General features: G+C 70.1%; 74 protein-coding genes, 2 tRNA genes and 3 pseudogenes. 27 read left to right on the top strand and 52 right to left on the bottom strand.

Annotated elements, in window-relative coordinates; all coding sequences use genetic code 11:
* Both H613_RS31490 and H613_RS0117335 read left to right on the top strand, forming a co-directional pair.
* Positions 1–195: hypothetical protein (locus H613_RS31490; protein ID WP_026924797.1), on the top strand; the 195-nt coding region annotated here is incomplete at its 5' end.
* Positions 192–488, top strand: coding sequence for a hypothetical protein (locus H613_RS0117335; protein WP_026924796.1), 297 nt, complete (start codon positions 192–194; stop codon positions 486–488). The genes H613_RS31490 and H613_RS0117335, both read left to right, overlap by 4 nt.
* 55 nt (positions 489–543) lie before the next feature.
* Here the strand turns inward: H613_RS0117335 and H613_RS0117330 are convergent, their stop codons facing one another.
* From H613_RS0117330 to H613_RS0117310, 5 genes are all read right to left on the bottom strand, one after another.
* Positions 544–1,068 (bottom strand): 2'-5' RNA ligase family protein, encoded by a 525-nt coding sequence (locus H613_RS0117330; RefSeq protein ID WP_026924795.1) that lies wholly within the window; start codon positions 1,066–1,068, stop codon positions 544–546.
* A gap of 108 nt (positions 1,069–1,176) precedes the next feature.
* A complete protein-coding gene (locus tag H613_RS27345; protein ID WP_211234868.1) occupies positions 1,177–1,647 on the bottom strand; it encodes an NUDIX domain-containing protein in 471 nt (156 codons plus the stop codon).
* Between the two features lie 37 nt (positions 1,648–1,684).
* Positions 1,685–1,897, bottom strand: a complete 213-nt coding sequence (locus H613_RS0117320; protein ID WP_051393491.1) for a hypothetical protein — start codon at positions 1,895–1,897, stop codon at positions 1,685–1,687.
* Between the two features lie 105 nt (positions 1,898–2,002).
* The gene (locus tag H613_RS0117315; RefSeq protein WP_051393490.1) at positions 2,003–2,788 is read right to left on the bottom strand and encodes a Bax inhibitor-1/YccA family protein; all 786 of its coding nucleotides are present in this window, start codon (positions 2,786–2,788) and stop codon (positions 2,003–2,005) included.
* Between the two features lie 209 nt (positions 2,789–2,997).
* A complete protein-coding gene (locus H613_RS0117310; protein WP_026924792.1) occupies positions 2,998–4,734 on the bottom strand; it encodes a bifunctional metallophosphatase/5'-nucleotidase in 1,737 nt (578 codons plus the stop codon).
* Positions 4,735–5,137: 403 nt separating this feature from the next.
* On the opposite strand from H613_RS0117310, the gene H613_RS0117305 reads away from it, so the two are divergent.
* Positions 5,138–6,331 carry an acyl-CoA dehydrogenase family protein gene (locus H613_RS0117305; protein WP_026924791.1) on the top strand — a complete coding sequence of 398 codons (1,194 nt, stop codon included), beginning with the start codon at positions 5,138–5,140 and terminating at the stop codon, positions 6,329–6,331.
* A gap of 84 nt (positions 6,332–6,415) precedes the next feature.
* On the opposite strand, the gene H613_RS0117300 is transcribed toward H613_RS0117305, so the two are convergent.
* The 7 genes and pseudogenes from H613_RS0117300 to H613_RS0117270 all read right to left on the bottom strand — a co-directional run bounded on the left by H613_RS0117300 (position 6,416) and on the right by H613_RS0117270 (position 11,913).
* Positions 6,416–6,991: a GAF domain-containing protein gene (locus H613_RS0117300; protein WP_026924790.1), complete on the bottom strand. Its 576-nt coding sequence runs from the start codon at positions 6,989–6,991 to the stop codon at positions 6,416–6,418.
* Between the two features lie 13 nt (positions 6,992–7,004).
* Positions 7,005–7,607 (bottom strand): annotated as a pseudogene (locus H613_RS30250) (GTP-binding protein); the annotation flags it as partial.
* Positions 7,585–7,956, bottom strand: a complete 372-nt coding sequence (locus H613_RS0117290) for a DUF742 domain-containing protein (RefSeq protein ID WP_026924788.1) — start codon at positions 7,954–7,956, stop codon at positions 7,585–7,587. The pseudogene H613_RS30250 and the gene H613_RS0117290, both read right to left, overlap by 23 nt.
* Positions 7,956–8,390 carry a roadblock/LC7 domain-containing protein gene (locus H613_RS0117285; RefSeq protein ID WP_026924787.1) on the bottom strand — a complete coding sequence of 145 codons (435 nt, stop codon included), beginning with the start codon at positions 8,388–8,390 and terminating at the stop codon, positions 7,956–7,958. The genes H613_RS0117290 and H613_RS0117285 overlap by 1 nt, the downstream gene beginning before the upstream one ends.
* Positions 8,390–10,192 (bottom strand): sensor histidine kinase, encoded by a 1,803-nt coding sequence (locus tag H613_RS27340; RefSeq protein WP_051393489.1) that lies wholly within the window; start codon positions 10,190–10,192, stop codon positions 8,390–8,392. The genes H613_RS0117285 and H613_RS27340 overlap by 1 nt, the downstream gene beginning before the upstream one ends.
* A gap of 399 nt (positions 10,193–10,591) precedes the next feature.
* Positions 10,592–10,674 (bottom strand) — tRNA-Leu (locus H613_RS0117275).
* A 495-nt stretch (positions 10,675–11,169) separates the two neighbouring features.
* Complete coding sequence (locus tag H613_RS0117270) at positions 11,170–11,913, bottom strand: SDR family oxidoreductase (protein ID WP_026924786.1); 744 nt, start codon at positions 11,911–11,913, stop codon at positions 11,170–11,172.
* 98 nt (positions 11,914–12,011) lie between these two features.
* On the opposite strand from H613_RS0117270, the gene H613_RS0117265 reads away from it, so the two are divergent.
* Positions 12,012–12,614: a TetR/AcrR family transcriptional regulator gene (locus H613_RS0117265; RefSeq protein ID WP_026924785.1), complete on the top strand. Its 603-nt coding sequence runs from the start codon at positions 12,012–12,014 to the stop codon at positions 12,612–12,614.
* Positions 12,615–12,683: 69 nt separating this feature from the next.
* The gene (locus H613_RS0117260) at positions 12,684–13,172 is read left to right on the top strand and encodes an NUDIX domain-containing protein (protein ID WP_051393488.1); all 489 of its coding nucleotides are present in this window, start codon (positions 12,684–12,686) and stop codon (positions 13,170–13,172) included.
* A 66-nt stretch (positions 13,173–13,238) separates the two neighbouring features.
* Here H613_RS0117260 and H613_RS32910 read toward each other — a convergent pair.
* From H613_RS32910 to H613_RS0117195, 12 genes and pseudogenes are all read right to left on the bottom strand, one after another.
* A pseudogene (locus H613_RS32910) lies at positions 13,239–15,439 on the bottom strand (ABC transporter ATP-binding protein).
* A 3-nt stretch (positions 15,440–15,442) separates the two neighbouring features.
* Positions 15,443–16,360, bottom strand: coding sequence for an ABC transporter permease (locus tag H613_RS0117245; RefSeq protein ID WP_026924781.1), 918 nt, complete (start codon positions 16,358–16,360; stop codon positions 15,443–15,445).
* The gene (locus H613_RS0117240) at positions 16,353–17,378 is read right to left on the bottom strand and encodes an ABC transporter permease (RefSeq protein ID WP_026924780.1); all 1,026 of its coding nucleotides are present in this window, start codon (positions 17,376–17,378) and stop codon (positions 16,353–16,355) included. Before H613_RS0117240 ends, H613_RS0117245 begins: the two co-directional genes overlap by 8 nt.
* Positions 17,379–17,456: 78 nt before the next feature.
* Entirely contained in the window at positions 17,457–19,193 is a 1,737-nt protein-coding gene (locus H613_RS27335; RefSeq protein WP_051393486.1) for an ABC transporter family substrate-binding protein, read from the bottom strand.
* A gap of 350 nt (positions 19,194–19,543) precedes the next feature.
* Positions 19,544–21,250, bottom strand: a complete 1,707-nt coding sequence (locus H613_RS27330) for an ABC transporter family substrate-binding protein (protein ID WP_051393485.1) — start codon at positions 21,248–21,250, stop codon at positions 19,544–19,546.
* Between the two features lie 440 nt (positions 21,251–21,690).
* Positions 21,691–23,391, bottom strand: a complete 1,701-nt coding sequence (locus tag H613_RS0117225; protein WP_026924779.1) for an ABC transporter substrate-binding protein — start codon at positions 23,389–23,391, stop codon at positions 21,691–21,693.
* 278 nt (positions 23,392–23,669) lie between these two features.
* Entirely contained in the window at positions 23,670–25,700 is a 2,031-nt protein-coding gene (locus tag H613_RS0117220; RefSeq protein WP_035738420.1) for a HelD family protein, read from the bottom strand.
* Between the two features lie 144 nt (positions 25,701–25,844).
* Complete coding sequence (locus H613_RS0117215; RefSeq protein ID WP_026924777.1) at positions 25,845–26,363, bottom strand: hypothetical protein; 519 nt, start codon at positions 26,361–26,363, stop codon at positions 25,845–25,847.
* Between the two features lie 112 nt (positions 26,364–26,475).
* Positions 26,476–26,766 carry a GNAT family N-acetyltransferase gene (locus tag H613_RS0117210; protein WP_026924776.1) on the bottom strand — a complete coding sequence of 97 codons (291 nt, stop codon included), beginning with the start codon at positions 26,764–26,766 and terminating at the stop codon, positions 26,476–26,478.
* 10 nt (positions 26,767–26,776) lie between these two features.
* Positions 26,777–28,288: an MFS transporter gene (locus tag H613_RS0117205; protein ID WP_211234867.1), complete on the bottom strand. Its 1,512-nt coding sequence runs from the start codon at positions 28,286–28,288 to the stop codon at positions 26,777–26,779.
* On the bottom strand, positions 28,275–28,928 hold the full coding sequence (locus H613_RS0117200; RefSeq protein ID WP_026924774.1) for an LppX_LprAFG lipoprotein: 654 nt from the start codon (positions 28,926–28,928) through the stop codon (positions 28,275–28,277). Before H613_RS0117200 ends, H613_RS0117205 begins: the two co-directional genes overlap by 14 nt.
* Before the next feature lie 276 nt (positions 28,929–29,204).
* Positions 29,205–29,280: transfer RNA gene (locus tag H613_RS0117195), tRNA-Arg, on the bottom strand.
* 362 nt (positions 29,281–29,642) lie between these two features.
* Here H613_RS0117195 and H613_RS0117190 point away from each other — a divergent pair.
* Together H613_RS0117190 and H613_RS0117185 are read left to right on the top strand one after the other, a co-directional pair.
* Positions 29,643–31,997, top strand: coding sequence for a ribonucleoside-diphosphate reductase subunit alpha (locus H613_RS0117190; RefSeq protein WP_084546719.1), 2,355 nt, complete (start codon positions 29,643–29,645; stop codon positions 31,995–31,997).
* A 79-nt stretch (positions 31,998–32,076) separates the two neighbouring features.
* On the top strand, positions 32,077–33,072 hold the full coding sequence (locus H613_RS0117185; protein WP_026924772.1) for a ribonucleotide-diphosphate reductase subunit beta: 996 nt from the start codon (positions 32,077–32,079) through the stop codon (positions 33,070–33,072).
* 72 nt (positions 33,073–33,144) lie between these two features.
* Here H613_RS0117185 and H613_RS29420 read toward each other — a convergent pair whose 3' ends face one another.
* Both H613_RS29420 and H613_RS27320 read right to left on the bottom strand, forming a co-directional pair.
* Entirely contained in the window at positions 33,145–35,079 is a 1,935-nt protein-coding gene (locus H613_RS29420; RefSeq protein WP_051393483.1) for a serine/threonine-protein kinase, read from the bottom strand.
* A gap of 1,337 nt (positions 35,080–36,416) precedes the next feature.
* Positions 36,417–39,008, bottom strand: a pseudogene (locus H613_RS27320) (adenylate/guanylate cyclase domain-containing protein); the annotation flags it as partial.
* Between the two features lie 256 nt (positions 39,009–39,264).
* On the opposite strand from H613_RS27320, the gene H613_RS27315 reads away from it, so the two are divergent.
* The 3 genes from H613_RS27315 to H613_RS0117160 all read left to right on the top strand — a co-directional run bounded on the left by H613_RS27315 (position 39,265) and on the right by H613_RS0117160 (position 40,498).
* Positions 39,265–39,681, top strand: a complete 417-nt coding sequence (locus H613_RS27315) for a helix-turn-helix domain-containing protein (protein WP_211234866.1) — start codon at positions 39,265–39,267, stop codon at positions 39,679–39,681.
* 30 nt (positions 39,682–39,711) lie between these two features.
* Positions 39,712–39,852, top strand: coding sequence for a hypothetical protein (locus H613_RS30245; RefSeq protein ID WP_211234865.1), 141 nt, complete (start codon positions 39,712–39,714; stop codon positions 39,850–39,852).
* A 235-nt stretch (positions 39,853–40,087) separates the two neighbouring features.
* The gene (locus tag H613_RS0117160; RefSeq protein ID WP_026924771.1) at positions 40,088–40,498 is read left to right on the top strand and encodes a hypothetical protein; all 411 of its coding nucleotides are present in this window, start codon (positions 40,088–40,090) and stop codon (positions 40,496–40,498) included.
* Here the strand turns inward: H613_RS0117160 and H613_RS27305 are convergent.
* The 5 genes from H613_RS27305 to H613_RS31020 form a co-directional block, all read right to left on the bottom strand.
* The gene (locus H613_RS27305; protein WP_211234864.1) at positions 40,482–40,832 is read right to left on the bottom strand and encodes a type II toxin-antitoxin system VapC family toxin; all 351 of its coding nucleotides are present in this window, start codon (positions 40,830–40,832) and stop codon (positions 40,482–40,484) included. The two genes, H613_RS0117160 and H613_RS27305, sit on opposite strands and share 17 nt — an antisense overlap.
* A 61-nt stretch (positions 40,833–40,893) precedes the next feature.
* Entirely contained in the window at positions 40,894–41,109 is a 216-nt protein-coding gene (locus H613_RS0117150) for a hypothetical protein (RefSeq protein ID WP_026924770.1), read from the bottom strand.
* Between the two features lie 89 nt (positions 41,110–41,198).
* The gene (locus H613_RS0117145) at positions 41,199–42,320 is read right to left on the bottom strand and encodes a GuaB3 family IMP dehydrogenase-related protein (RefSeq protein WP_026924769.1); all 1,122 of its coding nucleotides are present in this window, start codon (positions 42,318–42,320) and stop codon (positions 41,199–41,201) included.
* A 26-nt stretch (positions 42,321–42,346) separates the two neighbouring features.
* Positions 42,347–43,837, bottom strand: coding sequence for an IMP dehydrogenase (guaB, locus tag H613_RS0117140; RefSeq protein ID WP_051393481.1), 1,491 nt, complete (start codon positions 43,835–43,837; stop codon positions 42,347–42,349).
* A gap of 171 nt (positions 43,838–44,008) precedes the next feature.
* On the bottom strand, positions 44,009–44,173 hold the full coding sequence (locus H613_RS31020) for a hypothetical protein (protein ID WP_156926092.1): 165 nt from the start codon (positions 44,171–44,173) through the stop codon (positions 44,009–44,011).
* Between the two features lie 292 nt (positions 44,174–44,465).
* Here H613_RS31020 and H613_RS0117130 point away from each other — a divergent pair, with 292 nt between their 5' ends.
* Together H613_RS0117130 and H613_RS27300 are read left to right on the top strand one after the other, a co-directional pair.
* Positions 44,466–44,837: a DUF5319 family protein gene (locus H613_RS0117130; protein ID WP_026924767.1), complete on the top strand. Its 372-nt coding sequence runs from the start codon at positions 44,466–44,468 to the stop codon at positions 44,835–44,837.
* 430 nt (positions 44,838–45,267) lie between these two features.
* On the top strand, positions 45,268–46,440 hold the full coding sequence (locus H613_RS27300) for an amidase (protein WP_051393480.1): 1,173 nt from the start codon (positions 45,268–45,270) through the stop codon (positions 46,438–46,440).
* 13 nt (positions 46,441–46,453) lie between these two features.
* Here the strand turns inward: H613_RS27300 and H613_RS32185 are convergent, their stop codons facing one another.
* A complete protein-coding gene (locus tag H613_RS32185) occupies positions 46,454–47,074 on the bottom strand; it encodes a response regulator transcription factor (protein ID WP_084546716.1) in 621 nt (206 codons plus the stop codon).
* A 189-nt stretch (positions 47,075–47,263) separates the two neighbouring features.
* Between H613_RS32185 and H613_RS27295 the strand changes: the two genes are divergently transcribed.
* Positions 47,264–48,994, top strand: coding sequence for an ABC-ATPase domain-containing protein (locus tag H613_RS27295; protein WP_084546715.1), 1,731 nt, complete (start codon positions 47,264–47,266; stop codon positions 48,992–48,994).
* A 214-nt stretch (positions 48,995–49,208) separates the two neighbouring features.
* On the opposite strand, the gene groL is transcribed toward H613_RS27295, so the two are convergent.
* Both groL and groES read right to left on the bottom strand, forming a co-directional pair.
* Positions 49,209–50,849 (bottom strand): chaperonin GroEL, encoded by a 1,641-nt coding sequence (gene groL, locus H613_RS0117110; RefSeq protein WP_026924765.1) that lies wholly within the window; start codon positions 50,847–50,849, stop codon positions 49,209–49,211.
* 72 nt (positions 50,850–50,921) lie between these two features.
* The gene (gene groES / locus H613_RS0117105) at positions 50,922–51,221 is read right to left on the bottom strand and encodes a co-chaperone GroES (RefSeq protein WP_026924764.1); all 300 of its coding nucleotides are present in this window, start codon (positions 51,219–51,221) and stop codon (positions 50,922–50,924) included.
* 230 nt (positions 51,222–51,451) lie between these two features.
* Here groES and H613_RS27290 point away from each other — a divergent pair, with 230 nt between their 5' ends.
* The gene (locus H613_RS27290; protein WP_245598594.1) at positions 51,452–52,663 is read left to right on the top strand and encodes a class I SAM-dependent methyltransferase; all 1,212 of its coding nucleotides are present in this window, start codon (positions 51,452–51,454) and stop codon (positions 52,661–52,663) included.
* A 151-nt stretch (positions 52,664–52,814) separates the two neighbouring features.
* On the opposite strand, the gene H613_RS31770 is transcribed toward H613_RS27290, so the two are convergent.
* Positions 52,815–53,090, bottom strand: a complete 276-nt coding sequence (locus H613_RS31770; protein WP_211234863.1) for a hypothetical protein — start codon at positions 53,088–53,090, stop codon at positions 52,815–52,817.
* Between the two features lie 92 nt (positions 53,091–53,182).
* Complete coding sequence (locus H613_RS0117090; protein ID WP_026924763.1) at positions 53,183–53,593, bottom strand: Rid family hydrolase; 411 nt, start codon at positions 53,591–53,593, stop codon at positions 53,183–53,185.
* 139 nt (positions 53,594–53,732) lie between these two features.
* Here H613_RS0117090 and H613_RS0117085 point away from each other — a divergent pair, with 139 nt between their 5' ends.
* Positions 53,733–54,173: a DoxX family protein gene (locus H613_RS0117085; RefSeq protein WP_026924762.1), complete on the top strand. Its 441-nt coding sequence runs from the start codon at positions 53,733–53,735 to the stop codon at positions 54,171–54,173.
* Here H613_RS0117085 and purE read toward each other — a convergent pair.
* Genes purE through H613_RS27280 form a run of 3 tightly spaced genes read right to left on the bottom strand, consistent with a single transcriptional unit; the run spans position 54,170 to position 56,122 of the window.
* Complete coding sequence (gene purE / locus H613_RS0117080) at positions 54,170–54,688, bottom strand: 5-(carboxyamino)imidazole ribonucleotide mutase (protein WP_026924761.1); 519 nt, start codon at positions 54,686–54,688, stop codon at positions 54,170–54,172. The two genes, H613_RS0117085 and purE, sit on opposite strands and share 4 nt — an antisense overlap.
* 9 nt (positions 54,689–54,697) lie before the next feature.
* Positions 54,698–55,831 carry a 5-(carboxyamino)imidazole ribonucleotide synthase gene (locus H613_RS0117075; protein WP_026924760.1) on the bottom strand — a complete coding sequence of 378 codons (1,134 nt, stop codon included), beginning with the start codon at positions 55,829–55,831 and terminating at the stop codon, positions 54,698–54,700.
* Positions 55,832–55,861: 30 nt separating this feature from the next.
* Positions 55,862–56,122, bottom strand: coding sequence for a helix-turn-helix domain-containing protein (locus H613_RS27280; protein WP_051393479.1), 261 nt, complete (start codon positions 56,120–56,122; stop codon positions 55,862–55,864).
* Between the two features lie 53 nt (positions 56,123–56,175).
* Here H613_RS27280 and map point away from each other — a divergent pair, with 53 nt between their 5' ends.
* Positions 56,176–56,949, top strand: a complete 774-nt coding sequence (map, locus tag H613_RS0117065) for a type I methionyl aminopeptidase (protein WP_026924759.1) — start codon at positions 56,176–56,178, stop codon at positions 56,947–56,949.
* On the opposite strand, the gene H613_RS0117060 is transcribed toward map, so the two are convergent.
* The 4 genes from H613_RS0117060 to H613_RS27275 form a co-directional block, all read right to left on the bottom strand.
* Positions 56,938–57,567 (bottom strand): GNAT family N-acetyltransferase, encoded by a 630-nt coding sequence (locus tag H613_RS0117060; RefSeq protein ID WP_026924758.1) that lies wholly within the window; start codon positions 57,565–57,567, stop codon positions 56,938–56,940. The two genes, map and H613_RS0117060, sit on opposite strands and share 12 nt — an antisense overlap.
* 37 nt (positions 57,568–57,604) lie before the next feature.
* Complete coding sequence (locus H613_RS0117055) at positions 57,605–58,843, bottom strand: molybdopterin molybdotransferase MoeA (RefSeq protein ID WP_026924757.1); 1,239 nt, start codon at positions 58,841–58,843, stop codon at positions 57,605–57,607.
* Between the two features lie 80 nt (positions 58,844–58,923).
* Complete coding sequence (locus tag H613_RS0117050) at positions 58,924–59,814, bottom strand: UTP--glucose-1-phosphate uridylyltransferase (protein WP_026924756.1); 891 nt, start codon at positions 59,812–59,814, stop codon at positions 58,924–58,926.
* Positions 59,815–59,902: 88 nt separating this feature from the next.
* Entirely contained in the window at positions 59,903–61,882 is a 1,980-nt protein-coding gene (locus H613_RS27275; protein ID WP_035738429.1) for a diguanylate cyclase, read from the bottom strand.
* A 158-nt stretch (positions 61,883–62,040) separates the two neighbouring features.
* On the opposite strand from H613_RS27275, the gene H613_RS0117040 reads away from it, so the two are divergent.
* Together H613_RS0117040 and H613_RS0117035 are read left to right on the top strand one after the other, a co-directional pair.
* The gene (locus H613_RS0117040) at positions 62,041–62,661 is read left to right on the top strand and encodes a 5-formyltetrahydrofolate cyclo-ligase (RefSeq protein WP_026924755.1); all 621 of its coding nucleotides are present in this window, start codon (positions 62,041–62,043) and stop codon (positions 62,659–62,661) included.
* A gap of 215 nt (positions 62,662–62,876) precedes the next feature.
* Positions 62,877–63,194, top strand: coding sequence for an FmdB family zinc ribbon protein (locus tag H613_RS0117035; RefSeq protein ID WP_026924754.1), 318 nt, complete (start codon positions 62,877–62,879; stop codon positions 63,192–63,194).
* A gap of 4 nt (positions 63,195–63,198) precedes the next feature.
* Here the strand turns inward: H613_RS0117035 and H613_RS0117030 are convergent, their stop codons facing one another.
* From H613_RS0117030 to H613_RS0117015, 4 genes are all read right to left on the bottom strand, one after another.
* Entirely contained in the window at positions 63,199–64,152 is a 954-nt protein-coding gene (locus H613_RS0117030; protein WP_035738417.1) for a complex I subunit 1/NuoH family protein, read from the bottom strand.
* Entirely contained in the window at positions 64,145–64,774 is a 630-nt protein-coding gene (locus H613_RS27270; protein WP_051393477.1) for an NADH-quinone oxidoreductase subunit C, read from the bottom strand. The genes H613_RS0117030 and H613_RS27270 overlap by 8 nt, the downstream gene beginning before the upstream one ends.
* 221 nt (positions 64,775–64,995) lie before the next feature.
* Positions 64,996–65,535 carry an NADH-quinone oxidoreductase subunit B gene (locus H613_RS0117020; RefSeq protein WP_026924752.1) on the bottom strand — a complete coding sequence of 180 codons (540 nt, stop codon included), beginning with the start codon at positions 65,533–65,535 and terminating at the stop codon, positions 64,996–64,998.
* 152 nt (positions 65,536–65,687) lie between these two features.
* The gene (locus tag H613_RS0117015) at positions 65,688–66,125 is read right to left on the bottom strand and encodes an NADH-quinone oxidoreductase subunit A (protein WP_026924751.1); all 438 of its coding nucleotides are present in this window, start codon (positions 66,123–66,125) and stop codon (positions 65,688–65,690) included.
* Positions 66,126–66,652: 527 nt separating this feature from the next.
* On the opposite strand from H613_RS0117015, the gene H613_RS27265 reads away from it, so the two are divergent.
* From H613_RS27265 to H613_RS27260, 5 genes are all read left to right on the top strand, one after another.
* Positions 66,653–67,249 carry an RNA polymerase sigma factor gene (locus H613_RS27265; RefSeq protein WP_211234862.1) on the top strand — a complete coding sequence of 199 codons (597 nt, stop codon included), beginning with the start codon at positions 66,653–66,655 and terminating at the stop codon, positions 67,247–67,249.
* Positions 67,246–68,127, top strand: coding sequence for a hypothetical protein (locus H613_RS0117005; RefSeq protein ID WP_026924750.1), 882 nt, complete (start codon positions 67,246–67,248; stop codon positions 68,125–68,127). The genes H613_RS27265 and H613_RS0117005 overlap by 4 nt, the downstream gene beginning before the upstream one ends.
* 206 nt (positions 68,128–68,333) lie before the next feature.
* Entirely contained in the window at positions 68,334–70,187 is a 1,854-nt protein-coding gene (locus H613_RS0117000) for a 2-oxoacid:acceptor oxidoreductase subunit alpha (RefSeq protein ID WP_026924749.1), read from the top strand.
* Positions 70,180–71,202: a 2-oxoacid:ferredoxin oxidoreductase subunit beta gene (locus tag H613_RS0116995; protein WP_026924748.1), complete on the top strand. Its 1,023-nt coding sequence runs from the start codon at positions 70,180–70,182 to the stop codon at positions 71,200–71,202. Before H613_RS0117000 ends, H613_RS0116995 begins: the two co-directional genes overlap by 8 nt.
* A gap of 153 nt (positions 71,203–71,355) precedes the next feature.
* Entirely contained in the window at positions 71,356–71,736 is a 381-nt protein-coding gene (locus H613_RS27260; protein WP_051393476.1) for a hypothetical protein, read from the top strand.
* Positions 71,737–71,778: 42 nt separating this feature from the next.
* Here the strand turns inward: H613_RS27260 and H613_RS0116985 are convergent, their stop codons facing one another.
* Positions 71,779–72,600 carry an IclR family transcriptional regulator gene (locus H613_RS0116985; protein WP_051393475.1) on the bottom strand — a complete coding sequence of 274 codons (822 nt, stop codon included), beginning with the start codon at positions 72,598–72,600 and terminating at the stop codon, positions 71,779–71,781.
* Positions 72,601–73,009: 409 nt separating this feature from the next.
* Between H613_RS0116985 and H613_RS0116980 the strand changes: the two genes are divergently transcribed.
* Both H613_RS0116980 and H613_RS0116975 read left to right on the top strand, forming a co-directional pair.
* The gene (locus H613_RS0116980) at positions 73,010–74,179 is read left to right on the top strand and encodes an MFS transporter (protein WP_026924746.1); all 1,170 of its coding nucleotides are present in this window, start codon (positions 73,010–73,012) and stop codon (positions 74,177–74,179) included.
* Positions 74,180–74,253: 74 nt separating this feature from the next.
* Complete coding sequence (locus H613_RS0116975; RefSeq protein WP_245598593.1) at positions 74,254–75,246, top strand: polyprenyl synthetase family protein; 993 nt, start codon at positions 74,254–74,256, stop codon at positions 75,244–75,246.
* A gap of 20 nt (positions 75,247–75,266) precedes the next feature.
* Here the strand turns inward: H613_RS0116975 and H613_RS0116970 are convergent, their stop codons facing one another.
* Complete coding sequence (locus H613_RS0116970) at positions 75,267–75,653, bottom strand: winged helix-turn-helix transcriptional regulator (protein ID WP_026924744.1); 387 nt, start codon at positions 75,651–75,653, stop codon at positions 75,267–75,269.
* Between the two features lie 94 nt (positions 75,654–75,747).
* Here H613_RS0116970 and H613_RS0116965 point away from each other — a divergent pair, with 94 nt between their 5' ends.
* Entirely contained in the window at positions 75,748–76,617 is an 870-nt protein-coding gene (locus tag H613_RS0116965) for an NAD(P)H-binding protein (RefSeq protein ID WP_026924743.1), read from the top strand.
* A gap of 17 nt (positions 76,618–76,634) precedes the next feature.
* Here the strand turns inward: H613_RS0116965 and H613_RS0116960 are convergent, their stop codons facing one another.
* Positions 76,635–77,222, bottom strand: coding sequence for a TetR/AcrR family transcriptional regulator (locus H613_RS0116960; RefSeq protein ID WP_026924742.1), 588 nt, complete (start codon positions 77,220–77,222; stop codon positions 76,635–76,637).
* Positions 77,200–78,693, bottom strand: coding sequence for a DHA2 family efflux MFS transporter permease subunit (locus H613_RS27255; protein ID WP_084546711.1), 1,494 nt, complete (start codon positions 78,691–78,693; stop codon positions 77,200–77,202). Before H613_RS27255 ends, H613_RS0116960 begins: the two co-directional genes overlap by 23 nt.
* A gap of 180 nt (positions 78,694–78,873) precedes the next feature.
* On the opposite strand from H613_RS27255, the gene H613_RS0116950 reads away from it, so the two are divergent.
* Entirely contained in the window at positions 78,874–79,428 is a 555-nt protein-coding gene (locus tag H613_RS0116950; RefSeq protein WP_169732018.1) for a hypothetical protein, read from the top strand.
* 29 nt (positions 79,429–79,457) lie between these two features.
* Here H613_RS0116950 and H613_RS0116945 read toward each other — a convergent pair whose 3' ends face one another.
* The gene (locus H613_RS0116945; protein WP_342673022.1) at positions 79,458–80,075 is read right to left on the bottom strand and encodes a DUF402 domain-containing protein; all 618 of its coding nucleotides are present in this window, start codon (positions 80,073–80,075) and stop codon (positions 79,458–79,460) included.
* Positions 80,076–81,058 lie beyond the last annotated feature (983 nt).

Below are 81,058 nucleotides of genomic sequence, written 5' to 3'. Positions count from 1 at the left end.
ACTTCGGTGCGGTTGCGGCGCATCGATCCTGAGCCGGTGGTGGATCTGGGGTACATCAACCGGATCGGGTCGCCGTTCTCGCGACTGCACCTGTACCGCGCCGAATGGTCACCCGCGTTGCGGCGGGTCGCCAAAGAGCACGCCGCCGGGATCTGGCTGCACGCCGCCCAGCACGAGGCGGAGGTCGACGGATGAGCCTGCACTTCGTCGACAAGCTCCCGGTGTTCGGTTACCGCGAGGTCGACGGCCTTGATCTGGCCTTCGCCTGGATCTGGCGACAGGCCTCCCTGCGCGTCACCTTCGTCGAGGCCGAACCGTCCCTCATCGGCCGCGTCACCCACCTCGACGGCATTCCGCGCCTGGTCGCCGCCCCGGACAACCTCGACTGGTTGCATCAGGACGATCCCGCCCGCACCCTCGCCGTCCTCGACTTCGCCACCGACCTCTGGCGCCGAAAGGACTCCATCATCCGCACCTGCGACGGATGAGCCGAAGCCGACTGCACCGAGCATCGCCGCACTCCACGGCGAGGTCCGGACGCGGTCAGTCGGCCAGCGGGAACTCGGCGCGGCGATGCCAGCGTTGGCCGTCGCTGACGAACAGGCTGACCGACGACACCGCCGTCGAAACGGGAAGCTGCGCCGCCATGGCGGCCTCGACCTCGTCGAAGACCTCGGGGCGCTGCTCGTCGGCCACCGTCAGATGCGGAGTCACCTCGGCGAACCGGCCGCCATAGGGCGGCGCCTCGGGCCACCTGGCCGCCACCGCTTCGGTCAACTCGCGGAACGGCCGGTCGGGCTTCGGCGCGAGGTAGCGCACTTGCGGGAAGCGACCGACCCGGTCGAATTCGACATTGAACCGGTGCTGGCGCGCGAACAGCGCACTCAGCTCGTCGAGCACCGCCTGATCGATGCGGTCGATGTCCAGGAACGGCACCAGCACCGTGACATGGGCGGGAAGGCCCGCCGCCGCAGACGAATTGCACCGCTGCCGCCAACGATCCACCAGCGGTTCGACGTCATCGACCACCACCAGCAGCGCGGTCTGGCCCGCTCGGTACTTCGACATCGCACGATTGTCCCGAAGGCCGACAGCGCTTCGCAACCCGGCATCTCGGCTCCCCCGCCAAGCGGATCCGAGCTGATCGGGTTCACAGCCGGTCGAGCCTTTGCCGCGTCACGTCAGTGCGGCGGCGTGGCGGGCGAGGGCCTTTGGGACGAGGCAGTCGTGGTCCCAGTCGATCGCGGCCGACGCCGCGGGGCGGAATTCGCAGCGCATCCGGATGCCGTGGTCGCTGTCAGCGCTGACGACCGTGTGGTTCCAGGCGTCCCGGTCGTCTTCCGTCGTCAACAGGCTGTAGGTGGTCACCTGGACGCCCTTGAACATGCCGTGTGTCCGCGCGAGCGAGTTGCCGAGCACCTCGGCGAAGACCGGGTCTCGCACTCCGGTCTCTTCGACGGTCTCGCGGAGCGCCGCCTCGGCCGGGGTCTCGTGCGGGTGCGCACCGCCCCCTGGGACCTGGACTCCCGCGTCGGGATGGTCGCGGTGCAGCAGCACCAGGACCTCGACCGGCCGTCCCGGCAGTGATCGGAGCACGTACGCGGCGGCCCGCTGCCGGAAGGGCATCGGTATCGGGGCTGTGGACATGCCGCCAGTCTTCCAAAGGCGGCGGGCACACGTGAGGTCAGAAGAGGCGGTCGCGGGCTTCGGCTATGGCTGTCTTGACCGCGGCCGTCTGGGCGGCGGTGAGGCGGTCGGCCACGTCGAGGAGGTCGAGGCCGATCACCTGGAGCTGCTCGGGCAGGTGGAGGTCGCTGGGCAGGCGCGGGACGTCCCGCTGCGGTTCGCCCTCGGCCTCGGCGCACACGTCGGCCAGCGCCTGGACGAGCGCGTGCATCGCCTCGGCGCGGCCCCCTGAAGACCAGCGGGCGGGCGACCAGTGGCGCGTGCCTTCGACGACGCGCCCGATCGCCCGCTCCAGCGTCGGTTCGGTGCTCAGGGCCTACTCCTGCAGGTAGCCCAGCAGCCGCAGCAGGTTCCAGTACAGGAAGATCAGCCCGGCGGTGAGGCCGAAGGCCCCCGCCCAGGCGTACTTCTTGGGGGCGCCGTGCGCGGCCGACTGCTCGATCATGTCGAAGTCGAGGATGAACGAGAACGCCGCCCACAGGGTCATGGCGATCGCGATGATCCACTGGAGCGCGGAGACCGACTCGCCGGGAGCGGCGAACAGGCCGAGGTTGGCGCCGAACATGCTCGCGACGAAGTTCACGACGATCAGCGCGAAGATGCCGAAGCCGGCGCCGACCATGACCTTGGTGAACATCGGGGAGTTCTTGAGGATGCGGAACTTGTACAGCGCCAGCATGCCGCCGAACACCAGGACGGTCGCGAGCAGGGCGTTGACGACGATGCCCGGGTACTGGTGCTCGAAGATGGCGCTCACGCCGCCGAGGAGGAGCCCCTGCCCGATCGCGTAGACGAAGCACACGATGGGGTTCATCACGGGCCTGAACATCGAGAACAGGATGACGCCGAGGCCGACGACGGCGCCGATCGTGCCGAGGGTGATGGCGGTGCTGATGGAGCTCTCGTCGCCGTTCTCGATGCCGCTGGCGACCATCGTCCAGGTCACCATGGCCGCGACGAAGGTGGCGCCGACGAGCGCGACCGTGCGGACGATGACGTCGTCGATCCGCATGGTCTCGACCTGCGGGGCCTGCGTCATCTGCCCGTACTGCCCATATGCCGCGCCCATGCGCTGCTGCTCGGCGTACTGGGTCTTCATCATGTTTCTGAGGGATGAGTTTCTGCTCTGAGGCATGTCTGCGGTCCTCCGTATATGTCAGGGCCCTCCCAAGACTATCTGGTCGTCGCCCGAATGCGTAGGAGCGGCGGGGATCGTCGTTCGTCCCCACCGCTCGGCGAAGCTTGCGAGCCGTAAATTGGCTCAGTTCGGCGAAGCTTGCGAGCCGTAAATCGGCTCAGCTCCGTATGTTCTTAGATGACGTTCACGCGGCCGAGCTCGGGGGCTTCGACCGGGTCGTCCGCCGAGGAGTTCTCGGCGAACCACGCTTCGAGCGCGACGAGGTCGACCTCGCCGGTCAGGCGGTTCGTCCCGTTCGCGAACTCGTAGAACGAGTCGCCGCCGTCGGCCAGGAAGTTGTTCGTCGTGACCCGGTAGGTCTGGTCGGCGACGATCGGCTCGCCGTTGAGCATCAGCGAGTCGGCCACGATCTGGTCGGTGCCTTCCAGGCTGGTGTCCCACGTGTACGTGAAGCCCCTGGAGACCTGCATGAACAGGGTCGTCTCGCGGTCGGCGCTCGGCAGCTGCTGCTGGAGGATCGTGAGGATCTGCGCCCCGGTGAGGTCCATGGTGACCAGGTAGTTGTTGAACGGCTGGACGGTGTAGAGCTCGCCGTAGGAGACCACTCCGGCCTCGCCCTCGTCGTAGAGCAGGTCGGCCCTGACGCCGCCGGGGTTCATGAGCGCGATCTGGGCGCCGCCGAGCGCGGGGTCGGCGGTGCGGTCGAGCTGGGCGTCGGCGATGAGGCTGCCGAGCGGGAACTCCTCGGCGCGGGTGGCGCCGCGGGTGATGTCCTCGCTGATGTAGCCGACGGGGCGGGCGGCCACCTCTTCGACCTCGTCCTGGTACCGGGCGACGAGCTCGGACTGGGCGGGGTCGGGGGCCACGTCGCGCTCCACGACGGTGTTGGCGCCGGTCACCGAGGAGCGCACGATGTCCTTGGTCCGCCTGTCGTAGGTGGCCTCGATCTCGGTGAAGACGCGGCCGTAGGAGGAGGCGGAGGTGACCATGCGGGGCTGCCCGGCCGGGTCGGGCACCGAGCAGACGTACTCCTGGTGGGTGTGGCCGGTGACGATGATGTCGACCTCGGAGCTCATGGTCTCGGCGATGTCGACGATGGGGCCGGACATGCCGACGCCGGAGCCGTCGAGGGACTCGCAGTCGTGGCCGGTGTCCTCTTCGACGGGGTAGCCGCCTTCGTGGAGGAGGACGACGATCGCGTCGACGCCCTGGTCGTGGAGAACTTCGGCGTACTTGTCGGCGGTCTCGACCTCGTCGAGGAAGTCGAGGCCCTCGACGCCGGACTTGGCGACGATGTCGCCGGTGCCTTCGAGGGTCATGCCGATGAAGCCGACCCTGACGCCGCCGCGGAACCGCTTGATCCAGTACGGGTCGAGGACGGGCTCGCCGGTCGCCTCGTCGACGACGTTGGCGCCGAGGTACGGGAAGTCGGCGCCGGTGTAGTCGCCTTCGCCTTCGATGTGGCGGTACAGGTCGTCGATGCCCTTGTCGAACTCGTGGTTGCCGACCGAGGAGACCTCGACGCCCATGGCGTTGAGGGATTCGATGGTGGGCTCGTCGCCGAACGCGGCCGACAGGAAGGGGCTGGCGCCGATGAGGTCGCCCGCGGCGACGGTGGTGCTGTAGCGCTCGCCTTCGCGGGCCTGGGCGAGGTGGGTGGCGAGGTATTCGGCGCCGCCCGCGGGCACTTCGGCGCCGCCTACGGGGTAGGTCAGGCCCTCCTCGGCCTCGATGTGGCCGTGGAAGTCGTTGAGGGCCAAGAGTTGCAGGTCGACCTGGCGCCCGTGGCCATGGTCGTGATCGTGGCCGTGGTGCGCGCCGGCCGGTCCGGCCGCTGCGACGAGGGCGGCGGCCGCCAGTGCCGCGGTGGTGGCCGCGGCCAGGTACCGTTTCCGTTTCGTGGTGAACATGGCACTCCCGAATCGATGTGGGGACGGCGCGGGCTCCGCGTCCCATCATGATCTGATCATGGGACGATGGCGTCCGCGTCAATACAAGATAACGGACCGCGGTATCGCGTATAACGGCTCCACAACGCTCGACAGGGCTTTCCGTTATCACGGACGGGTGAGGAGCGCACCCCCAAGTCCCGGATTCTGAGAGTAGTCGATTGTGTTCATTTCCCTTGGGACACAACGGAATGTTACTGCACCGTAACTTCATTATGTCCACAAAGCTTACCCTTGCCCCATCCGATAACGGTTGCTACAGTCACTGCGAGAAAGATTCAGCTAACAGCTCGTTGCGTCTCGTGGTGGGGACCGCTGACAGAGCGGTGAGAGGCGGAGCCTACCTGCCCACAGGGGGTATCCTATGACCGGCTACTTCACCGACGACCAACACGACGTCCTGAGGAAAGAGGTCCGGGACTTCGCCGAACGCGAAGTCCGACCCCGCATCCCCGAAATGGAAGCCACCAAGACGGTCCACCATCGATTGTCGAGGATGATCGCGCGCCAAGGCTGGCTGGGCGTCACCATCGGCCGCGAGTACGGCGGCATGGGCATGGGCCACTTGGCCAAGACCATCATCATCGAGGAGCTCTCGCGCGTCTCGGGTTCGATGGGAGCGATGGTGCAGGCTTCGCAGCTCGGCGTCGCCAAGATCATCCACTTCGGCAACGCCGTGCAGAAGAAGACCTGGCTCCCCGTCATCGCCTCCGGGCGCTGCCTGCCGACCATCGCGGTCACCGAGGCCGCCTCGGGCGGCCACGTCTTGGGCATGCAGACCAGCGCCGTCAGGGACGGCGGCGACTACATCCTGAACGGCCACAAGGTGTTCGTCGGCAACAGCCACGTCGGTGACCTGCACGGCGTGGTGGTCCGCACCGGGCCGGGCTCCAAGGGCCTCTCGGCGTTCCTGGTCGAGGCCGACCGGCCCGGGTTCACGCTGGCGCCCCAGCAGTCCACGATGGGCCTGCACGGCTTCAGCTTCGGCGAGCTGCTGTTCAACGACTGCCGCGTGCCGGCCACCAACATGCTCGGCACCGAAGGCGACGGCCTCGCCGTCGCCTACTCCTCCTCCATCCTCTACGGACGGTCCAACCTGACGGCGGTGTCGCTCGGCATCCACCAGGCGATCCTGGAGGAGACCGTCAGGCACGCCTCGACCCGCGTGCTCTACGGCAAGCCGATCAGCGAGCTGGACAACATCAAGCAGAAGATCGGCCAGATCCAGTCGCGGCTCATGACCGCCAGGCTCACCGCCTACCACGCCGTGCACCTGCTCGACCAGGGCATGCCGTGCGACGCGGAGCTGATGAACGCCAAGCTCGTCAACGTCGAGTCCGCGCTCGACTCGGCGAGGGAGGCCATGGAGATCCACGCCGCGGCGGGGCTCTCGACCGACCGCCCCATCGAGCGGTACCTCAGGGACGCCTTCCACATCTTCGCGCCCGCGGGCACCTCGGACATCCAGCGGATCCGCTTGGCCGAAGAGGCGCTCGGGCGCTCCCGAGGCCAGTGGTCCGAGCGGATCGTCGGCGGAGAGCCGATCGGGGTCGCCTAGCGCGTGGTCTGGAGGATCGGCCAGACCAAGCGCGAAACGACCGGTACGTGCACAGAGGAGGCGGCGGGCGCTGCCTCCTCTTCGCTATGCCTCGCCCTGCTCCTTGCGTTCCCTGATGCGGTCCATGACCTTGGAGGCCATGTCCTTGATGACGTCCAGGCCCGGACGCCCCCACTCGTGCGTCTCGGTGTCCACCACGCACACCGTGCCCAGCGTGTTGCCGTCGTCGTCGATCAGGGGCGCGCCCAGGTAAGAGCGGATCCCGATCTTGTCGACCACCGGGTTGCCCGCGAAGCGCGGGTAGTCGCACACGTCGCCGAGCACGAGGGCCTTGCCGCGCACCACCACGTGCGGGCAGTAGCCGTGGTCGCGGTCCATCTCGCGGCCCACCTCGGGCGCCGGCTCGGCCCCGGCCAGAGCCTGCGAGCCGTTGTCGGGCGCCGGGGCGGCCAGGCCCGCGAAGTACTGGCGGTCCTCGTCGATGAAGTTCACCATCGCATAAGGCGCGCCGGTGATCTCGGTGAGCTCCTTGGCGAGGTCGTCGAACTCGGGATCGGGCTGGTCGCCGATCCCCAGCTCGCGCAGCCGCCGCACCCGCTCGGGCGCGCGTGGGTCGTCGGGCGTGATCGTGAGTCTGAAGTCTTGTTCCGAAGTGCTCATGGGCCTCTCCTAACGGGGCGGTCGCCGCGGCGGCCGACATCAGATGCTTGGTCAGCGTGACCAGCACCAACGTAGCGGAACGGGGATCGCGCGCGTCGCAGCAGACGATCGGGATATTCGGTTTGAGGTCCAGGGCGGCCCGCACTTCCTCCGAATCGTAGTGGTACGACCCGTCGAACTCGTTGACCGCCACGATGAACGAGGTGCCGCGCCGCTCGAAGAAGTCGAGCGCCGGGAAGCAGTCCTCCAGCCTCCTGGTGTCGGCCAGGACCACCGCGCCGAACGCGCCGTCGGACAACTCGTTCCACATGAACCAGAAGCGGTCCTGGCCGGGCGTGCCGAACAGGTACAGGATATGCCGCTGATCGAGCGTGATGCGTCCGAAGTCGAGGGCGACGGTCGTCGTCTCCTTCTCCCCCAGGCCGGTCAGATCGTCGGTGCCGATGCTGGCCGTGGTGATGGTCTCCTCGGTGCTGAGCGGCTCGATCTCGCTCACGGCGCCGACGAATGTGGTCTTGCCGACCCCGAACCCTCCTGCGACGAGCAGTTTGATGGCAGTGGGCAAGGCGTGCGGTGGTTGTGCAGGCGATTGGTCAGAGTCGCCGTTGTAGGCCATTGAGGAGTGCCTCCAATACGGTTCGGTCGGTGGGATCGACGGCGGGATCGGGCGAGTGGGCGGTCACGGCTCCGCAGTCGACGAGGTCGGACAGCAATACCTTGATGACCATGGCGGGGAGCCGCAGGTGGGCCGACACCTCGGCCACCGATATCGGCTCCCGGCACAGCAGCAGCGCCTCGGCGTGCTCGGCCTCCAGCTGCGAGGGCCTCAGCTGCCCGGTCGACCGGACCAGCGAGAGCAGGTCCAGTTTCGCGGTCGGAGCAGTCCTTCCATTGCTGACCGTGTACGGCCGGACCAGTGGACCGGCGTCGTCGTCGAGCAGCGGATGGTCCTCGTAGTCGGACATCAGCCCACCATTTCACCGCTGGTGGCCGCGGGCCGGCGGACGGGCGTCTCCAGGTAGGGCCGCACGCTCTTGACCAGGATCGACATCTCGTATCCGAGCACGCCCGCGTCGGCGTCGCGCCCGGCCATGACGGCCAGGACCGCGCCGGACCCGGCGGTGGAGACGAACAGCAGCGTGTCGTCGAGCTCGGCGACGACCTGCCTGACGCCGCCCGCCGAGCCGAACTGGGCACCCGCGCTCCTGGCCAGGGAGAACATGCCCGAGGCGATGGCGGAGAGCTGATCGGCCTGATCGGTGCTGAGCCCGTGGTACGCCTTCTTGATGCCGTCGGAGGACAGTAGGAGGGCACTGCGGGTGTTCGGCACCCGCTTTATCAGACCGGCCAGCAGCCAGCCGAGATCCGTCGCTTGCGCCGCTGCCTCATCGCCTGCCATTAGGCCTCCTCGTTTCGGTAGGGAGTAAGAGAACTGTCCGAACTTGGGATCGGGGGTTCGTCCGTCGCGTCGGCCCGGTACTGGCCTTGCTGGAACGCCTTCATAAGGCCCGGGTCGTGCCCGGACTCCGACCCGCGGGCGATCTGCTGCGGCGCTTCGCGCAGCTGCGGCGCGAGGTGGGTCTGCTTGTTGCGCTTGGGCAGTGCCGGGCGGGAGTCACCCTCGGGGGACCTGACGTGGCCGGAGCCGTTGAGCGCGGGCATCTCGGCGGTCTCGTAGCCGGCCGAGGCGGGGGCGGCGTACGGGGGCGGCGGGGGCGCGTAGCCGTTGTTGACGCGCGGCTGCGCCGGCGGCCCGGCGGGGTGGCCGGTGCCGGCCATCGGCTGGGGGCGGGAGTGGCGACCGGTGTCGGCGGCGACGCCCGCCAGCTGCACCGACGGCAGCGCGGGCAGGGAGCCGGGCGGCGGGGAGGGCACGCGCACGGGCATCTGCTGCGGGACGGGCGCGGCGGGGGCCTCCTGGGATGCGGGGCGCTCGGGGGCCTCGCCGAGGAGGTCTTCGCCGAGGACGGTGATCGCCTGCGTGCCGCCGAAGATGTTGGACTGCAGCTGGACGGTGAGGTTGTGGCGCCGGGCCAGCGAGGAGACGACGTACAGGCCGATGCGGCCGTCGGCCAGGAGCTCGTCGAGGTCGACGTCGTCGGGCGAGGAGAGCATCATGTTGTAGCGGTCGCGCTCGTGCTGCTCCATGCCGAGGCCGCGGTCCTCGACCTCGATGGCCAGGCCCGCGCGGACCCGCTGGACGCGGAGGAGGACCTGCGTCTGCGGGGCGGAGAACGTCGTGGCGTTCTCGACCAGCTCGGCGACGAGGTGGATGACGTCGGCGACGGCGTGGCCCTTGAGGGTGCCGTCGATGGGGCGCACCAGCTTGACGCGGGCGTACTGCTCCACTTCGGCGACGGCCGAGCGGAGCGCCTCGTAGACGTTGACCGGCCGGGACCACTGGCGGTGCGAGGTGGCGCCGCCGAGGACGGCGAGGTTCTCGGCGTGGCGGCGGATGCGGGTGGCGAGGTGGTCCACCGAGAACAGGCCCTTGAGGAGATCGGGGTCCTCGACCTGGTTCTCGAGTTCGTCGAGCTGCTCGATCTCGCGGTGGACCAGCGACTGGAGGCGGCGGGCGAGGTTGACGAAGATGCCGACGCGGGGGTGGACGGCGACGGTGTCGATCGCGCCGGTGTGGCCGGTCGGGACGGCGGCGGCGGGCTTGGGGACGCCGCGGGTGGCGAGGGCGCCGGCGACCTGGCGCAGCTGGTGCGCCTCGGCGGCGAGCAGGTGGAGCGACTCGGCGGTGGTGGTGCCGGCCCGCGCCTCGGAGGGCATCGGGATCGACCAGCGCTGCTCGGGAGGGAGGGTGCGCTGGAGGTCTTCGAGGGCCTGCCAGATCTTGTAGTGGGTCTCCACCGTGGACCGCCTGACGGCCGTGACCTGGCGGCCGATGTCGGCGTCGATCTTGACCGCGGAGTGGACGGCCAGGTACGCGACCATGGCCAGGAAGACCGCGCCGGTGCCGACCACGACGGCGGGCATCCAGGCCGGGCCGGAGGCGGCGTCGGCGCGGGACAGGAAGACCGCGACGCCGGCGCCGAGGACCGTGGTGGCGGCCGTGGGAAGCAGGGCCAGGCGCAGCAGGCGGGACTTGAGGTCCGCCGGACCGGCCGGGGATTCGGCGGGGCCGCCGGAGCGGTCGCGCAGCGGCCCGTCCGGCTGATACGTATGGGTTGTGGACCGAGGTGTTTCGGGCATCGCCATCCTCACGACACAGGCCAATCGACTTCGCGATACCTTAAAGTGGCAAAGTCATTGCAGCAGAAGGGAAGCGGCTCCCCGCCGTTTGGTTCGACACGATGGTATCAGCGCTCATTCCCTGGATAGCACGCGTACCCATCTCAGTCAACATCGAGATGAACCAGACTCGGAGACCGGTATCGGGCGGGCCGGACACCGACGAACCCGCTGAGCAGGCACGCCGTTGCGACACGTAATCGCCGGCGGGGTCGGTGGAACCGGTTCGGGCTTCACCCGTTCGGGCGCGGCCCGGGGTCGGAGTGATCGACATTGATAAATGTCAACGCTCCTTTGAGGGCGCGGATCGCGGGCAGGGGTTTCCCCGATCCTCTTGACAGCCTTGCATACTACCCGTAGTGCCCGAGACGGGACTCGAACCCGCAAGCCGCGCGACGGCCAGTTTTAAGCTGACTGTGTCTACCAGATTCCACCACTCGGGCTCGTATGCCTGACACGCTAGCGGGAAATCGGGCGCGGTGGTTCCCACGAATCCGTCCGATGGGACCGATCCGCGCGGAGAACCGGTTTTGTCGGGAGTACGACAGATCGAGTATGCATCCATTTGGGATGGATGATCACCAGGAGTCAGTGTGGGGTGTGGAGGGGCGTTCCCTGGCGCCCGTGTTCCGTGCGCGCTTTTGGGTTGGACGCGGGGAGCGCGGTGGGGGCGTTACCTGGCGCCCGTGTTCCGTATCGGCGGGAGGTCGACGACGATGAGGCCGACGGCGGCGTTCCCGCGCCGTGGCCCATATCGAGTCCTCATCCCGACTCGGACGGCACCGCCGGTCAGGCCGCCGTCGGCGAGTTCCCTCCTTGGGCTCGCCGACAACGCCGACCGCAGCGGCGGCCGACCGCCTACGATGCCGACCGCAGCGGCGCGCGGCTCGACCGGGCGCCGTGCGTTGCCGACGCTTCCCGCCGAGGCCGCGCCCGGTTCAGGCGCGCAGGCCGATGCCGCCGCCGACGACGATGTCCTGGCCCGTGACATAACCGGCGGCGTCGGAGGCGAGGAACGCGACTACCTCGGCGACTTCACGGGCCGTGCCGAACCGGCCGAAGGGGATGGTCTCCGACATCGCCGCCGTGATCTCGGCACGCGCCTCGGGAGGCATGTCGGTCTTGGACCAGATCGGCGTGTCGATCGCTCCCGGGCTCACCGAGTTGACGCGGATCCTCCGCGGGGCCAGCTCCATCGCGAGGGAGGGCACCATCGTCAGCAGGGCCCCTCGGCTGCCCGCGGTGACGCTGCCTCCCGACATGCCGCGCGTGGCGCCGATGCCGACCGTGACGATCACCGAGGCGCCCTCGGCGAGCATCGGCAGCGTCTTCTGCAGCGTGAAGAACTGGCCCTTGGTGTTGGTGGCGAACACCTCGTCGTAGGCCGCCTCGTCGATCGAGGCGAGCGGGGCGGGCCGACTGACCCCGGCGTTGAGGAACAGGGCGGTGAGCTCGCCGAAGCGCGTCCTGACCTCCTCGGCGAGGCGGTCGGTGTCGGCCAGGGAGCGCGAGTCGGCTTGGACGACGACCACGTCCTCGGGAAGTTCCTTTCGGGCGGCGGCGATCGTGTCCGGATTCCTTCCGGTGACCATGACGCGGTACCCGCGCTCATGGAGCAGTTCGGCCGTGGCGCGGCCGATGCCGCTGGTGCCGCCGGTGATGAGGGCTGCTGGCTCAGGCATTCGTCGATCCTTGCTACTGGTGTCGAACGGGTCTCGTTTTCAAACGGAGGATCCTCCGTTTGAAGGAACGGTACTCGCCTGCATTAGACTTCGCAACCATGCCGACCGAGGAACCCGAGCGGCCGCGGGCGCGGATCGCCGAGGCCCGCCGCAACAGGCAGCGCCTGATCCAGGTGGCCACGCGCGCGTTCGCCACCGCGGAGGGGACCGTCCCGCTCGAGTCGATCGCGAAGGACGCGGGCGTCGGCATCGGCACGCTGTACCGGCACTTCCCCAAGCGGGAGGACCTGGTCGAGGCGGTCTACCTCGACCAGATGGAGCGGCTGCGCACGAGCGCCGAGGAACTGCTCGCCGAGCACCGGCCCGCCGAGGCGCTGCGGCTGTGGACGAGTTCCTTCCTCGACTGGGTCGCCACGAAGCACAGCATGATCGACACGGTGCGCGCGGTGGTGGCGTCCGGGCGCCTCGACTACGGCGGCATGCGTGAACAGCTCATCGCGGTGGTGTCCCGATTCCTGGAGGCGGGCGCGACGGCCGGTGACCTCCGCACCGACGTCGACGCCGCGGACGTGGCCGCGACGCTGGCCGGTGTCCTGACGGTCGCGGGAGCGCCCGAGCAGCGGCCCCAGGCCGAGCGCATGCTGGGCATCATCGTCGACGGGCTGCGTTCTCGGCCGGGTACCGGCACTGCCGGGCCATAGCCCCGCATCGTTGAACGTGGGCGCGGCTGGGGGCTGCCGTCTTCGGTGGCGGCCTATAGGGTTCACCGTATGGCACACACAGGACCACCGCCGCCCCAGGAGCTGATCGACGGCATCGCGGTCTCGTTCACCGTGGCATGCGCATTCTTCACCGATCCCGCAGGGAACGTCCTGCTGGTCCAGCCGAACTACCGCGATGACTGGGCGTTCGTCGGCGGCCTCGTCGACAAGGGCGAATCGCCCCATGAGGCGTGCGCGCGCGAGACCAAAGAGGAGATCGGCTTGGACATGCCGGCCGGCGACCTGCTGGTGCTCGATTGGGTACCGATGCATGAGTTCGTGGCCGCACCGTTGACGTTCTATCTGTTCGACGGCGGCGTCATCGAGGATCCCGAGCTGATTCGCCTGCAGGAAGACGAGCTCGAGGAGTTCGGCTTCTTCCCGCCGGAAAGGGCGATGGCCCTTGCGGCCGAGGTCAATCCCGGGCGCGTCGCTCTGGCGCTGGAGGCGCGGCGGAGTGGAAGAACGGTGTATCAGCCCGCATCTGGTCTGCTGTGAACGAAACGGGGGCCGCCCCACTGTTGCAGGGCGGCCCCGGTCTCTGTGCGTTAGAAGCTCAGTGCGTCAGACGAGCTGCTTGGGCTCGGCGTAGTGGCAGGCCGCGCGGGTCTGGCCGCCGTGGTCGGAGCGCAGGAGCGGCTCGACGTCGATGCACTTGGCCTGCTCGTTCTCCGATAGGGTCTGGAACAGCTGGCACCTGGTGCGGAACCGGCACCCCGAGGGCGGGTTCGACGGGCTCGGCACGTCCCCGTAGAGCACGATCCGCTCGCGGGTCCGCTCCTTGCGCGGGTCCGGCAGCGGGATCGCCGACATCAGCGCCTGCGTGTACGGGTGCGCCGGACCGGCGAACAGCTCGTCGGTGGTGCCCTCCTCCACGATCTTGCCCAGGTACATGACCGCGACCTTGTCGGCGATGTGCCGCACCACCGACAGGTCGTGCGACACGAACAGGTACGACAGGCCCAGCTCGTCCTGGAGGTCTTCGAGCAGGTTGATGACCCCCGCCTGGATCGACACGTCCAGGGCGCTGACGGGCTCGTCGAGCATGAGGACCTTCGGCTCGAGCGCCAGGGCCCGGGCGACGCCGATCCTCTGGCGCTGGCCGCCGGAGAACTCGTGCGGGTACCGGTTGCGGTGCTCGGGGTTGAGCCCGACGATCTCGATCAGGGACCGCACCTTCTCGCGGCCGCCGTTCTTGAACAGTCCGTGCACGCGCAGCGGCTCGGCGATGATGTCGAAGACGGTCATGCGCGGGTCGAGCGAGGCCATCGGGTCCTGGAACACCAGCTGGATGTCGCGCCGGATCGGCCGCAGCTGGGAGCGCGAGAGCTTGGTGAGGTCCCGGCCCTCGTAGATCACCTCGCCGGAGGTCGGCTCGATGAGGTTCATGAGCAGCCGCGCCGTGGTGGACTTCCCGCAGCCGGACTCGCCGACGAGCGCGAGGGTCTCGTTGGCGTCGATCGACAGGCTCACCCCGGAGACGGCGTGGACGGCGCCCACGCTGCGCCGGATGATGCCCTTGGAGCGGACCGGGAATTCCTTGACCAGGTTCTTGCCGGCGATGACCGGCGACGTGGCGGCCTGCGGCGTGTCGAGCATGGCGTTCACATGTCCCCCCGAGGATCGGTCTGCTGAGTGCTGGTCTCCTGCACGGCCTCGGCGATGTCGCTCTCCACCGCGGCCTCGAGTTCGGCGTCGGTGGCCGTGGGCGCGAACACGTCCTCGGGCCGCTTGCCCTCCAGCTGGTCGGCGAAGTGGCAGGCCGAGACGTGCCCCGAATCGCTGACCGGCAGCAGGTCCGGTTCGACTTCGGCGCAGATGTCCTGGTGCATGGGGCACCTGGGCCGGAACGGGCAGCCCGAGGGCAGGTGCAGCATCGACGGCGGCGTGCCGTGGACGGGGGTGAGGCGGTGGCCCCGCGTCTCGTCCATGCGCGGCATGGAGCCGATCAGCCCGAGCGTGTAGGGCATGCGCGGCTCGTAGAAGATCTCGTCGACGGTGCCCTGCTCGACGGGGCGCCCGGCGTACATGACGAGCACGTCGTCGGTGTGCCCGGCGATGACCCCCAGGTCGTGGGTGATCAGGATGAGCGCGGCGTTGACCTCGTCGCGGGCCTTCTCGAGGGCCTCCAGGACCTGCGCCTGCACCGTCACGTCGAGCGCGGTGGTGGGCTCGTCGGCGATGATGACGTCCGGGTTGTTGGCCATCGCGATGGCGATGACGACCCTCTGGCGCATGCCGCCGGACAGCTCGTGCGGGTAGGCGTCGACGCGCTGGGACGGGTTGGGGATGCCGACGGTGTCGAGCAGGTCGATGGAGCGCTGGCGCGCCTCGGCCTTCTTCACCTCGGGGTAGTGGACCCGGATGGCCTCGGCGAGCTGGAAGCCGACGGTGTAGACCGGGTTGAGGCTGGTGAGCGGGTCCTGGAAGATCATGGAGATCCGCTTGCCGCGCACCTCGGACAGGGCGGCGTCGCCCAGGCCGAGGAGTTCCTCGCCGAGGAGCTTGGCCGATCCGGTGATGTCGGCGGTCTTGGGCAGCAGGCCCATGACCGCCATGGACGTCACGGACTTGCCCGACCCGGATTCGCCGACGATGCCGAGGCTCTGGCCGCGGCGCAGCTCGTAGGAGACACCGCGGACGGCGTGCACGGGGCCGTCGTCGGTGGGGAAGGTGACGTTGAGGTCCTTGACCTCGAGGACGACCTCGCCCTTGGCGCCGGTGGCGGTGCCGTCGGCGCGGGTGCCGTTGACCGTCAAGTCCATGGGTTACCGCCTCACCATCGTCTGCCGGGGGTCCATCGCGTCGCGCAGGCCGTCACCGATGAAGTTGATGGTGAGCGCGATGAGGATGACCATGAAGCCCGGGATGTAGAACAGATACCAGTACTGGTTGAACGCGACCCCTTGGGCGGCGTCGATGAGCAGTCCCAGCGAGGTGTCGGGGCTCTGGATGCCCAGGCCGAGGAACGACAGGGTCGTCTCCGAGAGGATCGCGAAGGCGATCTGGAGGGTCACCGAGACGATGATGACGCTCATCGTGTTCGGGATGAGGTGCTTGACGATGATGTGCCAGGCCGACCCGCCCGCGGCCCTGGCCGCCTCGATGAACTCCTTCTCGCGCAGGCTCAGCACCTCGGCGCGCACGGCGCGGGAGATGGAGAGCCAGCCGAAGACCATGAGGATGAGCGCCATGTGGTACCACTTGACGCTCGAGTCGATGGCGCCGGCGATCGCGGCGGTGATCACGATGAACGGGATCACGAACAGCACGTCGACCACGCGCATGAGCAGCGCGTCGACCCAGCCGCGGTAGTACCCGGCGACCGCGCCGATGAGCGCGCCGATGACGGTGGAGCCGAGCGCCACGACGAAGGCGACCTTGAGCGACTGGGCGGTGGCCCGCATGACCGCGCCGAGCTGGTCGCGCCCGGCCTTGTCGGTGCCGAACGGGTGGTCCAGGCTGGGCGCGGCCCGGGAGGGGATCTCGGGGTGGATCTTGTAGTCCCACGTCCAGAAGTACGGCAGGACGAACGCGAACAGCAGCACCAGGACGAACAGCACGAGGCCGACGACGGCGAGCCGGTGGCGGAAGAAGCGCCGCGCCACCAGCGCCCATTGGCCGCGTTCGACGGTGGTGATGGCCTCGGCTTCGAGGCTCGGGTTGACTGCGGTGGTTTCACTCATAGCGGATCCTCGGGTCGAGCACGCCGTACAGCAGGTCGGATACCAGGATGCCGGTCAGGACGACGACCCCGGAGATGAGCAGGTAGGCCATGACGGCGAAGCTGTCGCCGTCTTGGATCGCCTTGAGGGAGTAGGCGCCCAGGCCCCTCCATCCGAAGATGCTCTCGGTGACGATGGCGCCGCCCATGGCGGTGGCGAGGCCGAGCGGGGCGAACGTGGCGACGGGGATGAGCGCGGTGCGCAGGGCGTGGCGGCGCATGACGGTGCGGTTGCGCACGCCTTTGGCGCGGGCCAGGCGCACGTAGTCGGAGTTCATGACCTCCAGCATGCTGGCCCGCTGGTAGCGGGACATGGCCGCGTAGCCGCCGAGCATGAGCGCGATGGTGGGCACGATGAGGTAGGGCAGGGCGTCGACGAAGAGCTCCCAGCCGTTGCCTTTGAAGCCGGTGGTGCCCGACCCGTAGGTCTTGAACAGGTTGGTGCCGAGCGCGTCGTTGGTCTGGACGGCGGCCTCCTTCAGGAGGCTGGCGAGCCAGAAGATGGGCATGGCGAGGGCGAGGAAGCCGATGAAGGTCAGCGTGTAGTCGAGTTTCGAGTACTGCTTGACGGCGCTGATGACGCCGGTGAGGATCGCCAGTCCGATGGAGGCGATGGTCGCGAACAGCACGAGTCTGAGGGTGACGGCGAACCGGTCGGTGATCTCCTGGCCGATGTCGGTCGCGGAGCCTTCGATGGAGGGGCCCCATTTGCCTTGGAGCAGGCCGATGTCGCCGTTGGTGTCGCCGATGCCGGTGAGCCAGAGCCAGTAGCGCTCGGGGATGGAGCGGTCGTAGTACAGGTTGGCCTCGAGCGCGTCGACGGTGCTCTGGGGCACCGGCTCGCCGGTGGACTGCTGGATCTCGAAGACCTGCTGCTGGACGGGGTCGTTCGTGAGATCGACCAGGAGGAACGACAGGATCGTGGCCCCGATGAGCACCGGGATCATCACCAAGACGCGCCGGATTATGAATACAACCATAATGCCTCGTTAACGGATTTCTCTGCGGTGGGCCGCCGCGTCCGGCGTGCGGCCCGCGGCCTGAGCGCGTGGCGCTCGTTAGGACTCACTGACTCCCCATTCTGCGACGTTGTACATGGCTCGCTGCTGCGAGGCCCAGTTGTCGCGGACGTTGACCAACCTATCGGAGACCATGATCGCCACCGGCGAGTCGACGATGGGCAGGACGTAGGCGTCGTCGACGGCCATCTCGACGGCCTGGTTCGCGAGCTCGGCGGCCCGGGCCCGGTCCAGGGTATCGCCGAGCTCGTCGAGGACGGCGTCGAGTTCGGGGTCGTCGAGGCCCCCGAAGTTGGAGGAGGACTCGGAGTCCCAGTACTGGCTGGCGCCGTCCACGAAGGTGGGGTCGGTGGACCAGCCGAAGTTGACGATGTCGAATTCGCCGCCGAACAGGACCGAGCCGAGGTCGGCGTCGGCGATCGGGTCGAGCGTGACGTCGATGCCGAGGTCGGTGAGGTTGGCCTGGGCGAGCTGGGCGGTGGTCTTGCGGATGGACTTCGACTCGGTGTAGCGGTAGTCCAGGGCGACCTCCTCGCCGTCGGGGGTGAGCAGGCGCCCGCCGTCGTCCCAGGTGTATCCGGCGTCTTCGAGGATGCCGGCGGCGAGCTCGATGTCGCCCGAGCCCTGGCCGGTGGCGCTCAGGTGGTCGGTGAAGTTGGGCGAGTCGTTGCGGAACAGGTGGTTGAGCCGCCGTTCGGCGTCGAATTGGACGAGGGAGGCGGTGCGGGAGATGATGTCCTCCACGTCGATGGCGATGAGCACGGCCGAGCGCAGGACTGGGTCGGAGAGCAGGTCGCCGCGGGTGTTGAGGTCGATGTGCTCCCAGGAGGGACCGGCGGCGACGCGGTAGTCGACGTCGTCGGTGTCTTCGAGGCGGGTGATCGTGTCGACGTCGACGGACACGGGCGAGGCGCCGTCGATGGTGCCCTGGCGCATCTCGGTGACGATGGCGTCGAGGCCCTCCATGACCTGGAAGATGAGCTTGTCGAGGGTGACCTCGGTCTCGCCGGCCCAGTCGGGGTTGGGCTCGTAGACGACGTACTGGCCGGCCTCGGCGTCGGTGACGGTGTAGGGGCCGGCCGACCAGCCGATGGGGGCGTTCTCGGAGAACCAGGTCTGTGAGTCGGCCATGTCCCGCGGGTCGTTCTTCCAGTCGAAGCCCTGGTCTTCGGCGATGTGGGCCGGGAAGGAGAGGACTTCGGCGTACTGCCATTCGGCGCTGGAGTAGGTGTCGTCGTAGGTGACGGTGACCGTCCGGCCGGAGCCGGTGATGGATTCGACGGCCGAGCCGCGGTCGGCGCTGGCGGGGGTGCATCCGGCGCACCGGTCGTCGTCCGCGGAGATGGAGTACCAGTGGTAGATGAAGTCGTCGACGCCGACCTCGTGGCCGTCGCCCCAGTTGGCGCCGTCTTTGAGGGTGTATTCGACGGTCATGGGGGATTCGGAGGTCAGGCGGGGCTCGGAGGCGAACAGGCCCTCGTTGAGGACGTATTCGCCTTCGGGGTCGAACTGCCCGGTGGCGGGCCACATGCCGGTGAGGGCGGAGCTGAGGTAGGCGTTGTTGTCGGAGGCCATGGTGGGGTTCCAGCCGGTCCAGGAGCCGTCGAGGGCCCAGGTGATCTCGCCGCCGTCGGCGCGTTCGCCGGAGTTGCAGGTGGCGGGCTCGAATTCGCAGTCCTCGAGGTCCGAGGGCCGCTGGTCGCCCGCGCCGCAGCCGGTGAGCGCCAGGGCGGTGCAGGCGGCGATGGTGACCGCCGCCTTGTGGTGTCGCTCCATGGTTCCTCTCGTGGGTGGTCGCCGGACCCGTGCTGGGGCTCGCCGGCGCGTCACGAGTGGTCACCCGGCCCGGTCGTGGGGGCCGTGTCGGTGCGTCACGGGTGGTCGCCGGGCCCGTCGTGGGGGCCGCGTCGGCGCAGAGTACAGCCTTCCACGGGATTGGCGGGACCGCCTCTGTCGAACCAGAGATGAGTTTCGTTCGTTATATTTTCGTGACAATGGAGCGCAGACCTGCGCCCGGACGGCCGCGATCGGGCCGTTCAACGAGATGCGGCCGTGACCGTCGCCGGTACTCTCACACGAAGCGGCGGGGCCGGGACCGGCCCCGCCGCTCATCTCGCATGGGTCGCTCAGGCGACGTCCCACTCGCGGACGTTGTAGATCGGTCCGGACTGGCTGTTGCCGTTCACCTGCACACCGGTGACGAGCGTGCCGTTGTACATGATGACCTGCGGCTCGTCGAACAGCGGCAGCACGTACGCGTCCGGCACGACGATCTGGTCGGCGGCGTTGGCGTACTCGGCGGCCTCGTCGAGGTCGAACGTCGAGCGCACCTTGTCGACGGCCGCGTCGACGTCGGGGTTGTTGTACTTGCCGTAGTTCGAGCCCGAGTCCGAGCGGAAGAACTGGGCGGGGGCGACGGTGAACGCCGGGTTGCCGGACCAGCCGAAGATGATCAGGCCGAAGTCGCCGCCGGTCAGGACCGGGCTCAGCTCGCCGTCCGGGATGGCCTGCAGCTCGAGGTCGATGCCGATGGGAGCCAGGTAGGACTGCATCAGCTCGGCCGCGGTCTTGCGGACCGGGGCGCTCTCGCCGTAGCGGCAGTCGAACACCACCACTTCGCCGTCGGGGCTGACGAGCTTGTCGTCGCCGTTCCAGGTGTACCCGGCGTCGGTGAGGATCTGCCGGGCGGCGTCGGCGTCGCCCGAGCCCTGGCCGGTCGGCGTGACGAAGTCGACGTAGTACGGGCCGCCCTCGCTGAAGAAGTGGTTGCCCTTCGGGTTGACGTCGGTCTCGGGGTAGTTCTTGGTGATGATGTCCGGCACGTTGATGGCGGTGTAGACCGCCTTGCGCAGCTCGACGTCGGACAGGAACTTGTCGTTGCAGTTGGCGTCGACGTGGAGCCAGACTGAACCTTCATAGGTCTCGACGGACAGCGCCTGGTCCTCGGCGGCCTTGGCGTTCTCCTCTTCGCTGAACTCGCTGGGCCACGAGCCGGCGATCGAGCCCTGCCGCAGCTCGGTGACGATCGAGGCGGTGCCCTCGACGACCTTCATGGTGAGCTTGGAGAGCTTCGGCTTGACCGAGCCCTGGTAGTTCTCGTTGGGCTCGTAGACGACGTACTCGCCGGCCTTGGCCTCGGTGGGGACGTACGGGCCGGAGCCGACGGTCGGGGCGGTCTTGTCGAACCACTCGATCGCGTCGCCCATGACGTCGGGGTCGCTCTGCCAGTTCTCGAAGCCGTTCTCCTCGGCCAGGTGGCTGGGGAGGTAGACGCCGCCGCTGAAGCTCCACTCGGGGTCGATGTAGCCGTCGACGTAGGTCACCAGGATGGTGCCGTCCTCGGCCTGCTCGATCGAGGCCACGTTCGAGCCCCAGTCGGTGGAGGCCGGCAGCGCCTTCTCCTGGTTGGCGTGCTCGGGGTTGCCCGACATCGAGTACCACTGGAAGATGAAGTCCTCGACGCGGATCGGCTTGCCGTCCGACCACTGGGCGTTCTCGTTCAGCGTGTACTTGATGGTCATCGGCTCTTCGGCCGCCAGCTCGGGCGCGCCGGCGAAGATCGCGTCGTCGTAGAAGACCTTGCCGTCGGGGCCGAAGTCGTAGCCGACCTGGCCGACGGGGTTCATCGGCGTGAGGGCCTGGTTCCCGTAGGAGGTGTTGCCGCCGGTGGTGTTCAGGTTCCACGACGACCAGCTCGAGGAGACCGCCCAGACGACCTCCTTCGAACCGGAGTCGCTGCCGCCTTCGTCCTCGTTGCCGCCGCAGGCGCTCAGCGCGACCGCAGCCGAACCGCCGACGGTCAGTCCACCGAGAGCTCTCCGTGTAAGAGCCATGAGTGTTCTCCTCCAGATGTCCGTTGCCAAGGGGCCGCCCCGACCGGCCGCGCCCGCGATACTACTGCGCGGCCGGGGTGTGGGTTTGGGGGAAGCATCTATGTGCCCTCAGCGGTGTTGTGACAAACACTGTCACAGTCGGTGGGGAAATTACACGGTCACGCCCTCAACTGGAGTTTATTCGTGATGTTTTCGTGACTTTGCGGTGTGCGGAGTGGACGCGGCCGGGTCGACCACCAGGTCGACCCGGCCGTTCGGACGATCCGTGAATCGTCCTCAGGGTCGGTCTCGGAGTCGGCGAAGCAGGACTGAGCGGCCCCGGGCGGCGGGTCGAGCGCCGGTTGGGGACGGGTCCGTCCGCAAGTCCAGCCGCCGCGAAACGTCCCACTCCCGCGCGGCGCACATGTCACCCAGCAGCCGCCCCGCAGTCCAGTCCCCGATCAAGGGCGAGACCACTCCCGCACGTTGTACATGGGGCCCGCCTGGCTGTAGGCGTTGACGCTCGGCCCCGACAGCATCTCGGTGTTCCACATGATCGAGAGCGGGCTGTCGTACAGCGGCAGGTTGAACGCCTCCGCGGTGGCCAGGCGGCCGACCTGGTTGGCGTACTCGGCGGCCTGGTCGAGGTCGAGGGTCGAGCGGACCAGGTCGACCGCGGCGTCGATGTCGGCGTTGTCGAGCCCGCCGTAGTTCGAGCCGGAGTCGGAGCGGAAGAACTGCTGCGGCCCGGTGGTGAACGCGGCGTTGCCGACCCAGGAGAAGACGATCATGTCGAACTCGTGGCTGTCGAGGACGGCCGCGAACTCGTCGTCGGCGAAGCCCTTGAGCTCGAGGTCGATGCCGATCCCCACGACGTGCGACTGGATGAGCTCGCCGGTGAGCTTGCGGATCGCGTTCGAAGAGGCGAAGCGGAAGTTGAACACCACCTGCTCGCCCTCGGGGCTCATGAGCTTGTCGTCGCCGTTCCAGGTGTACCCGGCGTCGGTGAGGATCTGCCGGGCCGCGTCGGCGTCGCCCGAGCCCTGGGTGGTCTCGCCGAGGTAGTCGACGTAGTACGGGCTTCCCTCGCTGAAGAAGTGGTTGCCCTTCCAGGGGACCTCGGTGCCGGGGAAGGCCTTCTCCTTGATGTCGGCGATGTCGATGGCCGTGAAGACGGCCTCGCGCAGCGCCGTGTCGGCGGTGAACTTGCCGCGGACGTTGAAGTCGAGGTGCGACCAGGTCGAGCCGGCGTACGTCTCGTAGGTCAGCGCCGGGTCCTCCTCGGTCTTCGCGAGCTCGTCGAGGCTGAAGTCGTTCGGCCAGCAGCCGGCGATCGTGCCCTGGCGCAGCTCGGTGACCTCGGCCTCGATGCCGGTGACGACCTTGCAGGTCAGCTTCTTGACGGTCGGCTTGACCGAGCCCTGGTAGTTCTCGTTGACCTCGTACTTGACGTACTCGCCGAGTTTCGAGTCGACCGGCACGTAGGGGCCGGTGACGACATTGTGCAGGTTCTCGTTGAACCACTTGACGGCGTCGCCCATGACCTCGGGGTCGGAGGCCCAGTTCTCGAAGCCGTTCTCCTCGGCGAAGTGGCTGGGGAGGTAGACGCCGCCGTTGAAGGCCCACTCGGGGTCGACGTAGCCGTCGGCGAAGGTCACTAGGACGGTGCCGTCCTCGGCCTGCTCGATCGCGGTGATGTTCGAGCCCCAGTCGGTCGAGGCGGGCAGGGCCTTCTCCTGGTTGGCGTGCTCGGGGTTGCCCGACATCGAGTGCCACTGGAAGATGAAGTCCTCCAGGCGGACCGGCTTGCCGTCCGACCACTGGGCGCCCTCTTTGAGGTGCAGTTTGATCTGCATGGGCGCTTCGGCGACGAGTTCGGGCGCGGCGTCGAAGAGCGCGTCGTCGTAGAAGACGTCGGCGTCGGGCCCGAAGTCGTAGCCGACCTGGCCGATGGGGGTCATCGGGGTCAGCGCCATCTTGCCGGAGGAATTGTTGCCGGTCGTGGTGTTCAGGTTCCACGCTTCCCACGGGTAGGCGATGGCCCAGGACAGCTCCTCATCGCCGCCGCCGGAGTCGCCTTCGTTGCCGCCGCAGGCGCTCAGCGCGAGCGCCGCCGAACCGCTGATGGTCAGACCGCCGAAAGCCCTGCGTGAGAGGGTCATGAGTGTCTCCTCGTCGTGTTCCGGCCGAGGGGGCCGCCGTTGTACGGCCGCGGCGGGGGCGTCGCGAAGCCGCCCTCGGCAGTGCAGCCTGAAGCCTGCCACGGGCGCAATGTGAAGGGAACTCGTTATTGCCGGATCGATGATCATTGTTATGACAACGCAATCTTCGGGGCAGAACCGCGCGTGTGGGGCAAGAGTGATGAAGTGGAGTGGCGTGGGGAGCCGGTCATCATATGGTTCGCCCCGAAATGGCCCCGCCGCAAGGGAGAGCGGGCCGGTCACTCGCCCATCTGCGGCGGCAGCGGTCGCGCGTGGACGACGGTGAGGCGGGAGACGGCGCGCGTGAGGGCCACGTACAGGTGGCGCAGGCCGACGCCCGCGGCGTCGCCGGGGCTCTCGGTGATCTCGGCCGGTTCGGCGACGACGACGTGGTCGAACTCGAGCCCCTTCGACAGGCTCGCGGCCACCAGTTCGACGCGGCCGTCCTCCGGCAGGGCCTCGCGCAGTTCACCGATGCGGTGGTCGGCGGCGATGACGCCGACCAGGCCCGGCTCGGCCAGCGCCTTCGCGACGCCTTCGGCGACGGCGGCGGCCAGGTCGGCGGCCTCGATGTAGTCGAGCGAGCCGTCGCTGCGGATCGAGCGGGCGGGGGCGACGTCGACGCCCAGATGCGGCAGGACGCGGTTGGCGAGTTCGATGATGACGCCGGGCACGCGGAAACCGGTCGTCAGCTCGGTGTGCTCCACGTCGGACTTGCCGAGGTGGGCCATCTGGTCCTTCCAGTCGGCGGCCGCCCATGGGGTGGTGCCCTGGGCGAGGTCCCCGAGGACGGTGAGGGAGCCCTGGCCGGAGCGCCGGGCGATGGCGCGGCACTGCATCGGCGAGAGGTCCTGGGCCTCGTCGATGACGATGTGGCCGTAGGAGTCCGAGGGCTTGGGGAGGCGCAGGTGCGATTCGATCTCGTCGGCGATGAGGATGTCGGCGGCGGTCGTCTTGAGCGCCCTGCCCTTGGGGGCGAGCAGCGCGGCCTCGTCCTCGGTGAGGATGCCGCGGGTGGCGTCGGCGCGGAAGGCGGCGTCGAAGTAGAGCTTGCGCAGGACGGCCTTGCCGTTCAGCTTGGGCCAGACCGCCTCCAGGAAGTCCTTGACGGCGTCGGTCCGCTTGAGCCCCGTGGCCCACCGGTTGTCCGGGGAGTGCCCGGCCCGGATCTCGGCCTGGCGCCGCACGCCTTGGACGATGGCGTCCTCGACGGCCTTGCGCCCGGCGTCATAGGTGCGGGTGTGCTCGCGGGCGGTGGCGATCGCGCCGTCGAGGTAGTTCGCGCCGAGGCGCCAGCGCCAGCCGCCGTCGGTGATGAGGAGCCCTTCGTCGGCGGTGACGCCGCCGTCTCGGGCGCGGCCGACGTGGCCCCAGACGGCCCGCTCGCACACGAGCGCCATGCGCGCGTCGTGCTTGACCATCGCGGCCTCGTGGGCGTCGGTGCCCGCGGCGGCGTCGGCCTTCGTCAGCTGCTGGACGGTGACCTGCCAGACCGAGGACTCGCCGAGGGTGGGCAGGACGTTCGCGATGTAGGCGAGGAAGCCCTCGTTGGGGCCGACGACGAGGACGCCGGCCTTGTGGAGGTGCTCGGCGTAGTTGTAGAGCAGCCAGGCGGCGCGGTGCAGGCCGACGGCGGTCTTGCCGGTGCCGGGGGCGCCCTGGACGCACATGGTGGTGGCCGCGGCGCGGCGGATGAGCTCGTCCTGCTCGGGCTGGATGGTGGCGACGATGTCGCGCATGGGGCCGGTGCGGGGGCGCTCGATCTCGGCGGTGAGGATGTCGGAGGCGACCTCCTCGCCGAGGCGGAGGTCCTCGTCTTCGAAGCCGGTCAGGCGCGCGCCCTGGAAGCCGAAGCGGCGCCTCTTGGCGACGCCGCGCCGGTCGTGGGCGCCGGCGCGGTAGAAGTGCTCGGCGACCGGCGCCCGCCAGTCGAGGACGAGCGGCGTGGAGCGCTCGTCGCGGATGTGGCGGCGGCCGATGTGGTAGTCCTCGCCGGTGCTGTCGCCGTCGAACCAGATGCGGCCGAAGAAGAGAGCGAGGTCGTGGTCGGTGAGGTCGGCCATGCGCTCGGTCGTGGACTTCGCCATGAGGAAGGCGAGCTCCTTGTCGGGGCCGACGTCGCCGCCGCCGCGGCCGCGGCTGCCCTCCTTGAACTCGGCTTCGTGGCGGCCGTAGGTGTCGGCGGTGGAGCGGTGCATCTCGGCCATGTGGGACCGGGCCCGTTCGTGGTAGTCGATTTCTGCGCGCAGTTCGTCTGTGCCATAGGACATAGCGATCTCCCGGATCGGGACGGTTCGGAGGCAGGCGAGCCCTCGATGCTAACCGCGACCGATCCGGCGGCGCAATTCGTTTACGGCGGGTCGGAGCCGCCCGGCGTCATCGGCGGAGAGCCGGAAGCGCCCGGCTCGGCTCGCTCAACTCGGCGGCACGGCCTTGATGTCGACGACCGCTCCCCCCTCGCGGTGCAGCACCCAGCCGCCGCCGGGCGGCAGGACCGGCGGGCCGTCCAGCGGAAGAGTGAACTCATAGGCCGACAGGTCGTGGTCGTCGCGGGCGGCGACGGCGACGAGCAGGGCCGTCAGGACGACGCCCTCGGCGCAGACGACGGCGGTGCGGCGCGCGTCGGGCAGGGCCCGGACGGCGCGGGCGGCGAGCCAGGCGGCGGCGTGCGCGGCCCCGGCGTCGCCGGGGAACTTCGGGACGTCGGCGGCGAGGTCGGCGCTGGCGGCGATCGGCAGGCCGAGGCGGCTCGCGAGCGGGGCGAGCGTGTCGGTGCAGGCGCGGGCGGGGGCGCTGACGAGGGCGCTCGGGTTGTAGAGCTGGAGGAAGTCGGCCATGGCCGCGGCGCGCCGGGCTCCGGCCGCGTCGAGGCGGTCCGGCGCCGCGAGCGCGGAGGCGGCGGCGTGGTGCAGGAGGATGAGCGCGGACAGCATCAGGACGCCTCGCCCGCCGGGAGGGAGTTCATATTGAAGATGCTGCGGCTTCAAGTGAACGCGAAGTGAACCGAGCGCGGGCGGCCGGGTGAACAGTGGGGGGCGGGGCGGACTACAGCTGGTGACGCATGTCGTCGTACTCGGGGTGCCGCTCCATCCAGCGTTCAACGAACGGGCAGGTCGGGTAGACCTTGGCGCCCTTGGAGCGCAGGTCGTCGAGGGCGTGGCGGGCGAGCCGGTCGCCCCAGCCCCGACCGCGCAGCGACCGGTCGACCTCCGTGTGCGGCAGGACGGTGAAGCCCTCGCGCGTCAGGTACTCGAGGTATCCGAGGACGCCGCCCTCGCCGTCCTGGATTTCGTAGCGGTGCTCGTCCCGGTTCTCAGTGATCGCAAGATCGGCCATGGCCGCAAGACTAGCCCGCGTCGCGGGCACGCGTCCGGATTCGGTTTCCCCGGCCGGGCAGCCCGAGGGCGCAGGCGGCCCCGGCGAGGCAGATGGCGGCGGTGGCGGTGAAGACGTCGCTGTACTGGGCGGCGAGGGCCGCGTCGAGGGCCTTGAGGTAGGTCTCCTGCTGTGCGAGGAACTCGGCTTCGGGGACGCCGAACGGCAGGGGCGTGTCGAGGTCGGCGGTGGACTCCTGGAAGCGGTGGAGGCTCCAGGAGGTCAGGGCCGCGACGCCGAGGAGCATGCCCGTCATGCGGGCGACGACGACGGCCGCCGAGGCCATGCCGTGCTGGCCTTCGGGAGTGGTGCGCAGGGCGACCGACGACAGGGGCGCGATGACGACGCCGAGGGCGAGACCGGCGAGGACGAGGCCGTACTCGATGTCGGGGAGCGCGTTCGCGATCCACAGGTAGGCGATCGCGGCGGCCGCCAGTCCCGCGGCGGCGGGGAGGCGTTCGCCGGTGCGCGTCACGATCCACCCGCCGAGGACCGCGCCCGTCGGGAGTCCGATGAGGAACCACAGCAGGACCAGCGCGCCCGACGCCGAGTCCTTGCCGAGGAGGGTCTGGGCCATGAGCTGGACGTCGACGAGGGTGACCATGAGGGCCGCGCCGGTGGCGAGGCTCGCGGCCAGGCTGAGCCCGAAGGGGCGCCAGCGGACGCCGGTCGGGTCGAGGAGCTTCACCGGGGAGCGCCACTGCCACAGCGCGAACGCCGCGAGCGCGGCCGCGGCGGCGGCGATGACCGGCCGGCCCCACTCGGGCAGCACCGACGCCTGCGGGTCGGGGTTGTAGAGGCCGACGACGAGCAGGCCGAGGGCGAGGGCGAGGAGGATGCCGCCGACGACGTCGACCTTCTGGGCGCCGCGGTCCTCGCGCGGGGCGGGGACGGTGCGGTGGACGGCGAGCGCGGCGAGGGCCGCGAGCGGGAGGTTGATCCAGAAGATGCCCTGCCAGCCGACCAGGAGCGCGACGCCCGCGCCGAACAGCGGGCCGATGACGGCGCCGAGTTCCTGGGCGGCGCCGACCCAGCCGAGGACGGCGGCGCGGCGCTCGGGGCCGAAGAGGTCGGCGGCGAGCGCCATCGTCACCGGCAGCAGCGCGCCGCCCGCGAGGCCTTGGAGGGCGCGTCCGGCGGTGAGCGGGACCAGTTCGGTGGCGGTGGCGCTGATGAGCGAGCCGACGGCGAAGGCGGCGAGGCAGGCGTGGATGACGGTGCGGCGGCCGAGGCGGTCCGAGAGGCGTCCGAGCAGCGGCATCCCGGCGACGTAGCCGAGGAGGTAGCCGGTGACCAGGGGCGTCGCGCGTTCCAGGTGGTTGGCGGGGATGCCGAGGTCGCCGATCATGTCGACCAGGACCGTCACCAGGACATAGGCGTCGATCGACCCGAGAAGGACGGTGACTCCGGCGGCGCCGACGGCGACGCGACGCCGGGTGTGTCCAATGCGCCGAGTGTGTCCGGCCGCCTCAGGGGGCTTCAATGTCGACCGAGTCGTCGTAGTCGTCGAACGTGAGCGTCACGGTCGAGTCGCCCTGCTTGAACTCGGCCTTGACCACGCGCGAGGTCTCCTGGTCGAACCACACGGTGGCGGTGTTCCAGTCCCCTTCGGCGGGAATGAACTCGGCGAACACCTGCGGGTCGAACGTGACCTCGTAGCGGTAGGCGTCGGTGCCGCCGACCTCCTCGGTTCCCTGCGGCTCGGCGCTGTCGTAGGCCTTCAGCAGGGCCGCGATGCCCTGGTCGGGGGACAGCAGGATCGTCGGGTTGTACGGCAGCATCTCGTCGCCGACGGGGATCTGCTGGTAGTCGCCGGTGAAGCCCTTGACGTAGGCGTCCTCGCCGAGGATCACATAGGACACTTCGACGTCCATGCCCATGGCGGTGATGACGCCGGTGCCCTCGGCGTCGCCGCCGGAGGTGACCACCCCGTCGGCGGAGGTGATCTCGAGGCCCTCCACCTGGCCGTCCACCGCCAGGGTGAACCGCACGTTCTCGACCTCGGCCATGGCCGCGGCGGCGTCCGGCAGCGTCTCGTCGGCGGGCGGCGCCTCGCCGGACCCGGAGCAGGCCGCGAGCGCCAGCACCGCCGAGGCGGCGGCCGCGAGGGGAATCAGTCTCATGCCTGAATCCTATTGGCACCGCGCCCCCACTGGCATGCCCGCCGCCCCGCCGACGGAAGACACCCGCAGCCACCTTCTGGCCCCTCGCCGCTGCGCCGGGGGCGGGCTGGGCGCTGAGCGCTTCGGCCATATGGGCCTCATGCGTCTTGCATCCTCCTGGGACGCAAAAAAGACCACCTACGGACGTAGATGGTCTTCGCGGCGTCCCCGCGGGCTGCGCCTCTGCGCGGCTTCACCGCGGAGAACCTGCGACACTCCATGCCGCGCAGGTCTGTGTGGCGCCCCCGGCAGGATTCGAACCTGCGACACCTGGTCCCGGAAACCAGTGCTCTATCCACTGAGCTACGGAGGCAAATCGTGATCCGCTGAACGCGGAACCGGATCGATGCTACCAGGCGGTCGGCGGCCCGCCGCATCCGGTTTGGCGGGGGAAGATCACACCCGCGTTCGGGTCGGCGGTTCATCGGCCGAAGCGTCGGCGTCCGGACATAGGCTGACTCCGCCGAAACCTCCGAGCCTAGCGGACACGCTGCGGTTACACGCGCCGAAACACCGATGAAACGCAACATGTTGGGGCGACGCCACTAGCCGACCACAACATGTATGATTCCCCTCTGTCGGGCCGACATCGCCGCGTTCGCTTCCCACCGCGAATCCGCGGCCGCTTCGGGCCCGCCGCTTCACGCGAATCGCACGTCACGAGGGGACGCAGAGATGACCGGGCTCGCCACCACGACATCCGCCACCACCACCGCTCCGGCACAGCGGGGCATGCCAGCGGGCGGCGATGCCGCCGCCTCCGTCGCCGCGAGGATCCGCGCCTGCGCGGTCGGACTCGGCGACGTCGACGCCGAGCGCGTCGCCGCGCAGGTCCAAGGCGGCGTCTGGCCCGGTGCCACGCTCACCGACCTGCGCGAACGCGCCATCGAGATCGCCTCGGCCACCGTCGCCTCCGAGCCGACCTACTCCAAGCTCGCCGCCCGGCTGATGGCCGAGCACATCGCCGAGGAGACCGCCGCCGAAGGCGTCACGTCCTTCACCGCCTCGATCGGCGCCTGCCGCGACAACGGGCTGCTGTCGGCCGAGCTGGTCGCCTTCGTCGACGCGCACGGCCCCGAGCTCGACGCCGTCATCGACGAGGGCGCCGACGACCGGTTCGAGTACTTCGGGCTGCGCACCGTCTACGACCGCTACCTGCTGCGCCACCCCGAGCGCCGCACCGTCCTGGAGCGGCCCCAGCACTTCATGCTCCGCGTCGCCTGCGGCCTGAGCCGGACGGTGGCCGAGGCCGCCGAGCTGTACCGCCTGCTCTCCCAGCTGGCCTACCTGCCGTCCTCCCCCACGCTGTTCAACTCCGGGACGAAGCGGGCGCAGCTGTCCTCGTGCTTCCTGCTGGACTCCCCGAAGGACGAGCTCGACTCGATCTACGAGCGCTACAGCCAGGTGGCGCGGCTGTCGAAGTACGCGGGGGGCATCGGCATCTCCTGGGCGCGCGTGCGGTCCAGGGGCTCGCTCATCCGCGGGACCAACGGCCACTCGAACGGGATCGTGCCGTGGCTGCGCACGCTCGACTCCTCGGTCGCCGCGGTCAACCAGGGCGGGCGGCGCAAGGGCGCCGCGTGCGTGTACCTGCCGACGTGGCACGCCGACGTCGAGGAGTTCCTGGAGCTGCGCGACAACACCGGCTCCGAGGACCGCCGCACCCACAACCTGAACCTGGCGAACTGGGTGCCCGACGAGTTCATGCGCCGCGTCGAGGCCGACGCCCAGTGGTCGCTGTTCGACCCGAAGGAGGTCCCCGAGCTCACCGATTTGTGGGGGGAGGCGTTCGACGCCGCGTACCGGGCGGCCGAGGCCGGCGGGAAGGCCCGCAAGACCATCGCCGCCCGGGAGCTGTACGGGCGCATGATGCGCACGCTGGCGCAGACCGGCAACGGCTGGATGACGTTCTCCGACACCGCGAACCGCACCTCGAACCAGACCGCCGACAGCGAGAACGTCATCCACCTGTCGAACCTGTGCACCGAGATCCTCGAGGTCACCAGCGACGCCGAGACCGCCGTGTGCAACCTCGGCAGCGTCAACCTCGCCGAGCACTGCACGGCCGACGGCTTCGACTTCGAGCGGCTGGAGGACACCGTCCGCACCGCCGTCAAGTTCCTCGACCGCACCATCGACCTCGGCTTCTACCCGACCGCCGAGGCAGAGAAGGCCAACCGCAAGTGGCGGCCGATCGGCCTGGGCTGCATGGGACTGGCCGACGTGTTCTTCAAGCTGAAGCTCGCGTTCGACTCGCCGGAGGCACTGGCGCTGTCGACCGCGATCGCCGAGCGGATCGCGATCGTGGCGTTCGAGACCTCGGCGCGGCTGGCCGACGAGCTCGGCGCCCACCCGAGCTTCCACGAGACGCGCGCCGCGGGCGGCGTCCTGCACCTCGACCACTGGGACGGCGCCCGCGTCACGCTGCCCGAGCGTTGGGCCGCGGTGCGCGAGGCGATCGCCGAGAGCGGGCTGCGGAACTCGCTCATGATCGCGATCGCGCCGACCGCGACGATCGCCTCGATCGCGGGCTGCGCCGAGTGCATCGAGCCGGTCGTCTCCAACGTCTTCAAGCGCGAGACGCTCTCGGGCGAGTTCCTCCAGGTCAACCGGCACCTCATCGCCGAGCTCAAGGAGCGGGGCCTGTGGAGCGAGGCGCTGCGCCAGGCCGTCCTGGTCGCCGACGGCTCGATCCAGGGGATCGAGGCGATCCCGGCGGACATCCGCCTGCGCTACCGCACCGCCTGGGAGCTGCCGCAGCGCGCGCTCATCGACCTCGCCGCCGCGCGCACGCCGTTCATCGACCAGGCCCAGTCGCTCAACCTGTTCCAGGCCCAGCCGACCATCGGGAAGCTCTCCTCGATGTACCGCTACGCCTGGCAGCAGGGTCTGAAGACCACGTACTACCTGCGGAGCCGGCCGGCCACGCGGATCAACCAGACCACCGTGGGCCAGGCCGAGCCCCAGGCGGCCGCCGAGGACGTCGCCTGCTCGCTGGAGAACCCGGAGAGCTGCGAAGCCTGCCAGTAATCGGCGCGGGGAGCGCCGCTCGCAGGCGCTCCCCCGCTCCGCCGCCAGAATGCTCACACCGTACTGAAAGGACCCATCGATGCTGCTCGACCCAGGTATGAACCTGACCCTGCGACCGATGAAATACCCGGACTTCTACGAGCAGTACCGGGCCGCCATCCGCAACACCTGGACCGTCGAGGAGGTGGACCTCGCCTCCGACCTGGCCGACCTGGCGAAGTTCACGCCGCAGGAACAGCACCTGATCCACCGGCTCGTCGCGTTCTTCGCCACCGGCGACACGATCGTGGCGAACAACCTCGTGCTCAACCTCTACCAGCACGTGAACTCGCCGGAAGGCCGCCTGTACCTGTCGCGGCAGCTGTTCGAGGAGGCCGTGCACGTCCAGTTCTACCTGACGCTGCTCGACACGTACCTGCCCGACCCGGACGAGCGGGCCAAGGCGTTCGACGCGGTCAACAACATCCCGTCGATCAAGCGCAAGGCCGACTTCTGCTTCAAGTGGATCGACGAGGTCTTCGACATGCAGGAGCTGAAGACCGGCGAGGACCGGCGCAAGTTCCTGCTCAACCTCATCTGCTTCGCCGCCTGCATCGAGGGCCTGTTCTTCTACGGGGCCTTCGCCTATGTGTACTGGTTGCGCAGCCGCGGCCTGCTCGACGGGCTCGCGACCGGCACGAACTGGGTGTTCCGCGACGAGTCGTGCCACATGAACTTCGCGTTCAGCGTCGTCGACGTGGTCCGCCAGGAGGAGCCGGAGCTGTTCGACGACGAGATGCGGCGGCAGGTGACGGCGATGCTGGAGGAGGCCGTGGACGCCGAACTCCAGTTCGCCGAGGACCTCATAGGCGAGGGCATGCCGGGCATGACCGTCGCGGACATGCGCTCGTACCTCGAGTACGCCGCCGACCAGCGGCTCGTGCGCCTCGGGATGCCGAAGCGCTGGGAGTCTGCGAACCCGTTCCCGTTCATGGCGCTGCAGGACGTCCAGGAGCTGACGAACTTCTTCGAGCGCAGGCCGACCGCCTACCAAGTGGCCGTGGAGGGCAAGGTCGACCTCGACGAGGAGTTCTAAGGAGGACATACCTTTTTCTCCCCGGTATGCCCGATCGGCCCGGTGCCTCACTGCGAGGCGCCGGGCCCTTCCCTATTCGCCTCGCGCGAACGTCACGCCTTGGGCCTCGGAGCCGTCGGCGAGCTTCGCGACGCACATGAAGGTGCCGTCGCCCGGCAGGTGCACGTCGGTGAGCCAGTCGACCGAGTCGCCGCCGATGAGCTGCGACAGCGGGCCGTCCTCGCGCTCGCCGCCCAGGCACGCCGCGGCGACGGTCTCGTCGGCCGAGGCGGCCGCGTAGTCGTCGGCGGCGACGCCTTCGGGGAGCTGGCCGACCGCGTAGGCCTCCCAGACGTGGGCGCCGGAGCACTGGGCCTGGATCAGGGTCTCGCCATCGGCGGTGAAGCAGGTCGCGTCCGCCACGCAGCCGACGCCCGCCTGGTCGAGCGAGCACTCCTTGACGAAGTCGTCGGCCATCGACTGGCTTTCGAGGTCGACCGGTTCGTCGCCGCTGAACAGCCAGATCGCGCCGACCACGAGCAGGCCGACGATGACGAGCCCGGCGATGCCCATGCCGATGAGGCGGCCCATGTTCGAGTCGTTGCCGCCTTCCTGGAGGCGCCGCTCGCGCCGCGTCATGCCGGTCTCGGTCGTCGAGGTCGGCACGGGCAGGCGCGAATCGGTGCCGCGCTCGCTGGAGCCGCCCCAGGCGCCGAGGGAGTTCCACCGATCGTCCTCGTCGCTCTGCTCGGCGGCGGGCGGGGCGGCCTGCGCCGGGGCCTGTGCCCGGGCCTGCCGCGGCGCCGGAGGCGTGTACGCGGGGGCCGCGGGCGGCTCGGGCTCGCGCATCGGCGGCTGCCGGCGTCCGCGTTTGCCGGGGGCCAGGCGCAGCGTCGACGGCGAGTCGGGCACGGCGGCCTGCGGTTCGAGGTCCGGCGGGGAGGTGTAGGCGGCGTAGGTGCCGACGCCCTGCGGGGCGGGCGAGACCGGCGTGCGCTGCTGCGGCGTGTCGTTCACGCGCGGGAGGATCCCGGTCGAGGCCTCGGGGATGCTCGCGAGGAACTCGCGGAACTCGACGGCCGTGGGCCTGCCCGCCGGATTGTTGATGAGCGCGGTGCGCAGCATCTCCAGCAGCAGCGGCGATATACCGGGGATCGCCGGGATGGGCTGGTCGAACAGGGCCGCGACGTCGTTGATGTCGAGGACCCCGTCGGAGGGGAAGCGGGGCGGGCAGCCGTTGAGCATCGTGTAGAGCGTCGCGGCGAGGGAGTAGACGTCGGCGGCGGTGCCGATCTCGCGCATCTGGAAGACCTCGAGCGGCGCGTACGCGGGCGTCGCCATCGTCGAGACCGGGTCGCCCGGACGCGGCTTCGCCGCGCGCCCGTCGAGACCGCTGAGCCCATTTGTCGCTTGGCAGGCCAGCGCGAAATCGGCGAGGACGGCGTGGCCGTGGTCGTCGATGAGGATGTTCGCGGGCTTGATGTCGCGGTGGACGATCCCGGCCTCGTGCGCGGCCGAGAGGGCGTCGGCGATGCGGATGCCGATCTCCAGCGTGCGGTGCGGGGGGATCGTGGTGTAGCGGTCGAGCAGGTCGGCGACAGAGCCGCGGCACCGCTCCATGACCACGTACGGGTGGGCCTGGTGGGTGAGCCCGGCGGAGAGCATCTTGACGACGCAGGGGTGGTTGGAGACGCGCCCGGCGGTCTGGACGTCGTGGCGGAACCGCTGGCGGCCGGCCTCGTCGGTGAGGGGGCGCGATTCGATCTTGACGGCGACCTCGACGCCGTCGTCGAAGCGGGTGGCGCTGTAGACGGTGGCGTAGGCGCCGCGGTCGATCTCGGCGAAGCCGGTGAGCCGTTCGAGGCCGGACAGGAGCGCTTCGGGGTCGAGCTCGGGGTGGGAGTCTCGGCGGATGCCGCCGGTGGTCTCGCCTCGCGGGGGGATGTCGTAGCCGACCGGCGGTGAGAACGGGGCGTTCGGGGAGGGGTGGGGACCGGTGGGGGCACCGTAGGACGAGATGGTGTCCACTTGGATACATCCTCCATTCACGGCGACGCTTGCGAGTCGTGGCTTGACGCAGTGTCGATCCTGGGTCATGGCGGAGTGCGGGTCAGTTCTCGGTGCCCTCCGCGCGGTCTTCGCTGCGGTCTCGAGTCGTCGGACCTTCGGTCGATAACGTTACGGCAACGCGTCTCGGAATCTGTATACGCCTGGACGAAGAGCCATTCACAACTGACCGAACGGCTGATATGTCGCTTCCGCTGTGCGGTGTAGCCGTAGCCCATAGTGAACTCATCCCCCGTGCGGCGCGCGGGAGGACGGGCGGTCGTACCGGATCGCCCGTCCACCCGCTGCGTCTCTTCTTGCACTTCAGGCACACTGCGCACCAGCCTCAGCGCTCTGGGAGCGGAGGCGTTCGGCGGCCGGGCGCCGCCGCCGTGTCGCGTGGCCGTCGACGCTCCCGCGCGGGACGCTCGGACCCGGTCAGGGTCTGCGGAGCACTCCAGGCGCGGAACGCTCGGACACCGCCCCGGGAGGCTCCGAGACGCTTCGTCAACGCTCCTCGTGCGCAGGGCCGCTCAGGCCGCGTAGTCCTCGGCCCAGGCCGTCGCCTCCGGCGCCTCGCCGAAGGACTTCAGCGCGGTGGCGGCCCAGCACCTGGCCTCGTCGAAGCGGCCGTCCTCATCGAGCAGTTGCGCGTAGCGCGCCACGATGGCCCGCCGCGGGCGCCCCAGGGACGGCTCGTCGTAGTGCTCGGCCAGGTCGGCCAGGCGCCGCAGCGCTCCGGCGCGGTCGCCTCGGGCGGCCTCGACGTCGGCCATGAGCGCCTCGCTCGCGGCGCGGGCCGGTTCGAGGACGTCGTCGGTGCCGAGCGCGAGCGCGCCTCGCGCGGCGGCCTCGGCGGCGTCGAGGTCGCCGGCCTCCAGGGCGCAGCGGCCCCGCAGGCACAGCGCGATGCTCATCAGCAGCGGGTGCCCGATGGCGTTGCCGTAGTCCTCGGCGGCACCGGCCAGGTCGGCGGCGTGCTCGATGGCCCCGATCCGCAGCGCGGCCAGGGCCCGCACGTACTTGGCGAAGCCGCGGCCCCAGTCGTCGTCGATGCGGTCGAAGTCGCGGAAGGACTTGCGGGCGGCCGCGTCGGTGCCCTCGGGGTGCCCGAGCGCGATCGAGGCGGCCGCGCCGGTGGCCCGCAGCAGGCCGACGGCGAACACGTCGCCCGAGCGCTCCCCGATCGGCAGGAACACATCGGACAGGCGCCGGGCCTCGGTGAAGCGCCCGGCCATGAGGAGGGTGAACGCCGAGGCGCCGCGCACCCAGGCGCGACCGACGAGGTCCATCTGGCGGGCGAAGGACTTGGCGGCCTCCCGCAGCACCTCGTCGGCGCCGTCGAAGTCGCCGCGGGCGACCAGGACCCAGGCGCGGTGCTGGAGGGCCCAGGCGACGCGCTTGTCGTCGCCGACGCCCTCGGCGGTGTCGTAGGCGTCGAGGAACCGCTGCTCGGCCTCGGTCAGGCGGCCCGAGAGGTAGTCGAGCATGCCGATGCGGCACTGGGCGTCGCAGCGGGGCCCGGCGAGGCCTTCGCGCCTGGACAGCGCGAGCGCGGCCGTCCAGGCCGCGCGGGCGTCGTCGAGTTCGCCTTTGAAGCGGTGCAGGCGGCCGCGCAGGAGCAGCAGCTGGGAGACGAGCTCGGCCTCGGACTCGGGGAAGTCGTCGCCGAACAGTCGCCCCGACGGGTGCTCGTCGTGGTCGTCGCCGGGGACGGCGAGGCCGATGTCGATCGCCAGGCCCTCGATCTCGGCCTCGGCCTCGGCGGTGCGCCCGAGCCGGGTGAGGGCCCGGCCGCGCAGGAGCCGGTCGTGGCCCGAGAGCGGCGCGAGCCGCTCGGCGCCGTTGAGCAGGGCGACGGCGCGGTCGGGCTCGGAGGCGTCCATGGCGCGCGCGGCCTGCTTGCGGACCGCTTCGAGCGCCAGCGGCAGGACGTTCCAGACCTCGTCGACCGATTCGATCTCGACCTCGCGGGCGAGCGTGACGGCCTGCTCGGCGTGGTAGACGACGAGGTCGTCGGCGCTCTGGCCTTCGAGTTCGGTGTCGGCGGCCCAGCGGGCGATCTCGGCGTGGGCGCGGGCGGCGTCGGCCTTGCCGATCGGGGCGTAGGCGGCCTGGCGCAACAGCGGGGTGACGAACCGGTAGCCGCCGTAGGAGCGGCGGCGCAGCATGCGCCGGTCGAGCAGCTCCTGGAGCGCCCGGTCGAACTCGCCGGGCACCTCCTTCTCGAGCAGCTGCGTGGCCTCGGGCGGGACGGCGTCGCCGAAGACCGAGGCGGCGCGCAGCAGCGCCCGGGCCGCCGGGGAGAGCGCGTCGATGCGGGCGCCGAGGACCTGGGCGAGGTCCCGGGAGAGGACCCTGCCGGTCAGGGACCCGGCGGCCATGCGCCAGCGGTCGCCCGAGTGGGTGAGCAGGTCCTGCTCCAGCAGGAGCGTCACCAGTTCGGCCAGGTAGTACGGGTTGCCTTGGGCGAAGCCGAGGAGGCGCTCCTCGTCGGCCTTCGGCAGGCGCCCGCCGCCGAGGAACTCCGAGAGGAGGCGGGCGGCGTCGGCGCCGGCCAGTGGCGGCAGCGGGTGGACCTCGGCCTCGGAGATGCGGGTGAGCACGCCCGAGGAGCGGGTGAGCTCGGGGCGCCCGTACAGGAGGACCAGGACGGGCCCGGCGATCTTGGCGAGGGCGACGCCGAGGGCGTCGATGCCGTCGGCCGAGGCGGTGTGCAGGTCGTCGATGTTGAGGACGAGCGGGCGCTGCGTCGCCAGGTGCGTGATGAGCTCGGCGACGGCCTCGGGGATGGTGTAGGCCTCGGACTGGCGGCCGGTGAACCCGTTGGGGCTGGGCCCTTCGGGGGCGGCGGCGCGGCCGTGGCCGAGGAGCCCGAGGAGGACCTCGACGTTGAGGGGGCATTCGCCGTGGCCGGCGTGGCCGTCGGCGATGCGGCGCAGTTTGGCCTCGGCGGTGGCGCGGTCGTCGTCGAAGCGCAGGCCGGCGGCCTTGCGGACCATGTCGGCGAGCGGGCCGAAGCGGCGGCCCTCGCCGTAGGGGGCGGCGCGGACGGTGAGGACGCGGGCGCCGCGGTCGGTGGCGATGGTGCGGACCTCGCGGGCGAAGCGGGTCTTGCCCATGCCGGCCTCGGCGGTGTGGATGAGGATGAGCGGCTCGCCGCGGCCGATGACGGCGTCGAGGCGGCCGGTGACGCGGCCGATCTCGGTGTCGCGGCCGATGAACGGCGCGGTGTCGCCGAGGCTGGCGCGCACGCCGGGCTCGTCTTCGAGGCCGAGGAGCTGGAACACCTCGACCGGCTCACGCTTGCCTTTGAGGCGGACGGGGGTGAGGCGGCGCCAGGCGGCGGCGTGCTTGGTGGCGGCCATGGTCTCCTCGCCGGCCCAGATGGTGCCGACCGAGGCGGCGTCGCACAGGCGCGCGGCGGTGTTGACGGTGTCGCCGATGACGGTGTACTCGAGGTTGGCCTGCATGCCGGAGACGACGAGGCCGGAGCGCAGGCCGATGCGCAGGCCGATGGGGAGGCCGCCGCCGGATTCGGCCTTGAGCAGGCGGCGGACGCGCTTCTGCATGGCCTGGCCGGCGCGCACGGCGCGCTCGGCGTCGTCCTCGTGGGAGAGGGGGGCGCCGAAGACGGCCATGAGGCCGTCGCCGGTGAGCTTGTCGACGTGCCCGCCGAACTCGTTGACCGCGCCGACGCATTCGGCGAGGAGCCGGTCGGTCACGGAGGAGACCCGCTCGGGGTCGAGGCTCTCCGACCAGGTGGTGAAGTCGGAGAGGTCGCCGAAGAGCACCGTCACGTAGCGGCGCTCGGTCTGGGGCGCGCTGGCCTCGGGGGACAGGGGTGCGCCGCAGTTGTGGCAGTAGCGAGCCCCTGGGACGGTGGGCGCTGAGCAGAATGGGCAGGTCACAGTAGCACCAACACCGATATCGGGGTGTGTTGTTCCCCACTCCTTCTGGGAATGGGAACGATAGTGGCGTTCACGCCCGCAAGGATACGTGCACTAGCTGACAGATACCTGTGGGCGAGGACACAAATCCCTGAAGAACGCGCCCGGTCAGGGCCTCTTCGTCACCGCGACTCCCGCTCAGAAGCCGAGCGGCGCCGCGACCACTCGATTGCGTTTGATTCGATTATTTCGTATATTGCGATTGGAGGCGATGATCATGGCGGTACGCAGCGCTGTCCGCTCGGTGGAACCGGGCGAGGTGGATGCGGAGGAGGCGGAGCGGGCGCTCCGCAGGATCAAGGACTGCCTCGGGCGGCACCCCGAAGAGCCGGATCCCATCGAGGTCCTTGTCGAGTGCGACGGTCGGGCACTGGTACTCCCCCGTCCTGCCGTGACGCTGCTCGCCCAGATCCTCGGTCAGCTCGCCGAGGGGCGTGGGGTGTCGATCGTTCCGTCGGAGGCCGAGCTCACCACGCAGCAGGCGGCCGAGTTGCTCGGCGTCTCGCGGCCGTATCTCATCGGGCTGCTGGACAGCGGTGCGATCCCCTGCCGGAAGGTCGGTCGCCACCGACGCGTCCCGTTGAGCGCCGTGCTGACCTACAAGCGAGCCGACGACGAGCAGCGCCGCCGATGAAGTCGGAGACATCGGACAAGAGCTGGGGCTGTGATCGTGCCGGTCCGCGCCCTGTACGGCGCCAATGTGCTGTATCCGAACACGCTGCGCGACCTCATGATCAGGGTCACGCAGGCGGATCTCGTCCAGGGCCGGTGGACCGACCGGATCCTCTCGAAGGATCAATCCTGATTGAATCCGCCGCCGTACTCCGGACGAGTTGAGCCGGACCCGATCCGGTACATGCGGGCTGTCTGTTCAGGCCCGGGCTTCGCAGTCCTCAAGCGACCCCGATTGCCGGTAAAATGAGGTGGCCCGCACACCAGAACTGAAGAAAGCCCCCTCGATGAGATCCGACGTATCGCCCTCACCCCGTCATCCGCCGGAATCGGCCTGGCGGAAGGTGCGCCCGAACAGATGGCAGTGGTTGCGGCTGTTCGCACAGCTCTACATACTCATACAAGTGTTCAATATCGCGCCCATGCTCAATGCCGGGGCAGACTTCTCAGTCGGGAGGGCACTCAGCGGAGCCGTCTGCGGCGCCGTCGTTCCCCTGGCGGTATTCCCGGTGATCGTCCGCAGCACGTACTTCAAGTACGACCTCCACTCGATGCGCATCGGGGCCGGGAACCGGTGGGGGGTGCGGCGCTCATACCCTCGGCCCGGATACGACCGGCTGGAGTTCTCCCCTGTCTACGGTGAGATCCGCGAAGTCGCCACCGACGGGAGGCGGCACCGCGTGCCAGTCGCTGCCGCCTGGGCGGACCGCGAGGACTGGCGGGAGTTCATGGAGGGCTTCTACCCCGCAGTTCGCGCCACGTTCAGGGCAGAAGCGTGAAGGCCTCGACGTGGACCGGGCGGACGATGTTGAAGTGTCGGTGGTCGATCGTGGCGACCTCTCGAACGCCGAGCCGTTCGGCGAGTGCGGCAACGGAGGCATCCAGCGCGCCCGGAGGCAGGTCGGCGTATCGCTCGACCAGTTCGGCGATGCGCAGCAGTTCCCCGTCCGTGGTCGGGCTGAGGGTCAGCGGACCGTGTGAGTCGGCCAACGCTCTCAGGAGGGCCGCCTCCGCTTTGGAACCGCGGTTGCGATCCAGGAGCCAGCAGACCTCGGTGAGGACGGGGCGAGCACCGGCAGCGACACGCGGACCGTGCGAAACCAGTCCACGCATCGGCCATGGTGATGGTCATCGGAGTCCATCAGCGCCAGCAACGGGCCGGTGTCGACGACGATCAACGCTCGTCCGCATCATCGCGCAGGATTTCCTCATGGCACTCGGCGAGGTCGCCTCCGCCCGAGGCGAATGACCCGACCCATTCGGGCAGGGCGGTGTCGTCACGTGCAGGGTCTGGCATCGCGTAGCGGGCTCGAATCCAGGTGAGCGCCTCGGCGGCCTGCGACTCATCGAGGCCGTCGACCAGACGGTGAAGCAGTTCCCTGCTGGCCATATCGGCGTCTCCCCTTCGACTCCAAGAGTGCGGGATCAGTCGACGAGGCCCGGTCCCGCCGGGCGGGACCGGGCCTCGGGTTCGTCTGCTTATGCGGTGACGAGGCCGGCCTTCTGGAATTCCTTCACCGTGGTGTAACCCGTCTTGGCCATCGCTCGCCTCAGGCCGCCGAAGAGGTTCTGGCTGCCGTCGGAGGAGTTCGACGGGCCGTACAGGACCGCCTCCAGGTCCGGGACCTCCACGTCGCCCGAGTCGCCGGGGCGGAAGCGGCCCCTCGGCAGCTTCGGGTGGCTGGCGGCCGAGTGCCACCAGGCGCCCGCGGCCGGGGACTCGGCCGCGTCCGCCAGGACCGAGCCGAGCATGACCGCGTCCGCGCCGCACGCGATGGCCTTCGCGATCGAGCCGGAATCGGTGATCTCCCCGTCGGCGATCAGGTGCACGTAGCGCCCGCCGGTCTCGTCGAGGTAGTCGCGCCTGGCCGCCGCGGCCTCCACGATCGCCGAGGCCATCGGCACGTCGATGCCGAGCACCGTGTCCGTGGTCGACCAGTCGTCGGAGCCGACGCCGACGATGACGCCGGCCGCGCCGGTACGCATCAGGTGCATCGCGGTCTTGTAGTTCGTGGCCCCGCCGACGACGACCGGCACGTCCAGATCGGCGATGAACTGCTTCAGGTTGAGCACGTCGCCGCCCGACGAGACGTGCTCGGCGGAGACGATCGTGCCTTGGATGACCAGCAGGTCCACCCCGGCCTCGACCGCGAGCGGCGCGAGCTCCTGGGTGTGCTGCGGGCTGACCCGCACCGCCGTGGTCACGTCGCCGGCGCGGAGCTCGGCGATCCGCTCGGCGATGAGCTCGGGCTTCACCGGCTCGGCGTACATCTCCTGGAGCCGCTCGATCGCCGTCTCGGCGGGCGTCTCCTCGAGTTCCTTGAGCAGCGACGTCGGGTCGACGTAGCGGCACCACAGGCCTTCGGCGTTGAGCACGCCGAGGCCGCCGAGGCGCCCCATCTCGATGATCGAGGCCGGGCTCATCGTCGCGTCCGACGGGTGCCCGACCGCGGGGATCTCGAACCGGTAGGCGTCCAGCTGCCACTCGGTCGAGACGTCGTCGATGTCTCGCGTGCGGCGGCTCGGCACGAGCGCCACTTCGGACAGCCGCCAGCCTCGCGCCACGATCTTGCCGGGGCCGATCTCGACCAGTTCCCGCACAGCTCCTCCTCCTACCGAGATACCGACTACCGGGTGTGGTAGTTGGGTGCTTCCACGGTCATCTGGATGTCGTGCGGGTGGCTCTCCTTGAGGCCCGCAGCGGTGATCCTGACCAGACGCCCGCGTTCATGCATCGCTTCGATGGTACCGGCTCCGGTGTAGCCCATCGCGATGCGCAGACCACCGACCAGCTGATAGACCACCTGTGCGAGAGTCCCTCGATACGGCACCTGGCCTTCGACGCCTTCGGGGACGAGCTTGTCGTTGGTGTCGACCGCGTCCTGGAAGTAGCGGTCCTTCGAATAGGACTTGGCCTGGCCGCGGGTCTGCATCGCGCCGAGCGAGCCCATACCGCGGTAGGACTTGAACTGCTTGCCGTTCATGTAGATCAGCTCGCCGGGGCTCTCGGCGCACCCGGCGAACAGCTGGCCCATCATGACGGCGGAGGCGCCGGCGACGATGGCCTTGGCGATGTCGCCGGAGTACTGGATGCCGCCGTCGGCGATGACGGGGACGCCGCGCTCGGTGGCGACGCGGACGGTGTCCATGATCGCCGAGACCTGCGGGGCGCCGACGCCCGCGACGACGCGGGTGGTGCAGATGGCGCCGGGGCCGACGCCGACCTTGACGCCGTCGCATCCGGCGTCGATGAGGGCCGCGGCCGCCTCGGCGGTGACGATGTTGCCGCCGACGATGTCGACGCGGTCGCCGAAGTCCTTGCTGATGGAGGCGATCATGTCGATCACGCCGCGGGAGTGGCCGTGGGAGGAGTCGACGACGAGGAGGTCGGCTCCGGCCTCGACGAGCTGCCCGGCGCGCGCGTACTGCTCTTCGCCGACGCCGATGGCGGCGCCGACGCGCAGGCGGCCGGAGTCGTCCTTGGTCGAGTCGGGGAACTCCTCGCGCTTGGCGAAGTCCTTGACGGTGATGAGTCCCCGCAACTGACCGGTCTCGTCGACGATGGGGAGCTTCTCGATCTTGTTGCGCTTGAGCAGTTCGAGGGCCTCCTCACTGGAGACGCCCTCGCGGGCGGTCACGAGGTTGCGGGAGGTCATGACGTCGGCGACCTTGGCGGTCTGGTCGGATTCGAACCGCATGTCGCGGTTGGTGACGATGCCCACGAGGAGGCCTTCGCCGTCGACGACGGGCAGGCCGGAGATGCGGTAGCGTCCGCACAGCTTGTCGACCTGTTCGAGGGTGTCGGTGGGCGAGCAGGTCACCGGGTCGGCGACCATGCCGGACTCGGAGCGCTTGACGAGGTCCACCTGCTGGGCCTGCTCGTCGGCGGGCATGTTGCGGTGGAGGATGCCCAGGCCGCCGAGGCGGGCCATGGCGATGGCCATGCGGGCCTCCGTGACGGTGTCCATCGCACCGGTCAGCAGCGGCACCGAGAGCCTGATGTTGCGCGTGATGTTGGAGGACGTGTCGACTTCCGCGGGAATCACGTCGGATTCGCCCGGCAGGAGCAGCACGTCGTCGTAGGTCAGGCCGAGCGGGATGCCGCCGGTCGCGCCCATCGGCACCGTGGTGCCTCCGACGCGGACGCCACTCAATCCCTCGTGTCCTTGAATTCCAAAATCCCCTGAGAACGCCATGGACCAATGGTAGTGGGACTCGTGCGCCGCTCCGAATCGCACACGTCGTCTGAGGTGTGATTCGCAGCGGGCGCTCGCCGCCCGCCGCGGGGGTCAGTCGAGGAGTTCGCCGGTCTCCTCGGAGACGGTGTCCCACGCGTCGGCGGCGCCGGAGCTGACGTCTTCCCACACGTCGACGGCCTCTTCGGGCAGCGCTTCGATGATGTCATCGGCGACGTCGAGGAGGGTGTCTTCGGCGTTCTCGACGAAATCGTCCATCGGTCTCTCCTGTGATCGGTCGTTTCGGTCTGCCGCTCATGGTAAAGCGCGGCCGCAATGGCGCGGGTGCGGCGAGGGGCGGAGTCATGTCCTTAGGGCGGGCGGGATGCGGTTGGCGTCCTCCGCGGTTCCGGCGAGGCGGCGGCGCGTGTCGGAGGAGTGATCGCGGCAGCCGTGCCGTAGATCGCGGAGCGGAGACGGGGCGTGACCCGGAGGGGTGATGCGGGTTTCTTCGCGGCGGGGCGGGGCGCTGAGGGATGGTGGACAGGCGTTCGGGCGATAGGCTGGGAGGGTGCATGAGGAGCCTCGCGACCCGTTCGCCGACGATCCCGACCACACGGACGCGTCCATGCTGTTCGAGCCGGAGCTGGACGACGCCGATCGCGCAGACCTGCTCGAAGACCTGCACGAGCTCGAGCTGTTCGAGCAGGTGCTGCAGCCGCTCGGTTTCCGCGGCGTGGTCGTCGACTGCGCCGACTGCGACGAGTCCCACTACTTCACGTGGGGCCTGTTGATGTCGAACCTGCGCGGCCTGCTGAAGGAGAACAGTGCCCAAGTCCACGAGCCCGCGTTCGAGCCCGACCCGACGCACTATGTGACCTGGGATTACGCTCGCGGATTCTCGGACTGCTGGATCAGGCAGCACGGCGACCGCACCGATTGACGCCTCTGGGAGGCCGCCATTCAACCAGTCAACGCCCATGTGTCTTATATTCTATAACTTATAAGATATAGAGTATAAGATATAAGATTCATGGTGTCGCTTCTGCGGCAGTGCCGCCATCGCGGTGGCCCTTGGGGCCTCAAGGCCTCCGCCGCCGTGCGAGAGCCCGCGGCCGCCCATGCCCCCTCGCGGTGCGGCCTCCCCGCCGCCATATGGAGGCCGCGGTGCCCCACTGCGGCCGCAGGCCTCGCCGAGTGCGTCCGAATCGTTGCCGTGCGTGGTGATCTGCGCGGTTGCGTTCCTCTCGTCCGGCATATCACCCGAACGTGATGTCCCCTGCGGCGTTGTCCTTGCGCGGCGCTCTTGCGCGGACGCGGCGTTGTTGGCATCGTCGGAGGCGTCCACCGCAAACCCCTGAAGGAGCCGAGCCGTGACCGACCCGTTCGTTCCGTGGATCCCCCTGCGTGAGCCCGATTTCCAGCTCACCGGACCCCTGGCGGGCCTGCGGCTCGCCGTCAAGGACCTGTTCGACGTCGCCGGGATGCCGACCGGTGCCGGCAACCCGCATTGGTTGGAGACGCACGGTGTCGCGGACGCCGACGCCGAGGCCGTCGCGCGGCTGCGCGGGGTCGGCGCGAGCCTGGTCGGCAAGACGATCACCGACGAGCTGGCGTGGAGCCTCAACGGCTCCAACACCCACTACGGCACGCCCGACAACCCGGCCGCGCCGGGCCGCCTGCCGGGCGGCTCGTCGTCCGGTTCGGCCTCGGCCGTGGCACTCGGCCTGGCCGACATCGCCCTGGGCACCGACACCGGCGGCTCCGTCCGCGTCCCCGCCTCCTACTGCGGCCTGTTCGGGCTGCGCCCCAGCCACGGCCGCGTCCCGCTCGACGGCGTCGTGCCGCTCGCGCCCTCCTTCGACACCGCGGGCGTCTTCGCCAGGGACGCCGACACGCTCCGCAAGGCCACCGAGGTGCTCCTCGGCGAGCCGCAACTGCCCGAGCCGATCACGCGCGTCCTGGCGCCCCAGGACATCTGGGACGCGTCACTGCCGCAGACGCGAGACGCGCTCATGCCCGCGGTCGAGCGGCTCGATGCCGAGATCGACCGCACGCCGCTGTTCGAGGACATCGCCGAGTTCGAGCAGGCGCGGGTGGCGTACGCGACGATCCAGGCGTTCGAGGCGTGGCAGATCCACGGCGAGTGGATCGAGGCGGCCGAGCCCGACTTCGGGCCCGGTGTCGCCGCGCGCTTCGCGAAGGCCGCCGAGCTGACCGAGAACGACGTCGAGGAGGCGAGCCGCCACCGCGAGCGGATCGCCGACCTGCTGTCCGAGCGGCTCGGGGACGGCATCGCGCTCGCGCTCCCGGCCGCTCCCGGTCCCGCGCCGACGCTGGATCAGGAGGCGGAGTCCGGCGACGGCGCGATCGACCGCGAGGCGATCGTGCGCCTGACGTGTCTGGCCGGCCTGTCCCGCGCTCCCGCCGTCGCCCTGCCGGTGGGCGACGTCGCGGGTCTGCCGGTCGGCCTGCAGCTCGTCGCCTCGCCCGGGGACGACGAAGCGCTGCTGGAGCTCGCGGTCGCCGAATTCGGCGGCCGGTGACGTGCCGTGCCTTTCAGCAGACGAGTCCGGAGCGGAACGCCTCGGCGACGGCGTGCGCGCGGTCGCGGGCGCCGAGCTTGCGGAACATGCGCCGCGCGTGGGTCTTGACGGTGTCCTCCGAGACGAACAGGTCCCGGCCGATCTCGGCGTTCGACTTCCCTTCGCTCATCCCCCGCAGCACCTGCAGTTCGCGTTCGGTGAGTTTCATGCCCTGGAGCGTCGACCGCTGCCTCGGGACGGACTCGGTGGCGCGCACCAGCGTCGGCGAGGCGAACATGATCGCCTGCGCGAGCGCGACGAGCAGGTCGTCGGAGTTGCTGGACGGCGTGCGGATGACTCCCCTGGCGCCGGCGGCCACGACCATCGCGGCGGTGCGGGGGTCCGCCGCGCCGGACAGGAGGACGCCGGTCCGGGGGGACCGGGCTCGGACGGTCTTGGTGAACTTGACGGGATCGGGCGCCGCGAGCCCGACGTCGACCAGCACGACGTCGACCTGGCGCCTGCCGAGTTCGACGAAGAGCTCGGTGGAGCCCTCGACGGTCTTGACCGCCTGTGCCAGGCCCATTCGGGTCGCGCACGCGGAGATCTTCTGCCCCGCTTGAGGAGTCTTAACACAGACCAGTACGGTTCTCACGTTGTTCTACCTTTCGATGCGGTAGGCCAGTGTGTCTCTCAGATGAGGAACGCAGCAGTTCCACCGCTATGACGCTCTTGGCGCAGACTTTTTTCGAGTGATTTCTCTGGATTTCCGGGGCAAGTGCGGGCGCGTACGTTTCGGGCTCAGATCCGCGGAGGCCTCGCCCCTCGGTGGGAGACTGTGCGCATGACGGAGCGAAGAGGCGGGCATCGACACCGCAGGGCCGATTCCCGTGCCAGTGATGATCATCGTTCATATCCACCTCGCCATGACCTGTCTAACGAACTAACGGCCCTGGAGGGTGCGAGTTACGGCCGGTATAAATCGTTGCGTGGCAAATGGTGGACGGACCAGGCCGTTCTCGACATCATAAAAGTCCAATCTGACCCGTTTGCCCCTCCCAGTCGTGTCGCACTCACCTTCGATTCCGAACAGGCCGATCTCATCGGGGACTGGTTCGCGACCGAGGCGCGGCGCCGCGCGGTCGCCGTGCTGCTGGCGAAGCGGTTCCGCAAGGCATGCAAGACCAAGGACCTCCGGATCGACGCCGGCGGGCAGGAGATCCTGCGGCGGTCCTCATGCGAGGTCGGCGCCGACGGCTCGGTGGTGTTCCGGCTCGGGGCGCAGTTTCCGGGGCGCGGCAGGCGCATCGACGGCCGCGGGGCGGCGCGGCTGCTGTGCGAGGCGCTTCCCGACGCCGCCGACGAGGCACTGAGCGTCTCCGAAGAGGAAGCCGCACCGTGGGTGCGATGCGCCGACGACACCGAGGCGCTGCGCCGGGCCGTCGCCGAGCGAGGATTGGTCGCGTTCGTCGCAGACGGCGCGCGGCTGGCGCGCCGCTCCGGCGTCGATCAGCGGCCCATGGACGGCGGGGTGCCGTTCACCAGTCCCGAGTCGATGGCCGTCCATATCGAGCTGCCGCACGCCGGGACGGTGCGCGGCATGGGCATCGGGCCGGGCGTCACGCTCATCGTCGGCGGCGGCTTCCACGGCAAGTCGACGCTGCTGCGCGCCTTGGAGGCCGGGGTGTGGGACCACGTCCCCGGCGACGGGCGCGAACTGGTCGTCGCCGATGCGTCGGCGGTCAAGGTCCGCGCCGAGGACGGCCGCGCCGCCACCGGCGTCGACGTGCACGCCTTCGTCGACCACCTGCCTTCCGGCGACGACACGCGGCACTTCAGCACCGAGAACGCCTCGGGTTCGACCTCGCAGGCCGCCGCCGTGGTCGAATCGCTCGAAGCGGGCTCGCGTCTGCTGCTCATCGACGAGGACACCGCCGCGACGAACCTGATGATCCGCGACGCGCGGATGCAGGAGCTGGTGGCGAAGGAGCGCGAGCCGCTCACGCCGCTGGTGGACCTGATCCGGTCGATGGCCGACGACCACGGCGTCTCCACGGTGCTCGTCATGGGCGGCTCGGGCGACTACATGGACGTCGCCGACCGGGTCGTCATGATGGACGCCTACCGGCCCGCCGACGTCACCGCGCGGGCGAAGGAGCTGGCCGCCGAGCCGACCGGGCGCGTCGCCGAGGCCGGGGCGTTCGCGATGCCCAGGCCGCGCGTCATCGACCCGGCGTCGGTGTCCTCGGAGTTCAGGGGCAAGCAGAAGATCCGCGCGGGCGGCACCGACTCGCTCCGGTTCGGCTCGGCCGACGTGGACGTGCGCTCGGTCGAGCAGATCACCGACCAGTCGATGACCGTCGGCATCGGACTGGCGATCGAGGCGGCCGTGCGCCGCGGATGGATCGACGGGCGGGCCACAGTGGCCGAAGCACTCGACAGGCTGGAGACGGCGCTCGACGTGGAAGCGCTGCTGAAGATCAGGGAAGTGGATCTGGCGCTGCCGCGGCGACACGAAGTGGCGGCGACGCTGAACCGCATGCGGCAGTTGCGGGTTCACCAGCTCGGCGAGTAGCCGCGCGAGCATTCGGCGAGGGAACGAAAAGTGCCTTCGCGGCTCCGATCCCCAAAGGCCGCGAAGGCACTTGAACTCTATCGGGTTCCCGACACTCGCGCGAGGAACTGTCGGGATGTTGACACTAGCGGGTTTCGGAGACGACGGAGGGCCGCCGACGCGTCGGCGGCCCTCCGTTCTCGCGAATACGGCCCGAGCAGGGACGGAACTCCCTTTAGAAGCCCGGCCCGTGCTGGTGCGAGTGGCCGTGCGAGTGCGAGTGACCGTGGTCATCCTCGTCCTCTTCGGGCTTGTCCACGATCGTCACCTCGGTCGTCAGCAGCATGCCCACGATCGAACCGGCGTTGAGCAGCGCGTTGCGCGCCACCTTCACCGGGTCGATGATGCCGGCCGCGACGAGGTCCTCGTACTCGCCGGTGGCGGCGTTCCAGCCCTCGCGCGGGCCCTTGGACGACACGGCTTCGACGATGACGTCGCCACGGGCGCCCGCGTTGACCGCGATGCGGCGCAGCGGCTCCGAGAGGGCCTCCTCGACGATCCGGAGGCCGACGCGGGCCTCGGGGTCGGCGAGCTCGACCTTCTCCAGCGCGGCGGCCGCGTGCAGCAGGGCCGCGCCGCCGCCGGCGACGATGCCCTCCTCGACCGCGGCCTTCGTGGCGTTCACGGCGTCCTCGATGCGGTGCTTGCGCTCCTTGAGCTCCACCTCGGTGGCCGCGCCGACCTGCACGACGGCGACGCCGCCGGACAGCTTCGCCAGGCGCTCCTCGAGCTTCTCGCGGTCCCACGAGGAGTCGGTCTGCTCGGCCTGCTTGCGGATCTGCGCGATCCGGGCCTGGACCTCGTCCCCCGCGCCGGCGCCGTCGACGATCGTCGTGGCGTCCTTGGTGATCGTGACGCGGCGGGCCGAGCCCAGGTGCGACAGGTCGGCCATCTTCAGGTCGAGGCCGACCTCCGAGGAGATGACCTCGGCGCCGGTCAGCGACGCGATGTCGCCCAGGATCGCCTTGCGGCGGTCGCCGAAGGCGGGGGCCTTGACCGCGCACACCTTCAGGGTCCCGCGCAGGGCGTTCACCGTCAGGGTGGCCAGGGCCTGGCCGTCGACGTCCTCGGCGATGATCAGGAGCGGCTTGGAGGACTCGATCACCTTCTCCAGCACCGGCAGCAGGTCCTCGATCGAGGAGACCTTGCTGTCGGAGAGGAGGATGTACGGGTCTTCGAAGACCGTCTGGCGCGAGTCCTGGTCGTTGATGAAGTTCGGCGAGATGAAGCCCTTGTCGAACTGCATGCCCTCGGTCACCTCGAGCACGGTCTCCAGTCCGGAGCCGTCCTCGATCGAGACGACGCCGTCGACGCCGACGGTGTCCATGGCCTTGGCGATGAGCTCGCCGATCTCCGGGTCCTGCGCCGAGATCGCCGCGACCTGCGCGATGCTCGCGTGGTCGGAGATCTGGACGGCCTGGTTCAGCAGCTCGTCGGAGACGGCCTGGGTGGCCGCCTCGATGCCCTTGCGGATGGCCACCGGGTTGGCCCCGGCGGTGACCGCCTTGATGCCGGCCCGGCTCATCTTCTGGGCCAGGACCGTGGCGGTGGTGGTGCCGTCGCCGGCCACGTCATTGGTCTTGGTGGCGACCTCCTTGACCAACTGCGCGCCAAGGTTGGCGTACGGGTCGGCCAGCTCGATCTCCTTGGCGATGGTGACGCCGTCGTTGGTGATGATCGGCGCCCCGAAGGAGCGCTCGAGGACCACGTTGCGGCCTTTGGGGCCGAGCGTGACCTTGACGGTGTCGGCCAGCTCGTCGATGCCGCGCAGCAGCTCGCCACGCGCGTCCTCGGCGAAGTTCAGAATCTTCGGCATGGGTTTCCCTTCCTCGGTCGAGCGGAGAACACGAAGGGGCCCCCACTTGGCAGTGCGGGGCCCCGGGCGTCGCTACTGCTCGACGACGGCGAGAACGTCGCGGGACGACAGGACGAGGTACTCCTCGCCGGCGTACTTGACCTCGGTGCCGCCGTACTTGGAGTAGATGACCACGTCGCCGACGTTGACGTCGACGGGGATCCGGTTGCCCTTGTCGTCGAAGGTGCCCGGGCCGACGGCCAGGACGGTGCCCTCCTGGGGCTTCTCCTTGGCGGTGTCGGGAATGACGATGCCGGAAGCAGTGGTGGTCTCGGCCTCGTTGGCCTGGACGACGATGCGGTCGCCCAGCGGCCGGATAGCAGCCTTGCTCACTTGGTCTTCTCCTCAGGTGTTCAGATGCGGTGAACCGCCACGAGAGCGCGGGTCTCGTCGTCGCGGGTGCCGAGGCACCGGCCCGTGGCTACTGGCACTCTCGCGTTGAGAGTGCCAAGCCGATGCTAACACTTGGCAATCTCGATCCGCGAGTGCTAAGGCGGATGGAGATTCACGCAGGTGGGGGCGTCAATGGCGGGTCGCCGAATCCATGGGGAATCATTGGGTTCGTGGATACCGGACTGCTCGCCGCATTGCAAGCCGACCCCGATCTGCAGCGGCGGGCGGCCGCGGCGCTGGAGGCCGAGGGGGATCGCGCGGCGCTGGCGCTGCGGAGGGACGGGACGGCCCCGGAACTGGCGGCCGCGGCGCTGACGCTGGCGGATCTGCGGCGGCAGGGGCGGGCGAAGTTCGGCGAGCGGGCCGGGCGGATGTACTTCACGCGGGCGGGACTGGAGCAGGCGACGCGGTGGCCGGTGGCGGCGAGGCGGGCGGCCAGGTTCGCGGGACATGTGGAAGAGGTCGCCGACCTGTGCTGCGGGATCGGGACGGACGCGCTGGCGTTCGCGGAGGCGGGCCTGAGGGTGGAGGCGGTCGACGCGGACGAGGCGACGGCCGAGGTGGCGAGGGCGAACGCCGAGGCGCTGGGGCTGGAGGTGCGGGTGCGGGTGGACGACGCGCTGAGCGCCCCGTTCGGTGAGGCGGTGTTCGCAGACCCGGCTCGCCGAGGCGGATCGACGAGGTCGTTCAATCCGGCGGCGTACTCGCCGCCGTTGGACGCTCTGCTGGAGCGGCTCGCGGGGGTGCGGTTCGCGGCGGTGAAGCTGGGGCCGGGCATCAAGCACGAGTGGGTGGACCGGGAGGGCGCCGAGGCCGAGTGGGTCTCGGTGGACCGGGACGTGGTCGAGGCGTGCCTGTGGCTGGGCGAGGCGGCGGGGGTGCGGCGGCGGGCGAGCGTGTGCAGGGACGGCGTGTGGCACGAGATGACGGGCGACGGTCGAACGCGGGCCGAGCCGGGCGAGGTGGCGGAGTATTTGTACGAGCCGGACGGGGCGGTGATCAGGGCGGGGCTCGTGGCGGAGTTGGCGGAGGAGTTGGAAGCGCATACGGGCCACGAGGACATCGCCTATCTCTACGGCGACGATGTGCGCGAGACGCCGTTCGCCAGGGCGTGGAAGGTCGAGGAGGTCTGGCCGCTCAACCCGAAGAAGTTGCGGGGGCTGTTGGCGGAGCGGAAGATCGGCAGGCTGACGATCAAGCAGCGGGGAACGGGAATCGTCCCCGCAGAGTTGAGAAAGCAGCTGAAGCTGAAGGGCCCGAACGAGGCGACCCTGGTGGCGACGCGCTTGGGCGAGCGCCACGTGGCGATCCTCTGCGATGAGGTTCTTCAAGCATCGTTACTCGGCTCTTCCCAGGCTCGAATCGACATCGCCGCACGGTGAACGGCATCCCGGATGGTCTCCTCCACCGAGATTTCCCGGCGATTCGCCGCTTCCTCCAAGAGGAGAAGGTCCTGCTCATCGATGTCCACGGGAAGCCACGCTCCATCGCCCGATCCCACGATGGCGGTATAAGCATTCACGCTGGTCTCCTTTAGGAATTCGCGGTGCGTGGGTCTTCAGGTTCCGATCCATACAGCGCCTCGCGAGCCTCTGCCAGCTCCTCCGCAGTGAACACATCATTCTCCGCCACATGGGCATCGAGTAGTCCCCGTAGGGATTCCCTGCGCTCGCTCGGGGTAGCCGCGCCCCGCCCTGCACGGTGGGCGGCCCGGTAGCGCCGATCTCCGATGCGGACGGCGACTTCACCGATCGGCACATCGAGCATCATCGCGATCGCTTCGCGGGCCATTTCCTCGACTTCGACCAAGTCGCGCCCCTGCGTGAAGACGCCCGGGACTTCCGGGACCTCCACGGGAAACCACTCGCCGTCACACGGGCCCACAATCGCGGTATATACCTTCACGCAAGGTTCCCTTCACTGATGGGCAAGTGGGCGGTCAGATCCACTTCTACCAGTTGGTCGCGGTAACCGAGGGCCGCTACGCCGACGACCGTGCTCGCCGCGTTGAAGGCCGGACCCAGGTCCGTTTGCTCGGCGAAGCGGTGCCAGGCGCCTCCGACCGTTCCACTGTCGGCGCTCACCACGTAGACCACCGACCGCACCACGTCCTCGGGCTTCGCGCCGACCGACGCCAGCGCGGCCATCGCGTTCGCGGCCACCTGGTCGATCTGGCGGTCGAGGTCGCCCACGCCCACGACCTGCTGCTCCGCGTCGACCGGGCACTGTCCGGCCAGGTAGGCGATCCGGCCCGGCGCGGCGATCGTCACGTGCTCATACCCGCCGGTCGGGTGCAGTTCGTCGGTTGACATGGCCTGAGGCTAGCGATCTGGCGGCAGCGGCGGCAACGAGATTCCGGCTGTGGGCCAGGCCGTCTCCTTCCTTCTTGACGGTGTCAAGATTGGGCGCTAATGTTTGGCTTGACACTGTCAAGATCGAAGGAGACCTCTCATGGCACCGCTCATCGCACTGCTCTTCGGGACCGCCGCCGCTCGGCTCATCGGGTTCTTCGGCGTCGATCACCTCGACTCCTGGCCCACCTCGGTCGGAGTCGGCGTGTTCCTCATGTTCATGCTCACCGGCACCGTCCACTTCGTGCCCTCGTTCCGGGCGTGGATGATCGACATGGTGCCGCCGTGGCTGCCCGCACCCGCCCTTCTCGTCACCGTCACCGGCGTCCTTGAGATCGCGGGCGCGATCGGCGTGCTCATTCCCGCCACGCACACCGCCGCCGGGATCTGCCTCGCGCTGCTGCTCGTCGCGATGTTCCCCGCGAACGTCTACGCCGCTCGCCGCGGCGTCCTCATGCAGGGCAAGCCCGCCACATCACTGCCGCTGCGCACCGCCGAGCAGGTCCTCTACATCGCCGCCGCGCTCGTCGCGGCGCTCTAGGGCTCGGGATGGCCCAGCTTGTAGTGCAGGTTCGCGTCCTTCTCGGCCACCATGCGCTCCAGGTCCACCTGGAAGTTCGACATGCGCTCCTGCAAGCCCGGATCCGCGGCCGCGAGGATGCGTACCGCCAAGAGCCCCGCGTTCCTCGCGCCGCCGATCGAGACCGTCGCCACCGGGACGCCTGCGGGCATCTGGACGATCGACAGCAGCGAGTCCATCCCGTCGAGATGCTTCAGCGGCACCGGCACGCCGATCACCGGCAGCGGGGTCGCCGCGGCGATCATGCCCGGGAGGTGCGCGGCCCCGCCGGCACCGGCGATGATCGCCTGGAGCCCCCTGGCGGCGGCCGAGTCCGCATAGGACAGCATGCCGTGCGGCGTCCGGTGCGCCGAGACGACGCGGACCTCGAAGGGGATGTCGAACTCCTCGAGCGCCTCCGCCGCGGCCTCCATCGTCGGCCAGTCGGAGTCCGACCCCATGATGACGCCGACGCGGGCGTGTGCGTGCTCAGCCATGTCCACAGCCTACTTGCCTTCAGTGAGCCACTGCGCGGCTCGCGCCGCGCGCTTGCGCAGGTCGTCCAGGTCGTCACCGCATACGGTCACGTGCCCGATCTTGCGGCCCGGCCGCACGGCCTTGCCGTAGAGGTGCACGTGCGCGCCGGGGTCCTCGGCGAGGAGGTGCTGGAGCCGCTCGTCCAGGCGCGGGCCGCCGGGCTCGCCGCCGAGGACGTTGGCCATCACCGTGAACGGCGCGGCGAGTTCGGCCGAGCCGAGCGGGTAGTCGAGCACCGCCCGCAGGTGCTGCTCGAACTGGCTGGTCACCGCGCCCTCGATCGTCCAGTGGCCGGAGTTGTGCGCGCGCATCGCCAGCTCGTTCACGAACAGACCCTTCGGCGTCTGGAACAGCTCGACGGCGAGCATCCCGCACACGTCGAGTTCCTCGGCGACGGTCCGGGCGATCGCGGCGGCCGCCTCGGCGTGCTCGGCGTTGAGGCGCGGGGCCGGGGCGATGACCTCGGTGCAGATCCCGCCGCGCTGGACGGTCTCGACGACGGGGTAGACGGCCGCCTCGCCCCGCGGCGAGCGCGCCACCTGGACGGCGAGTTCCCGTTCGAGCGGCATGAGCTCCTCGGCGATGAGGCGGATCCCGGAGGCGAGGACGGCCTGGGCGTCGCCGGGCGCCTCGACGACCCACACGCCCTTGCCGTCGTAGCCGCCGGTGGCGGCCTTGAGCACGCACGGCAGGCCGAACGCCTCGACGTCGGAGATGGAGCCCACCGGCCGCCACCGCGGCTGCGGGAGGCCGAGCTCGCCGATGCGCTCGCGCATCGCCTGCTTGTCCTGGGCGAACACGAGCGCCTCGGGCCGGGGCTGGACGTCGACGCCGTCGTCAACGAGAGCGCGCAGCGCCTCCTGCGGGACGTGCTCGTGGTCGAAGGTGACGACGGTGGCGCCGGAAGCGAAGGCGCGCAGGTCGTCAAGGTCCCGGTAGTCGCCGGTCCTGACCTCGGCGGCGACCGCGGCGGCGCTCTCGGCGGGGTCGGCGGCCAGCACCCGTAGGCTCTGCCCCAGGCTGATCGCCGCCTGGTGGGTCATGCGGGCGAGCTGCCCGGCGCCGATCATGCCCACGGTCGGAAGTTGGGTTGCCTCATCCACGGCCAGAGCCTAACGCGTCCCCTACCTGCGCTAGAGACGATCGGCGCCGTGCGTGATCTGGGTCGTGGCGAGTTCGTCGGCCGAGATCCCCAGGGCGCGGCAGAGCGCGATGATGGTGAAGAACGCCGGTGTGGCGATGCGCCCGGTCTCGATCTTGCGCAGCGTCTCGGGGGAGAGGCCGGCCTCGGCGGCGACGTCGAGGAGGCTGCGGGCGCCGCGCGCCGTCCGCAGCGCCCGACCGAGCGCGCGCCCGCGCGCGTAGTCCTCGGGTGTCAGCGGCGGTCGAATCATATCGGTATTATAGTACCGGTATAGAAATACCGTCATCTTTTGAAAGGCCCACCATGATCGAGCTGCACTCCCCTCGGGAGATCGAGCAGATGCGGCCCGCCGGCCGCTTCGTCGCCGAGACGCTGACCGCGCTCGCGCAGGCCGCCGACGTCGGCGTCAACCTGCTCGACCTCGACGAGCTGGCCGCGCGCCGCATCAAGGAGGCCGGGGCGGTCTCCTGCTACGTCGACTACCACCCGTCCTTCGGCGCCCGCCCGTTCGGGAAGGTGCTGTGCACCTCGGTCAACGACGCGGTCCTCCACGGCCTGCCGCACGACTACCGGCTGCGCGACGGGGACCTGCTCAGCCTCGACTTCGCCGCGAACGTGGACGGCTGGGTGGCCGACTCGGCGATCAGCGTCGTCGTCGGCACGCCGAGGGACGAGGACGTCAAGCTCATCGACACGGCCACGCGCGCCTTGGAGGCGGGGATCGCCGCGGCGAGGCCCGAGCACAAGCTCGGGGACGTCTCGGCGGCGATCGCCGCCGTGGCTCGGGCCGAGGGCCTGACGATCAACACCGACTTCGGCGGGCACGGCGTCGGCCGCGAGATGCACGGCGACCCGCAGGTGCCCAACGACGGCCGCCCCGGGCGGGGCCTTCGGCTCAAGCCGGGCCTGGTCATCGCGATCGAGCCGTGGTTCCTGCACACGACCGACCGGATCCGCTACGACGCCGACGGCTGGACGCTGCGCAGCGCCGACGGCTCGCGCGGCGCCCACGTGGAGCACACGATCGCGGTCACCGACGGCGAGCCGATCGTCCTCACCGACCGGTCAGTGGTGTGACTCGGCCCGCTTGAGCCGCTCCAGGCGGTCGATCATGCGCTCGGTGGCGATCTCCTCGGCGGTGACGGCGTACCCGTAGTGGTCCCGCCAGTCGCCGTCGATATAGAGGTAGCGCTTGTGCAGTCCCTCGCGGCGCAGGCCGAGCTTCTCGGCGACCCGGTTCGACGGGCCGTTCTCGGGCCGGATGTTGACCTCGATGCGGTGCAGTCGCCCGACGGTCAGCGCGTGGTCGACGACGATGGCGAGCGCCGTGGCGGTGATGCCGCGCCCGGCGTGGCCGCGGTCGATCCAGTAGCCGGCGTAGGCCGAGCCGAACGCGCGGCGCACGATGTTGCCGACGGTGAGGCCGCCGGCGAGCTCGCCTTGCCAGCACACGGCGAGCGGCCAGCTGCTGCCGTCCTTGACCGAGCGTTTGAGGCCGCGGAGCATGGCGCGGAACGCGGCGGGCGAGTGCGCCTCGTGCCAGGTGGTGCCGGTGCCGGGCTCCCAGGGGGCGAGCCAGGCCTCGTTCGAGCGGCGCAGGTCGGACCAGCGCTTGGCGTCGGTGCGGCGAAAGGGCCGCACGCTCACGTCGCCGTGGCTGAGTTCCACGGGCCAGCCGGGGTTGGAAAGGGTCATCGGTTTCGATCCAAAAGCTGTGCGTGTAGGGATGGCGTCATCGGTTTCGGTCCAGCAGGAGCACGTCGACGGTCGACCCGGCGGGCACCCGGGTGGCGTTCTCACCGACCGTCATCAGGCCGGTGGCCTCGGCGAGTCCGGTGAGCGTGTAAGAGGTCGGACCCAGCGGGGCCACGGTGTAGCCGCCGCCGCGGCGTTCGGCGACGCGGACCGGGCGGAATTCGCGCAGCCCGTTCGGTGAGGATACGGGCTCGGTCAGGTTGGCGCGCACGCTGGGCCGAAATACCGGCTCGGCACCGGCGAGGCGCTGGACGAGGGGGCGGGCGATCGTCTCGAAGGCGATCTGCGCGGAGACGGGGTCGCCTGGCAGGCACACGATGGGCACCTCTTCGGGCCCGATGGTGCCGAAGCCCATGGTCTCGCACAGGTACACGGCGACGGGGTCGAAGGAGACGGCGCCGTCCCTCGAGAGCGTGCGGCGGACCATGTCGCCGGGGCCGGTGCCGGTGCCGCCGGTGGTGATGACGAGGTCGGCGCGGAGGATCTGGTCGTCGAGGACGGTGCGCAGCGCGTCGGGCTCGTCGTCGCAGATGCCGACGCGGTAGGCGTGGGCGCCGGCCTCGGAGGCGGCGGCGGTCACGAGGTGGGAGTTGACGTCGATGAGCTGGCCGGGCTGGGAGGGGCGGCCGGTGTCGACCAGTTCGTCGCCGGTGGCGATGACGACGACGCGCGGGGTGGGGCGCACGACGACGTCGGCGACGCCCGCGGCGGCGAGGAGCCCGATGAGCTGCGGCGTGATGCGGCGGCCCTCGTAGGCGAGGATCTCTCCGGCGGCGCGCTCGGAGCCCAGGCGCCGCACGCCGTGGCCGCGGCGGGGCACCTGGCGGACCTCGACGGTGGCCATGCCCTCGTCGGTCCACGCCAGGGGCACGACGATGTCGGCGCCGACCGGGAGCGGGGCTCCGGCGGCGACGGCGAAGCAGGTGCCGGGGACGAGGCGGACGGGCCGCCACGAAGAGGCGGCGAGGTCGCCGAGGACCTTGAGGCCGACGCCCCGCTCGGGGCTGGCCCCGGCGAGGTCCTCGGCGGCCGCGGCGTAGCCGTCGATGGCGGCGTAGTCGAAGGCGGGCAGCGGCCCGGGGCTGGTGACGTCCTCGGCGAGGACCGACCCGGTCGAGCGGGTCATGTCGACGTCGGTGGGCGGCAGGGGGCGGACGAGGGCCAGCGCCTTCGACAGGAAATCCGCCAGTGGCGTCGCTTCGCCGCTCCCCTTCACTCCTCAGCCCCCCGTTTGTCGAGTCCCCAGCGTGGCCGCCGCGTGAGGGCCGTCGGCCCTGCACTCGGCGGTGTTGTCAGCTAGTCCAGTGTCGCACTGAATTCACGCAGCCAGGCGTTGAAGCCGGGCAAGTCTTCCCGCTCGGTCGCGAGTTCCACCAGCGTCTGGAGGTAGGCGGTCGGCTGGCCGGTGTCGTAGCGCTTGCCGCGGAAGATGACCCCGTGCACTGGGGTCCCCTTGGCGCGCATCGTGTCCATGGCGTCGGTGAGTTGGATCTCACCGCCGCTGCCGGGCTCGGTGGCGTCGAGGACGGGGAAGATCGAGCCGGGCAGGACGTAGCGCCCGATGAGACTGAGATTCGAGGGGGCCTCGTCAACGGAGGGCTTCTCGACCAGACCGGTGACCTCGACGATGTCGGCGTCGCCGGTCGGGGCGACCGAGGCGATGCCCCAGCGGGCGACGTCCTCCTTGGGGACCTCCATGAGCGCCAGGACGATGCCGCCGGTCTCGGCCTGGAGGTCCATCATGCGCGGCAGGAGCGCGTCGCCGAGGTCGCAGAACTCGTCGCCGAGGAGGACGGCGAACGGCTCGTCGCCGACGTGGGCGGCGGCGCGGCCGACGGCGTGGCCGAGGCCGAGGGCGGTGCCCTGGCGGATCGCGTGGATCTCGGCGAGGCGCTCGGGGGCCTTGATCGCCTCGATGGCGGCGTCCTTGCCCTTCTCGGCGAGGAACGCCTCGAGGTCGGGCCTGGCGTCGAAGTAGTCGACCATGGTGTCCTTGCCGCGGGCGGTGACGAGGAGGACGTCGTCGGCTCCGGCGGCGGCGGCCTCTTCGACGATGTACTCCAGGACCGGCTTGTCGATCAGCGGCAGGAGTTCCTTGGGGACGGCCTTGGTGACCGGGAGGAAGCGGGTGGCGTTGCCCGCTGCGGGAATGACGGCCTTGGTGGCGCGGCGCAAGGTATCTGACATAGGGCGAGCGTATCGTGACCACACCGTGTGGGATGCCCACCACCCGAAGAAAACGAAACGGATGATATCGGTCCGAAGCGGACGGGCCTCAGGCGGTGGCGATGCGCCAGGTGTCGCGCCCGGCGGCCTTCGCGGCGTACAGGGCCTCGTCGGCGGCGGTCAGGGCTCCGGCGGCGGTGTCGGCGTGCTGGCCGATGACGGCGATGCCGACCGAGACGGTGATGCGCAGTTCCAGGCCGCCTTCGACGTCGTTGACCTTGAACGGCCGGTCGGCGACGGCCCGGCCGAGGCGCTCGGCGCAGGCGGCGCCGCCCGCGGCGTCGGTCTCGGGCAGCAGCACCGTGAACTCCTCGCCGCCGTGCCTGAACGCCAGGTCGACCTCGCGGATCTGGCCGGTGATGCGCCGCGCCAGCTCCACGAGCACCTGGTCGCCGACGGGGTGCCCGTAGGTGTCGTTGACGGCCTTGAACCGGTCGAGGTCGATGGCGAGCAGCGCGCTGGGCCGCTGGTAGCGCCGCGCCCGCTCGGCCTCGCGTCGCAGCGAGGTCTGCATGAACCGGTAGTTCCACAGCCCGGTGAGCGGGTCGGTGAGGCTCAGGCGCTGGACTTGGCGGTGCAGCAGGACGTTCTCGACGGCGACGGCGGCCTGCCCGGCGAAGGTCTTGAGCGTCTCGACGTCGGCGTCCTCGAAGCCGAGGGCGGCGACCCGGTTGTAGAGGACGAGGACGCCGAGGACGCCGCCTTCGCCGTCGGATTCGGCGGCCTCGTCTTCGGAGGCGGCCCGGCGCATTCCGGGGTGCTCGGGTTCGGGGACGCCGCGGCCGCTGAAGGGCACGGCGACGATCGTGCGCGCGTCCGGCTCGGTGGGCGAGCGCTGCCGCCCGCCGAAGCGGCCGTCGACGATGCGGCCGTGCGCGGGGGTCCCGGCGGCGGCGATCGAGCCGATGATGCCCTCGCCGATGCGGACGGCGGCGGGCTCGGTGATGCCGAGGTCGCCTTCGCCGGCGCGCTGGAGGAGCTGGTCGGCGTCGCCGACGTCGGCGAGCATGACGAGTCCGGCCTCGGCGTTCGTGGTGACCATCGCGGTGTCGAGGATGACCTCGAGGATCCGGTCGAGGTCGAGGGTGGCCGTCAGCGTCTGGCCGAGCCAGCCGAGCTGGCCCCGCATCTGGTCCCTGGAGGCGGTGAGGGCCTGGACGTACGTCTGGGTCTGGGCGGTCATGCGGTTGAAGCTGAGGGCGAGCTGGGCGACCTCGTCGCCGCCGTGGACGGGGACGCGGGCGTCGAGGTCGCCGTCGGCGACGCGCTCGGCGGCGCCGGAGAGCTCGGCGAGCGGCCGGGTGGTCGAGCGGGCGAGCCAGGCGGCCAGCGCGAGGGCGCAGACCCCCGAGGCGGCCACCATCGCGGCGAGCGTCCAGTACATGGGGGTGAAGTCGGTGGAGGCGGTGCCGACGCGCAGCGGCAGGAGCGTGTCGGTGGTGGCCCAGGCGCCGGCGTCGGAGGCGCCGACCGACAGCGGCTCGCCGCGCCCGTCCTGGAGGATCAGCTCGGCGTCGGCGGCGTCGGCGACCGAGGCGAGGAAGTCCCGGTCGACGACGCGGAACACCGTGAAGGTCGAGAGGCTGCCGTCGGGGTTCGCGACGGCGGCCTGGGAGGCGAGGGCGACGACGGGCCGGTCGCCGATGGGAGTGACGCCGCCGCAGTCGATCCAGGTGCCCGCGGGGGCCTCGGCGCCGACGCTCTGGGCCGACGCGGCTTCGGCCTCCACCAGGGCCGAGAAGACGACGCCGTCGACGACGTCGCGGCCGACGACGAGCCGGGCCATCTCGATGGTGTTCTCCTCGCCGCCGCTACGGTGGCTGAGGGCCACCGCGGCCGCGGAGGCCTGGATCCGTTCGCAGATGGTGCCGAGGGTGGAGTCGACCATGGTGACCGCCGAGTCCGCCAGCGCCGCTTCGCGGGCGTCCGCCAGATGGGACATGATGGCAGCGACGAAGACGGCCCCCACCAAGACCGGCCCCAGCACGACGACGAGGAACGCCGTGGTGAGCCGTGAACGCAGCGACACCGAAGCCCCCTCAAGTTCACTCCCTAGAAGACTACCTAGAGCTACCGATTCGACACGACACGGCACGGTCATTCAATCAGGTATGACCGAAAGGATGAATCGCACTCGCCATTCGGTGGAGGTTGCCGAGGTGAGCGGCGATCACAGTGAGGAGCATCGTGATCACAGCAAAGGATAACGCCAGGACGCGGCTCCTGGGCGCCAGAAAGGCGATGCCGCCCGGCGACAGGGCGGCGGCCGACGCGGCGACGTGGAACGCCTTGCGGGCGTTCCTCGACGAGGCGCTGGACGAGGGCGCGACGGTCGCCGCGTACCGGCCGTTCGGCTCCGAGCCGTGCGCGATGCTGCGGCGCGAACTGCCCGAGCGGCTCGCCGAGCGCTATACGGTGCTGCTGCCGGTCACCTTGCCGGACAACGACCTCGACTGGACCGTGCTCGGGTCCCATGTGGTCACTCCGGGCACGGCGGAGCGGCCGTGGAGCGGCATCGCGCTGACCGGGCCTCGTGGCAGCGAGGAGGTCGCCCCGGCGTGCGGCGTCGAGGCGATCGGGCGGGCCGGGGCCGTGATCGTCCCCGGACTGGCCGTCTCACATGACGGGATCAGGCTCGGGCGGGGCGGCGGCTGCTACGACCGGGCGCTGGCGCGGCTCGCTCCCGCGGTGCCGGTGGTGGCGCTGCTGCGCGACGGCGAGTTCGGCCTCGCGGTGCCCGCGGAGCGGCACGACCGGCCGGTGACCGGCGTGGTCACCCCGACCGGCGGCTACACGCCCGCCGGGTGACGCGCGCTGCCCCGTTCACGGAACATCGGCAGCTCCGGCGGCCGCGCGGCCGCCGGTCGGCCGTGGCCGAGGCGACTGCGGGAATCGTCACTGCCAGGCGGGATGGGATTAGCACTCCAGTGTGTTGAGTGCTAATGTCGATCCCGGTCTGAGCGCGACCCGGCTCGGCGACCCCGCTGACCGCCGATTTGGCCTGCCACCGCTGGAGGAGAGACGTGCCTGTCTACGAATACCGCTGCAAGGAGTGCGGGTACGAGTTCGACCGCCACCAGTCGTTCAGCGAAGCGCGCCTGACCGACTGCCCCTCCTGCGAGACCAAGGGCGCCCTGCGCAAGGTCTTCGGCAACGTCGGCGTCACCTTCAAGGGCAGCGGGTTCTACCGCACCGACTCCCGCTCGACCGGTTCGAGCTCGCTGAGCGGCAACGGCTCCCAGAACGGCGAGAAGAAGGCCGAGAAGAAGGAGTCCGCCTCCAAGGGCGAGGCCAAGCCCGCCGCGAAGTCGGAATCGAAGAGCGCGTCGAAGGCCGCCTGAGCTTTCAGCGCAGCGCGAGCGCGACGACCGTCGTCACGACGAGTTGCGCGAGCGCGAGCGGCACCAGGCCCTTCCAGCACAGCGCCTGGATCTGATCGACCCTGAGCCTCGGCCAGGCCACGCGCAGCCAGATGACGACCATCGACAGCGCGCCGGTCTTCACCAGCGTCCACAGCCAGCCGAGCGAGTCGGGCCCGGGTCCTTTCCAGCCGCCGAGGAACAGCACCGACGTCAGCGCCGAGATGACCACGATCCCGGCGTACTCGGCGAGCAGCAGCAGCGCGAACCGCAGCCCCGCGTACTCGGTGAGGTAGCCGAACACCAGTTCCGAGTCGGCCACCGGCGCGTCGAACGGCGGCCTGCGGATCTCGGCGACCCCGGCGGTGAAGAACACGAACGCCGCCGGAGCCTGCCACAGCAGCCACCACGGCTCCCACGTCTCGACGATCTCCGGCAGGCTCAGCGTCCCCGCCGCGACGGCGACGGACGCGGCGGCCAGCACCAGCGGCAACTCGTAGGCCATGAGCTGCGCGGCACCGCGCAGCGCCCCAATGAGCGTGTACCTGTTGGCCGAGGCCCAGCCGGCCATGAGCACGGCCAGCACGCCGACGCCGACGAGCGCGAGCACCACGAACAGGCCCATCTCCAGGCTCGAGCCGACGAGGTCGCCGGGCCCGAGCGGGATGAACAGCAGCACCAGCAGGTACGGGAGGAGCGCGACGGCGGGCGCGAGCTTGAAGACCGGCTTGTCGGCCCCGTCGGGGACGAGGTCCTCCTTCTGCGCGAACTTGACGCCGTCGGCGATGAGCTGGGCCCAGCCGTGGAAGCGCCCGGCGTGCATCGGGCCGAGCCGCCCCTGCATGTGGGCCATGAGTTTGTGCTCGGTCTGGCCGACGAGGAGCGGCAGGATCAGGAACGCGGCGACGACGCCGACGAGCTTGACCGCGATCTCAAGCATCGGAGCGGCCCCAATTCTCGGGGACGCCGGGCGGGCGCTTCGGGGCGCGCTTGCGCGCGCCTTCACGCCCGCCGCCGGGTTCCTTCTCGCCCGGCCAGGGTTTGACGACGCGGGAGGCGAGCACGAAGTCCTTACGCAGCGGGTGGCCTTCGAACTCGGGCGGCAGCAGCAGCGGCGCGAGGTTCGGGTGGCCGGTGAAGTCGACGCCGAACATCTCGTGCGTCTCGCGCTCGTGCCAGGACGCACCGGGGTAGAGGCCGGTGACGGTGTCCATGGGGCCGTCGGCGGCGGTCCTGAGCAGCACGCCGCGCCTGGCCGCGATCGACCACAGGTGCGCCACGATCCGGATCTGGGGGCCGGAGTCCTCGGTCTCGCGCTCGACCCCGCTGCCGCCTTTGCCCTCGCTCCCGGTCCCGCTCTTGACCCCGCTCCCACTCCCGATCTCGCTCTCATCGACGGCCGAGAGCCAGTCGAAGAAGTCGCAGCCGAGCTCGTCGCGGCAGATGCGGACCGACTCGCGCCAGCGCCTGGCCGGTACGTCGACGACGGCGCGGGCGCCGTCGAGGGCGAGCTCCTCGGTGCCCAAGGCGTCGCGGACGCGGTCCTCCCAGGGATCAGCCATTGCCGCCTCCGGTCGAAACAAATCCTATAGGATATATCCTATAGGCTTGAGGCGTGGCCGCTGCGACACTCGGGAAAACGGGGGAACAGGGCGAGGGTTGAGCGAGGCGAACTGGCGCAGTCACCGCGACACTCAAGAAAAGGAAGATTATAGAATATAGTTTATAAGATATAATCTTGACAGTAGCGAATCTTATGTAGTATATCCTATAAGATATAAGCTCATGCATTGCGCCTCCTGAGCGGGGAGCGCAGTCTCGCGGCGCTGGGTTTGCCGGCACCGGGCTTCCCGCCGCTGGGTTTGCCGGCGCGCGGGCCCACTCGGAGGGGCTCGTCGGCGATCTGCTTCTGGAGCTCGCCGATGCCGTGCAGCAGCGCCTCGGGGCGCGGCGGGCAGCCGGGGACGTACACGTCCACCGGGATGATCTGGTCGACGCCCTTGGTGACGCAGTAGGAGTCCCAGTACGGGCCGCCGGAGTTGGAGCAGGCACCGAACGAGATGACGTACTTCGGCTCGGGCATCTGGTCGTAGAGGCGCTTGATCGCCGGGGCCATCTTGTCGGTGACCGTGCCGGAGACGACCATGAGGTCGGCCTGGCGCGGCGAGTGCGCGAACGGGATGACCCCGAGCCGCATGAAGTCGTGGCGGCTCATCGAGGCGGCGATGAACTCGATGGCGCAGCAGGCGAGCCCGAAGTTGAACACCCACAGCGAATAGCGGCGGCCCCAGTTGAGGACGAACCGGATCGGCTCGCCGAGCACGCCGCCGTCGGCGAGGGCGTGGGCCGTAGACGTGCTCGAACCGCTCTCGGCGAGCGCGTGCGCCGTGGAGGTGCCTGAGCCGTCCTCCGCACCGCCCTCGGCGGGTTTGCGCGCCGTGGATCGGCCCGAGCGGCGGGCGGGGAACGGCAGCCTCACGCCCACCGGAGCACCCCCTTGCGCCACGCGTGGGCCAGACCGAGGGCCAGCACGCCGACGAACAGGCCCATCTCGACCGCCGCGGCGGCGCCGAACGCGGCGAACACGGCCGCCCACGGGAACAGGAACACCGCCTCCACGGCGAACAGGACGAACAGGAACGCGTACACGTAATAGCGGATCTGCACCTGGGCCCAGTTGTCGCCGACATGCGGAGCGTGCGGCGAGGCGAGATGGTCGGATGCGAGGTCCACGCCGCATTCGTAGGTCGAGCCCTTCACCTCGGCGGGGCCGCCGTGCCGAGGCGCGTCCCGCGGGCTTCGAGGAGCGGGGCGCAGCAGCCGGTTCGCCGTCATCGCGGCGGCCACGAACGCGAACCCGGCCAGCAGCAGCACCCCGAAGACGGCGTAGTCACCGAGATGGGAGGAGTCCATGCACTCACCATAGTGCGCTGCGCCACTGGAGGGAAGCCGTGCGGCCGCACCGCGGCACCGCTGTGCAAGTGCTGTCACCCAGTCCGGTTGCGAGGGAAATATTCTTCCGCACACCGCAACCGCACGCCGCGGTCAGACGTGTAGGTGTGCGAAGAGGAATTGCGGCGAGTCCCACGATTTTGGACACCGCAGCCGCCCACGACAGTACGGCTCCCCGAGGCCGTGGAGGAACACGCATGACCGCCGCCAGCGCACTGACGACGCACCGCCGCGCCCGCCCGCGCGCGGCCGCCCGTCCCTGCGCGCACCGCCGGGCCGCTTCCGCGCCGGAGGCGACCACGGCGCGCCTCCACGCGCGTCCGGCCGCCCCCGCTACCGGCGCGTACGCCCGGACACCAGGGCCGACGGCCGTCGTCCCCACCCCGCCTCGCCTCCCCGCGCGTTCAGACGCGACAATGGGGACCGCCGGGTTCGCCCGCCCGGACTCGATTGCTGCCCTTGTCCCCCCTACCTGTGCTGGAGCGGATGTGCGAACGGAGGCGGACTTCACCGACCTCTACGAGAACCACTTCTCGGAACTCACTGCCCAGGTGTGCGCGTACCTCGGCGACGCGACCGAATCCCAGGACCTCGTCCAGGAGGCGTTCCTGCGGGCCTGGCAGCGCTGGGACAAGGTCGGCGGGTACGAGGAGCCGGTCGCGTGGGTCCGCCGCGTCGCCTGGAACCTCGCCACCAGCCGCCACCGCCGCAACCAGGTGGTGCGCAAGTTCCTCCAGAAGTCGACCCCGCCGGAGAACGCCCCCGCGGCCAGCCCCGACCACGTGGCCCTGGTGGCGGCCCTCCAGCAGGTCCCCGCCAAGCGGCGCAAGGCGCTCGTCCTGCACTACATGGCCGACATGTCGATCGCCGCCATCGCCGAGCACACCGGCGCGAAAGAGGGCACCGTCAAGTCCTGGCTCCACCGCGGCCGCCGCGAACTGGCCGAGCTGCTCTCCGACGAAGCCCCCGAGAAGGCCGATCCCGACACGATGCCGATCCGCATCCGCCCGCGCCGGACCACCGGCACCGCCAAGGTGCCCCGTCCGCAGAGCCGCCGGGCATCGGTGAAGGAGGACCGCCGATGAACGCCCATCAGTACGGCGACGACGTCGCCGAGCGGGGCGACGACGCGGTCAAGGCCGCCTTCGCCGCCTACAAGGCCGACGCCCCGAGGGCGTTCGAGCCGCCGCCGGTCGACGACCTGATCATGTCGAGCCCGGCCTCGCTGCGCAAGCGCCGCCTCGCCTCCCTCGCGGCCGTCGTGGGCGCCTGCACCGCCGTCACCGCGGGCGGCTTCGCCGTCGCCCAGACCATCGGCTCGCTCCCCAGCGCGCCCGAGGAGGACGCGCAGGCGACCGTGGCGCACGACTCGCCCGCCTCCGACCACACGACCGACGCCGAGGTCGCCGACCCGGCCACCCCCGAGGCGGAGGACGAGGAGCCCGCCGCCGAGGACACCGCGGTGCCCGAGGGCGCCGGGCAGTCCGTGCTCGTCGCCGAATGGGGCGAGTGCGCCGGCGGCGACATCGCCGTCGACTTCGAGTCCTGGCAGTTCACCGGCGAGACCGACTGGTCGATCCTCGCGCACGCCAGCGGCGACATCGACGGCGACGACTCCCCCGAGGCGATCCTGGCCCTCGGATGCGGCGACCGGACCGCGGTGGCGGCGTTCCTGCCGCAGGAGGACGGCCTCGACCACTTCGCCTGGGTGTGGCAGCAGCCAGACGAGTCACAGCGGTTCTCCGAGCTCGCGGGCGTCGAGGACGGGGTGATTACACTCCAAGGGCTCGGCGCCGCCTCCGAGACATGGACGGCGCGCTATGAGTGGGACGGTGCGGCCTTCGTCCTGATCGACGATGAGCCCACCACCGACCCGAGCTCGTCCGAGACCACGGCGACCCCCGATTCGGGCGAGACTCAGACCACACCGTCGTCGCCGACGACCGACGATCAGGTGTCCTGAAAGGCCGACCGGATCCCGGTATCCCACAAGGTGAGAGGCGAGGCAACCGCCAGTGTCGCCTGTGTCGCGCAATAGACGCATGGCTGGCACGGGGAGCCGCCCCACGCGTAGCATCGCATGTAGCGGCCACAGCGGAGCCCGGCTCCGGAGCCCGTACACACACCGCACGACCGCGCGTGCCCGTCAACCCGCATGAGGAGAACTTGGTGAATACCGTCCGGCAGCTCGACCGGGTCGTCATCCGCTTCGCGGGGGACTCCGGTGACGGCATGCAACTCACCGGCGACCGATTCACGGCGGAGACCGCCAAGCTCGGCAACGACCTCTCGACCCTGCCCAACTACCCCGCCGAGATCCGTGCACCCGCCGGGACGCTGCCGGGCGTCTCGAGCTTCCAGATCCACTTCGCCGACTCCGACATCCTCACCCCGGGCGACGAGCCCGAGGTGCTGGTGGCGATGAACCCGGCCGCGCTCAAGGCGAACCTGCGCGACCTCAAACGGGGCGGCGTCGTCATCGTCAACACCGACGAGTTCACCAAGCGCAACCTCACCAAGGTCGGCTACGAGGCCAGCCCGCTCGAGGACGGCTCGCTGGACGACTACCAGCTCATCGAGGTGAAGCTGACCAGCCTCACCATCGCCGCGCTCGAGGACCACGACATCGGCAAGAAGGACGCGGCGCGCTCGAAGAACATGTTCGCGCTCGGCCTCCTGTCGTGGATGTACTCGCGCACCACGGCCGTCACCGAGGACTTCCTGAAGAAGAAGTTCGCCTCCAAGCCCGACATCGCCGCGGCCAACATCGCCGCGCTCAAGGCGGGCTGGAACTACGGCGAGACCGCCGAGTCCTTCGCCGTCCGGTTCGAGATCCCCCCGGCGACGCTCCCGGCGGGCACCTACCGCAACATCACCGGCAACCAGGCCCTGGCCTGGGGCGTCATCGCCGCCGGGGTCGCCTCGGAGCTGCCGGTGTTCCTCGGGGCCTACCCGATCACCCCGGCCAGCGACATCCTCCACGAGCTGTCCAAGCACAAGCGCTTCGGCGTCACCACCGTGCAGGCCGAGGACGAGATCGCCGCGGCCGGAGCGGCCCTGGGCGCCTCCTGGGGCGGCGCGCTCGGCGTCACCACCTCCTCGGGTCCGGGCATCGCGCTCAAGTCCGAGACGATCTCGCTGGCCGTGTCGCTGGAGCTGCCGCTGGTCGTCATCGACGTGCAGCGCGCCGGGCCGAGCACGGGCATGCCGACCAAGACCGAGCAGGCCGACCTGCTGATGGCCATGTTCGGCCGCCACGGGGAGGCCCCGATCGCGGTCGTCGCCCCGCAGTCGCCCTCGGACTGCTTCGACGCGATGCTCGAGGCCACCCGCATGGCCCTGCACTACCGCACGCCGGTCATGCTCCTGAGCGACGGCTACATCGCCAACGGCGCCGAGCCGTGGCGCCTGCCGGACATGGGCGACCTGCCGGACCTGTCGGTCGCGTTCGCCACCGAGCCGAACGGCACCGACGCCAAGGGCGAGCCGGTGTTCCTGCCGTTCCAGCGCGACCCTGAGACGCTCGCGCGCCCGTGGGCCGTCCCGGGCACCCCGGGCCTCCAGCACCGCATCGGCGGCATCGAGAAGGCCGACGGCACCGGCGACATCTCCTACGACCCGGCCAACCACGACCACATGGTCCGCACGAGGGCCGCGAAGATCGCCGGGATTCCCGTCCCGGACCTCGAAGTCGAGGACGCCGGGGACGCCAGCGTGCTGGTCCTCGGCTGGGGTTCGACGTGGGGCCCGATCGGCGCGGCCGTCCGCGGCCTGAGCGACAAGGGCGTCCCCGTCGCCCGCGCGCACCTGCGCTACCTCAACCCGATGCCCGCCAACCTCGGCGAGGTCCTGGCCCGCTACGACAAGGTCGTCGTGCCCGAGATGAACCTCGGCCAGCTCTCGCTGCTGCTGCGCGGGGCCTTCCCCGGCGTGGACGTCGTCGGCTACAACAAGGTGCGCGGCCTGCCGTTCACCTCCAACGAACTGCAGGACGCCCTGGAGGAGGTCATCAAGAATGGCTGACGCGGTGAAATTGGACGCTCCGAAGCTGAAGGCCAAGGACTTCAAGTCGAGCCAGGAGGTGCGCTGGTGCCCCGGCTGCGGCGACTACGCGATCCTGGCCGCGGTCCAGTCGTTCCTGCCCGAGCTGGGCCTCGAACGGGAGAAGATCGCGTTCATCTCCGGCATCGGCTGCTCCTCGCGGTTCCCGTACTACCTGAACACGTACGGGATCCACTCGATCCACGGCCGCGCCCCGGCGATCGCCACGGGCCTGGCCACCTCGCGCCAGGACCTGTCGGTGTGGGTGGTGACCGGCGACGGCGACGCGCTCTCCATCGGCGGCAACCACCTGATCCACGCGCTGCGCCGCAACGTGAACCTGAAGATCCTGTTGTTCAACAACCGGATCTACGGGCTGACCAAGGGCCAGTACTCCCCCACCTCGGAGTCGGGCAAGCTCACCAAGTCCAGCCCGATGGGCTCGGTGGACGCGCCGTTCAACCCGCTCTCGCTCGCGCTGGGCTCGGAGGCCACGTTCGTGGCCCGCACGCTCGACTCGGACCGCGCCCACCTCCAGCAGGTGCTGCGGGCCGCCGCCGAGCACAAGGGCTCGGCGTTCGTCGAGATCTACCAGAACTGCCCGATCTTCAACGACGACGCGTTCGAGACGCTGAAGAACCCCGACACGCGCGACGAGGCCCTGATCCGCCTGGAGGACGGGCAGCCGATCCGGTTCGGCGACAAGGCCGTCGTGCAGTCGGGGTACGGCCTGGAGGTCAAGGGCGCCGACGAGGTCGACGAGTCCGACGTCGTCGTCCACCGCTCGGACGTGGACGACCCGGCGTACGCCTTCGCGCTGTCGCGACTGTCGGGCACGGCGCTGGACCACACGCCGATCGGCGTGTTCCGGAACGTGCGGCGCCCGACCTATGACGAGCTGGTGCGCGGCCAGGTCGACCAGGCCGCCGCGGGCGTCGACCGCGGCGAGGCCCTCGACAGCCTGCTGCACTCCGGCGACACCTGGACCGTGCTCTAAATCACCAACAAGGAGGCCGGCCCAGCTGGGTCGGCCTTTTTCGTTGCGCCGCAGCGAAAAAGCCCGCTCCCTTGGCAACCTTTTGTCGCATACGTCGCGTATGCATACGGTGGGCCGCCTATTGCGGTATCCATGCGACAGAAGGAGAAACGAATGAAGAAGTGGCTGATCCGCTTCGGGGTCACCTGCGCCGTGGGCGTGGCGATGATCGCCGGGCTCTCCAGTCCCGCGATGGCCGGGGACACCTGGCTCATCGCCTCCGACATCGACGGCCGCCAGGTGGGGGCCATGCAGCACGTCGACGACGGCGACGACTTCCGAGTCTACGACTCGTGGGCCGACGGCTACGGCATCGAGGGCTGCGTGCAGCTCTACTCGCCGAAGGGCGGCTGGATCACGCAGCGTTGCAAGCACAACGGCGAGGGCGCCGGCTCCTACGTCACCTTCGGCTACAACGTACTCGAAGGGCTGGCCTACCGGATGCGGCTGTGCCATGGCATCACCGGATGCGTCTACCAGGGCTTCCACGAGTAGACCCGGCATCGGCCCCGCGGCGAGAGCCGCGGGGCCACCGCCTCACAGCAGCGGCTGGAGTTCGACGGCGGCGCGGCGCAGCCGCTTGGTGAGCACCGGCCAGAACCGGCCGATGTCCGACAGCGGCATGGCCGCGGCCAGCACGACCCGCTCGGCCGGGTCGTCGGCGTCGCGCACGACGACCGCGGCGCAGCCGACGCCGTCCTGGAACTGGCCCATCTCGGCGTACACGCCGGACTCGGAGTAGACCATCAGGTCGTGCTCGAGCGCATCGGGCTCGGTGAGCGTCTTGCCGGTGAAGCGGCGCATCCCGGCGGCCTTGAGGAACATGGCGCGCTCGGTGAACCGCAGCGTCGCCAAGAGGGCCTTGCCGAGGGCGGTGGCGTGGGCGCCGTCGTCGAAGCCGACGATGAGGTCCTCGACGTGCGGGCTGCGGTTGCCTTCGGTCACCGACGTGACGGCGGGCCGGCCTTCGACGAACTTCGCCACGAACGTGGAGTAGCCCGTCTCAGTCGACATGCGACGCATGAAGTCGCCGCAGGTGCGCGGACCCGCCATGGCCTGCGTGAGCTCGGAGTAGCGGTCGGAGACCTCCAGGCCGAGCGAGTAGCGGCCTTCGTCGTCGCGGCGCAGGTACCGCTCGTAGACGAGGGTGCGCAGCAGGTTGTAGGCGGTGGCGCGGTTGAGGCCGCATTCGAAGGCGATGCGCTGCGCCGACACGCCGCCGGAGTGGCGGCCCACGATCTCCATGATGCGCAGCGCCCGCTGGACGCTCTGGATCATCTTGGTCGGCTCGTCGCGGCCGCGCGGCTGGATGCCGCTGTGCTTGCGCGCTCTGCCGTCAGGTCGCCGCTGCTCCACCATGCTGCGCTCCGTTTGCCGATCGTCCACTCTTCTCGCGGCGGGCCGGGACCTTCCCGGCGCCGCTTGGACAGTGAATCTAACTATATAAACAACAGCTGCTTGCGTCAGGCTCCCGCAACGGGCAGTATCAACATGTCAGCACCGTTCGAGACTCGGCTTCGGCCGAGTGCCGAACAACATCCGCGGCGGCGGCGTCGAGTCCCCACCAACTTCCTCGTCGTTGCCGCGGTCATACACACCACATAATCGAAGTGCGGCGGCTCCTCCCACCTGAGTCGCTGCACTTCGTGGTCGCTCCGACCTCGTTCAGTACCATGAGGCTCGCACACCCTCAGTGGCCGCGTCAAGACGCTTCACCCGAACTCGTGACACCTGCTCACCGCTCAGGCCGCGGAGTACGGTTGCCACCGTGCCCACCACGCCCACGACCTCCTCGACCGTCGCCACCGCGTTGAGCGTCAGCGTCGCCGCGGTCATGCCGGTGTTCCTCTTCGGCGGGCTCGCCGTCCAGATCACCGGCGAGCTGGGCATGGACGTCGACGCGATCGGCCTGATCGCCGGGCTCTACTTCGCCGTCTGCGGCCTCACCGCCGTCCCCTCCGGACGCCTGGTCGAGCGCTTCGGCGCCCCGATCGCCGCGCGCCTCGCGGTGGGTCTCACCGCGGCTTCGATGCTCGCCGTCGCCGCCGCCGCGCACCACCCGATCGTCCTCACCGTCTTCCTGCTGATCAGCGCCCCGGCCAACGGCCTCGGGCAGCTCGCCGCGAACACCGTTCTCGCCGACTGGGCCCCGAAGCGCCGCAAGGGGACGCTGTTCGGCGTCAAGCAGGCGTCGGTGCCGCTGTGCACCACGCTCGCCGGGCTCGCGGTTCCGGCGATCGCGCTGACGGCCGGATGGCGGTGGGCGTTCGTCGCCGGGGCCGCGGTCGCGCTGCTCGCGCTCGTCCCACTGGCCGGGCTCGGCCGCCCCGCGGTGCCCGTGCGGAGCGGCCGCCGCCGCGGGGCCGACCGGCGCCTGCTCGTGTTCGCCGTCGCCACATGCCTGAGCGCCGCTGCCGCGACGCCGCTCAGCTCGTTCCTGACCAGCTACGCGGTCCACATCGGCGCGTCCGAGTCGTTCGCGGGCATCAACCTCACCGTCGGGGGCCTGGCCGGAGTCATCGCCCGCGTCGCCGTCGGCGCGATCGCCGACCGCAGGGGCGGCGGCGAGTTCGGCATCATCGTCGTCATGCTCCTGGGCGGCGCGGCCGGTATCGCGACGCTCATGGCCGGGCAGTCGTGGCTGCTGCCGCTGGGCACCGCCGCCGGGTTCGCGCTCGGCTGGGCGTGGCCGGGGCTGATGAACTTCGCCGTCACCAAGCGCTACCCGCATGCGCCCGCCGCGGCCACCGCCGTCACGCAGACCGGCGTCTACGCGGGGGGCGCGGTCGGCCCGATCGCGTTCGGCCTCATCGTCGACCACGCGGGCTGGAACGCCGCCTGGACGGTCGTGTGCGCCGCGATGGCGCTCGCGGCCGTGTTCATCCTCACCGGCGCCGGGATCACCGCCGCCGACACGCACGGCACGGTGCGGCGATGAGGCGCGATCCACGCCTCGGACGGGCTTCCCGCCCCCTCCTCGATCCGGCGCGCACAGGATAAGGTGAGCCTGTGGTGACCACCGGACGTGCCCAGGCGGCGCTGAGCTTTACCGACGAGGCCTTCGCCGAGCAGATGCGCGAGGCCCTCGACGCCGTGGAGGAGCGGCTCCTCAAGGCCGTCGACACCGACCAGCCGCTGCTGCGCGAGTCCGGCTCCCATCTCATCACCGCGGGCGGGAAGCGCTTCCGCCCCATGCTCACCCTCGCCTGCTCGCACCTGGGCGACCCGGCCCGGCCGGGCATCCTGGACGCGGCGGTGGCGCTGGAGCTGACGCACCTGGCAACGCTGTACCACGACGACGTCATGGACGAGGCCGCCGTGCGCCGCGGGGCGGCCAGCGCCAACGCGCGCTGGGACAACTCGGTCGCGATCCTGACCGGCGACTACCTGTTCAGCCAGGCCGCGCAGATCATGGCCGAGCTGGGTCCGGAGGCGGTGCGCGTCCAGGCGTCGACGTTCGCGCGGCTGGTGCGCGGCCAGATCAACGAGACCATGCCCAGGCCCGAGGGCATCGACGCGGTCGAATGGCATCTGGGGATCCTCTCGGAGAAGACCGGCTCGCTCATCGCCACGTGCGCGAAGTTCGGGGCCTGGCTCGCGGGCGCCGAGCAGGCGACCATCGCGATCGCCGAGGAGTTCGGCGAGGTCATCGGGGTGGCGTTCCAGATCGCCGACGACATCATCGACGTCGAGTCCGAGCAGTCGGGCAAGACGCCGGGCACCGACCTGCTCGAAGGCGTGCCGACGCTGCCGGTGCTGTACGCGCTGGCGGGCACCGAAGGGGCCGACGCGCGGCTGCGCGAGCTGGTCTCGGGCCCGGTGCCGGAGGCCGACCTGCCGGAGGCGCTGGAGCTGCTGCGGGCCTCGGGCGCGCTGGAGGAGGCGCGCTCGACGCTGCACCAGTACCAGGAGCGCGCCAGGCGCCTGGCCGCCTCGCTGCCGTCGGGCCCGGTGGGGCAGGCGCTGGTCGACATCTGCGACTTCATGGTCCAGCGCGAGGTCTGAGGGCCTCTGCGGTCAGTGCGTCAGTGCCGCTCGTCGTAGGCGGTCTGGGCGGCGACGACCTCGGACTCGTGGCGCTCGAGGTGCGCGGCGAGGGTCGAGAGCAGTTCGGTGGTCGAGGAGCCGAGCTCGGTGAGGCTGTACTCGACGCGTGAGGGGTAGCCGTCGCTGGCGTGGCGCTCGATGAAGCCGTCGCGTTCGAGGGCGCGCAGGGTCTGGGCGAGGGCCTTCTCGTTGATGCCGCCGACGCTGCGGCGGATCTCGCTGAACCGCTTGGGGTCCTGGCGGAGGACGATGAGCACCAGAGTGCCCCAGCGGCCGGTGACGTGCTCCAGGACCGCTCGGGACGGGCAGTCCTTCGTCAGCACCTGGAAGTCCTCGGGCAGGCGAATGTTCGGTGCGGTGCTCATGGTGCGATGTTATCCCAGCAACAGTGCTTTCCAAATGATTGTACTTTCGTTTTGAAAGTGAGAGGATGGCGTCACCACCGACTGAAGGAGCACGATCATGATCGTCGTCACCGCCGCCACCGGCGCCCTCGGCACGCACGTCGTCGAGCAGCTGCTGGAACGAGTCCCCGCCGACCGCGTCGCCGTCGTCGTCCGCGACGAGGCCAAGGCCGCGCCGTTCGCCGAGCGCGGCGTCGAGGTCCGCGTCGCCGACTACGGCGAGCCCGACACTCTGAAGGGCGCCTTCGGGGAGGGCGACAAGGTGCTGCTCATCTCCGGAAGCGAGATCGGCCGCCGCGTCAAGCAGCACAGCGCCGTCATCGACGCCGCCAAGGACGCGGGCGTCGCGCTGCTCGCCTACACCTCCGTGCTCGGCGAGGCCGCGGACGATTCCCCGCTCGCCGACGAGCACCGGGCCACCGAGCGGTACCTGATCGACTCGGGGCTCCCCTACGTGCTGTTGCGCAACGGCTGGTACCACGAGGTCGCCACCGGGCAGCTCGACCGGACCGTCGCCGCGGGCGGCATCATCACCAGCGCGGGCGCCGACAGCCGCGTCGCCTCCGCCGCGCGCGCCGACTACGCCGCGGCGGCGGTCGCGGTGCTCACCGGCGAAGGCCACGTGAACCGGACTTATGAATTGAGCGGTGACGCGGCGTGGAGCTTCGCCGAGTACGGCGCCGAGGTCGCCCGCCGACTCGGCCGGGAGTTCACCGTCAAGGCCGTCTCCCCCGAGGTCCACCGGGAGATCCTCCTCGGCGCCGGGGTCCCGGCGTCGATGGTCGATGTCCTCGTGGAGGTGGACGGCGAGATCGCGCTGGGCCACCTGGCCTACCGGAACGGCGACCTGTCCGCGCTGATCGGCCGCCCGACCACCCCGATCGCCGACGCCGTCGCCGCGGCGCTGGAGACCGTCGAGGCCTGAGGCGCGGTGTCCCGGTCTCAGAGCGGGACGCCCGCCTCCAAGTGGTCGAGGCAGCGGCCCAGGACGGCCGTCAGGTCGTCCTGGCCGCCGCCTTCGACCCACACGAGGATGCCGGCGCTCCACGTCGCGATCAGCGCGGCCGCGAAGTTGCGGACCTCCAGGTCCCCGGGCGAGCGGCCCGTGCGCTCGGCCACCATTTCGCCGATCATCCGCTCGGTGGCGACCACTTGCTGGACCTGCCGGGCCCGCAGTGCGGGCACCGACAGGACCAGCTCGACTCGGCCGCGGAGGCGCGCCATGTCCTCCGGGGAGAACTGCGCGAACTGCTCGGCGAGCGCCGACCGGAACGCGTCGATCGGCGCCGCGCCCTCCGGCTGCCGCCGGAAGGCCGCGACGATCATCGGGTCGTACTCGTCCTGCACCACCACGTCCTCTTTGGTCGGGAAGTAGCGGTAGAACGTGGAAGGGGAGACCCCGGCGGCCTCGGCGATCTGCTCGATCGTCGTCGCGTCGTAGCCCTGCTCCTCGAACAGCCGCAGGGCCTCCTCCTGCATCCGGCGGAGGGTCTCGGTCTTCTTGCGTTCACGCAGTCCGGGTCGGCTCATCCTGTGATTGTGCCTCGATGGTCTTCGGGAACTTCAGGCCCGCGGCGATCTTCACGGCCCCGGCGAGCAGCGCGCAGGCGAGGAAGACCGCGGTCATGGCGTCGGTGAACGCGGCGTTCGCGGCGGCGGCGACCTCGGGCATCCCGAGCGACGCGGCACCGGCCACGGACTCCTCGGCGGCGCTTCGCGCCTCGGGCGGCAGTGCGGGCAGCTCCAGGCGGGCCCGGTAGACCGAGGAGGCCACCGAGCCGAGGACGGCCACGCCGACCGCGCCGCCGGTCTGGCGCAGCGTCTGCATCAAGGCAGAGCCCATCGCGGCGCGGTGGGGCGGCAGCGAGCCGAGGACCGCGTCGGTGGCCGGGACCAGCGCCAGGCCGAGCCCGAGGCCGAGGACGGCGAGCCAGGTGGCGACGAGGCCGTAGCCGGTGCCGGTGGCCATCGCGATCAGGCACCCCGCGGCCAGCGTCCCCAGTCCGGCGGTGACGGTGACCCGGTAGCCGAAGCGCGCGGCCGCCCGCTCGCTCGCCAGGCCGCCGAGCATGAGCCCGACGATCATCGGCAGCAGCCGCAGTCCGGTGCCGAACGCGTTGTGGCCCTGCACGATCTGGAGATACTGCGGGACGAGGAACAGGGCGCCCATGAGGACCATCGAACCTGCGGTGGCGACGACCGAGCCCCACAGGAACGCCCGGTCGCGAAAGAGGTCGAGGTCGACCATCGGCTCGTCGGCCCGCAGCTGCGAGGCGACGAACCAGGCGAGCAGCAGGACGCCGCCGAGGCCGCTGACAAGTGTGGGCGCGGAAGTCCACCCCTCGACGGGCGCCTCGATGACGCCGTAGACGAAGGCGGCCAGGCCGAGCACGGCGGCGGCGACCGGGAGCGGCTGGAGCCGGGGGGCGTCGCGGTCGGTCGACTCCGGTAGGAAGACCGCGACCATGACGAGGCCGATGGCGATCAGGGGGAGGTTGATCAGGAAGACCGAGCCCCACCAGTAGTGCTCGAGGAGCCAGCCGCCGAGGAGCGGGCCGAGCGGGAGGCCGACGGCCATGCCCGCGGTGAGGAGGGCGACGGCGCGGGTGCGTTCGGCGGCGGTGAACATGCCGGGGACGACCGCCATCGACACCGGGAGGACGACGGCGGCGCCGATGCCCATGAGGACGCGGGCGGCGATGAGCACGGCGACGCCGTCGGCGAGGACGGCGAGGACGCAGGCGGCGGCGAAGAGGGCCAGGCCCGCGAGGAGGACCTTCTTGCGGCCGATGCGGTCGCCGAGGAGGCCGGCGGGCAGGAGCAGGGCGGCGAGCACCACGATGAAGGCGTCGACGATCCACTGGAGATCGGCGGTGGAGGCGTCGAGGTCGACGGCGAGGGTGGGGAGGGCGACGTTGAGGATCGTCACGTCGAGCCCGACGACGAGGACGCCGAGCAGGAGGGCGAGCATGGCCCACCAGCGGCGGGAGGAGTCGACCATGGGCTTCCCCTTTCTGATAGTAACTATCATTTGATAGTAGCTATCAAATATAGGGCCGTCAAGCCATGTTCGGCCGTCCGGCCGATGCGCAGGTTGTGCCGATTCGCTAAGGTTCAAAGCGCCGCCCCGGCCCCAGACTCGGCGGCGGGACCTCCGCCGCCCCGGTTCCTTAGGAGCGCAGTGAAAGCCAGCCAAACCGGGCCTTCCTTGACCAAACCGAACACCGTGCGCGTGGCGCAGGCCCTGATCTGGCTCGAATTCGCGGCCATCGTCGGCCTGTACGCGCTCGGGCTGAACTTCCTCCTGGCCGCGACGACGGCCGCCGCCAGTCATGAGACGACGATCGAGGTGCTGCTCGCCGGTGGGGCCCAGCGGTGGATCCTGGTGCTCATCTCGACCGCGGTGACGGCCTCGCTGCCGGTGATCGCGACCCGGCTGGGACGCAGGGACGCATCGGCGGTCGCGGCGGCCTGGTACGCGCTGGCGATCGTGCCGTTCTGCATGTACGTGTGGGTGGCGGCGAGGGCCTATACGGCGACGTTCCCGGACGGCCCGGAGTTCTTCGTGAGCGCGGGGGCGATGCTCGCAGTGTGCGCCACGATGCCGACGACGATCCTTTTGTGCCTGGCGACCCCTTCGTCAAGGGCCTGGTTCAGGGCCGAGGAGAAGATCGCGGTGCCCGTGCAGGCGCCGGAGAAGGCCCCCGAACTGGTGGGCAGCGGCGTCAGCGGTTGACGGGCAGACGCGGCCGCGGGCACCGCGCTTCAGCCATTCCACCTCACCGGTGGGGCCAGCGGCGCGGAAAGCCGGCGCAGCGGAGCGAAGGCCGCCGGGGGAAAGTCGGTCCAGCTCCCGCTGGGGTATCGGCCTTCGTGCAGGTGCCGGTCGAGGAACCGCTGCCAGCGCCGGAGACCGCTCACGGCCTGTTCGAGCGTGATGAGGCCGCCTTCGATCGCGTCGGCGAAGTCGTCGAGGTCCAGCATCCGGTAGTGGCGCCCGTCGGTGGGCACCCTGACGTCGATGAAGAGGTCGCGGAACACGTACTGTCCGGCGCTGCGGTCGACGGTGATGAGGTCGACGTACCACGAGTGCTCTTCGGTGGCGGGGATGTCGATGACGGTGCCGTCGGGTTTCACTGCTCCCTGCCAGCAGGGGTTCGACATGCTGATGCCGAGGTCGAGCAGTACGAACACACGCTCAAGCCGGGCACGGCCGGGCCAAGGCTCGACCCACTCGGGCAGTTCGAACTCGTACGCGACCGCATTCCCGACGCGGACGCCCGGGAGAGGGCCGAACAGTCCGGGATCGTCGGCCTTGTGGCCTCCGCGCAGGACCTCGATCCGCTCGATCGTGTCCGGTTGCTCCGTGCCCAGCGCTACCACGTCGCCCAACCCCCATCGCCTGTGACCATCTCTCATCATAAAACCTCGTGCCCCAGCCGATGAGAGGAAGGATTCCAGGCGGCGAGTGGCGGGTGGCGACGGTCGAAGGACGCTTTTCGGTTCGGTTCTTGAGAGTGGCGGCCGTTTGACGGCACGCCTGGGGAGCCCGGCAATGGCCCTTGTGGAGTTGGCGGGATCGGTGTCGTGGAGGGTTGCGGTGCGCTGAGGCAGCGACAAAGACGGGACTGGAGGGACGAGGTGGGTCCTCGAAGACGGCACGTCGTTTCCGAAGTATCCGCAGGTGGGCCACGCCCTCTCGGGGGAGTTATCCACAGGCCCCGCAGGCCACCGTCGGGAGTTATCCACAGGCCCAGAAACTTTTCCTTGACCCGCTTTCGGGCCGCTGTCAGGCTGGCGAGGACTTTCGTGGTGTGCAGGACGGCGGCGGGTGGGTAAAGAGGGGCGGAGTAGCGCCCCCCAGGGCGCCCCCGGCGCCCCGAGCAGGGTTACGAGTCGAACACCACTGCTCACCTACCACCGACTATCGCCCGCCGAACAACCCATCCCTTGACCACTACCGCCTACCGAGCACCACAGTCCGTCAAACGCCACCGCTTGTCGCTCGACGGGGTCGACCGGTCCCGTCTCGCATGATCGGGGCGGCGCCTGGGGAGCCCGGCAATGGCCCTTCGTTCGCGGGCGGGGTTGGTCGTGTGCGTGGTTGCGGTGCGTTGAGGCAGCGACAAAGACGGGAGTGATCGTTTCGGTCCCTCTCCGGCGGTGGGGTCCCTTTTGGTGCGGCTTCAAGCCGGCGGCGACAAAGACGGGACCTCCTCCCCGGGCCCCTCTTCGACGCCGAGGCCCGTCTTATTCCCTTGTGGAGTGATTGAGTGTGGTTGCCTGTTGCCTGTTGCCTGTTGCCTTGGCGGGGTTGGGGTTCGGTCCCGAAACATGAAACCTTTCGCATCCTTCGGGTGATGACG

The organism is Glycomyces arizonensis DSM 44726 (genome assembly GCF_000482705.1).
GTDB classification, from domain to species: Bacteria; Actinomycetota; Actinomycetes; order Mycobacteriales; family Micromonosporaceae; genus Glycomyces; species Glycomyces arizonensis.
This window is presented reverse-complemented; position numbering and strand designations above follow the sequence as displayed.

Coding starts and splice junctions, on each gene's coding strand:
- H613_RS0117335 (WP_026924796.1), top strand. CDS start 192: ATGAGCCTGCACTTCGTCGACAAGCTCCCGGTGTTCGGTTACCGCGAG.
- H613_RS0117330 (WP_026924795.1), bottom strand. CDS start 1,068: ATGTCGAAGTACCGAGCGGGCCAGACCGCGCTGCTGGTGGTGGTCGAT.
- H613_RS27345 (WP_211234868.1), bottom strand. CDS start 1,647: ATGTCCACAGCCCCGATACCGATGCCCTTCCGGCAGCGGGCCGCCGCG.
- H613_RS0117320 (WP_051393491.1), bottom strand. CDS start 1,897: ATGCACGCGCTCGTCCAGGCGCTGGCCGACGTGTGCGCCGAGGCCGAG.
- H613_RS0117315 (WP_051393490.1), bottom strand. CDS start 2,788: ATGATGAAGACCCAGTACGCCGAGCAGCAGCGCATGGGCGCGGCATAT.
- H613_RS0117310 (WP_026924792.1), bottom strand. CDS start 4,734: ATGTTCACCACGAAACGGAAACGGTACCTGGCCGCGGCCACCACCGCG.
- H613_RS0117305 (WP_026924791.1), top strand. CDS start 5,138: ATGACCGGCTACTTCACCGACGACCAACACGACGTCCTGAGGAAAGAG.
- H613_RS0117300 (WP_026924790.1), bottom strand. CDS start 6,991: ATGAGCACTTCGGAACAAGACTTCAGACTCACGATCACGCCCGACGAC.
- H613_RS0117290 (WP_026924788.1), bottom strand. CDS start 7,956: ATGTCCGACTACGAGGACCATCCGCTGCTCGACGACGACGCCGGTCCA.
- H613_RS0117285 (WP_026924787.1), bottom strand. CDS start 8,390: ATGGCAGGCGATGAGGCAGCGGCGCAAGCGACGGATCTCGGCTGGCTG.
- H613_RS27340 (WP_051393489.1), bottom strand. CDS start 10,192: ATGCCCGAAACACCTCGGTCCACAACCCATACGTATCAGCCGGACGGG.
- H613_RS0117270 (WP_026924786.1), bottom strand. CDS start 11,913: ATGCCTGAGCCAGCAGCCCTCATCACCGGCGGCACCAGCGGCATCGGC.
- H613_RS0117265 (WP_026924785.1), top strand. CDS start 12,012: ATGCCGACCGAGGAACCCGAGCGGCCGCGGGCGCGGATCGCCGAGGCC.
- H613_RS0117260 (WP_051393488.1), top strand. CDS start 12,684: ATGGCACACACAGGACCACCGCCGCCCCAGGAGCTGATCGACGGCATC.
- H613_RS0117245 (WP_026924781.1), bottom strand. CDS start 16,360: ATGAGTGAAACCACCGCAGTCAACCCGAGCCTCGAAGCCGAGGCCATC.
- H613_RS0117240 (WP_026924780.1), bottom strand. CDS start 17,378: ATGGTTGTATTCATAATCCGGCGCGTCTTGGTGATGATCCCGGTGCTC.
- H613_RS27335 (WP_051393486.1), bottom strand. CDS start 19,193: ATGGAGCGACACCACAAGGCGGCGGTCACCATCGCCGCCTGCACCGCC.
- H613_RS27330 (WP_051393485.1), bottom strand. CDS start 21,250: ATGGCTCTTACACGGAGAGCTCTCGGTGGACTGACCGTCGGCGGTTCG.
- H613_RS0117225 (WP_026924779.1), bottom strand. CDS start 23,391: ATGACCCTCTCACGCAGGGCTTTCGGCGGTCTGACCATCAGCGGTTCG.
- H613_RS0117220 (WP_035738420.1), bottom strand. CDS start 25,700: ATGTCCTATGGCACAGACGAACTGCGCGCAGAAATCGACTACCACGAA.
- H613_RS0117215 (WP_026924777.1), bottom strand. CDS start 26,363: ATGCTGTCCGCGCTCATCCTCCTGCACCACGCCGCCGCCTCCGCGCTC.
- H613_RS0117210 (WP_026924776.1), bottom strand. CDS start 26,766: ATGGCCGATCTTGCGATCACTGAGAACCGGGACGAGCACCGCTACGAA.
- H613_RS0117200 (WP_026924774.1), bottom strand. CDS start 28,928: ATGAGACTGATTCCCCTCGCGGCCGCCGCCTCGGCGGTGCTGGCGCTC.
- H613_RS0117190 (WP_084546719.1), top strand. CDS start 29,643: ATGACCGGGCTCGCCACCACGACATCCGCCACCACCACCGCTCCGGCA.
- H613_RS0117185 (WP_026924772.1), top strand. CDS start 32,077: ATGCTGCTCGACCCAGGTATGAACCTGACCCTGCGACCGATGAAATAC.
- H613_RS27315 (WP_211234866.1), top strand. CDS start 39,265: ATGGCGGTACGCAGCGCTGTCCGCTCGGTGGAACCGGGCGAGGTGGAT.
- H613_RS27305 (WP_211234864.1), bottom strand. CDS start 40,832: ATGCGTGGACTGGTTTCGCACGGTCCGCGTGTCGCTGCCGGTGCTCGC.
- H613_RS0117150 (WP_026924770.1), bottom strand. CDS start 41,109: ATGGCCAGCAGGGAACTGCTTCACCGTCTGGTCGACGGCCTCGATGAG.
- guaB (WP_051393481.1), bottom strand. CDS start 43,837: ATGGGCGCGACCGGCGGCATCCCGCTCGGCCTGACCTACGACGACGTG.
- H613_RS31020 (WP_156926092.1), bottom strand. CDS start 44,173: ATGGACGATTTCGTCGAGAACGCCGAAGACACCCTCCTCGACGTCGCC.
- H613_RS27295 (WP_084546715.1), top strand. CDS start 47,264: ATGACGGAGCGAAGAGGCGGGCATCGACACCGCAGGGCCGATTCCCGT.
- groL (WP_026924765.1), bottom strand. CDS start 50,849: ATGCCGAAGATTCTGAACTTCGCCGAGGACGCGCGTGGCGAGCTGCTG.
- H613_RS0117090 (WP_026924763.1), bottom strand. CDS start 53,593: ATGTCAACCGACGAACTGCACCCGACCGGCGGGTATGAGCACGTGACG.
- H613_RS0117085 (WP_026924762.1), top strand. CDS start 53,733: ATGGCACCGCTCATCGCACTGCTCTTCGGGACCGCCGCCGCTCGGCTC.
- purE (WP_026924761.1), bottom strand. CDS start 54,688: ATGGCTGAGCACGCACACGCCCGCGTCGGCGTCATCATGGGGTCGGAC.
- H613_RS27280 (WP_051393479.1), bottom strand. CDS start 56,122: ATGATTCGACCGCCGCTGACACCCGAGGACTACGCGCGCGGGCGCGCG.
- map (WP_026924759.1), top strand. CDS start 56,176: ATGATCGAGCTGCACTCCCCTCGGGAGATCGAGCAGATGCGGCCCGCC.
- H613_RS0117060 (WP_026924758.1), bottom strand. CDS start 57,567: ATGACCCTTTCCAACCCCGGCTGGCCCGTGGAACTCAGCCACGGCGAC.
- H613_RS0117050 (WP_026924756.1), bottom strand. CDS start 59,814: ATGTCAGATACCTTGCGCCGCGCCACCAAGGCCGTCATTCCCGCAGCG.
- H613_RS0117030 (WP_035738417.1), bottom strand. CDS start 64,152: ATGCTTGAGATCGCGGTCAAGCTCGTCGGCGTCGTCGCCGCGTTCCTG.
- H613_RS27270 (WP_051393477.1), bottom strand. CDS start 64,774: ATGGCTGATCCCTGGGAGGACCGCGTCCGCGACGCCTTGGGCACCGAG.
- H613_RS0117015 (WP_026924751.1), bottom strand. CDS start 66,125: ATGGACTCCTCCCATCTCGGTGACTACGCCGTCTTCGGGGTGCTGCTG.
- H613_RS0117005 (WP_026924750.1), top strand. CDS start 67,246: ATGAACGCCCATCAGTACGGCGACGACGTCGCCGAGCGGGGCGACGAC.
- H613_RS0116995 (WP_026924748.1), top strand. CDS start 70,180: ATGGCTGACGCGGTGAAATTGGACGCTCCGAAGCTGAAGGCCAAGGAC.
- H613_RS27260 (WP_051393476.1), top strand. CDS start 71,356: ATGAAGAAGTGGCTGATCCGCTTCGGGGTCACCTGCGCCGTGGGCGTG.
- H613_RS0116985 (WP_051393475.1), bottom strand. CDS start 72,600: ATGGTGGAGCAGCGGCGACCTGACGGCAGAGCGCGCAAGCACAGCGGC.
- H613_RS0116970 (WP_026924744.1), bottom strand. CDS start 75,653: ATGAGCACCGCACCGAACATTCGCCTGCCCGAGGACTTCCAGGTGCTG.
- H613_RS0116960 (WP_026924742.1), bottom strand. CDS start 77,222: ATGAGCCGACCCGGACTGCGTGAACGCAAGAAGACCGAGACCCTCCGC.
- H613_RS27255 (WP_084546711.1), bottom strand. CDS start 78,693: ATGGTCGACTCCTCCCGCCGCTGGTGGGCCATGCTCGCCCTCCTGCTC.